Below are 115,343 nucleotides of genomic sequence, written 5' to 3'. Positions count from 1 at the left end.
ACCACGCCGTCCTCCTTCCGTAGGCGAGTCGTGCTCCCCTGAGCGTTTCCGGGCGCGGCGGGGGCTGAAACCTCCCCGCGGAAGGCCTCAGCACGAGGTGCTCCCGCCGGGTCGCCGCGGTGGGCGCGGCTCCCGCCGCCCACGCTACCCGCCACGTCGGTCGGGGTGGTACAGCTGGGCCCGCGCGACGGGCTGCTCGTGCGGATTCCCGAGCGGTCGCGGGGTGGTCGCCCCGGGCTCGCCGCGGTGCGGATCAGCCGACGATGGGGCGTTCTTCCGGGCGGTCGAACCGCCGTCCCCGCTCCTGCAGCGCCAGTGCGGAAGCGAGGGTGATGGGACCGAGCCGGCCGGTGAACATGAGCACGACGAGCAGCAACTGCGCAGCGGGCGGCAGGGCACCGGTGATGCCCGTGGACAGGCCGACGGTGCCGAACGCGGAGACCGATTCGAACAGCACCGAGTTCAGGCTGAAGGGGGTGATCTTGAGCAGCACGAGCGTGGCGGTGAACACCATCCCCACCCCGAGCAGGGCCACGGTCAGCGCCTGCCGCGCCAGTTCGACCGGGAGCTTGCGGCCCGCGACGTGCACGTTCGGCTCACCGCGGATCTCGGTGACGATGACGAAGGCCAGCACGGCGAACGTGGTGACCTTGATGCCGCCGGCCGTGCCCGCGCTGCCGCCGCCGACGAACATGAACACGTCGGTGAGCAGCAGCGTGGTCGGATGCATCTCGCCGACGTCGATCGTGTTGAACCCGGCGGTGCGGGGCGTGAGCCCGTGGAACAGCGCGGCGAGCAGCCTGCCCGGGACGTCCAGCGCTCCGAGGGTGGCGGGGTTGGACCACTCGAGACCGGCCACGGCCAGGACCCCGATCGCGGCCAGGACGGCGTAGGTCACCAGGGTGACCCGCGCGTGCAGCGACCAGCGCGCGCCGTGCTGGCGGAGGTGGCGGGAGATCTCGATGAGCACCGGAAACCCCAGACCGCCCAGGACGAACGCCGCGGCGACCGGCAGGCAGACCCACCCGTCGGCGGCGTAGCGGGTGAGGCTGTCCGGGTGCAGCGCGAAACCGGCGTTGTTGAACGCCGAGATGGCGTGGAACACGCCCAGGTACCCGGCGTGCAGCCAGTCGTGCCCGTAGGCGAGCACGAGCCGCAGCGTCAGCACCCCCGCCACGATCGCCTCGACCAGCAGGCTCAGCGTGATCACGCCGACGAGGAGTCGGCGCACGTCGCCGAGGCTCGGGCTCTTGATCTCGGTCTGCGCGCCGCGCTGCAGGCGCAGGCGCAGCCGGTGCGACACGAGCAGCCCCAGCAGGGAAGCCAGGGTCATGATCCCCAGGCCGCCGATCTGGATGAGCCCGAGCACCACCGTTTCGCCGAACAGGGACCAGTGCCCGCCCGTGTCCACGACGACGAGCCCGGTGACGCACACCGCCGAGGTCGCGGTGAACAGGGCGGTGACCCACGAGGTCGCCTCCCCGCCGGCACCGGCGATCGGCAGCATGAGCAGCACGGTCCCCACCGCGATGGCGGCGGCGAAGCCGGTGACGACCATCCGCGCGGGCGCCCCGGCGTCGGCGAAGGCGCGGCGCGCCACGCTGCCGGCGCGCGCCAGCCTTCCGGCGGCGGCGCGCATCCCGCTGTACGCACTCACTCGTTCCCACGGCATCGGCTGGAGAAGTTACGCCGCCCGCGCTCCGCGCGTCGGCCGTCCGGTGCGGTCGCGTGCCGCACGCCACGCCCGAGCGCGCTGCTCGACCGCGCGGGCGAGGTGAGCAGCGCGCTCGGGCTCAGGCGCCGGTTCCGCCGGAGCGGATCCGGCTGCCGGCGGCGCCGAGCCCTTCGGCGAGGGCGTCGAGCTGCTCCGGGCTGAGCAGGTCGATCAGGCAGGCGCGCACGGCTGCGACGTGCCCGGGCGCGGCGTCCTCCAGCTTCCGCCGCCCCTGCTGCGTCAGCGCGGCGTGCACCCCGCGGTCGTCACCGGGCGAGGCGCAGCGGTGGACCAGACCGGCCTTCTCCAGCTGACCGATCTGGTAGGTGAGTCCGCTCTTCGAGGTCACGACCTCCTCGGCGAGGGTGCTCATGCGCATCTGCCCGTCCGGGGCGTCGGCGAGGCGGACGAGGATCTCGTACTGCGGGTGGGACAGCCCTTCGGCGTCCCGCAGCTGCTGCTCGACGCGGCGCGGCACCAGGTGGCTGGCCTCGAGGAACGCGTTCCAGGCGGCCATCTCGCGGGAGTCGAGCCAGCGAGGTTGTTCCATGCACCCACCCTAAGGGTTGTTCGAATATGAACAACCGGGTACGGTCCACCATGTAGTTCGAATTCAAACGACCGCTGTTCCGAGGCGACCATGACCACCGGACACCGCACGCCCGCGCTGTACCTCAGCCACGGCGCCCCGCCCCTGGCCGACGACCCGGTGTGGCCGGGAGAGCTCGCGGACTGGGCCCGCGCGCTGCCGCGGCCGGACGCCGTCCTGGTGATCTCCGCGCACTGGGAGGAGGCGCCGGCCACGCTCGGGGCCACGACCACGGTTCCGCTCGTGCACGACTTCTGGGGCTTCCCGGAGCGCTATTACACCGTGCGCTACCCCGCGCCCGGAGCTCCCGAGCTCGCCCGGCGCGTGCGCGCGCTGCTCCGCGGGCCGGCGACGCCGGTGCACGACCAGCCCGACCGGGGGCTCGACCACGGCGCCTACGTGCCGCTGGTGGAGATGTACCCGGAAGCCGACGTACCGGTGCTGCAGCTGTCCATGCCGACGCTGGACCCGGAGCGCCTGCTCGACCTCGGACGCCTCCTCGCCCCGCTGCGCGAGGAGGGCGTGCTGCTCATCGGCAGCGGGTTCTTCACGCACAACCTCCGCGCCATGGGCGAACCCGCCACGCCGAGCTGGTCGGTCGAGTTCGACGAGTGGGGCGGGCGGGTCCTCCGGGAGCGGGACGTCGATCAGCTGCTCGACTTCCGGAACAAGGCGCCCGCCGGGGTGCTCGCCCACCCGAGCACCGAGCACTTCGCCCCGCTGTTCGTCACCCTCGGCGCCGCCGAGGCGGCGGGGGACCTGGATCAGCTGCACACGCCCATCGAGGGGTTCTGGTGCGGGCTCGCCAAGCGATCCCTCCAGTTCGGCTGATCCCGCACGCAACCGCCCGGTCCCGCCGGGCACGACAGGAAGGGAAACACCCATGCCGCAGCCGCCCGAGTGGATCCGCGATCTCGCGCTGCTCCTCGCGCGGATCGCCCTCGGCGTCGTGTTCATCGCGCACGGCCTGCAGAAGTTCGCGCAGTGGGGGATCAGCGGCACGACGTCGTCGTTCGCCGAGATGGGGGTGCCGGTGCCCGGCCTCGCGGCCTGGACGGCTGCGCTGGTCGAAACGCTCGGCGGTCTGGCCCTGATCGCGGGCGCCGCGCTGCCGCTGGCCGGGGTGCTGCTCGCGTGCACCATGCTCGGCGCGTGGTTGACCGCGCACACCGGCCAGGGGCTGTTCGTCACCGACGGGGGATTCGAGTACGTGCTCGTGCTCGCGGTGGCCGCCCTCGCGCTCGGCTTCAACGGCGGTGCGTACGCGCTCGACCGGCTCGGTCCGGGGCGGAAGGTCCATCCGGCGGCGCGGTGACCTCCGCTTCGAGAGTCCGCGGGGTGGCTGTTGGGGGTGGGCGGTTGGGGGCAGCTGGGAGGAACCTCCGGCGGCGCCTCGTTGCGGGATCCTCGACCTCGGGTAGTCACCTGCTCCCAGCCGCCCCCGACCTCCTTCCCCGGACAGCGGACGGGGGGCAGCACCGCCCGGGGCCGTCCTCGCGAGGCGGCGCCGGAGGCCCCGCGCCGGGGCGCTCTGCGCACGCGTCGAGGAAGCGGTTGCGCCGCTTGCCCGACGGACCGCTGCAACCCGAGCGCTCGGTTCGGAGCGGTGCTGCGCCGGTAGCTCACCCCCGCACGTGCTGCCACCACCAGGAGATGGCCGGCAGCGCCGGAGCGGTCGGGTCGGGATCCGACGGCACGCGCGCCCATCCGGGGTGCCCGGACTCGCCGGGGCCGTCGTGGGCGGTGTACCGCGGCACGCGCAGCCCCCAGTCGATGTTGCCGCGGATGCCCGCGCCGAGGCAGGACAGGTAGGTGCGCAGCTCGGGGCCGGCATCGGGCAGCAGTTGCTCCCGCAGGCGCAGGTACACCTGCATCATCCGGTCGCGCAGCGCGACCGCTTCGGTCAGCGCCTCCTCCGCGGAGTGCCCCTCGTTCTCCACCAGCACGGTGATGATGTTCTGGTCGGCGTGCCGGTCGCGCTGTTCGCGGCGGTAGGAGTGCAGGTCGTTGTCCAGCCCCGCGGTGAGCACGGCGGCCTCGCTCGCGGCGCGCACCGCAGGGTGGTCCATCTCGCCGTCGGGTACCTCGGCGCCGTTGGCGATCTCGAGCAGGGCCATGGTCGGGAAGCCGCCGGAGCTGCCCAGGCGCATGGCCAGGTAGTCGTTCAACGGCGGGCGGACGCCGCGCGCCTGGTTGCCGATCTGCCAGGCGACGCCGTGCAACCACGCGCGGTGGGCGTCGATGAACCGGCGCACCTGCGTCGGCGTGGCCTGCCGGCGCATCGCCAGGCCGATGTCGTGCAGCGCGCGCAGGTACGGGTCCTCGGCGGCGTCCAGGCTGTGCGGTGCTTCCAGGACGCGCTGGACCCGGCCGGCCACGGCGACGAACTCCTCGGGACGCGCACTGAGCGGGCCGTTGTCGCACCGCACGTCGTCGAAGGCGAATCCCCAGTAGACCCACTTGGCCGCCAGCAGCACGTTCTCGGCGATTCCGGACGGGGCGAAGCGCGCGAAGAATTCGGCGCTGTTGCTTTTGATGACGTGCCGCCGGCGCGTGGCGTCCTCGTACATTCCGATGTCGTCGATCCAGGAGATCGCCTGCTTCTCGATCGTGTCGACATCGGGGTGCAGGGCGGGATCGATCGGGCAGTAGAACGGCGGCATCGCGAAATGCGTTCCGGTCGCGGTCACGAATTCTCCTCGGTCGGCGCTGCTTCGTTGTCCGGTTTCTGCGGTGCTGGGAAGGTCACGGCTGGCGGCGGCCGTTGATGATCAACAGGCTTTGTACCAAAGCGGCGAATTGTGCGGCAAGAACGCGTATTCCTTACTGGTCGACCGCTGAACTGTCAATCAAATACACACGATGGTGTGCAACGTGACCGAAGGGGAACGCGGAAGAATGACTCCCGAATGGGCGTGTTGAAACGCGGTGCTCCGTTGCTAGGGTCGCTGTTGATCAACGACGGCGCCGCTGCGCGCGGTGCGCTCACCGCAGCTCCCGCCCGCCGCCGGTTCGCGGGCCGGGCGGGAGCACGCACGAATCGGAGGGCACATGTCCGGGAGAACGCTGCGCCCAGCCCCCGCGGCCGAGGTGCCCAGCGGTTCCTCGGTGGAGGCGTTGCTGCGGCGGCTGCGCCGCGACGTCGACGACGAGCTCGCGCGGTTCCTGGACGTCCAGGAGCACGAGGCGCCGGACGCGTGCGTACCTCCGCTGGTCGAGGTCGTGCGGGACTTCCTCGCCGGGGGCAAGCGCCTCCGCCCGCTGTTCTGCGCGTGCGGTTGGGCGGCGGGCGGAGGTGATCTCGACGACCCCGCCGCGATGCGCATCGGTGCCGCGCTGGAGCTGTTCCACGCGTTCGCCCTCATCCACGACGACGTGATGGACTCCTCGGACGCGCGGCGGGGGCAGCCCACCGTCCACCGCGTCCTCGCCCGGCGTGCGCCGGAAGGGCCGTCCGCCGAGCACTTCGGCGTGAGCGCGGCGATCCTGCTCGGCGACCTCTGCCTGGTGTGGTCGGACGAGCTCCTGCACGGTTCGGGCGTACCGCCGGAGCGGCTGCACGCCGCTCGCTCGCTCATCAACACCATGCGCACCGAGATCATGGCCGGCCAGTACCTGGACCTGGACGTGGCGGCCGCGGGCGAGGCCCTCGACGGCGCCTGGCGGGTCGTGCGGCACAAGACCGCCGCCTACACCGTCACCCGCCCCCTGCAGCTGGGCGCGCTGCTGGCGGGGGCCGACGACCCGGTGCTCGAGTGCTGCGCGGAGTACGGCAACCCGCTCGGTGAGGCCTTCCAGCTGCGCGACGACCTGCTCGGGGTCTTCGGTCGCTCCGCCACGACAGGCAAGTCCGCCGACGACGACCTGCGCGCGGGCAAGTGGACCATGCTGATGCGGCTGACCTGGCAACGCGCCGACGAGCAGCAGCGCGGGGTGATCCGGCAGCTGCACGGCGCCCGCCGGCTGGACGCCGCGGGAGCCGAGCGGCTGCGCGCGGTCATCCGGGACACCGGTGCGGAAGCGGAGGTCGAACAGCTCATCGCCGCGCGGCGCGAACGGGCGCTGCGGGCTCTGGACGACCCGGCGATGCCGGCGTGGGCGCGCGCGGTCCTGGGCGAGCTCGCGGACAGGAGCACGGACCGAGCGCGGTGATCCGCCCGGCGAGAAGTGTCCACTGCGGTGGTCGAAGAGAGAAAGGCAGGTCAGTGACATGGGTACGAAGGACACGTTGAAGGACTTCATCGGCAACGTCGCGGATGACGCCAAGCAGGCCTTCGACGAACTGCTCGATCGCGAGGACGCCGACGGTGCTGCGGCGGGGTCCTCCGGGCTGCCCGCGGCGGGAGAGGCCGCGGGCGGCGTGCGCAGCGCAGCCGGCGCCGTCAGCGGTGCGGCCGACAGCGCCACCGCGGTGGCCACGCTGCCCAAGCAGGTCGCCGAACTGACCGAGACGGTGAACTCGCTGGTGCAGGCGCTGCAGAACGTCCCCGGCGTCGGTGACGCCGCGGGTGCAGCCGGACAGGCGGGCAAGGTCGGCGAGGCGGTCGGCAAGGCCACCGCCGGCAACGGGAAGAAGTCGTGAGCACTGCGGACCGGACGGGGACGCCTTGGGTGCGAGACGGCTCAAGCTCGTAACCGAGGTCCTCTCCGGACTCTTCAAGAACGAATTCACCCGGGCGTTCGGCGCCCGCACCGCCGAGGACGAGTCGGAGGCGGGGCGGGAGCAGCTGCGCGCCCGGGACGTGCGGCTCGGGCTGGAGCGGCTCGGCCCGTTCTACATCAAGCTCGGGCAGATGCTGTCCACGCGCCCCGACATCGTCCCGCCGGCCGTCATCGGCGAGCTGGAGAAGCTGCACGACCGCGTCTCGGCCGCGCCGTTCAGCACCTTCGAGCCCGTGCTCGAGGACGAGCTGGGCCCCGACTGGAAGGAGCGCTTCCAGCACGTCGAACTCCTCGAACCGCTCGGTGTCGCGTCCCTGGCCCAGGTCTACGGTGCGACGCTGCGGGACGGCCGCTCCGCGGTGGTCAAGATCCAGCGCCCGGGCATCAGCGGCACGGTGCTCGAGGACATGCGGATGATGCGGCGCGCCGCGCGGCTCGTCGGCCGCTGCGCCCCGCGGTTCCACTCCGTGGTGGACATCGAGGCGATGCTCGAGGTGCTGTTCGACGCGATGCGCCCGGAACTCGACTTCACCGTCGAGGCCGGGCACATGGACGAGGCCAGGCGCGCCGTGCGCGACTTCCGGCACCTGTCCGTGCCGGAGGTCGTGTGGGCGAGCAAGCGCGTGCTCGTGCAGACGCTGGCGCCGGGGCAGTCGATCCGCGCGGTCGACCGCTCGGCGATGTCGGTGGCGGAGCGCACCGCCATCGGTGAAGACCTGCTCGCGTTCACCTACCACGGCTTCTTCGTGAACCGGATGTTCCACGCCGATCCGCACCCGGGCAACATCTTCGTGCAGCCGGGCGCACCCGCCTCGCTCATCGACTGGGGCATGGTCGGCCGGCTCGACCGGCGCACGAGCCTGATGATCATGCTGGTGCTGCTCAACCTCGCCGAGAACGACGGGCAGGCCCTGGCCAAGTCGTGGATCGAGCTGGGGCACGCCACGTCCTGGGCGGACGTGCCGGCGTTCGTGTCGGACATGTCCAGGCTGACGCCGAAGATCGCCTCGGCCTCGCTGTCGGAGCTGGACTTCGGCGTGACGCTGACCAGCGTGCTCGAGCAGTCCACCAAGCGCGGCATCAAGACGAACCCGGTGATCTCCGTGCTCGGCAAGGCGTTCGCGAACATCGAGGGGTCGGTGCGCTGCCTCGCCCCCGAACTGTCCATCACCGACGTGTTCCACCGCCAGATGAAGAGCATCATGTCCGCACTGGTCCGCGAGCAGTGCTCCGGGACGCGCCTGGCGCGGCTCACCACGGAGGCGATGCTCGATCTCGACGCCGTGCCGGAGCAGTTGCGCACGCTCGTGCGCGATCTGTCCAACCGGGAGTTCGCGCTGAACCTCGGCGAGCAGCAGAACCGGGAGTCGGAGCAGCCGCGCGTCCCGCGGTCGTTGCTGGTCCTGGGCGGGGCGGCGCTGTGGCTGCACCACCGCCGCAATCGGAACTGACGGCGGAGCCCGCGCGTGGCCCGCGCCGGTGCGGCCGTGCCCAGGAGGGCCGGCCGCGCTCGTCAGAGGCGGTAGTAGCGTGCGGCGTTGTCGTGGAAGAGCGCCGTGCGCTCGTCCCGCGAGTACTCCCGGGTGATCTCGCGGAAGGCGCCGAAGATCTCGGCGTAACCGGAGAAGAGCTTGTCGACCGGGAAGTTCGAGGCGAACATGCACCGTTCGACGCCGAAGAGCTCCAACGCGGACTCCACGTAGGGGCGGATGGACTCCGTGGTCCAGTCGTGCTCGCCCATCCCCAGGCCCGAGATCTTGCAGGCGACGTTCGGCGCTTGCGCGAGCACCGCCATCCCCGCGCGCCAGGCCTCGAAGTGCTCCGGTCCGTCCACTTGCATCCCGGCGTGGTTGACGATGATCGGGACGTCGCTGTGCTCGGCGGCGAGCTCGAAGAACTCCTCCGCCTGCGGGTAGTACAGCTGCAGGTCGAACGACAGCTCGCGCTTCCGCAGCTGGCGGAATCCGCGTCGCCACTCGGCGGTGCGGCTGACCTCCGGCCGGCTCAGGTACGTCTTGGCGGGCTCCGGGTGGTAGTTCATCGACTGCCGGACGCCGCGGAAGTTCGCGTGCTCCATGTGGCCGTCCAGGACGGCTTCGACCTCCGGGCTGGTGAGGTCGGCGTAGCCGACGATGCCGTGCGGGAAGCCGCGCTGGTCGGCGATCCGCTGCAGCCAGCGCGTTTCCCCGACGGGGTCCCGCGGGTCCCAGCCCACGTCCAGGTGCACGCTCTTGACGAGCTCCTGCCCCTCGGCGTCCCGGAGGTAGTCGTCGATGAGGTAGTTGCTCAGCAGTCCCTCGCAGCTGCCCCACGCGGCGGGGCCGACCTCGTCGGAGAGCCACGGGTAGTAGTTCTCGTCGAGGTTCCACAGGTGGAAGTGCGGATCGATGAGCGGGACGTCGGGTGCGGCCATGGGAACTCCGTCCGTCTCGGCCGGCCGTGCCGGCGCGCGTGCGCTGGAGGGGAGCTGCCGGAGCGCCTCCGGAACTCCGGCCCGGGCCGGCCACCGGGGTGGCTGCGTTGGCCGATCAATATGGAGCGCTCCGCTGGTGGTTGTCAACAGTCGCCTGCTGATGATCGGCAGGGATCGCGTCGGACCGCCTCCCGGCTGCTCCCGGCGAAGTCCTGCTAGGCCTCGAGCAGGGCGACGATCCGCTCGGTGGTCTCCTGCATGTGCACGCGCACCACCTCGCGGGCGCGCTCCGCGTCGCCGGCCTCGATGGCGTCGACGATCGGGGAGTGCCGCTGCCAGTCGGTGTTGCGCAGCGCGAGCTCCTGCCCGGAACGGCTGATGGTCGCCCGGGTCAGTCCGGAGATGTGCTGCCACGACTGCACCAGCGTCTGGTTGCCGGTCAGCGCGCACAGCCGGTGGTGGAAGCCCAGGTCGGATTCGACGAGGGCGGCGAGGTCCTGCTCGGTGTTGCGCAGCTCCTCCAGCGCTTGCCGCAGTGACCGCACGACGTCGGTGCGGTCGGGCAGCTCGCACAGCGTCTCCGCGGCGAGCGTCTCGAGCGAGCGCCGCACGGCGAAGATGTCGCGGACCTCGGAGACCGTCAGCGCCCGCACCAGCAGCCGGCCCCGTTCGTCGGAGACGACGAGCCCTTCCTGGACGAGGTGGCGCAGGGCTTCGCGCAACGTGCCGCGGGAGACGGCCAGGGCCTCGCTGAGCTCGGTCTCGATGAGCCGCGTTCCGGGGACGAGCTGACCACTGCTGATCGCTTCCCGCAGCTTGTGCAGGCTCTGCTCGCGCAGCGTGTTGCGATCGACGCCGCTCAGGGCGGGGACGTCCAAGGACACCGGATGCTCGCCTTTCGGGCCGACGGAAGTGCCCACCCAGTCTAATCGATCGCGCAGCGTCCAGCTGCCAGTCGTCTGTTGACAGTCAACAAGGAGGTGCGCTTCACTGTCCGCTATCCAACGACGGAGCGTCGGGCACGAAGGGGCCACGGATGCATGAACTGGGCTGTTCGACAATCACTTTCCGCAACAGGCCGTTGCCGGAAGCGCTGGCCGAGATCGCCGCTCTCGGCCTCACCGGCATCGAACTCGGCGGTCTGCCCGGTGTCTGCGACCACGTCCCGACCCCGGCCGGTCCGCACGCCGAGCGGTTGGCCGAGGCGGTCGACGCCGCCGACCTCGACGTCTGGGCCATCAACGTCGACCCGGGACCCCTCAACGACCCCGGCCTCTCCGCGGACGAGCTCACCCGCAGCGGCTCCGACCTGGTGCGCCTCGCCGCGCGGCTCGGTGCAGCGGTGATCGTGCCCTGCGGCGCCGCCTCGCGCGAGCCCTGCACCGACGAGGCCACCGATCTCGACCGCATCGCGGGGCGGCTGCGGCTGCTCGGCGAGCTCGCCGCCGAGCACGGCACCCGGCTGCTCGTCGAGGGGCTGCACCACCACCGCTTCTGCCACACCGCCGCGCGGCTGCGCGGGCTGCTGGAGCGCGTGCCCGCCGAGGTGGCCGGCCTCGTCTACGACGTCAGCCACGTCGTCGCCGGCGGCATCGACGAGGTCGCCCTCGCCGGTGAGCTCGCCGACCGCGTCGCCCACGTGCACCTGCGCGACGCCGCCCCCGGCGAGATCAACCTCAGCATCGGTCGCGGCCGCGTCGACTTCGCCGGTGTCGTCGGCGCGCTCGCCGCCCGCGGCTGCACCGGCCGCTACGTGCTCGAACTCGAGACCCACGACGTGGACGAACCCGACCGTCCCGCGGTCGCCGCGCGGGCGCGCGACGGGATCGCCGCGCTGCTACCGGCCTGAGCGCTCCGCGCTGCGCAAACCCCGGCGAGCCCCGCGCGAGGAGGCCGCCACCGACCCCAGGGAGGGAACGCATGACCGACAGCACCCAGCGGACCGCCGTCATCACCGGCGCCGGCTCGGAACGCGGCATCGGCCGGGAGACCGCCCGGCAGCTCGCCGCCGCCGGCTTCGCCGTCGCCGTGCTCGACATCGACGAAGCCGCCGCGAAGCGCACCGCCGCCGTCGTCGGCGAGGAACACGCCGTGCCGGTGCTCGGCGTCGCCGCCGACGTCACCGACGCCGACTCGGTCGACGCGGCGGTCACCGCGGTCGAGTCCTCCGAACTGCCCGCGATCGGTGCCCTGGTCAACAACGCCGGCATCACCCGCCCGACGAAGTTCCTCGACATCGACCGCGCCGAGTGGGACCTCGTCTTCGAGGTCAACGTCACCGGCACCTACCAGGTGACCCGCCGCGTGCTGCCCGGGCTCATCGACCGCGGCTACGGCCGCGTCGTCAACGTCTCCTCGGTCAGCGCCCAGCGCGGCGGCGGCGTCTTCGGCGGCACGCACTACTCCGCGGCCAAGGCGGCCGTCCTCGGCCTCACCCGCGCGCTGGCCCGCGAAGTCGGCGAGCACGGCGTCGTGGTCAACGCCGTCGCCCCCGGGCTCATCGACACCGACATCACCGGCGGGCTGCTCAGCGGCGAGCGCAAGGAGGAGCTCGTCGCCGGCATCCCCGTCGGCCGCAACGGCCGCACCGCCGACGCCGCCGGCATGATCACCTACCTGGCCGGCGAGGGCGTCGGCTACGTCACCGGTTCCACCTTCGACGTCAACGGCGGCTCGCACATCCACTGACCGGGGCCGCTCGGGCGCGGGCCCTTCCGCGTCCTCCCGCACACCTGCACCCGCCTCGACGACGAGGTCGACGGAAAGACACGGGCATGTCTGATTCGCTCATCCTGATGCACACCGCGATCGCGGTGCTCGGCATCGTGCTGCTGATCGTGGTGGCACGCATCAACCCGGTCGTCATTCTCGTGCTGGGATCGCTGTACCTCGGTCTGGCCACCGGTCTCGGCTTCGACCAGACGACCACCGCCGTCACCGAAGGGTTCGGCGACCTCATGGCAGAGGTCGGTCTGATCATCGGATTCGGCGTGCTGCTCGGCTCGCTGCTGTCGGTCACCGGAACGCTGCAGCGCATTGTCGAGCTGTTCCTCCGCGCGTGCGGGCGGGGCAAGTCGCCCTACGTCCTCGGGCTGACCTCCGGCATCGTCTTCCCGGCGATCTACTTCGACGTCGCGCTGGTGATGCTCGCGCCGATCGCCCGCTCCGTCGCCGCCCGCACCGGCATCAGCATCGCCGTCGTGGGCGGGTCCCTGGCCATCGGCCTGGAAGTCGGCCTGCTCATGGTGCTGCCCGGGGCCGCGGCGCTGGCCGGTGCCGGAGCGCTGAACGTGCCGCTGGGCACGATGCTGCTGTTCGGCATCCCGGTCGGCATCGTGGCCATCCTCGGCGGCGTCTTCCTGCACGGCGTGCTCATGCGGCGCACCTGGAACCCGGACAAGGACGAAGCCCCGCTCAACGGGGGCGTGGACGGCATGGCCGTGGCCGAGGCCGAAACGCCGCGCCGCCACCTGCCGCTGCCGGTGACGCTGCTGCCGGTCCTCGTGCCGCTGGCGCTGATCGTGCTCGGCACGATCGCCGAAACCGCCGGCGTGCGCAACGGGCTCGTGGGGTTCCTGTCCGACCCCGTCGTGGCGCTGCTGCTGGGCCTGCTCGTCGCCTGCGCCGTGACCGCGACGATGCTCTCGCGCGAGACCCTGGAGCGGGCGCTGGGCAAGGGCGCCGCGACCAGCGGCACGATCCTGCTGTTCACCGGTGTCGCCGGCTCGCTCGGCGAGGTGATCAGCCGCACCGGCATCGGCGACATCATCTCCGGCCTGTTCCAGGCCAGCTCGGCCTCGCCGCTGCTGCTGGCGTGGCTCGTGGCCGCCCTGCTGCGCCTGGCCCAGGGGTCCGGATCGGTCGCCGCGATCACCGCGTCCACCCTGCTCGCCCCCGTGCTGGGCGGCGTGGACGCCGCGCCCGTGCTCGTGCTGCTCTCCGCAGCGGCCGGTGCGAGCTTCGGCGGGCACGTCAGCGACAACACCTTCTGGATGTTCCGCGCCCTGCTCGGACTGTCCACGCGCGGCGCGTTCCAGATCTACACGCTCTCCCAGTCGATCATGTCGGTCGTCGGCCTGGCCGTGGTGCTGGGACTGAGCGTGGTCGTGTGAGTCCGTCCCGGTGCGCCGGCGCACGGGGCGCACCGGGACCGGAGGAGAAACGAACGGAGCGAGTGTCCATGACGGAACGAACGGCCGGTCCCGCGTCCGCGGCGTTCACGGCAGTCGAACCCCCGCCGCAGCGGCAGGAGGCCGTGGCCGCGTTCGCGCACCGGATGCGGCACCACATCATCGACATGGGCGAGGCCCAGGGGCAGGGCTACGTCGGGCAAGCGCTCGGGGTCTCGGACCTGCTCGCCGCGGTCTACTGCGACCAGCTCCGGTACCGCCCGGAGGACCCGCACTGGCCGCAGCGGGACCGCTTCCTGCTGTCCATCGGCCACTACGCCATCGCCCAGTACGCCGCGCTGGCCGAAGCCGGCGTGCTCGAGGTGTCCGAACTCGACACCTACGCGACCGACCACAGCCGGTTGCCCATGTCCAGCATGGCCTCCTACACCCCGGGCATGGAGATCTCCGGCGGCTCGCTGGGACACGGACTGCCCGTCGCCGCGGGCATGGCCCTCGGCCTGCGGCACCAGGGCAACGACGCGCTGGTGTACGACTTCCTCTCCGACGGGGAGCTCAACGAGGGCTCCACGTGGGAAGCGGCCATGGGCGCGGCACACCACCGCCTCGGCAACCTCATCGCCCTGGTCGACCTGAACGCCCTGCAGGCCGACGGACCCACCGCCTCGGTGCTGTCCGCCGACCCGCTCGTCGACAAGTGGGAGTCGTTCGGCTGGCACGCCCTGCGCGTCGACGGCAACGACGTGACCGCGCTGCTGCGGGGGCTGGAGACCCTTCGCGGTTTCACCGACGACCGCCCGCGCGCGCTGCTGTGCGACACGACGATCGGCAAGGGCGTGCCCCTGCTGGAGAACCGGGAACGCGCGCACTTCATGCGCGTGGACGAACACGAGTGGCAGATCGCCCGCGAACAACTGGACGGGAGCGCACGATGACGACGAAGCGACTGACGACCTCGGCGATGATCGCCTCCTTCGCCGAGGCGGACCAGCGCACCACCGCCGCACCGTTCGGCCACTCCCTGTCGCGCCTGGCCGCGGAGCGCGCCGACGTCGTCGGCATGACAGCCGACCTCGGCAAGTACACCGACATGCACATCTTCGCCGAGAACTACCCGGACCGCTACTACCAGATGGGCATGGCCGAGCAGCTGCTGTTCGGCGCGGCGGCCGGCATGGCCGAGACCGGGCTGGTGCCGTTCGCCTCGACCTACTCGGTGTTCGCCACCCGGCGCGCTTACGACTTCCTGTGCCTGGACATCGCCGAACCCGGGCTCAACGTGAACATCGTCGGCGGGCTGCCGGGGTTGACCACCGGTTACGGTCCGAGTCACCAGGCCACCGAGGACATGGCCATCTTCCGCGGCGTTCCCGGTCTGACCATCGTGGACCCCTGCGACTCGGTGGACATCGAGCAGGCCGTGCCCGCGCTGGCCGATGTGGACGGACCTGCCTACCTGCGGCTGCTGCGCGGCAAGGTGCCCACCGTGCTCGACGAGTACGACTACCGCTTCGAGGTGGGCAAGGCCGCCGAGCTGCGCAGCGGTCGCGACGTCGTGCTCGTCTCCAGCGGGCTGATGACGATGCGGGCGCTGTCCGCGGCGGAGAAGCTGGCCGAGCACCACGTCGACGTCTCCGTGGTGCACTGCCCGACGATCAAGCCGCTCGACGTGCCCGCTCTGCTGCGGGTGGCCGACTCGGACCGGCTGCTGGTCACGCTCGAGAACCACACCGTCGTCGGCGGGCTGGGCGAGTCGGTCGCCAGTGCGCTGGTCACGAACAACTGCGCCCGGGGCATGGCGCAGATCGGCCTGCCCGACGAGTTCCTCGGTGCTGGCGCGCTGCCCACCCTGCACGACCGCTACGGATTGGCGACCGACCGGATCGTGCAGCGCGTGCTCGCCGAGCTCGGCTGACCGAGGTGGGCACCGGCCGCTCCGGACGGGGTGGCGCCGTGCTCGCGCTCCGCCGCGACCGGGGCTGACGACCGCTGCGCGATCCCGGAGGAGGGGCGCGGCTGCGCGCAGGACCGGCGGCGCAGCGCTGCGATCCGGCGGCGCAGGCCGCCGGGCGATACCCCCGGACGGGGTACCGGTCCTGCTACGATCCGGCGGCGTGGAGGGAACGCAGGGCACCGAGTCGCACCACGGCACCGGGACGGAGCACGAGCGGGCGCTGCGCGAGGCCGGTGTCCGGGGCGAGGTCGTCACCTTCGACGAGGCCGTGCCCACCGCGGCGGTCGCCGCCGAGCGGCTGGGCTGCGCGGTGGGCGCGATCGCGAACAGCCTCGTGTTCGCCGTCGATGGCGACCCGGTCCTGGTCGTCGCCAGCGGCGGGCACCGCGTCGACACGGGGAGGCTCGCGGGCCTGCTCGGGGTGGGCAAGCGCAAGGTCAAGCGCGCCGACCCGGAGTTCGTCACCGGAGCCACCGGTCAGCCCGTCGGCGGGGTCGCGCCGGTGGGGCACCCCGAACCGCTGCGCACGGTCGTCGACACCGGGCTGGAGGGCCACGACGTCGTCTGGGCGGGTGCCGGCAGCCGGCACGCCATGTTCGCCACCGACTTCGCGGAACTCCTCCGCGTCACGGCGGGAACCGCCGCCGACGTCGGCGAGTCAGCAGCGGTCTGAGCGCACCGGCTCGAGCCGGCGGCCCGCGACGCGCCCGCGCGGCGCGTTGACCCCGCCGCGCGAGGCGGGATGATGGAGCCATGGAGCTCGGGCAAGCACGCGATTTCCTGCGGCAGCACCACCGCGCGGTGCTCATGACCCGCCACCGCGACGGCTCGCCGCAGCTGTCGCCGGTGCTGGTCGCCCTCGACGAGGACGGGCGCGCCGTCATCAGCACCCGCGAGACCGCGACGAAGACGCACAACGTGCGCCGGGACCACCAGGTGGCTCTGTGCGTGTTCACCGAGGCGTTCTTCGGGTCGTGGATCCAGATCGACGGCCGCGCCGAGGTCGTGCCGCTGCCGGAGGCCCTCGACGGCCTCGTGGCCTACTACCGCGCGATCAACGGCGAGCACGAGGACTGGGACGCCTACCGCGCGGCCATGCGCGAGCAGCGGCGCGTGCTCGTCCGGGTCGAGCTCACCCGCGCGGGCCCCGACCGGCACGGATGAGGCGTGTTGCCGGGCCGCGCCGGCGCCGCCGTCCTACGCTCCCGGCATGACGGAAACGGCGGAACGCCTCCGGCTCACGCAGTACGCGCACGGCGGCGGCTGCGCGTGCAAGATCCCGCCGGGGGAGCTGCAGGACATGGTCGCCGGCATCGACGCCCCGTGGGCCGGCGACGTGCTCGTCGGCCTCGACAGCGGCGACGACGCCGCGGCGGTGCGCCTCGACGCGGAGCGCGCCCTGGTGAGCACGGTGGACTTCTTCACCCCCGTCGTCGACGATCCCTACGACTGGGGCCGCATCGCAGCGGCCAATGCGCTGTCCGATGTGTACGCGATGGGGGCGCGGCCGCTGCTGGCGGTGAACCTGCTGTGCTGGCCGCGGGAAACGCTGCCGACCGAGGTGGCGCGTGCGGCGTTGTCCGGCGGCGCGGCCGTCGCCGCCGAGGCCGGCTGCCCCGTGGCCGGCGGGCACAGCGTCGACGACCCGGAGCCCAAGTACGGCATGGCCGTCACCGGCGCGGCCGCCGCCGAGGAGCTGCTGCGCAACGACGCCGGTCGGCCGGGCTTGCCGCTGTCGCTGTCCAAACCGCTCGGCATCGGTGTGCTGAACACGCGGCACAAGGCCACGGGCGAGGTCTCGGACGAGGCGGTGGCGTGGATGACCGCGCTCAACGACCGGGCTTCGCGGGACGCGGTCGCGGCGGGGGTGCGGTGCGCGACCGACGTGACCGGGTTCGGCCTGCTCGGCCACCTGCTCGAGATCGTCCGGGGCAGCGGGGTGGGCGCGGTGGTCGAATCGACCGCGGTGCCCTACGTCGCCGGCGCGCGGCAGGCGCTCGCCGGCGGGTACGTCAGCGGAGGCACCCGGCGCAACCTCGACTGGGTGCGGCCGCACTGCGACCTCGCGGGCGTGGACGGCGACGAGGCGCTGCTGCTGGCCGATGCGCAGACCTCCGGTGGCCTGCTCGTGGCCGGGGAAGTCCCGGGTGCGCCGGTCATCGGTGAGCTCGTGCCCGCGGACGGCGGTCCACCGATCCGCGTGCGCTGACCCCCGGTGCCGCAGCGGCGTTGCCGCGACAAGGACCGCTCGTACCGCGATTTCCGCGGGCGCTACCGTGAGCGGCGCTCCGCACGGCGATCGGAGGGAGGCGGGATGTCCGATCGCGAACCGCCGCCGTTGACGTGGCGGCAACGCCGGCGGATCCGCCGCTGGCACGAGCGGGCGCGGCGGGAGCTCCGCGCGCGGGTGCGGCCGCAGGAGATCGACTACCTCGGTCTGCAGCTCGTCGTCCCGCCCGGTGTGATGCCGATCGTGGACACCTCGCACCTGCTCGGCACCGCCGTGGCCGAGGAGGTCGCCGATCCGGCCGTGCGCCGCGTGCTCGACATGGGCACCGGCTCCGGGGTGAACGCCCTCGTGGCCGCCCGCGGCGCCGCATCGGTCGTGGCGGTCGACGTCAACCCCGAGGCGGTCACCGCGGCCCGCGCGAACGCCGCGCGCAACGGCCTCGATCAGGCCGTGGAGGTGCGCCGCAGCGACGTGTTCGCCGCGGTGCCGGAGCGGTTCGACCTCGTCGTGTTCGACCCGCCGTTCCGCTGGTTCGCCCCGCGGGACCTGGCAGAGGCGGCGATCACCGACGAGAACTACCGGGCGCTGACCGCGTTCTTCGAGGAAGTCCGCGAACACCTCACCCCCGACGGGCGGGTACTGGTGTTCTTCGGTACCTCCGGCGACGTCCGCTACCTGCACCGGCTGGGCGAGCGGGCGGGCTTCCGCCGCGAGGTGGTGGCGCGCACGCACGTCACCCGGCGGCGGCGCACGACCGAGTACCGCACGTTCCGCTTGGTGCCGCGGTGAGCGCCCGCGACCCGCCGACCTGATGCGCCGCCGATCGGGTGGGGACAGTTGATCGCCCGAACGTGTGGGGACAACGTCCAATTTTCCTGAAAATCGCGCTCCCTGGAATGATTCCAGGAAGGAGGCGCTCACGGATCGGGCGTCTCCGCGGTGGCTTCGGCGAGTCCGGCGCTGGTGTCGGCGAGCAGGCGCAGCAGGATCGTGCGCAGCGGGGTGCCGTCGGTGGACAGCAGCCAGGTGTGCATGGCTGAGCCGAACGCCCCGGCGAGCATGAGCGCCCACGCGCTGGCGCGGGGGTCGTCGACGTCGGTGCCGAGGCGCTCGGCGACGAGGTCGGTGTAGTCCTGCACCCACTGCTGCCGCATGAGGTGCTTCTCGTAGTCCCGGTTGCCCTCCAGCTCGGTGAACAGCTGGGCGCGCACCAGGTGGCGCTCCCGGTCGGCTTCCACGCGCTCGGCGGAGTCGACCAGGGCCATCGTCAGCGAGCGCAGCGGGTGCTCGTCGGCGGGGCGGGTGGTCAGCACCCGCCGCATCTGCTCGGTCTCCCGCTTGGAGTCGCCGAACAGCACGGCGTCCTTGCTGGGGAAGTGGCGGAAGAAGGTACGCGGTGCGATGTCGGCTTCCTCGGCGATCTGCTCGACCGTGGTCGGGTCGAAGCCCTGCTGCTGGAACAGCCGCAGCGCCGCGCTCTCGATGGCCTGCCGGGTGCGCAGGGTGCGCCGGTGGCGGCGGTCCTCGGGGACCGCGGAGTCCGCGGCGGGCGGTTCGCACCCCGTGCCCGCTGGGTCGGGGGGTGCCGCGGCCGGTTCCGGCTCGTCCGGTGCAGCCTCGGCGCCGGGCATCCGGCCGGTCGGGGACGCGATCGTCATGCCTCCAGCTTCGTGAACGGGCGGGTGCGGGTCAATGGTGTTCAGCGTCATGAGTGACAGATGTCAGTCATGACATAACATGGGGGTGCAAGCGACCGCAGAGGGAGGAACTTTGTCCATCGGATCCGGGATGGGCACGTCAGGCGCGAGCGGAGGGGAAGCGGCGCGGAACGCCGGTGAGCGCGCGGCGCTGGCCGAGGGCATCGACCTGCAGGTGTACCGCCACCGCTGGATCACCCTGCTCGTGCTGTGCCTCGCCCTGTCGGCGACCATGCTCGCCAACACGTCCCTGGGCGTGGCGCTGCCGTACCTGGCGCAGGACCTGCGGGCCTCCATGGCCCAGCAGCAGTGGTTCAACAACGCCTACGCGCTGGTGTTCGCCGGGCTGCTGTTCACCACCTCCGCGCTGGCCGACCGCTACGGCCGCAAGGGGATGCTGCAGGCCGGCATGGTGGTGTTCGGCCTCGCCTCGGCCTACGTGTGGCTGTTCGTCGACAGCAGCGCGGAGATGATCGCCGCGCGCGGCGTGCTCGGCCTCGGCGCCGCCATGATCATGCCCGTGACGCTGTCGATCCTCACCAGCGTGTTCCCCAGCCACGAGCGGACCAAGGCGGTGAGCATGTGGGCGGCCGTCTCCGGCGGCGGCACCGCGCTCGGCCCCGTCCTCGCCGGGCTGCTGCTGGAGGTGTCGACCTGGCACGCCGTGTTCGCCATCAACATCCCCGTGGTGGCCGTCGGCGTGCTCGCCGGGATCCCCTACGTGCCCAAGCACCAGGGCAGCCGCGACGCCACGCTGGGCGGGATCGACGTTCCGGGCGCGGTCCTGTCCACCGCCGGCATCACCCTCGTGGTCTACGCGCTGATCCAGGCCCAGGAAGTCGGCTGGACGGCGCCGCTGACGTGGATCCTCGTGGCCCTCGGCCTGGTGCTCGTGGCGCTGTTCGTGCTCTGGGAACGCCGTGTCAGCGACCCGATGCTGGACATCTCGCTGTTCCGCAACACCGGGTTCTCCGCCGCGGCGGTGGCGTTGACGCTGGTGTTCTTCGCGATGGTCGGCGTGTTCTTCTCGCTGAGCCAGACGCTGATCCTCGTCTTCGGGTACTCACCGCTGACCGCCTCGGCGTCGATGCTGCCGATGAGCGTGGTCATGGTCCTCATCGCGCCGCAGGTGCCGAAGATCGTGCGCCGCTTCGGGCCGCGCGCCACGATCGCCTCGGGCATGGTGCTGGCGGCCGCGGGCATGGCCGTGCTGAGCACGCTGGGCGTCGACTCCGGCTACCCGCACTTCCTGGCCGGGCTGGCGCTGACCTCGCTGGGCATGTCCGTGGCCATGGCCCCGGCCACCGACCAGCTCATGGCCAACGTGCCCCGGCACCGCGCCGGCATGGGATCGGCCACCAACGACGTCACCCGGGAAGTGGGCGCCTCGCTGGGCGTAGCCGTGCTCGGCAGCGTGCTCGGCAGCAGCTACGCCTCCCACCTGGGTGATGCGGTGGCCGGGCTGCCGCAGCGGCTGCAGGACTTGGCCAGCGAGTCCCTGCCGGGAGGGCTGGCCGTGGCGCAGCAGCTCGGCCAGCGGGGTCTGGCCCTGGCCGACAGGGTCGTGCACGCCTGGATGGACGGGTTGCACGTGGCCCACCTCGTCGGCGCCGGGCTGATCCTCGTGGCCGCGGCCGTCGCGTGGCTGTGGCTGCCCGTGCACGCCCCGGCCCAGGACGCCGCCCCCGACGAGGGCGGGGACGGGGCGGGACCCGGTGGTGCCGCCGCGGAGGCACCCGCCTCCGCGCAGCCGAGCGAGGAGGGCACGACCTCGTCCCCGCACCCGTAGCGGCAGGAGAGCTCCCCGCGCGGCGGAGAGCCCGCGGTCCGCCCGGCGGGCTCTCCGCGTGTCGGGCTTGCACCGCTCCTTCCGGCGGGTTTCCCTTGGGGAACGAACGAGCCCTCGCATCGGGGAGCGGTCATGGTCGAGTGGTTGCGGTGGCCGGTGCTGCGCCAGCTCACCGGAGCGGATCCGCTCGGACGCGGCGCAGCGGCCCGCAGCAGCGGCACCGAGCACTGGCAGGCGCGCACCCAGCAGGCCGACGAGGTCGTGCGGTCGATCTGCCCCTACTGCGCCGTGGGCTGCGGGCAACGCGTCTACGTCCGCGACGGCCGGGTGTCCCAGATCGAAGGAGACCCGGATTCCCCCATCAGCCGCGGCCGCCTGTGCCCGAAGGGCTCGGCCAGCCGGGAGCTGGTCACCTCCCCGCGGCGGGAGACGCGCGTGCGCTACCGCCGTCCCCACGGCACCGAGTGGGAGGAGCTCGACCTCGACACGGCGCTGGACATGATCGCCGAGCGCGTGCTCGACACGCGGGAGGAGACCTGGCAGGAGCACGCCGAGGACGGCCACCGCGTGCGCCGCACCCTCGGCATCGCCAGCCTCGGCGGGGCCACGCTCGACAACGAAGAGAACTACCTGATGAAGAAGCTCTACACCGCGTTGGGCGCTCTTCAGGTGGAGAACCAGGCCCGCATTTGACACTCCTCCACGGTTCCCGGTCTGGGAGCCTCCTTCGGGCGCGGCGGCGCCACGACCTTCCAGCAGGACCTCGCCGAAGCGGACTGCATCGTGCTGCAGGGGTCCAACATGGCCGAAGCCCACCCGGTCGGGTTCCAGTGGGTGATGGAGGCCAAGCGCCGGGGGGCGCGGATCATCCACGTCGATCCGCGGTTCACCCGCACCTCGGCCATGGCCCACCGGCACGTGCCGCTGCGCGCCGGCAGCGACCTGGTCCTCCTCGGCGCGTTGATCCGCTACGTCCTGGAAAACCACCTGGACTTCCGGGAGTACGTGCTGGCCTACAGCAACGCGGCGATGATCGTGGGCGAGGACTTCGCCGACACCACCGAGCTCGACGGGCTGTTCTCCGGGTACGACCCCGAGCGCGGTGGTTACGACACGAGCAGCTGGGCCTACGAGCAGCACCGCGCCCCCGCGGGGGACTTCCCGTTCGACCGGGAGAACCCGGAGCGGGCCGGCTCGGGCGGGCCGACCTACCCGGCACCCGCGCGCACGGACCCGACGCTGCGGCACCCGCGGTGCGTCTACCAGCTGCTGCGCAAGCACTACGCCTCCTACACGCCGGAGCTGGTCGAGGAGGTCTGCGGCGTGCCGCGCGAGCGGTTCCTGGAGCTCGCCCGCGACATCGCGGCCAACTCCGGGCCGGAGCGCACCACGGCCTACGTCTACTCGGTGGGCTGGACCCAGCACACCGTCGGCGTGCAGTACATCCGCGCCGCGTCGATCCTGCAGACGCTGCTCGGCAACATCGGCAGGCCGGGCGGCGGCATCATGGCGCTGCGCGGGCACGCCAGCATCCAGGGTTCGACCGACATCCCCACGCTGTTCAACCTGCTGCCGGGCTACATCCCGATGCCGCAGGCGGGCCAGCACGACGCCGACGTCGACGACTTCGTCACCGAGGCCGAGCACGCCCGCGGCTACTGGGCCAACCTGCGCTCCTACGTGGTGAGCATGCTGCAGGCCTGGTGGGGCGAGGCCGTCGGCCCGCACAACGACTTCGGCTTCGACCGGCTGCCGCGCACCACCGGCGACCACAGCACGTTCCGCACCGTCATCGACCAGATCGAAGGCCGGTGCAAGGGCTACTTCGTCGTCGGCGAGAACCCGGCCGTGGGCACCGCCAACGCGCGCCAGCAGCGGGCCGGACTGGTCAACCTGGACTGGCTGGTGGTCCGCGACCTCAACATGATCGAAACGGCCACCTTCTGGAAGGACGGCCCCGAAGTCCAGACCGGTGAGACCGACCCGGCCGGGATCGGCACCGAGGTGTTCTTCCTGCCCGCGGCCGCCCACACCGAGAAGGACGGCACGTTCACCAACACCCAGCGCCTGCTGCAGTGGCACCACAAGGCCGTCGAACCCACCGGGGACCAGCGCAGCGATCTGTGGTTCTTCTACCACCTGGGCCGCCGCCTCCGGCAGAAGCTGGCCGCGCGGCAGGGCGGGGAGCAGCCGCGCGAGCGCGACCGGCCGCTCCTCGAGCTCACCTGGGACTACCCCGTGGAGGGAGCGCTGGCCGAACCGAGCGCGGAAGCGGTGCTCGCCGAGATCAACGGCACCGACGAGGCGGGCGCGCCGCTGTCGAGCTACACCGAGCTGCGGGAGGACGGCTCGACCCGGTGCGGCTGCTGGATCTACTGCGGCGTGTACGCCGACGGGGTCAACCAGGCGGCGCGGCGCAAACCCGGCCGGGAGCAGTCCCGCGTCGCCCCCGAGTGGGGTTGGGCGTGGCCGCTGAACCGGCGGATCCTGTACAACCGCGCCTCGGCCGCCCCCGACGGGCAGCCGTGGAGCAGCCGCAAGGCCTACGTGTGGTGGGACGCCGGGCGAGGGGAGTGGACCGGGCACGACGTGCCGGACTTCGTGCGGACGAAGCCGCCGGACTACGTGCCCGACGAGGACCGCACCGGGCCGGCCGGGCTCGGCGGGGCCGACCCGTTCGTGATGCACAGCGACGGGCGCGCCTGGCTGTACGCCCCGGCGGGCGTGGTCGACGGGCCGCTTCCCACGCACTACGAACCCCAGGAGTCCCCCGTGGACAACGCGCTGCACCCGAACCGGGCGAGCAATCCCGCCCGGCAGACCCTGCTGCGCCCGGAGAACCCGTACCACCCCTCCGGCAGCGCCGCGGGCAGCGCGGTCTTCCCGCACGCGTTCACCACGTTCCGGCTGACCGAGCACCACACCGCCGGCGGCATGAGCCGGTGGCTGTCGGTGCTGTCGGAACTGGCCCCCGGCATGTTCTTCGAGATCTCGCCGGAACTGGCCGTCGAGGTCGGCCTGGTGCAGCGCGACTGGGCCACGGTCGTCACCGCGCGCAGCGCGATCGAGGGCAGGGTCCTGGTCACCTCCCGCATCCGGCCGCTGCGCGTCGGCGGCCGCACCGTGCACCAGATCGGCATCCCGTGGCACTGGGGACCGAACGGGCTCACGGTCGGTGATGCGGCCAACGAGCTCATCAGCGTGGCGCTGGATCCGAACGTGCACATCATGGAGACCAAGGCGGGCACCTGCGACCTCCGCCCGGGACGCCGTCCGCAGGGTCGCGAGCTGCTCCGCCTCGTCGCCGAATACCGCCGCCGGGCCGGGCTGGAACCGGATCCGGCGCACCGAGGAGAAGGGCGGTGAACATGAATCGCCTCAGCGGGCCGCTCGACGACCCAGCCGCCGAAGCCGGTTACGCCGACCACCCGCAGCGGGTCGGGTTCTTCACCGACACCAGCGTGTGCATCGGCTGCAAGGCCTGCGAAGTCGCCTGCAAGGAGTGGAACCTGCTACCCGCCGAGGACGGCGACGTGCTCGGCATGTCCTACGACAACACCGGCGAGCTCAGCGGGACCACGTGGCGGCACGTCGCCTTCGTCGAGCAGCGCGTGCCCGAAGCGGCCGCCGCGCCGGTGCAGCTGGGCATGCCGGGCATGGGCGCGGACTCGGAGTCGGGGGAGTCGATCCGCTGGCTGATGTCCTCGGACGTGTGCAAGCACTGCACGCACGCCGCCTGCCTGGACGTGTGCCCCACGGGTGCGCTGTTCCGCAGCGAGCACGGCACGGTGGTGGTCCAGGACGACGTGTGCAACGGCTGCGGCTACTGCGTGCCCGCCTGCCCCTACGGCGTGATCGACATGCGCGGCGACACGGGCGGCGCGGCCAAGTGCACGCTGTGCCAGGACCGGCTCGGGGCGGGGCAGGCACCGGCCTGCGCCACCGCGTGCCCCACCGAGTCCATCCAGTACGGCCCGCTCGACGAGCTGCGCGAGCGGGCCCAGCAGCGGGTCGACGAGCTGCACGAGCAAGGGGTGAGCAGCGCGCGGTTGTACGGCCACGACCCCGAGGACGGGGTGGGCGGCGACGGTGCGTTCTTCCTGCTGCTCGACGAGCCCGAGGTGTACGGCCTGCCGCCGGATCCCGTGGTGACCACGCGGGACCTGCCGTCGATGTGGCGCCACGCCGCCGCCGCGGCGGCCGCGACGGCCGCGGTGATCGCGGGATGCTTCGTCGGGAGGAGGGCGCGGTGACCGGCGCACCCGCGAACAGCAGCCGCTCCGACGCCGGGGGCGTGGACGGGAGCGAGGCCGGCTCCTACTACGGAAGGCCGATCATCAAGGAACCGGTGTGGAAGGTCCCGGACGTGCCCGCGTACCTCTACCTCGGCGGGATGGCCGGAGCCGCGTCGACGATGGCGCTGGCCGCGGAGATCACCTCCCGGCCCGATCTGGTCCGCGTCGGGCGGCTGGCCGCGGCTGCGGGTTCCGCGGCCAGCGTCGGCGCGCTGGTGCACGACCTCGGCCGGCCGCACCGGTTCCTCAACATGCTGCGGGTGTTCAAACCGACCTCCCCGCTGAGCGTGGGCTCGTGGATCCTGGCGCCGTTCTCCGGGCTGGCCTCCGCTGCGGCCGCCAGCGAGGTCACCGGCCTGCTGCGCGGGCCGGGAGGGGCTGCGGGCGTGCTCGCGGGGGCGCTCGGACCGGCGATGACGACCTACACCGCGGTGCTGCTGTCCGACACGGCCGTGCCCGCCTGGCACGCCTGCTACCGCGGTCTGCCGTTCGTGTTCGCCGGCAGCGCGGTCTCCAGCGCCGGGGCGGTGGCTCTGTGCGCCGTGCCGCCGGGGGGAGCCGCACCGGCCCGGCGGATGGCGCTGGCCGGTGCGGCGGTCGAGCTCACCGCGGGTGAGGTCATGCGGCGCGAGGCCGGGTTCGCCGGTGAGCCGCTGCGGCAGGGCCGCTCGGGAGCGGTTCTGCGGGCCGCGCGGGTGGCCACCGGGGTCGGAGCGCTGGCCGCGCTGCGGTCCCGGCGCGGTGGGCGGCTCTCCGCGGTGGTGGCCGGCGCGTGCCTGACGGCCGCGGCGGCTGCGACGCGCTACGGGATCTTCGAGGCCGGTCGGGTTTCCGCGCGCGATCCGCGCTACACCGTCGAACCGCAGCGCGGCCGCGGCGGGAGCACCGCGCTGCGCCCCGACCGAACCGGGCAGCCGGACGGCAGCCGGACTCGCGGAACGGCCTGAGCCCCGTTCGGAAACGTCCTCACCGGGGTGGCCGCCGAAGACCTCCGATGGTCGCAGAGGTCAAGCCGCTGCTGTCGTTGACGACCTGGCGACTCGCACGACGTCGTCGCGGAACTCCTCGGGATACGGCTTCGGTGCAGCGCACATCCTTCCAGCAGTACCTCCGGACACCACAGATCGGATGTCACCCATCCCTGCAGCAGCCCTGGCGCTGGGCCGCGCGGAGAACCGGCGCTGCTCGTCCTCGGCGAACACTGCATCCAGGAGGCGCGACGGCTCGCAGCCTTCGATGGCGGGCAGGGGCGCCGGCCTCCCCGAGACCGGAAGTTCTCTGCGTGATCGCACCTGCCACCGGTAGATCTCAAAAGTGACCGCGTAGCCTGGCACGCAAGTCCCGCACGGACTGTGCTGTGGCGGCTACGCTGCTGCGTTCCATCTGTTCCATCGTTGATTCTGGTGAGGTGAGACCGTGCCGAACTCTGCGCCCGGGGACTCGGCGGGCTGGGTCGACCTCGCCCACCAGGTGTGGCTTCCGGACGCGGCTGTGCTGGTCAGCGCTCCGGACGGGACTGTCGTTCGTGCCAGTGAGCAGGCCGCTGCACTCGCCGGCGAGGTCGCGACCGAGCACCTCGCGGGGCGCCAGGTGAGCGAACTGCTCGTGGCCGACGGGGCGGTCTGGCGGCTGCGCGGGCGCGGGCCGGGGCAGAGCCTGGTGCGCACGACCAATTGGCCGCATCACGAGGACCCTCGACTGCGGATGACCGTGCTGCTCGACGTCTCCGACCTGGCCTCCGCGGCCGAGCACCAGTCGGTGGAGCAGCGCGCCTCCGAGGTCGAGGCCGCATCCACTGCACACGAGGACGATCTCGCGTTGCGGGAATTTCAACGCGAGGCCCGGATCGGCACGTGGCAGTGGGATTCGACCGGCGAGGTGCTCCGCCCGTCGAGCGTGCTGCGCGAACTCACCGGTCGAACGCGTGATACGCAGGTCTCGTTCGAGGACTACCTGGCCTCGGTGCACCCCGGTGATCGGGCGCGGGTGCGCCAGGCGTGGTCCGCTCTGGCCGAGCGCCACCACCCGGTGGAGGTCGAACATCGCTATGTGCGCCCGGACGGTGCGGTGCGGGTGTTCCGCGTGCGCGGCACGGCCACCCGTGGTGCCGACGGGCGGGTGGTGCTGAGCGGGACGAGCCACGACATCACCGAGCAGCGCGAAGTGGTTCCGGCCCCCGGAGGCAGTACCGACTGCGACGCGGTGACCGGATTGCCCAACCGCACCGCGGCCCGCGACCTGCTGCAGGGGTTGCTGGCCAGGAGCGGTGGCCCGGACGTGGCGGTGCTGGCCTGCCGGATCGACAACTTCAAGCGGATCATCACCTCGCTGGGCCACGACGCCGGCGAGGAACTGCTCATGGTCCTGGCCCGCCGCCTGGTCGATGGCCTGGGGCCCGGATGCACCCCGGCGCGGATCACCGGCGAGGACGAATTCGTGGTCCTCTGCGCCGATCTCGCCGCTGCGGGCGGACTGGCAGCGTTGACCGACCGGGTCTCCGGACTGGTGCGCACCCCGGCACCGATCCGTGGCCAGCTGCTGCAGGTCTCGGCCTCGATCGGCACGGCTACGCACGACAGCCCCGAACAGGGCGTCGAGGATCTCCTGCGGTTCGCCACCGCCGCGATGGGCGAGGCCCGGGACCAGGGGCTCGGTCGGGTGCAGCAGGCTGGGCCGGTGTTGATGGCCTCGGTCGATCAACAGGTCCACGTCGAGGGACAACTGCGGACCGCGCTCCGCGACGATGCGTTGCAGCTGCACTACCAGCCGATTGTCGCCATCGATGGCACGATCCTGGCCGCGGAAGCGTTGGTGCGCTGGCCGCACCCGGACCGCGGGCTGCTCACGCCGGGCGCGTTCCTGCCGGTGGCCGAGCGGGGCGGGCTGGTGCGCGAGCTCGACCACTGGGTGCTGCGCGCCGCGCTGCGCGCCGCGGCGCGCTGGCCCCTTCCGCACAGCCGACCCGCCGGCATCGCGGTGAACCTGTCCGGGCTGGTGCCCGCCGACCCCGACTTCGACGCCGTCGTGGCCGAGGCGGTGGACGCAGCCGGGCTGGACTGGGCGCGGCTGATTCTGGAACTGGTCGAGAGCGAACTGGCCGACCCCCGCCCCCAAACCCGTCACGGCATGCTGGGGATGACCCGGCGCGGGGCTCGGTTCGCCATTGATGACTTCGGCACCGGCCACTCCTCGCTGGCCCGATTCAAACACCTGCCCACCGACCTGGTCAAGATCGACCGGCAGTTCGTGGCCGGACTGGAACAGGACCGGGTGGACCGGGCCCTGACCGCATCGATCATCGACATGACCCACGCCCTGGGTCGGCGCTGCGTTGCCGAGGGTGTCGAGACCGCCGGTCAATACCAGGTGCTGGCCGAACTCGGTGTGGAGGCCTACCAAGGTTGGCTGTTCGCCCCCCCGTTGCCCGAAGCCGAGTTCACCGCGCTGCTGGCCCACGCACCGCTGCACGTGCCTCAGCGCCAGGTCTAACGCCCTTGACCAGACCCGAGGCCCACCGAGCATCCTGGAAAGCGGAGTGTGAAGCTATGAGCACCGACGGGCGCACACGGTTGCAAACACTGCTGGCGCTGACCGACCAGGACCGCACCAGCTCGATGCTGGAGCTCATTGCCACGCGCACCGTAACCGCCCTGGCTGTGTCCGGAGCCGGCATCACCGTGCTCTCGCACCTCGGCGGCGGGTCCCCGCCTCGCCGGGGGCTGGTGCATGCCACCAACACCACCAGTCACCAGCTCGACACGCTGCAGCTGACCGTCGGCGAAGGCCCCTGCCTCGAGGCCTTCCACGCGGTGGCACCGGTGCTGGTCGCGGACCTGGACGCCGACGGCGAGCGCTGGCCCGGATTTACCTCGGGCGCCCGCCAGTTGGGGGTCGCGGCCGTGTTCTCGTTCCCGCTGCTGGTCGGGGCGGTACGACTGGGCTCGCTGGATGCCTACCGCGACACCACCGGGCCGCTGAGCGAGCAGGAGCACAGCGACGCCCTGCTGCTGGCCCAAGCCGCCACCCAAGCCCTGCTGGAAGAAATCAGCGGGCACAGCGCCGAGGGGGCCCTGTGGCTGGCCGACACCCACACCGCGGTGCACGAAGCCACCGGCATGGTCGCCGCCCAACTGGCCGTGACCATGGACGTAGCCCTGCTGCGGCTGCGCGCTCACGCCTACACCCACGGCCTCCTGGTCACCGACGTCGCCGACCAGGTCACCGACCGGACCCTGCGCTTCAGCTCCGAAACCACCACCTAAAGCCCAGCACCCCGCGTGAAGCTGCGAGGAAGGAAGGCTCCTGCGATGAGCGAGGAACACGAACAGCAACTAGCCGAGGCCTTCGTGGCCCTCGCCGACACCCTCGTCGACGACTTCGACGTCCTCGACTTCCTGCACACCCTGGCCGAACACGCCGCCGAACTGCTCACCGTCTCCGCCGCCGGCGTCGTGCTCTCCGACCAGCACGGCGGGCTGGCCACCACCGCCGCCTACCCACCCGAGGTCGGCGCGGCCAACCTCGTCGTTACCCAAACCGACGACGGTCCCTGCCACGACTGCCTGCAGCACGGCACCACCGTCACCAGCGCGGACCTGGGCGCCGAGCACGAGCGCTGGCCCCACTTCGCTCCCACGGCCACCCAGCACGGCTACCGGGCGGCCTCAGCGGTGCCGATGCGGCTGCGCGGCCGGATCATCGGAGCGTTGACCCTGCTCAACCAGCACCCACAGGCCGTCGACGAGAACAGCACCCGACTCGGGCAAGCCCTGGCCGATGTCGCCACCATCAGCATCCTCCAACAACGCGCCGTCGACCGCACCGAAATGCTGTCCGAACAACTCCAAGCCACCCTCAACCACAACGTCACCCTCGCCCAAGCCCGCGGCGTCCTCGCCGAACACGGCGACCTGACCCTCACCCAGGCCCACACCCGGCTGCGCCACCACGCCCGCCATCACCAACAACGCCTGTCCGAACTCGCCCGCGAAATCGCCGACGGCACCGCCAGCCCTCACGAGCTGCTCACCACAACCCCCTCCCAGAGCACATCACCAACCCGCACACGCGGCTGATCACCTCACCAACACCACGGGCCCGCGCCCCGCAGGCGCGGGCCTGCTGCTGGGTCGCCATCTCTGTATGTCAATATCATTCGCCTCTTCAGTGAAGAGTGAAATTATCTGCGGGCGTTCCGATCACGGCACGATCACGGAACGGCTGCGAAGGCGCTGAGATCGACTCGGCTGAAGCGGCGCCGGCGATCGTTTCCACGGAGTGCGTGCGCGCTGCCGCGCTGCGTGATGCGAAAAGAAACAGGTGTGGTGGTGTGGTTCACACCTGGCAAGATCGAGTTCTTTCCGGCGCGATCTTTTTCGTCGTCTCGTGCCCAGGAAAAATGAGATCAATCGTGAGCGATCGTGCGCGTGTTTCTATGACGAGGGCCACTCGCTGAGAATTTTGGCGCGCCGCGACTCACTCCGTAGCGTGATGCCTGGCCGGTTTCCCCGAGCCGGCCGTGAGCAAAGATCCGGAAATGCGCAGCGCCGAACCCTGCCGGCGGATTTCCCACCCCCGAGATCGTGCAAGGAGCAGGGGCGAGGTCGCACTCGCAGGCGCCACTGGAGAGAAGAGACCATGCCGAACAATCGCACTACTCGCAACATCGCGCGTGTCGCCCTGACCGGTGCCGCTGTGGCCGCTCCGTTCGCCCTGACCCTGCCCGCGGCGAACGCGGCCTCGGACGCCACCTGGGACGCCGTGGCGGAGTGCGAGAGCGGCGGCGACTGGAGCATCAACACCGGTAACGGCTACTACGGCGGCCTGCAGTTCAACCAGTCCACCTGGGAGGGCTACGGCGGTACCGAGTACGCGTCGAACGCCGCCGACGCCACCCGCGAACAGCAGATCGCCGTGGCCGAGCGGGTGCTGCAGGCGCAGGGCCCCGGTGCCTGGCCCGTGTGCAGCCAGGAAGCCGGACTCACCGCCGGCGGTGGCCTGGAGAACCAGGACGTCTCCTCCGGCTCCGGGGAGGCCGAGGCCGAGACCGAGACGCAGGAGTCCGCCGAGGCCCAGTCCGCGCCCGCTGAGCAGCCCGCCCAGCAGAGCTCCGGCGACGAGCACACCGTCCAGAAGGGCGACACCCTCGGCAGCATCGCCCAGCAGTACGGCGTGAACTGGCGGGACGTGTTCGAGCAGAACCGCGAGGTGCTCGACAACCCGAACCTGATCCTGCCGGGTCAGCAGCTGGCCGTCTGATCACCGAGACGGGGCACGACCCGCCCGGTGCGCGCACCGGGCGCTCCCCGGGGACCCCGCCTGCCTCTCTCCGGCGGGGTCCCCGGCTCCGTGCCGCCGGTCCCTCATAACCGCGGCCGGCGCCACGCCGACAGCACGTCCCACAGCGTCCAGACCAGTGCCGCCAGCACGAACGCGGCCAGCACCAGCACCAGCACCACCACGGTTCCCCTCCCCCCGAAACTCGCGCTCCCGCGCTGCGCTCCGTCACCTCCGAGGTTCGGACACGACCGCGCTGATCGCCCGTCAGCGTGACCCGGCGACTCCCGCCCCGGTGGGAGACGTCCGCCTCGCGCGCCGGCATCCGCCCGGCGCACGCGCCTGCTCCCGCGGCAGTCAACATCGCAGTGTGACGCTGCTCGCCTGATCCGCCCGAAAAGCGGGAAATCCCTGCTCAGGTCGTCGTGTCCGGTCCGGCAGCGCTCCGCGCCCCCGCAGCGGTCGCCTGATCGTCGGGCTGGCACGCCCGTGTCGGGCCACACTGGCCGCAATGCGACCGCCGAACACCCGCGGTGTCCTCCGTGTCCCGGCCCGCCGGTCGCAGCAGTGCAAATGGGGACGGCTGCCCGAGGGGAGCCTCGAATGACAGACCGAGCACGGGACCGAACCTCGCGCGGCGCGCTCGGCACCGGTGCCCGGGGTGAGACCTCGCGGGAGGGCGAGCAGGCCGTGCCGAGCCCCGCGCCGCCCTCCGAACCGTCGACACCGGCCCCGTCGCGGCCGCCCGAGCAGGCGCCCGAGCACCGCGAGTGGCGCGTCGTCCCGGCGCGCCGCCGCACCGACCCGCGCACCGCGCTCGCCGTCCAGCTCGGCCGCGCCACCGCGCTGCTGTCCCGCCTGACCCGCTTCGGCAGCGGCGGCATGATCGGCGGCCGCGTGGCGCTGACCGTGCAGCCCGACCTGCTGCGGCGGTTGAGCCGCGCGCGGCGCGTGGTCATGGTCACCGGCACCAACGGCAAGACCACCACCACGCAGCTCACCGCCGAGGCGCTGCGCTCGCTGGCACCGGCCGTCAGCAACGCCACCGGGGCGAACATGCCCGACGGGCACGTGACCGCCCTGATGAGCAACCGCCGCGCCCCGTTCGCCGCGCTGGAGGTCGACGAGCTGCACCTGGCGCGGGTGACCGAGCAGATCGAACCCGCGGTGATCGTGCTGCTCAACCTCAGCCGCGACCAGCTCGACCGCGTCGGCGAGGTCCGCACCGTCGCCGCCAGCCTGCGCCGCGCCCTCGAACGCGCGCCGAACACGCGGGTCATCGCCAACCGCGACGACCCGAACATCGTGCTGGCCGTGGCCGAGCACGACGCGGTCACCTGGGTCGCCGCCGGGGTGCACTGGCGCGACGACGCGTGGAACTGCCCCCGCTGCGGCACGTTCCTCGGCGAACTCGACGAGGCGTGGGAATGCGTGTGCGGGCTGCGCCGGCCGGAAGCCGACTGGAGCGTGACCGACCGCGGCGTCGTCGGCCCCGACGGGGCCGAGCATTCGCTCGACCTGCGGCTGCCCGGACACGTCAACCGCGTCAACGCCACCTTCGCGCTGGCCGCGGGCGCGGAGCTCGGCGGTGACGAGGACGCCATGCTGGGCCGCATCCGCACCATGCACCAGGCCAGCGGCCGCTACGGCGTCGTGCGGCTGGCCGGCCGCCGCGCGCGGCTGCTGCTGGCGAAGAACCCCGCCAGCTGGCTGGAGATGCTGCACCTCGTCGCCGAGAACGACCGGCCGCTGCTGCTCGTGGTCAACAGCAGGGAAGCCGATGGGCACGACGTGTCGTGGCTGTGGGACGTCGACTTCGGCCTGCTGGCCGGCCGAACGGTGTGGGTCAGCGGTGAACGCGCCTACGACGTGGCCGTGCGGCTGCGCTACGCGGGCGTGACCTGCAACGTGGCCGGCAGCCCGCACCAGGCGCTGAGCGCCGTTCCCGGCGACGAGCCGGACGTGCTCGCCAACTACACCGCGTTCCGCGATCTGCTCGCGCACAAGGGGGCCGCATGACAGTGCGCATCGCCTTCGTCCTGCCGGACCTGCTCGGCACCTACGGTGACCGGGGCAACGTGCTGGTGCTCACGCAGCGGCTGGCCTGGCGCGGCCTCGATGCCGAGACCGTCACCGTGCACTCCTCGGCGGCCGAAGTGCCCGGCCAGTGCGACCTGTACCTGCTGGGCGGGGGGGAGGACGTGGCGCAGGTCGCCGCGGTGCGCGTGCTCACCCGCGGACCCGGGCTGCGCCACGCCGCCGAGCGCGGAGTACCCGTGCTCGGCGTCTGCGGCGGGTTCCAAGTCCTCGGCACCAGTTTCGTCACCGGCGACGGCATGCGCCACGAAGGGCTCGGCCTCGTCGACGCCAGCACCGAGCCCGGTGCCGGCCGGTCCATCGGCGAGATCACCACCGAGTGCACGCTGCCCGGGGTCGGCACGCTGACCGGTTTCGAGAACCACCTCGGCCGCACCGCACTCGGTCCGGACTCCCAACCGCTCGGACGGCTGAGCAGCGGAATCGGCAACGGCGACGGGGTCGCGGAAGGAGCGGTGCAGGGGCACGTGGTGTGCACCTACCTGCACGGCCCGGTGCTCGCGCGCAACCCGGCGCTGGCCGACCTGCTGCTGGAGTGGGCCCTCGGCGAACCGCTCGAACCGGTCGAGGAACCCGCGGAGATCGCCGCGCTGCGCGAGGAGCGGATGCACCGGCCCGCGCGGCAGCGCAAGTGAGGGAGTTCGCGGATCGGCTGGTGCAGCGGCCGAGCGCTGCGGTGCGGTCGGCGCTGCTACCCGCCGCGGCCGAGCACCGACCGCACCCGCCGCAGCACCGGCTTCAGCTCCGGCGCCCGCACCAGCGCCAGCAGCCCCAGCGCCACCGCGCCGACGACGAGCGTGTGCACCACCAGCGCCACCCACGCCTCCGGGATCGCCCCGAGGGAGGCGGTGGCGGGTCCCAGCGCCGCCATCGCGCCGAGCGAGGCGGCGCAGGCCACCACCGTCACCGCCGTCGTGCGCACCAGGCTCGGCACGATCCCCGCGGTGCGCATCCCGCCCATCCGCCGGCGCAGCCACACCTGGCCGAGCACCGCCGAGCACAGGAAGCTCACCGACATCGCCGCCGCCGCACCGATGACCACCTCCTCCGGCGGCAGCAGCACCAGGCAGGCCGCGCACAGCGCCGCCCGCACGACCACGCTGACGAGGTTGATCCACGTGGGCGTGCGGGCGTCCTTGAGCGCGTAGAACGCGCGCATCTGCAGCATGGTCACCGCGTACGGGGCGATGCCCAGCGCGGCCGCGGCCAGCGCCATGCCCAGCCGGTCGGCCGCGGCCACCCCGCTGGCGCCGAGCGAGAAGAACGCGACGCCGATCGCCGGACCGGCCACGACCATCAGCCCGCTGATCGGCACGAGCAGCAGCGAGCTCATCCGCGTTCCCAGCGACAGGTCGGCGACGAACCCGGGCGCGTCCCGGTTGGCCGCGGCCCGGCTGATCCGCGGCATGAGCGCGGTCAGCAGCGACACCCCCAGCACCCCGTAGGGCACCTGCGACAGCAGCCACGCGTAGTTGAACGTGGTCACGCTGCCCGGGGTTCCGTGCGCGGCCACCCGGATCACCGCGATCATGCCGAGCTGGCTGACCGTCGTGTAGGCCAGCACCCAGCCGCCCAGCGCGCCGAACTCGGCCAGCCGGTGGTCCCACCCCCAGCGCCACCGGTAGCGGAACCCCGTGCGGCGCAGCGCCACCGCCATGATCGAGCACTGCACGGCGATACCGCTCATCGTGCCCAGCCCGAGCACCAGCAGCTTCGGTTCGCCCATCCGCACCGGGTTCGTCGAGATCTCACCGGGCGCGGCCAGGTAGGCCGCCATCGTCAGCAGCAGCACGACGTTGTTGGCCACCGGCGCCCAGGCCGGTGTGGCGAACACCCCGCGGGTGTTGAGCACGGCCTGCAGCAGCGCCGACAGGCCGTAGAAGACGAGGCCCGGCAGCAGCAGGTAGGCGAACGCCGTGGTCAGCGCCGAGTTCGCGCGGCTGTCGGTGCCCAGGTACAGCTGCGTCAGCGCCGGGGCGAGCAGCACCGCCAGCACGGCGGTCACCAGCAGGACCACCGTGGCCATGGTGATCATCCACTGGGCGTAGGCCTCGCCGGCGCGGTCCCCGTCCCGCTGGGCGCGCACCAGCAGCGGCACGGCGATGCTGGTGAGCACCCCGCCGAGCACCAGTTCGTTGACGACGGTCGGCAGCGTGTTGGCGACGGTGTAGGAGTCGTGCACCACGCCGATGCCCAGCACCGTCGCCAGCAGCACCTTCGCCGCCAGGCCGCTGACGCGGCTGGTGGCGGTGGCCACGGCCATCGCGCTGCTCGCCCGCGCCAGCGACGGTCCCCGGGCTCGGTTCCCGGCTGTCTCGGCCTGGTCGACCACGTTCTCTCCCGGCGCGCACGGTGGACGGAGCGCTTCGACCCTGCCACGGATGACCACCGCCCGCTCGCCACCGCGCGGCGTGGTGAGCGGGAGCGCTCGGCTACCGGCCCGCTCCCGGTGGCTGGTCGCCCGCGCCGGCGCGCGGGTCGGCGCGGGCGTGCCTGTCGGCCCGCCCGCCGCGGCGGCGGAACAGGCCGTGGTCCAGCGACCACCGCCCTCCGCCGAAGCCCAGCGCCAGGGTGGCCACGCCGAGGACGAGGACCAGCTCGACCCCGTCCGGCACGAACAATCCCTGCCCCGCGTGGACGAACAGCGCCGCCCCGGCCATGTCCACCGCCACCGCGACGCCCACCAGCGGCAGCAGCAGTCCGAGGACGAGCAGCACCCCGCCGACCAGTTCCACGACCGCGGCGAACCAGGCGGCCGCGGTGGGGCTGGGCACCCCCATCCCGCGGAAGCTCTCCGCGGTTCCCGCGATTCCCCAGTCGACGAACTTCTGCCAGCCGTGCGCGATGAGCACCACGCCGATGCCCACCCGTGCGACCAGGGCGAACAGATCCCGAAGGATGTGCATGGCGGCCTCCCGCGGCGTCTCGGGGCGGGCACCATTCTCGCCGCTCGCTGCCGGTGCGGCAGTGCGCACCGCGGGTGGTGCCGCGATCGGGCGGGAACGAATCGGTCTCGGCGGCGCTGCTCGCGCACCGTTGCCGCTACGCTGTGCCGGCAGCGGAAAGACGTGGGAGGTGTTCGTGTCCGATTCGTGGGTGCCCGACGGCATCGACTTCAACCAGCCGAGCCCCGCTCGGATGTACGACTACTACCTCGGCGGCGCGCACAACTTCGAGGTCGACCGGAAGGCGGCCGAGCGCGCCATCGCCACCATGCCGTTCACCGAAACAGGAGCGCAGGTCAACCGGGCGTGGCTCGGGCGGGCCGTGCGCGACCTCGTGGCGCGGGGGGTGCGGCAGTTCCTCGACCTCGGTTCCGGGGTGCCGACGGTCGGCAACGTCCACGAGATCGCCCAGCGCGACGAGCCGAGCTGCCGCGTCGTCTACGTCGACATCGACCCGGTCGCCACGGCGCACGCCTCCCGCATGCTCGCCGGCAACCCGCTGGCCGGAGTGGTGCGGGCGGACATGTGCGATGTGGACGCCGTCCTCGACGGGGCCTCGGCCCACCTCGACTGGAACCGGCCGGTGGCGCTGCTGGTCTCGGCGGTGCTGCACTTCGTGCCGGACGAGCGCCGCCCCGGCGACGTGCTCGCGCGCTACCGGGAGCGCATGGTTCCCGGCAGCTACCTCGCCCTGTCGCACATGAGCCGCTCCGGCCTGCCGCCGGAGGAGGTCGCGCAGTTCACCGATGTCTACCGCTCCACCGCCCGGCCGGTCGTGCTGCGCGAACGCGACGAGATCGAACCGCTGCTGGCCGGTTTCACGCCGGTGGAGCCGGGACTGGTGCGCGTGCCGCTGTGGCACCCCGAGCGGGAGCCGGCGCCGGCCGACGAGGACTTCCCCGGATTCGCGGTCGTGGCGCGCAAGGACGGCTGAAGGCCCCCGGGAACGGTTGAAGGCCCGGAGCCGCGCACGGCGCTGCTCCGGGCCTTCCGGGAACGGCGGCCTCAGACCACGCCCTCGGGGGCGGCGCCTTCGATGGAGACCGCATCGGCGGTCAGCCGTTCGATCTCGGCGAGGTCGTCCGCGCTGAGGTCGATGTCGGCGGCCGCGAGGCTGTTCTCGATGTTGCGGGCGCTGCGCGCGCCGACGATCGCCACGTGCACGCCTCGCTGGGCCAGCACCCAGGCGATGGCCAACTGGCTGACGGAGTGGCCGCGGGCGGCGGCGAACTCGGACAGCCGGTCGACCACGGTGAGGTTGCGCCGCAGCTTCTCGCCCGAGAACGCCGAGGACTGCGCGCGCCAGTCCGCGTCCTCGAAGGTGGTCCCGGTGGTCATCCGGCCGGTCAGCAGCCCGCTGGCCAGCGGGCTGTAGGCGAGCACGCCGATGTCGTGCTCGCGGGTGTAGGGCAGCACCTCGTCCTCGATGCCGCGGCGGAACAGGTGGTACGGCGGCTGCAGCGTCTCCACCGGCCGCGTGCGGTCGAACTCGGCCATCTGCGTGGCGGTGTAGTTGGAGACACCGACGTGGCGGATCTTGCCCTCGTCGACGAGCTCCTGCAACGCCGCGGCGGTTTCCTCGGCCGGCGTCTGCTCGTCCGGCCAGTGCACCTGGTACAGGTCGATGTGGTCGAGCTTGAGCGCGCGCAGGCTCGACTCGACCCCGTCGCGCAGGAAGTCGCGGCGCGCGTCGCGGGGACGCTCACCGCCGGGGTTGACCCCGCCCTTGGTGGCGATGACCAGGTCGTCGCGGTTGCGGTCGAGCTCCGCGCGCAGCGCCTTGGCCAGTACTTCCTCGGACTTGCCGAAGCCGTAGGCCTGGGCGGTGTCGAAGAAGTTGACGCCGAGCTCCCGGGCGTGGCGAATGGCGGTGATCGCGCCGTCCTCGTCGAAGGACCCCCACTCGCCGCCGAGTTGCCAGGTACCGAAGGCGATCCGGGAGACCTCCAGTCCGGTCCTGCCCAGGGTGATGGTCCGCATGCGTGTCTCCTCCGCGGGGTGATCGATGCAGTGCTCCGGTTCCGCCGGAGGGTTCCCCGCTGGTGCTCCGTCCAACCGCGCGGTCGGCGGGCGAACGGAGTCTCCGGCGGCGCGTTCAGAGTAGCAACTGCAACACCTCTGTTGCAGGTAAGGGTTAATTCAGCACGATCGTGTACAATTCGACATTCCCGGAGCGGAAACGAGGTGCCCGATGGTGCGTGCGGACGCGGAGCGGACCGCGCAGGCGGTGCTGGAGGCGGCCGAGCGCGTCCTCAGCGCCGATCCCACCGCCACGATGGAGCGCATCGCCGAAGCCGCCGGGGTCGCCCGCACCACGGTGCACCGCCGCTTCGCCAGCCGCGAGGCGCTCGTCGACGCGATGGTCGGCTGGGCCGCCCGCCGCTTCTCCGGGGCCGTCGACGCCGCGCGGCCCGAGAGCGCACCACCCCTCGTCGCGCTGTACCAGGTGACCGTCAACCTCCTCGAGGTCAAGATCGGTTGGGGCTACGCCGTGGAGCGGATGGACGCCTCGAGCGATCCGGAGGTGCAGCGGCTCCGCGACGAGGTGCAGCGCCGGTGCGGCGCGCTGTTCCAGCGCGCCCGGCAGGCCGGTGTGCTGCGCGCGGACTGCGAACGTGACTGGACGCGCCGGGCGTACTTCGCGCTGCTGCGCGAGGCCGCGGACGAGGGGCGGCACGGCGGCGACGTCGACGCGCTGTCCACCCGCGTCGTCGACACCCTGCTGCGCGGGCTGGGCACCGACGGGCTGGGGACCGGCGGGCCGGGCACCGACGGACCGGGGTGAGCCGCGCTCGCCGGTGCGGCCCCGGTGCCGCAGCGGCGAGCGCGGCGCCCCGCGCCACCCACCTGCTGCGCCCTCCGGCAGGGCGCCGGAGGGCGGCGGAGGGGATCCGGCTACCGGATGCTGCTGGTGTGGCCCAAGGAGTACCGACCGGGCTGGGGCACGTAGGTCAACCCGTGCGGGCCGTTGCCCACGGGGATGCGCTCGATCAGCTCACCGGTGGCGGTGTCGAGGACGTAGACCTCGCTGTCGTAGCGCCCCGTGAGCCACAGCTGCGAACCGTCGGTGGACAGCGCGCCCATGTCCGGGCTGGCGCTGCCCGGGATCTGCCACTTGTCGATCTCCTCGCGCGAGTTCGCGGCGAGGACGCTGACGCTGCCCTCGCCGCGGTTGGTCACGAACATCCGCTTCGCATCCCGGGAGAAGTAGATCCCGTGCGCTCCCGATCCGGTCGGGATGAAGTCGCGGTACTGCATGGCGTCACCGCTGAAGCGGTAGATGCCGCCCGCGACCATGTCGGCGACGTAGAAGGTCTTCCCGTCCGGCGACAGCCGGGTGTCCTGCGGTTTGCCGCCCGCCGTGACCGGCAGGTCGAACTGCTTGATCACCCGGCGGTTCGCGACGTCGAGCGTGATCATCCTGTTGGCGAACTCGCAGGCGATCAGGGCGCGCTTGCCGTCGGCGGTGAAGTCCATGTGGTTCACGCCGCCGCACTCGGGGACGGGCAGGCTGCCCTGCTTCTGCCAGGTCTTCGGGTCGTAGAAGTCGAGGCGCTTGTAGGCCTCCGCGACGACGACGGCCGACTTCCCGTCCGGGGTGAAGTACAGGTTGTACGGGTCCTGCACCGGGATCGGATCTCCCGGTTCGCCCGTCTTCGGGTCGATGGGCGTCAGCGACCCGCCGGGCACCTTGTCGGCCGCGGCGTAGAGCGTGCGCATGTCGTAGGAGGGAACCACGTGCTGGGGTTCGTCCCCGGCGGGGAACGTGTTGATGACCTCGAACGTCTTCGGGTCGATGACCGAGACGGTGTCGTCGCGGCTGTTCGGCACGTACACGAGCTCCCGGGCCGCGCGCATCGGTTCGCTGAGCTGGTCGGCCCGCGTCGTGGAGGCGTAGATGTTCCCCGGGTCCTCGTTCGGCGGCATGCCCGGCAACCGCGAAGCGGCCTCCTCGCCCGGGGAGTGCGCGCCCTGGTCGGAGTGCTCGTCGCCGGGGGCGGAGAGCTGACCGTGCTCGCTGTTGAGGACTGGTTCGCCGGCGCATCCCGCCAGCACCGAGGTGGTCGTCAGAATTCCCGCGCACAGGCTCAAGATCTTCGTCCGCACGGCGCAAACGCTATCTCCGCGCAGGACTGCGGGCAGCGGAGCGCGCGCCTGCGCCGGCGCGGCGAGGATCTCGCCGGGGACCGCTTGCCGCGATGCGGGGATGCAGGAGCGGCGGGCGCTCGCACGAAGCGTGACGGCCCGTCGTCCCCGCCGGGTGCGGGCGGGCCTCGATCGTGGGGCGTCCACACCATCGAGTAGTTCACCGCCGTGATCGTCGCGCGCGGAGCGCTGAAACCCCCGTGAACGCCACCGCGCGCACGGATGACGACGGGCGGGCGGGCGGGTCAAATGATCACCAGAGGTGTTGCCTCCCGCGGTCGAGCACGTCCACTGTGTTCGGGGCAATTGATCGAAGCGACGCCCCGGCTCGCAGGGGGCGTGCGACGGGGGAGGAGCGAGGCGCCATGCCGCTGCAGTCGTACGGGGTCCTGACGGCCCGAGTCGTGGACACGCGCCGCGAGGGCGGTTCCGATGACACGCCGCACTACCAGATCCACCTCACCGACGACGCGGGAACGCACTACCGCGCCGCCGTCAACGTCAAGTCGGCGCAGCCGCCGTGGGAGTTGCTGTACTTCGCCGCCGACGACTTCCGGCACCCGCTGACCGCGCACCTGCCCGAGGCGGGGTCGGGGTGGAACGCCCTGCCGTCGCAACCGGACGGGGCGAGCTTGGACTACGTCCGCGCGGACCTGGTGCGGCGGGAGCAGATGCGGCCCGTGCCGGCCGAGGCCGACGGCCCCGGCAACGACCTGGCCGACTTCCTGGACCACCACGTGCACCGCGCGAAGCAGGACCCCTCGGCGCACGCCTACGTGTTCGGCGAGCCCTGGGGGCCCGAGGAGGAGCCGGACGAGGTGTTCGGGTTCCAGCCGGGCAACGGGGTGCACAGCGTGCACATGAACCAGGGCAACAGCGAGGAGTACCGCGACGACAACGGCGTGTGGCAGGACGGCGGGCTGCTGCTGCACTTCGCCGGCGAGGACCGCTGGGTGGCCATCTTCCTCGCGTTCCAGAGCCAGGCGTGGCGCACCGACGACGAGACCGGGCACCCCCTCGAAGGAGCGGGCGCGCGATCGGAGGCGGAGGAGAGCCCGGCGGAAGGATCGACGGTCGTCTCCTGACCTCTCCGGCCGCTGCTGGTCCGAACGGCGCGAGCCCGCCGGGAGCACCGCGAGTGCTGTTCCCGGCGGGCTCGCTGCTGCTCGGGCGGGTGCTGCGGTCCGGGGCGCGGCAGCGGCACCGGAGCACCCGCCCCCGCGGGCCACCGCCGGCGGGGACGCGCCCTCGCGCGGTTGTCCGCTCGGCAACCGCGCTTGCCGCTGAGCGCCCGTGCGACTAGAACTGCCGCTCGCGGGCGCCGCGTGGCGCCGCGGCAGCGGAGCGGAGGGATGTCGATGCGGGTGGCGTGGGCCCAGACCAACTGCGTGCTCGGTGATGTGCAGGCCAACCTCGACGAGGCGCACCGGATGGTGCGGAGGGCGGCGGCCGAGGACGCCGACCTGGTGGTGTTCCCCGAGCTGAGCCTGCACGGTTACGCCCTCGGGCGCGTGCCCGGTGATCGCTCGGTGGACATGGCCGACGAGCGGCTCGCGGACCTCTCCCGGTACGGCCCGGACGTGCTCCTCGGTGCCCACGAGAGCGGTGGTGTGCGGAGGTTCAACGCGGCGGGCTACTTCACCGGCGGCGCACTGCTGCACAACCACCGCAAGCTGTACCTGGTCAACTACCTCGACTGGGAGGAGCGCAAGCACGCCGCCCCGGGGCGGAGCCTGCGGGCCTACGACACCCCGCACGGCCGCATGGCCACGTTGATCTGCAACGACGCCTGGCAGCCCCCGCTGCCGTGGTTGGCCGCGCAGGACGGTGCCGAGGTGCTGCTGGTCCCGACGAACAGCGCCACCCCCTTGGCGTCGCCCGGCGCGGAGGTCGAGGACGGCGCCGTCGACACGGTGGCGTACTGGCGGGAGCTCGTGCTGTTCATCGCGCGGATGCAGCAGTGCTGGGTGGTCTTCGTCAATCGGGTGGGCGAGGAGAACGGCGTGTCGTTCTGGGGCGGTTCCCGCGTGGTCGCGCCGTGGGGAGAGGTGGTGGCCGAGGCGCCCCTGCGCGAACCTGATCTGACCACAGTGGACATCGACGTTGCCCGGGCGCGCCGCTGCCGGCGCGAGCTGCCCCTGCTGCAGGAAGCGCGGTGCGGACTCGTCGCGCGGGAGGCCCGGCGGCTGGCCGACGAGGGCGCCGAGTGATCCGTGTTGCTGGCTCGGCAACGAGCGTTGCGCGGCGGTGCCGGCGAGGTCAGTGTGGGAGGCGTGTTCGACCTGCATGTGCACGCAGCCCCGGACGTGACCGAGCGGCGCACCGATGACCGGCAGACGGTGGCTTCCTACGCCGCGGCGGGTTTCGACGGTTGTGTCCTAAAAGGACACTACGAGTCGACGGTCGGTCGCGCCGCGGCTGCGGGAAGCGGGCAGCCGCTGCGGGTGTACGGCGGTGTGGCCCTGAACCAGCACGTGGGCGGGATCAACCCCACCGCCGTGGCGGCGTGCCTGAGAGCCGGCGGGCGAGTGGTGTGGATGCCCACGGCCGATGCGCACACGCAGCGCACCGCGGAGTTGCCGCGGCTGTGCTGCTCGGTGCCGGACCTGCCGACGCGCACGTACGCGATCCCACCGGTGGACTGGTCGGTCGCCGAGGACGTGCGCGCGATCTGCCGGTTCGTCGCCGACGCCGACGCCGTGCTCGCCACCGGGCACATCAGCACCCCGGAAGTGCGGTGGTTGCTGGACGCGGCGGGCGAGAGCGGCGTGCGCCGGCTGCTGCTCACCCACCCCTCCTACACCGTTCCGGCCATGAGCGCGGCCGAGGCGGCCGAGTTCGCCGACCGGGGCGGATTCGTCGAGATCACCACGTTCCAACTGTTGCACCAACCGGGATGCACTCCCGAAGGGCTGGCCGCGTTCGCCGACGCGGTCGGCCTCGAGCGCGTGGTCCTCTCCTCGGACGCGGGGCAGCCGGACTCACCGGAGCCGCCCGAGGCGCTGACCGCGCTCGTCGACGTGCTGGCCCGTCAGGGGCTCGACAGGGGGCAGTTGCTCGCGTGCGCCGGTGACGCGCCCGCGTCCCTCGTCGAGCCGGTGTGACCCCCGTTCCACCACCAGGAGAACCATGGAGAAGGGGACAGGTGCGTCCTCGTTCGCGGACCGGTTGCGCCGCGCGGTCCGCGGCACCGTCGCGTTCGACGCGGCCACGCGGGCGCTGTACACGACCGACGCCTCCAACTACCGCAGCGCTCCGGACGCCGTGGTGCTCCCCCGCGACACCGAGGACGTGGTCGCGGCCGTGGCCGCCTGCCACGAGTTCGGCGTGCCGATCGTCGCCCGCGGCGGTGGCACGAGCGTCGCGGGAAATTCCTTCGGCGGCGGCGTGCTGATCGACACCTCGCGGCACCTCACGGCGATCGGCGAGGTCGATCCGCGCACCCGCACGGTGCGGGTCGAGCCCGGCGCCGTCCTCGACGACGTGCGGGCCGCCGCCCGCGCGCACGGTCTGACCTTCGGGCCCGACCCCTCCACGCACGACCGGTGCACGATCGGCGGGATGATCGGCAACAACGCCTGCGGGTCGCACTCGGTCGCCTGGGGCACCACCGCCGACAACGTCGAGTCGCTCGAGGTGCTGCTGCCGGACGGCACGCGCATGACGCTCGGGCCGGCCTCGGCCGAGCGGATCGAGGAGCTCGCGGGTCGCCCGGACCGCGCGGGGCAGGTGTACGCGCGACTGCGGGACCTGGCGGACCGGAACCTGGCGCGACTGCGCACCGAACTGCCCGCGCTGTCCCGCCGGGTCTCCGGTTACGCGCTGGACCAGCTGCTACCGGAGAACCGCTGCAACGCCGCCCGCGCGCTGACCGGCAGCGAGGGCAGCTGCGTGCTGGTCCTCGGGGCCACCCTGCGGCTCGTGCCGGAACCGGACGCGCGCGTGCTCGCGGTGATCGGTTACCCCGACGCGCCCGCCGCGGGCGACGCGGTGCCCGAGCTGCTGCGGCACCGCCCGTTGGCGGTGGAGGGCATCGACCAGCACCTGGTGCAGGCCTGGCGCGCCGCGCACGGGGAACCCGTGCCGCTGCCCGAGGGCCGCGCCTGGCTGTTCGTCGAGCTGGCCGGCGGGGATCCCGGCGAAGCCGAGGCCGCCGGCCGTGCGGTGCTGGATGCGCTGGGCGAGCCCGAACGCGCCCGCCTGGTCACCGACCCGGCCGAGCAGCGCGGTCTGTGGCGCATCAGGGAGGAGGGCGCGGGGATCGCGACCCGCCTGCCGGACGGTTCGGAGGCCTGGCCCGGTCTGGAGGACGCCGCGGTGCCTCCCCGCAACCTCGGCGGCTACCTCCGCGCCTTCGACGAGCTGATGAGCTCCTACGGCTACCGGGGCGTGGTCTACGGGCACTTCGGCGAGGGGTGCCTGCACGTGCGCATCGGCTTCGACCTGCTCACCGACAGCGGTGCTGAGCACTTCCGGGCGTTCATGAGCGACGCCGCCGACCTGGTCGCCTCCCACGGCGGATCGTTGTCCGGTGAGCACGGTGACGGCCGGTCCCGCTCCGAACTGCTCCCCCGCATGTACCCGCGGGAGCTGATCGAGGCCTTCGCCGAGTTCAAGGCGATCTTCGACCCGGCCGGGTTGATGAACCCCGGTGTGCTCGTGCGACCGGCGGCGCTCGACGAGGACCTGCGGCCGCCGACGACGCTGCGCGGCGGCAGCGGCGGCAGCGGCGTGCTGTTCTCCTACCCGCACGACGACGGCGATTTCACCCGCGCCGTGCGCCGGTGCGTCGGTGTCGGGAAGTGCCGGCGCGACGACGGCCCCGGCGTGATGTGCCCGAGCTTCCAGGTCACCGGGGAGGAGCGGCATTCCACCCGCGGGCGCGCGCACCTGCTGTCGGAGATGCTCACCGGCGAGCTCGTCACCGACGGGTGGCGCAGCCAGGAGGTGCGCGAGGCGCTGGACCTGTGCCTGTCGTGCAAGGGCTGCCGGACCGATTGCCCGACCGGTGTGGACATGGCCACGTACAAGGCGGAGTTCCTGCAGCACCACTACGCCCGCCGCCTCCGGCCGGCCGCGCACTACTCGATGGGCTGGCTGCCGCTGTGGTCGCGCCTCGCGCGGGCGGCGCCGCGGGTGGTCAACGCGGCCACCGGGAACCCGGCTCTGGCTCGAGCGCTCAAGCGCGCCGGCGGCATCGCACCGCAGCGGGACATCCCCGCTTTCGCCGAGCGGAGCTTCACCGCCTGGTTCGCCCGCCGCGCCGGTGCCGGCGGGGCCGAGCGACCTCCCGTGGTGCTCTGGCCCGACACGTTCAACAACTTCTTCACCCCGGAGGTCGGGCGAGCGGCCGTGGCCGTGCTCGAGGACGCGGGCTTTCGCGTGCTGCTGCCGCGCGGCCCGGTCTGCTGCGGGCTGACCTGGGTTTCGACGGGACAGCTCCACCTCGCCCGGAAGGTCATGCGGCGGGCCGTGGCGGCGCTCGCGCCCCTGCAGGGCCTGCCGATCGTGGGGCTGGAACCGAGCTGCACGGCAGCGCTGCGCACCGATCTCGTCGAGCTCTTCGGCGGCGAGCAGGCCGCGGGGATCGCCCGCCGCGTTCACACGTTGGCGGAGTTCCTCGACGCGGCCGCGCCCGACTGGTCCCCGCCGGGCGTGCACCGCTCGGCGATCACGCAGGTGCACTGCCACCAGCACGCGGTGCTCGGGTTCGACTCCGAGCGGTCGCTGATGCGGCGCGCCGGTATCGGCGAGGAGAGGCTGGAATCGGGCTGCTGCGGGCTGGCCGGGAACTTCGGCTTCGAACGCGGTCACTACGAGGTTTCGCAGGCGTGCGCGGAGCGGGCGCTGCTGCCCGCGGTGCGCGAGGCCTCGCCCGAGGTGCTCGTCCTGGCCGACGGCTTCTCCTGCCGCACGCAGATCGGCCAGGGGACGCGGCGGCGCGCGTCGCACCTGGTCGAAGTGCTGTCCGCGGGCTTGGCGCCCGGCGACGGCGGCGCGGAGGCGTGATCGAGATGTTGCTGTACCGGCAACCACCGTTGTCCCCCGCGCCGGCGAGCGCCACGATTTCCGCCATGGCAGCGGAGGCGACGTCCAGTGTTCACCGCGCGGTGGCGATCCTGTCCGTCCTCGGATCGGCGGAGGCCACCGAGCGCGGCGGGTTCGGCGTGGTGGAGATCGCGCGCCGGGTGGGCAGGGAGAAGACGCAGATCTCCCGCGCCCTGCGCGAGCTCGAGGACAGCGGCATGGTCGAGCGCGACCCCGAGACCATGGGCTACCGGCTCGGTTGGCGGCTGTTCAGCATGGCCGTCAACGTCGGGCGGCAGCGCCTGCTGGCGGAGGCACCGCGAGTGCTGCGCCGGCTGGTCGCGGCCAGCAAGGAGCGCGCGCACCTGACGGTGCTCGACGGCGACGGCGCGCTGACGCTGTTGTCGGAAAGCCCCGTGCGGGCCGTGCAGACCGCGGGCTGGGTGGGCCGCGTGACCCCGCTGCACATCACCTCCTCCGGTCGCGCCCTGCTGTTCGACCACGGTGACGACGAGGTCGAACTGCTCCTCGCGGAGGCCTCGTTCGACGGTGCGGGGCCCGGCGCTCCGCGCGACGTCGCCGAACTGCTGGAGCGGCTGAACCGGGCCCGGGCACGCGGGTACGCCCTCGTGGACGAGGAGTTCGAGGAGGGACTCGTCGCCGCGGCCGCGCCGATCCGCGATTTCCGCGGGCGGGTGATCGCCGCGCTCAACATCTCCGCACCCAAGTTCCGACTGCGGCGGGAACTGGACAAGGCGGGCCGGATCGTGTGCGCCGCCGCCGGCCAGGTCTCCAAGGCGATGGCGGGCGAGGAACCGCTGCCGTCGGTGCCGGACGCGCCGGCCGAACCAGGTCGGCCCTGACACAGTTGCAACTCACCAGGAGGAATCGTGCGCTCACGCGCTCTGCCGTTCTTCAGCAGCGGTCTGCGGCTCGACGCCGACCTGCACCTGCCCGACGACGACGGGGCCGGCGCCCCGTACCCGGTGGTGATCCCCTCCTCCGGTTATCAGGGGCTCAAGGTCATCCACCCCGAGCGCTTCGCCCGCGCGCTGGCACCGCGCGGCTACGCGGTGCTGGCCTTCGACTACCGCGGTTTCGGTCTCAGCGAGGGCGAACGCGGCCGGCTCGTCCCGCAGGAGTGGGTGGAGGACCTCCGCGCCGCGGTGGACCGCGTCTCGGCCCTGCCGGAGATCGATGCCGACCGGGTCGGCCTGCTGGGCTGGGGCATGGGCGGCGGCGTCGTGGTGGCCGAGGCCGCCGAGGACCCCCGCATCGGGGCGGTGGTGTGCGCCAACGGCATCGGTGACGGCAATCGGTCGACCAGGGCGATGCACGACGACGACAGCTGGCGGCGCCTGCTGCAGCGCGTGGTCGCCGACCGCGCCCGGCGGACGGAACTGGGCCGGTCCGAAGTGGCCTCGCCGTGGGACATCGTGCGGTTGGACCTGGACACCGCCACCGACGGCTACGTGGGCGACGAGCTGTACCGCGCCCCGGGGTTCGGCTCCGGCGTGACGCTGGAATCCGCCGAGATGCTGCTGCGGTTCCGGCCCGAGGCGGTCGCCGACCAGCTCGCACCCCGTCCCCTGCTCATCGTGCACGGCGGCGAGAACGAGCTGCACAAGCCTGCGGAGGCGCACTCGCTGTACGCGCGCGCCGCCGAACCGAAGCGCCTGGAGATCCTCGAAGGTCGGGGCCACACGGAGTGGATGTTCGACGAGCACCCGGCTTTCCACGACCTGGTGGGCATGGTCGACTCCTTCCTCGCCGAGCCGCTCGGTTCCGTCGGTGCCGGACGAGCCCCGATGACCGCTCAGCCGTGAGGTGAGGCGCGATGCAGTTCCTCGAATACCTCGCCGGGAATTGGACGGAGGTGGCGGCGGCCACGCTCGACCACGCGGTGCTCGTGCTGCAGGGACTCGGCCTGGCGGTGCTGATCGGTGTTCCGCTGGCCGTCGCCACCTACCGCGCGGACCGGGCGCGGACCCTCGTCCTGGGGTTCACGTCCACGTTGTTGACCATTCCCTCCTACGCCCTGTTCGGGCTGCTCATCGCACCGCTCGGACTGGGCAGCGGCCCGTCGGTGGCCGCGTTGACCATGTACGCGCTGCTGCCGGTGATGCGCAACGCGGTGGTGGGGCTGCGGGAGGTCGACCCCGCTGTCGTCGAATCGGCCAAGGGGATGGGCATGAACCGGCTGCGCCGGCTCGTCTCGGTCGAGTTCCCGCTGGCCTGGCCCGTCGTGATCACGGGCCTGCGGGTGGCCGCGCAGTTGCTGCTGGGGATCGCGGCGATCGCCGCCGCGGTCAACGGCCCCGGGCTGGGCAACCTCATCCTCGACGGGTTGGCCAAGGCCGGCACGCCGTTCGCGATCTACCTGACGTTGGAGGGCATCGCCGGGATCGTCCTGCTCGCCGTGCTCTTCGACGCCCTGTTCGCCCTGTTGAACCGACTCACCACACCCCCTCGGTGACCGCCGGAGGCAACACATGACCCACACGACGCGCGCGAGCGGCGGCGAGCGGACCATGATCCGCCTGGAAGGCTTGACCAAGTCGTACCCTGGCCAGTCCGCGGCCGCGGTCGCGCACCTCGACCTGGACGTCCCCGCGGGGAGGATCGTGGTGTTCGTCGGGCCGTCGGGCTGCGGCAAGACCACCACGATGAAGCTGATCAACAGGCTGATCGAACCCACCTCGGGACGCATCCACCTGGACGGAACCGACGTCACCGAGGTGAATCCGGCCAAACTGCGCCGCACGATCGGCTACAGCATCCAGCAGACGGGGCTGTTCCCGCACCGCACGGTCGGCGACAACATCGCCACGGTGCCCAGGATGCTCGGCTGGCGCGCCGAGCGCGTCCGCGCACGCGTGGACGAACTGCTCGAACTGGTCGGCCTGGACCCGTCCCGCTACCGCGGTCGCTACCCCAAGCAGCTCTCCGGCGGGCAGCAGCAGCGCGTCGGCGTCGCGCGGGCCCTCGGCGGAGATCCGGCGGTGATGCTCATGGACGAACCGTTCGGCGCGATCGACCCGCTCAACCGCGAAGCGCTGCAGAACGAATTCCTGCGCATCCAGTCCGAGCTGCGCAAGACGATCGTGTTCGTCACCCACGACATCGACGAGGCGATCAAGATGGGCGACCGCATCGCCATCTTCCGCGAGGGCGGCACCGTCGCGCAGTACGACACCCCGGAGAACATCCTCGCCGAACCCGCCGACGCGTTCGTCGCCGACTTCCTCGGCGCGGGCGCGGCCGTCAAGCGGCTCTCGCTGACCCCCCTCGGATCCGTGCCGGTGCCGCGGTGGCCGGCGGTGCGGGAGGACATGAGCGGCGACGAGCAGGCCGCCCTGCTCCGGCAGCGCGACGAGGAGTTCCTGCCGGTGCTCGATTCGCACGGCCGCCCGACCGGTTGGCTGCCGCGCGCGGCGGGCGCGGACGACGCGGAGATCCCGCTGCTCTCCCCGCTCGGCCCGGCCGACACGCTGTTCCGAGCGCTCGACGCGATGCTGGCGAACAACTCCTCGGCGACGGTCGTCGTCGACGAGCGCGGTGCCTACCGCGGAGTGCTGGAGCTGGACTCGCTCCGCGAGCTGATGCACACCCGCGGCACCGGCGCGGCGAACACCCCGGACGAGTTGCAGGAGGTGTAGCGCGATGGCCGTTCTCACCCGCGACCCCACCGGCCGGCTCGCCCGCGGTGCACCGGCCGGGCTCGTGGCGGCGGGGCGCTACGCGGCGAGGCCGGTGGTCCTGGCAGCGGTGTTGACCGCGCTGTACGTCCACGTCTCGGCCCAGCCGCTGGACCTCATCGAGGCGCGCAGCCTCAACCCCGACTACATCCTCAGCAGGGTCGTCCAGCACCTGCTGCTGAGCGCCGCGGCGGCGAGCCTGATCCTCGTGATCGCGATCCCCGCCGGCGTGCTGCTCACGCGGTCCTGGAGCAGGTCGCTGGCCGCCCCGCTGCTGACCGTGGCCAACCTCGGCCAGGCGATACCCTCCATCGGACTGGTCGTGCTGCTCGCGGTGACCTTCCTCAGCCTGGGGGTCAACGAGATCGCGATCATCGCCTTCGTCGTCTACGGCATCCTCCCGGTGCTGCGCAACACGCTCGCCGGGTTGCAGCAGGTCGACTCCGCGGTGATCGAGTCGGCCCGCGGGATGGGCATGACGCGCACGGCGGTGCTGTGGAAGATCGAACTGCCGCTGGCCGTGCCCGTGATGCTGGCCGGCATTCGCACCGCCCTGGTCATCACCGTGGGAACGGTGGCGCTGGCGACGTTCGTCGGCGCCGGCGGGCTCGGCGACATCATCTCCAACGGCATCAACTCGAACCGGAACCTGGTGCTGGTCACCGGCAGCGCTCTGGTCGCTGTGCTGGCGCTGCTGATCGACTGGCTCGCCGGGATCGCCGAGGAGTTCCTGCACCCGCGGGGGATTCGGAGCGGCGATCATGACTAGCCGCGGATCAGGGAGGTTTCCCGTGCTGCGACCACCGCACCACCGACGGCTCCGCGCCGCGGGCGCGCTGCTGGGCCTCGTCGCCGTGCTCGTCAGCGGCTGCGCCGGCGTGAGCGGCGAGGGGAACGGCACCTCCACCGGAGCGGACCTGCGGGGAGGATCCATCGCGCGCGAGTACGACCTGCGCGGTGCTGAGTTCACGGTGGGTTCCAAGGAGTTCACCGAGCAGACCATCCTCGGGGAGATCATGAGCAACGCCCTGCGGGCGGCCGGTGCGCGCACGCAGGACCAGACCGGCCTGTCCGGATCGACGATCACCCGGCAGGCGCTGACCAACCGCGAGATCGACATGTACTGGGAGTACAGCGGCACCGCGTGGTCGCTGTACCTCGGCCACGACGACCCCGTCCCCGGCGAGCGCGCCCAGTACGAGGCCGTCAAGCGCGAGGACGAGCAGCGCAACGGCATCGCCTGGTTGGGGCCGGCGCGCTTCGGCAACAAGTACGCGATCGCTCGAGCCGCCGACGCGAGCGGTCCGGCCGGCCGCGTGGACGACCTCGAGCAGCTCGCCCGCTTGGCCGAGCGCCGTCCGGAGGAGGCCAGCATCTGCGGCGCGGCCGAGTTCCTGGACCGCGAGTTCGGGCCGATGCAGCAGACGTACGACTTCCGGATCCCTTCCAAGCACACCTACCAGAACGACTTCGCGCTGAACTTCGTCAACGCGGCCAAGGGCAGTCCGTGCAACTTCGCCGAGGTGTTCACCACCGACGCCCGCTTGAAGTCGCTGAACCTGGAGGTGCTCGACGACCCGCGAACGCACTTCGACACGCAGCTGGCCGCGCTGACCGTCCGGGAGGAAACGGTGCGGGAGCACCCGCAGATCCGCGAGCTCGCGCGGCGCATCGGCCAGGACCTGACCATGGACACCATGATCGAGCTCAACGGGATGGTGGACATGCGGGGCGCCACTCCGGAGGAGGCCGCGCTGCACTTCCTGCGCGAGCACGGCTACATCGGCGGTGATCGGCGATGACCGGGACGAACCCGGCGGCGGCGTTCGCCTGCGAGCTGCGCTTCGCCGACCTTCCCCCCGAGGTCGTCGAACGGGCGCGGTGGTGCTTGCTCGACTTGCTCGGCGTGGCCGCGGCGGGGGCGCGCACGCCGATGGCGCGGATCGCCCTGGAACACGCCGCCGCGGAGATGCCCGCTGGTGCGAGGTGGGCCGAGCTGTGGTTCGACGGTCGGCTGTCCTCCCCGGCGGGCGCGGCGTTCGCCAACGCCGCCGTGCTGGACAGCTTCGACGGGCACGACGGGCACGCGCTGACCAAGGGCCACGCGGGTGCGGCGGTGCTGCCCGCCGTGCTCGCCAGCACCGGTGCGCGCTCCGGGCGGGAGCTGATCACGGCTCTGGTCGTGGGCTACGAGATCGCCACCCGCGCCGGGATCGCGCTGCACGCGGCCACTTCCGAGTACCACGCCTCGGGCGGCTGGAACGCCCTCGGGTGCGCGGCCGTGGCAGCGCGCTCGCTCGGGATCGGTCCGGAGGAGAGCGGGCACGCCCTCGGCATCGCCGAGTACCACGCTCCCCGCAGTCCGATGATGCGCTGCGTCGACCGCCCCGCGATGGTCAAGGACGGTTCGGCGTGGGGCGCGCACGCGGGTGTGCACGCGGCGGTTCTGGCTGCCCGGGGGTTCACGGGTGCGCCCGCGGGCCTCGTCGAGCACGCCGAGCTCTGGGGCGACCTCGGGGTGCGGTGGCGCATCCGGGAGCAGTACTTCAAACCCCACCCGGTGTGCCGGTGGGCACATCCCGCCATCGAGGCGGTGCTCGGCCCGATGCGAGCGGCCGACGTCGGGTGCCGGGAGATCGCGCGGATCGACGTGCGCACTTTCGCGGCCGCTGCCCGGCTGGCCGCCCGGGAACCGGCGAGCACCGAGCAGGCGCAGTACAGCCTGCCGTTCGCCGTGGCCGCCGCGGCGGTGCACGGGCGGGTCGGCGCCGAACTGCTGGCGGCGCCGAGCGGGGCGGGGGCGGAGTTGCGGAGGCTGAGCCGGTCGCTGCGCGTGCAGGTCGCGCCCGAGTTCGAGCGGGTCTTCCCGGAGCAGCGCTGGGCCGAGGCGACTCTGGTGCTCCGCGACGGCCGCAGTCTCCGGTCCGGAGCGGTCTCGGCGCCGGGCGGTCCCGAATCACCGATGACGGGGCGGGAGATCACCGGCAAGTTCCGGAACCTGGCCGCACCCGTGCTGGGACGTGAGCGTGCGGAGCGGATCGCAACGCTCTCCGGGGAGATGGGCCGGCTGCCGGACGTGCCGGAGCGCTACGACGCGCTCCTCGCCGAGATCACCGGCCCGCTGTGAGGTAGTTCCCGGGGCTGCGGGCCCCCGGTGCGTGCTGCGGCTCGCGCTTCGCGAGCGCGCTCGGCCTGTCGGAGCACCGCCGACAACCCCGAGCGCGGGAACGTGCGACCGCAGTCGCGCTCACGCGTGGTGGTCGACGATGTCGAACTCCTCCCACCGCAACTCCTCCATCCACTGTGGTTCGCCGGAAGCGCTTCACACCGCGGCCGGGCGCACGGGGAGTTCGAAGTGGACGGACGGGCTGTGCCGGCCGTCCTGCCGCCCGTCGTGGATCTCCGTGGCCAGGCTGCGCCAGAACGGTTCCGCCCCGTCCACGGCCGGGTTCGTGTGCAGGTAGAGCGTGGTGTACTCGGGGGCCGCGGCGACGAATTCGCAGGCGAGGTCGACGAGCGCGCGGGCCAGGCCGTTCCTGCGGTGCTCGGGGCGGACGTAGGTGCGGAAGATCTGCGCCGTCTCCGCGGTGCCGTAGCGCTGGGCGATCCACTGTGGATGCGGTGGGCTCTTCGGCCCGTCCGAGCGCACGGATGCGGTTCCGACGACCTCGTCTTCCAGCGCGGCCACGAACAGGGCGTGGCCGGGCGTGCGGAAGTAGGTGTCCTCGAGGTGGATCACGTCGGCGTGCCAGCTGGGGACGTAACCGTGGCCGAGCACGTGGTAGAAGGTGTCGAGCATGAGCGTGCGCGCTCCCTCGACGTCGTGCAGGCGTGCGCGCCGCACGGTGTAGTCGCCGAGCGCTCGATCGCTTCCCCCGGGCATGTCCTGACTCCTCGAACGTCCGTTCCGATCCACGTGTCCGAGACTAATGCAACACGCTTGCAACAGCAAAATCGATGCTGAAAGCGCGAGATTCCGCGGGGAACAGCTGCTCATGCCGGGTTCGGCGGTGCGCGGGCGTTCCGGTGGCACCGGCGGGGAACCGCTCGGGCGGCTTGACATCCGGTGGGGCGGCTGCGTACTTCTGGATCACGTACTGCGACGGCGGCCAGGAAGCCGGTGCGAATCCGGCACGGTCCCGCCACTGTGAGTGGGGAGCTCCCCTCCACCCGCGGCCACTGCCGGAGAGCCCGGTGGGAAGGCCGGAGGGGCGGCGAGGATCCACGAGTCAGGACACTGACGCCGTCGCGCCGACTCGCAGCGGGGTCGCGGAGCCCCGAAGGAGGTACACAGGTGCGTCACGACACGTGCACCGCACGGCCGTCCCCGAACGACCCGCGTGCGGCGGTGGACCCGCAGGGCGCGTGAAAAGCCCCGGCACCGCTGGCAATCCCTCAACTCACGTGGATCGTACGGAGACGACTGTGCTTTCGACCGCTTCGGCCCCGGCCGGACGCAACGGAACCTCGCCGGACCTGCTGGCGCAGCGCGCGCTGGGCGGGCAGTTCGCGCGGGACCGCGACGACCTCCCGCAGTCCTTCAGCGCCTCGGTCGCGTTCCTGACCGCGCAGGGCTCGCAGCACTCCGGCAGGAGGAGCAGCTACGTCAACACGGTGCTCAGCATCCGCGTGCACGATGCCGTGGGCTCGTGCGCCGTGGAACCCGGTGAGCTCGGGGAGCGGGAGGTGCAGGAGATCGTCGGCTGCCGCGTCGACGCTCTGCTGTCCCACCCCGAACCCGCCGTGCGGGTGGCCGCGCTCGACGCGTACCTCACCTGCGTGCGACCGCACATCAGCGACCCGCGGAGGAGGACGGTGCGGCTGCCTCCGGGAGGTTCGCTGGAGAAGTCCACCGCCCGGGCCCGGGCGGTCGCGGAGCTCGTGCACGTGCCCGCGGGCGGGCGCGTCGCCGTGATCGGCGTGGTCAACTCGCTGCTGTCGGCGCTGCGCGAGCGCGGTGTCGACTACGTCGCCTGCGACCTCAGGGGCGGGCGAACCGAGTGGGACGAACCTGTGCTGCAGTGCCACCGGCAGGCGATCGGCCGAGCCCGGGCGGTCCTCGCCTCCGGGATGGTGCTCGGCAACGACACCTTCGACGAGATCGCCGGGCTGTGCCGCGACCGCGGTCTCGCCCTGACGATGTTCGCGCAGACCGGCAGCGCGGTCGCGCGGGAACTGCTCGGTTCCGGCGTCGACGCCCTGTCGGCGGAGCCGTACCCCTTCTTCTGGCTCACCGGCGATGCCACCGAGATCCACCTCTACTCGGCCGCGGGCGGTGGTCGGCCGTGACGCTGACGCACGCGGGCGCGAAGACCGGCGGCGCCAAGTGCCTCTCCCTGCTGGACCTGATCGGGAACACCCCCGCGGTGCGTGTGGACACTCCGCTGCCGCGCCGGCACCCGGGGTTCTGGGCCAAGTTGGAAGGACTCGCTCCCGGGAGCATGAAGGCCCGAGCGGCGTTGTCGATGCTGGACGGAGCGCGCCACCGGGGCGAGCTGCTGCCCGGAGCACCGGTCGTGGAATCCAGCAGCGGGACCCTGGCCGTGGGGCTGGCCTACGTCTGCGCGGCCCTGGGGCACCCGCTGATCATCGTCGCCGATGACGAGCTCGACGGGATGACGCGCGCGCTGCTGCGGGCGCACGGCGCGCGCGTGGAGGTCGTGCGCCAACCCCACCCGCGGGGTGGCTGGCAGCGGGCGCGGCGCGACCGGGTCCGCGAACTGGTGGACTCGCTTCCCGGCGCGTACTGGCCGGACCAGTACAACAACCCGGACAACCCCGCCGGTTACCGGGGGCTGGGGCTGGAGCTCGTGGACCAGTTCGACCGGTTGGACGCCGTGGTGTGCAGCGTCGGCACCGGTGGGCACAGCGCCGGCATCGCCGCGGTGCTGCGCGAGCACCGGCCCGAGGTGCGGATCGTGGGCGTGGACGCGCCGGCCTCGACCGTGTTCGGCCATCCCGCCGGAGAGCGGTTGATGCGGGGCTTGGGCAGCAGCATCCACCCGGGCGGCGTCGACTACCGCGCCTTCGACGAGGTCCACTGGGTGGGCGCGGCGCAGGCCGTCGACACGTGCCGCAGGCTGGCCGGGCACGCCTTCGTCACGGGCGGGTGGAGCACCGGCGCCGCCGCCACGGTCGCGGCCTGGTGCGCGCAGCAGGCCGGCCTGCACGAGGTGGTCGCGGTCTTCCCCGACGGTCCCCACCGCTACTGGGACACGATCTACGACGACGATTTCCGCGAGCGCAACGGATTGGACGGGCACAGCGCCGCGGAGCCGGTCGAGGTCGACGACCCGGCCGCCGCCGCACCGCTGGGGTGGAGCAGGTGCGGCACCATCACCGACCCCTGCCCCCGGCGGAGCTCGGCGCGCGAGCGCTGCGACGTGTGCGAAGAGGACGAGAACTCGTGAGAACAAGCGGATTCCGGATGCTGTCGTGGCCGGCGAGGCTGCTGGTGATCAACCAGTTCGGGATCACCCTGGGCTTCTACATGCTGCTGCCCTTCCTCGCCTCCTACATGACCGACGACCTCGGATACGGTGCCGCGCTGGTCGGTGTGGTGCTGGGGGTGCGGAACCTGAGCCAGCAGGGCATGTTCCTGCTCGGTGGAACCGCTGCGGACCGGTTGGGCTGCCGCCCGATGATCATCGCGGGCTGTGCGCTGCGCGTGCTGTCGTTCGGGTTGTTCGGCGTGCTGACCTCCCTGCCGGGGCTGGTCCTCGCCACGGTGCTCACCGGGCTGGCCGGGGCCCTGTTCAACCCCGCCGTGCGGACCTACCTGATGCACGAGGCCGGCGATCGGCGTGCCGAGGCCTTCGCGGTGTTCAACGTCTTCGGCCACGCCGGGACGTTCGCGGGTCCCCTGCTCGGAGCCGCGCTGCTGGCGACCGATTTCCGCGCCGTCGCGCTGCTGGCCTGCGCGGTGTTCGCGGTGCTGACGGTCCTGCAGTGGTTCGTCCTGCCCGCCCGGCCGATCGAAGCGCAGCGCACGAGCGTGCTCGGCAGCTGGCGCGAGGTGGTGGCCAATCGGCGCTTCGTCGCGTTCACCCTGGCGCTGTCGGCCTACTTCGGGCTGTACAACCAGCTCTACCTCGCCCTGCCGCTGGAGGCGCAGCGCGTGTCCGGGTTCGCCGGTGCGACGGCCGGCGTGTTCGCCGTGTCCACGGTGATCGGCGTGTTCGGGCAGGTGCGCATCACCGACTGGTGCCGCCGGAGGTTCAGCCCCGGCAGGTGCGTGGTGCTGGGGCTGGCCGCCATGGGCCTGTCGTTCGTGCCGCTGATGATCAGCAGCCCGCTGCTGCCGACGCAGCAGCCCACCGCACCCGGCCTCACGACGGTGGTGGCGTGCCTGCCACTGCTGCTGACCACGGTCGTGTTCACGGTGGGCATGGCCGTGACCAACCCCTTCGCGATGGAGCTGCTCCCCGTCGTGGGCAGCCAGCGCCTGGCGGGGACCTACTACGGCTTCTACTACCTCGTCTCCAGCCTGATCGCCGCCGGGGTGAGCTGGGTGAGCGGCACGCTGCTGGACGGCGCCCGGGGAACGCACCTCGGATGGGGTCCCTGGGCAGCGCTGCTGCTGGTCGGTCTGGCCGGTTCGGCCGGGGCAGCGCGCATGCACCGCCGGGGACTGCTCACCGCGGACGAGCCCGAGCAGTCCGCCGCACCGACCGGAAGGAGCACGTGATCATGGCCGCGCACGGCAACGGCGGGCCGTGGAACCGACGGCGCCTGCTGACCACGGCGTTGGGGGCCGCCGCGGCAGTCCCGCTCGCCGGCTGCGGCCCCGGCGGTCCGGGTGGGGCGGGGGAGCGCATCCGCGCCGGATTCCCCACGGCCGGGGCGACCGAGTCCCTCGACCCCCACACCAGCTCGATGTTCGTCGACCAGGCCCGCGCGAAGGCCCTGTTCGACCGGCTCGTCGGCTACGACGACGACATGCGCCTCGTGCCGCGGCTCGCCGAGTCGTGGGAGCCGGACGCCACCGGCCGCCGGTGGCGGGTCCGGCTGCGCCGCGCCCGCTTCCACGACGGCCGGCCGGTCACCGCCGCCGATGTGCTCTACAGCTACCGGCGCATCGCCGATCCCGCCACCGCATCCCCGGCCCGTTCGGGATTCCGCGGCGTGGATTTCACCGCGAGCCGGGATTCCTCGCAGCGTGAGCTCGAACTGGTGCTGCACGAACCGAACTTCGAGTTCCCCGTCGCCTGGGGCGGACCGGCGGCCGAGATCGTGCCGGAGGGGAGCACCGACTTCTCCGCACCGATCGGCTCCGGACCGTTCCGCCTGCGCTCCTTCGAGCCGAACTCCTCGGCGGTGCTCACCGCCTTCAGCGGGCACTGGACGGGCGAACCCGCACCGGCCGAGCTGGAGTTCGTCTCCCTCGACGAGGAGAGCGCCCGCGTCAACGCCCTGCTGTCCGGCCAGATCCACTACGCCCCCGACGTCACCGCGAACTCGGCGACCCTGCTGGAACGGGACCGGCGCACCGGTGTCCTCGCCGCACCCGGTGCCACGATGCAGGCCGTGTCCCTCAAGGTCGACCGACCCCCGTTCTCCGACCGCCGCCTCGTGCGGGCGATCCAGCTGGGCGTGGACCGGCGGCAGCTGGTCGAGACCGTCCTGAGCGGACGGGGCGAGCTGGGCGACGACCTCTTCGGCAGAGGACTGCAGTACTACCCGCAGGGCCTCCGGCAGCGCCACCACGACCCGCAGCGCGCCCGCGCGCTGCTGCGCGCGGGCGGGATGCGGAATCCGGCGTTCCCGCTCGACACGAGCACGGCAGACCCGTACTTCCAGCGCGCGGCGACGCTGATCTCCGAGCAGCTCGGAGGGATCGGCGTCGAGGCCGCGCCCCGGCAGCGGTCCGCGGAGGCGTACTACTCCGAGATCACCGAGCACGGCGTGGCGGCCCACGTCCGCACCGCCGCGCTGCCGATCGTGACCTACCTGGCGGAGCGCGTGCTCAGCGGCGGCACGGAGAGCAGCTACACCGGCTACGCCTCCCCGGAGTTCGACGCGGTGTTCCGGCGCGCGCTGCGCACGGCCGACGAGGCCGAGCGCGCCCGCCTGCTCGGCGAAGCGCAGCGGCGGGCCCGCGACGACAGCGGAATGCTGGTCTGGGGGTTCAGCGACTACAACGTCGGCGTCTCCAGCGCGCTGCGCGGGATGCGCGCCGCGCCGCCGAACTCCCTGGACTGGGCCCGCTTCGACCGGGCGCACCTGAGCTGATGCCCGGGTACGTGACCGGGCGCCTGCTCACCGCCGGTGCGCAGACGCTCGCGGTGCTGGTCGTGGTCTTCGCGCTGACCTCCCTGCTGCCCGGGGACACCGCCGCGGTGATCCTCGACGAGCACGCCGACGCGGAGCAGGTGGCCGCGCTGCGCGAACAGCTCGGCCTGGACCGCCCGCCGCCCGTCCGGTTCCTGCACTGGATCGGCGCGCTGCTGCGCGGGGACCTCGGAACGTCGCTGCTGACCGGAACACCGGTGGCCGAGCAGCTCGCCCGCGACGCCGCCACCACCGCGCTGCTGACGATCCCGGCACTGGTGATCGTGCTTCCGCTCGCGCTGGTGATCGGAGTCCGCAGCGGACTGCGGGAGGGTTCGCGCGCGGACCGCGCGCTGAACTCCGCGACGGTGCTGCTGACCTCCGTGCCGGAGTTCGCGCTCGGGCTCGTGCTGGTCGGGCTGCTGGCGGTCCGGTGGGGATGGTTGCCCGCGACGGCGGCCGGGCTGTCCGGGTGGTCGCTGCTGTCCGATCCGGCCGTGCTGGTGCTGCCGGTGGCGGTCCTGGCGGCCAAGCACCTCTGCGCGCTGTCGCGGCAGGTGCGCATCGGCGTCGCCGAGTGCTCGCGCGCCGAGTACGCGGTCCACGCGCGCCTGCTGGGCCTGCCCGAGCGGAGGGTGGTGCTCGGGCACGTGCTGCCGAACGCGCTCGTCCCCGCGGTCCAGCAGCTCGCCCGCACCGTCGACGGGCTCCTCGGCGGGGTGGTCGTCGTCGAGGCGCTGTTCGCCCTGCCGGGCATGGGGTCCGGATTCCTCGAGGCCGTCCGGGCGCGGGACCTGCCCGCCGTGCAGGGTTACGCCCTGGTCTTCGCCCTGACGACGGTGCTCGTCAACCTGCTCGCCGATCTCGCCGCGCACCGGCTGGTGCCGCAACGGGAGGTGTTGTGACGTGCGGCGCCCACCCAGGCCCGGCATCGCAGGCGTGCTCGGGCGGATCCTGCTGGCGGTGCCGCTCGCCGCGGCCTCCGCGGGGCCGCTGGTGGCCGGCCCCACCGGCTCCGCCGCGCACCCCTTGCTCCCCCCGAGCACCGCTCACCCCCTCGGCACGGATGTTCTCGGGCGCGACGTGCTCGCCCTGGCGCTGACCGGGGGAACCTCCGTGCTGAGCCTCGCCGGGCTGGCCCTGCTGCTGTCCTACGCCGTCGGAGCGCCGCTGGCCCTCGTCGCAGCGGGCTGGGGGAGTCGTTGGCTCGACGAGGCCGTGCTGCGCCTGCTGGACCTGCTGCTCGCGCTGCCCGGGCTCCTGGTTCTGCTGGTGCTGGCCGCGGGTGGGACGAGCGGAGCGGCGGCCGTCGTGGTCGCCGTGGCGGTGCTGCAGCTGCCGGGGGTCGTGCGCCTGGTGCGCAGCGCCGCGCTCGCACCGGGGTGCCGCACCGCCGTGGAGGCCATGAGCATGCAGGGCGAACCGTGGTGGCGGGTCCACATCGGATACGTGGGGCGCTCGGTGCTCGGTCCGGTCGCGGTGGATGCGGGCAGCCGCCTGAGCGCGGTGCTCTACCTGATCGCCTCGGCCAACTTCCTCGGCATCGGGATGACGTCGGCGGCCAGCGACTGGGCGGTGCTCGTCGAGCGCAACCGGGAGGCGCTGTTCCTGCAGCCGCTGGCGGTCGTGGTCCCGGCGGCCCTGCTGGTGTCCCTGTGCACGGGCCTCAACCTCGTCGTCGACCGCGTCCTGGCGAGCAGGGAGGTGGTGACGGCATGAGCGCACCGGTGCTCGCGGCGCGCGACCTCAGCGCCAGCGCCGGGTCGCACCGGCTCCTCGACGGCGTCGACCTCGACGTGCGCGCGGGGCGGGTCCTCGTCGTGCTCGGCGAGTCGGGGAGCGGCAAGACCACGCTCGGCCTCGCCCTGCAGGGGGAGCCGCCGCGCGGTACCGCCCTGGTGGGGAGCGCCCGCCTGCGCGGGACCGAGCTGCTCGGAATCGCCACGTCCGCGCGCCGCGCGGCCCGCGCAGGCGTCCTCGGCTACCTGCCGCAGCACCCCGCCGCCGCGCTCGATCCGGCCCGCCGCGTGGGGAAGGTGCTGGCGGAGCTGGCCGCTCTCCGGCACCGGCAGCGCGCGGCGCGGCGGGAGGCGATCCAGCAGGCGCTGCAGGCGGCGCGGTTGCCGGCCGGGGAGCAGGTGCTCCGCCGCTACCCGCACCAGCTCTCCGGGGGGCAGCAGCAGCGGGCGGCGCTCGCCCAGGTGCTGATCACCGATCCCGAGGTCGTCGTCCTCGACGAACCCACCACCGGTCTGGACACGGCGGCGAAGGCGCGCACGGCCGACGCGCTCGCCGCTCTCGCCGCTGGCGGCACGGCACTGGTGGTGCTCACCCACGAGCTGGGCCTCGCGCGGGAACTGGCGCACGAGGTGCTGGTGCTGCAGCGCGGACGCGCGGTCGAGCACGGTCCGGCAGCGCGCCTGCTCCGCGCCCCGGAGCACGAGCACAGCCGTGCTCTGCTGGCCGCGGAACCGCGCTTGCCGGAACCCTCCGCGGCGGGCGCTCCGCGGGAGGTCCCCGCGGCGGACCAGGAGGAGGTGCCGGTGCTCACCGCGGAGGGACTCGGGAAGACGTCGCGAGGCGGGGCCCGGGTGCTGGCGGAGGTGGATCTCTCCGTGCAGCGCGGCCGGCACGTCGCGATCGCGGGGCCCTCGGGAGCGGGCAAGAGCACCCTGGGGCGGTGCCTGGCGGGGCTGACCTCCGCGGACGCCGGCCGGCTCCGCCTGCACGGCTCTCCGCTGCCCGCCGCGGCGCGGCGACGCACCGCGGACCAGCGGCGGAGGGTCCAGTACGTGCACCAGGACGCGCGTTCGTCCTTCGACGAGCACCGCCCGGTGCTCGACCAGGTCGCCAGGACGGCGCGTCTGCTGCTGCGGTTCTCCGCGGACGAGTCCCGTCGTGCAGCGCTGGCGATGCTCGCCTCGCTGGGGCTGCACGCGCCCCACGTCGAGCGACGGCCGGACGGGCTGTCCGGCGGGCAGCTGCGGCGCGCGGCCCTGGCCCGGTCGCTGCTGGCCCACCCGGACGTCCTCGTCTGCGACGAGATCACCGCATCGCTCGACGCGGTCACCCGGGCGGAGCTGCTCGACGTCCTCGCGCGGACGGCGGCCTCCACGGGCACGAGCCTGGTCGTGATCAGCCACGACTTCGCGGCGCTGTCGAGCATCGCCGAGGAGGTGCACGTCCTCGAGCGCGGCAGGTGCGTCGAGACCGCGGCGACGGGGGCGCTGCTGGCGCGTCCGCGGTCCGCGGCAGCGGTGGAGCTGGTCGCGGCCGCCTCCCGGAACGCGGGAGCCGCCAGGTGAGGACCGCCCGCTCGCAGCGCGGTCCGCGGCGACGAGCTCTCACCGCCTCACCCGCTCCAGAGGGTCGCCTGGGCGTAGATGGTGAATCCCGCGGCGATGAGGATCCACATCGCGAACAGCGGGAGGAAGAAGCGGACCCACTTGTCCCACCGGACTCCGGCCAGGGCGAGCGCGGCCATGAAGTAGCCCGACGTCGGGTAGAGGATGTTGCCGAGCCCGTCGCCGAGCTGGTAGGCGAGCACGGCGGTTTGGCGCGTCACACCGAGCACATCGGACAGCGGCGCCATGATGGGCATGGTGACCAGGGCTTGGCCGCTGCCGGAGGGCACGAGGAAGTTGAACCCGAGTTGCGCGAGGAACATGCCGACGGCCGAGAGGACGCCGGGGAAACCGCCCACCAGCTCGCCCAGGCCGTGCACGAGCGTGTCCATGATCCGGCCTTCTTCGAGCACGACGGCGACGGCGCGGGCCACGCCCACGATCATCGCGCCGACCAGCACCTGGCTGAGGCCCTTGTTGAATGCCTCGCAGATCTGGGTCGCGGTCAGACCCGCGATCACACCGGCCGCGATGCCGATGATGATGAACAGCCCGGACATCTCGACCATGAACCAGCCCCGGGCGAGCACGCCCCACACGAGCACGCCGAACAGGGCGAGCGCGGCCAGGCCCGCCGCCTTCTGCCGCGGGCTGAAGGTCCGTGCGCTTTCGGTCAGGGAGTGCTGGTAGAGGCGTTGCTTCTCGGTTTCCTCGGCCTCTCCGTGCACCAGGCTCCGCTCGGGGGAGGCCCGGACCTTCGACGCGTAGCGCATGACGTGGGCGATGGCGGTGCCGAGGAGCAGGACCAGGACGATCAGCCGCAGCGGGATGCCGGAGAACACCGGAACACCGGCGATCTTCTGCCCCAGGCCGGTGTTGATCGGGTTCAGCACCCCCGCTGTGAACCCCGCGGAGGTCGCGCACAGCGCCACGGCGGCGGCGGTCATCGAGTCGAACCCCAGCGCGATCATCAGCGGCAGGATGACCGGCACGTACACCAGTGCCAGTTCCTGGGTTCCGATGAGGCTGGCGACGACGGCGAACAGCACCATGAGCACCGGGATGACGAGGACGCGCCGCTCGGCGAAACGGCGGGTCAGCTTGTCCACGGCGGTTTCGATGATCCCGGTTTCGCGGATCACCATGAACATGCCGCCGATGATGAAGGTGAAGAACACGACTTCGGCGGCCGCGATGAATCCGTTGGGGACGGCCGTCATGAACCCGACCAGACCCACCGGGTCCGACTCGATGAGGCGGAAGGAATCGGGGTCGATGGCGGTCTTCCCGTCGGGACCCGGAACCCGGTCGTAGTGCCCGGCGGGGACGAAGTGGGTGGTGATGGCGGCGAGTGCGCTGAAGGCGAAGAGGATGACGTAGATGTGCGGCATCCGGAACGACTTCTTCGCCTTCCGCGGCGCGGCGGCCGCGGTCTCGCTTCCCTCGTGCACGGCTGTCCCTTCCTTCGAGCAGGGGTCCGGCGACCGACTCGCCTGCAAAGAATCCACGATGCGGAAGGCGGGTTCCGCAGTTCAGACCGAAGTCTGGGCCCGGCCGGTTGCGCAGTCAAGCAGGCATATTCGACAAATATTCATCATTCGCCCCCTGCGGGGCCGCCACCAGGCCTCTCAACAAGTTGTTGAGGACAGATTGGAAGTCGTCCATTCTGCACGGGGCGACCCTCCTTCGTGGAGCTGTTTCCGTGTACAGGGGACGGTCGCTCCGGTGGCGCCCGGCGCGCGGAACCGCGGTTCATCACGCACCGTGTCCGCCGGTGCGGGTTTCGTCCCGCGCTCGTGCTGCCCTAGCATGTGGATGATCATGAGGGGAGTGCAGCGTGGACCAGACCTTCGAGCAGCTCGCAGGCACCGTCGCGGGCGACATGGCCAGTGCGGGGACCTCGGTGGCGTTGTCCGCGGCGGGGTCGCTCGCGCAGTCGGTGTGGCAGAAATTGCGCTCACGCGGGGTGAGCGACGAGGACGTGCTCGCCGACCCGGACGAGTTGGCCCGGCTGCTGGAGGAATACTCCCGGGACGATCCCGAGGGGGCGCGTGAGCTGGTCGAGGCGCACATCGCCGCCAACCCGGCGCGGGGGATGACGCTCTCGCGGGACCGCTCGGTCCCGTTCTTCGACCGCGACGGAGTGCGGGGCGCCGTCGCGGAGACGCCGCTGCACGGGGTGCTGGTGTTCTCCGGGCAGCACGGCATCGGCAAGACCAGCCTGGTGCGGCAACTCGCCGAGGACCTGCACGGCCGGTTCGGCGACGACGCCTACGTCGACTTCGACGAACACCGCGACGGGGACGCCCTCGCCGTCTCGGCGGTGCAGCGCGAGGTGCTCAGCCAGCTCGGCGTGCAGGTGCTCGAAACAGCCCCGGCCGCGCTGGACCAGCAGTACCGCAGGGTGACGGCGCGCCGCTCCCTGCTGCTGGTGTGCGACAACGTGCTCGGCACCGCCGAGCTCGACGCGGTGCTGCCTGCGGACTCCGGCCACACCCTGACCCTGGCCGCGACGCGGTTCCTCGCCGAGGAGTTCCGGCTGCGGTATCCCGCGGAGCGGTGTCGGGAGCTCCTCGGGCTGGAGGAGGAAGGCGCCTGGGAGCTGCTGGCCAGCAAGTGCGGCGGGGAGAAGCTCGAGGCCGAGCCGGCGGCGACCGCGCGGCTGCTCGAGGTGACGGACTACGTGCCGTACGCGGTCGAGGGGGCCGGCACCGTCCTGCAGCGACGCCGGTACGAACGGCAGCCGGTGGCGGAGCTGCTCGAGGAGCTGTCCGGCAGCGGGGTGCAGCGCGGCGCGGAGCTGGTCCAGTTCTGCCTCGACGCGACTTTCGCGGAACTGCCCGACGATTTCGTGCGGCAGTGCCGGTTGCTGGCCGAGCACCCCGGTTCCGACTTCACCGTCGACAGCGCCGCGCTCTGGCTCGGCGCCCCGGCCAGGCCTGTGCTGGACCTCGCCCAGGACGCCGGGGTCCTCGCCCCCGGCGCGCCGGGCCGCTACCGCCTGCCGTACCTGACGCGCGTCTACCTGCGTCAGCGCGCGGACCTCGAGGTGGACCGCGAAAGCGCCGTGGCCCGCGTGCTCCGGTACTACGTGGACACCGCTGTGGCCGCCGATCACGCGTTGGAGGACGGTCAGCGGCAGCGCGCGTACCGGAAACCGGATTGCGCGCCGTGGACGGCGAGCCGGACCGAGGCCATCGCGTGGTTGGCGGACGAGCGGCACGTGCTGGCCGGACTCGCTGAGCTGGCCCACGAGCGAGGTCTGCACGAGGACGTGTGCCGGATCAGCGGAGCCTTCGAGCTCGTGCTGCTGCGGCGCGGCCACCACCGCACGTGCGAGCGGGTCACCCGTTGCGGTATCGCCAGCGCGGAGGCGCTCGGCGAACCGGCGTGGCAGGCGCGGGGACACGCGATGCTCGGTCGCATCTCCACCCAGCTGCACGACTTCCCGCGGGCCGAGACCGAACTGAACGAAGCCGCGGGGCTGCTCGCGGGCCTGGGCAGAGGTGATGTCGAGGCCTCGGTGCTGGAGTTCCGCGCGCGCCTGTACGAGGAGTGGGCCGAAGCGGCGGGCCACTACGACTACACCCCGGCGCGGGAGGCCTTCTCGGCCGCGGTGGAACTCGACCGGCGTTGCGGTCCGCCGCGCGCTCTCGCGCTGCACCTGCGGATGCTGGCCAACGTCGAGGTGAAGAGCGCTCGGCCCGCCGGGGCGCTGCGGCTGCTGGAGCAGGCCGAGGCGGCGCACCGCTTGGAACCGCGGAACCTGTCCCGCGTGCACACCGTGCGGGCGAAGGCCTACGTGGACCAGCAGGACCCGGAACGCGCTCAAGCCGCGGTGCACGAGTCCCGCGCCCTGGTGCCGGACGGTGCCGCCACGCAGTACGAAGCGGAGTGGCAGGACATCGAAGCCAGGATCGCGTGCCTGCGGGGGGACTACGCGCACGCCCGCTCGCTGTGGGGATCCTTGGCGAAGTGGTACCAGCAGGCCGGGCACGGCAAGGCCGAGGTGTACCTCAGGGAGTTGAACCGGTTTCCGCGGGAGCAACCGTGACGTGCAGGACCCGCTCGCCGAGGTGCAGTTCGTCGCGTGCCGGGAGGGTTCCGTCGCGCCGCATCCGCACGTGCACCAGCGAGGCCAGCACCAGCGGGTCCGGAGCAGGGGCCCGCCCGTGCAGTGCCATCGTCACGGTGGGGCCGCCGCGCACCGCCACCAGGCACGTCGTGCCGTCGACGGCGGCAGCGGCCGTGTCGGCGTGCGGCCACCTCGCCAGCGCGGACCGCGCGACGCCGTCGAACTGCTCCGTGCCGCCCGGTTCGAGCCGCAGCAGCAGGACGCTCGCCGACTCCAGGTGCCGCCGGTCGGCGCGGTGGACGTCGGCCACGAGGTGCCGGTGATCGAGGTGCTCGTGCGGGGCCCGTCCCGCGTCGGTCGCGGGATGGCGGGTGAGGGCCGCCCGCGCTGCTGACAGGGTGCCGCCGGCGACGAGCACGGCCGGCGTCGAGTACTCGGGGCCGGGCGGTGGAACAGGGGGAAAGACCGGGTCCGCGGCGGGTTCCGGCAGCTCCAGCGTGCGGTAGAGGGCCTTCCTGACCCGCGGTGCGGACTCCCCGGAGTGCGCAACCGCGCTGCTCGCGATCGCCTCGTGCTCTCCGGGTGCGTGCTCGCGCACCGCCTGGTCGACCTGTTCCCGCAGGGGTGCGTGGAAGTCCAAGGACGGTGTTTTCGCGGCGAGCGCCGCCAGCGGAGAACCGGGTACTGTGGACGCGCTCGGCGTGCCCGCCAGCAGGAGGGGTTTGTCCGCGGCAGCGGCGTACAGCGCCACCGAGCCCTCGTCGGAGATGACGCACGCGGCAGCTGTGACGGCCGCCCGCCAGCCCTCCTGCGGCGGGAGCAACCGCAGGCCGCACGCACGTGCGCGCGCCAGCCACGTGCGGATCTGCCAAGGACTGTGGGCCGACCACACCCCGGGGTGCAGGACGAGCGCCACGCGGTACTCGTCGAGCGGCAACTCCTCCAGCAACCGCTCGGCCAGCCACGGGGCGGTGCCGAACAGGGAATGACTTCCCCACGTGGAGGCCAGGAGCACCAGTCGCGCCCCGCTCGCCCCGAGCGCGGAGCGGTATTCCTCGGCGAGGTGCCGGCTCTCCAGCAGCCGGTCCACGCAGGGGTCGCCGACCACCGCGGAGTGCTCGGCCGCCGCTGGGCACGCCGCTGCGAGTTCGCGCCGCTGCTGACCGTGCGACAGGGCGATCAGCGACGGAAGCACCTCTCCCCGGCGCACCAGCCGGTGCGGATTCATTCCCGCTACCGTTTCCGAGCCGGGGTAGTATTTCTGGAATCCGAGTCCGTGCGGAAACAGCAGCACCGGCGCTCGCACGTGTTCGATCCGGTCGTTTTCGCTGGCGGTGAGAACGAGGTCGAAGCGCTCCTCGAGCACCTGATTCCACGGCAGGAGGTCCACCTCCAGTGATTCCAGCAGTTCGCGGGTCCCGGTGCTGAAGTGCGCGGGGTTGTCAGGGTCGTCGGTGAAGCGCACCTGCACCCGCGTGTCAGCGCGCAGCAACGTCACCACGTCGAGCAGCCGCGTCAACGCCGCGACCGTGCGCGCTACCACCAGCACGGAACGCTGCCCCGGCAGCGTCTGCCACGCTCGGTGCTCGGTGCTCGGTGCTCGGTGCTCGGTGCTCGGTGCTCGGTGCTCGGTGCTCGGTGCTCGGTGCTCGGTGCTCGGTGCTCATTTCACTCAATGATACGTCACGGGAATTTTCGGATCCAGCGAATTGGTGGCGCATCCGCGGCGTTTCCGCGCGGTGGCGGTTGTGGACTCTCTGCGCATTCGCCGCGGATTCCGTTTCCGGGGTGGCTGACCGTTCTGGGGCGCACGATTTCTTCCGGTGTTCTGGGAACGGCCGCGGTTCCGGAGTGGCGTGTCCGCACCGCGCCCGCCGGAGCGGTGTCCTCGGTCGCCGTCACGCCGGCGGGGCGAGTTCGCGGGCGATGCCGTCGAGCAGCATCGCCAAGCCGTGCTCGAAATCCCGCGCGCCGAGCTGCAGGTGCTGGTGGGAGTCCGCCAGCACCGCGGACAGCGCGGGGTGCTCGTCGCACTCGCCGTCCGCGGCGGCGAACCCCGCACTGGCCGCTGTGACCGCGGCGCCGAGCGCGTAGGACTCGACGAGGAGCAGGGCGCGTCCCGCGTTGCTCGTGCTCCACCCGTCGTCGAGCAGGATCTGCAGCAGCGCGTCGAGCCCGGCGATCGACCTCGTGCTGCGCAGGGGGCGGCCCATCACCAGGGAGATGGCGTGCGGGTGCCGCTGGAAGGTCTGGTAGTAGGCGCGGGCGAGCTGGTCCAGTTCGCGCCGCCACGAGGTCGTCTCGTGCGAGAGGTCGGCGAGCAGTCCGTCGATGATGCCCTCGGCGACGGCGTCGAGCAGGTCGTCGAGGTCGCGGAAGTGCTTGTACAGCGATGGGCTGCGCACGCCCAGTCGCTGCGCGACGCTGCGCATCGACAGCGCGCCGGCGCCGTGCTCGTCCAGGAGGTGCACGGCTTCGGTGACCGCCGCGGCGCGGGAGATCAACGGCTGGCGGGGCATTCCTGGGCCACCTCGGGAGGGGTGTCGTCGGGACGCGGACGCCGTCGATCCTAGATCCTGTTCCGCTCCCCCTCCGTTGCGAGCGGGTGCAGCGCGGAGGCCTCGCGAGGAGGAGATGTGCGGCACCCCTTCCTTTCCGGGAGCCGGGCGTAGTAGCTTGCGCGGCACCGAAAGCTAATCAGGTTAGCTTTCGGGGTGCGCCGGGCGCACGGTTCCGCGGCCCGGTGCCCGATCCCACTGCCGCACGCCACCGCACCTGGAGGAACAGTGGGCGCAGAGCACGCGAACACGATCAGGCACGACCCCGAGGCCGCGACGGCGGATCCAGGAGGGCTGCGCGCCGGCGCGGTCGGGCTCCCGGGGGCTCTCGGCGTCACCCTGTCCAACATGGCGCCGGTCAACGGCGTCTTCCTCACCGCACCTGCCATCGCGGCCGCCATGGGCACCCGAGCCCCGTGGGCCTTCCTGCTCGCCACGCTCGGGATGCTGGCCGCGGCGCTGACGGTCGGTTCCTTCGCGCGCCGCATCGTCTCGCCCGGGTCGTTCGTCGCCTACGCCTACCACTCCTTCGAGGCCGTGCGCCCCGGACTCGGCCTCCGGGTGTCCAGCGCGACGTTCTACGCCACGCTGGTGTCCGGACCGCTGACCGTCGGCGCCGTGGCCGTGTTCTCCGGGCAGTGGATCACGGCCTCGCTCGGCCTCGGCGGGCTCTGGTGGGTGGCGGCCTCGCTCTGCGTCGTCGCCTTCGCCACCGCCGTCGTGCTGCGCGGCATCGTCACCTCCAGCGCCGTGTCCCTGGCCCTGGCCGCCGTCCAGATCGCCCTGCTGCTCGGATTCGCCCTCGTGCTGCTGGTCGCCTCCGGCGGCAGCGCCGACGTCCCGCTGCGCTCAGCGGGCGGCGACCCCGGCGGACTGGCCGGACTGACCGGGCTGACCTTCCCGCTCGCGGTCGCGGGCATGATCGGGTGGGACAACGCCGCGACGATGTCCGCGGAGCTGCGGCGCCCCCGCCGCGTCGTTCCCGTCACCGTGGTGGCCGCCATCGCGATCGTCGGCGGGACCTACGCGCTGTCCACGTGGGCCGGCCTGGCCGCGTACGCGCACTGGCGGGGCGCGGCAGCCGGAGCCGACCGGTTCGGCGACCCGGCCAACACGGCACCGTTCCTCGAGCTCGCGCAGCACTACCTGCCCGCCGCCTACGCCGTTCTCGCCGTGATCGGCGCCGTCAGTTCCGTGGCCTGCCTGATCGCCGCGCTCATCGGCCTGTCCCGCATCTCCTTCGCCGCCGCCCGGGCCGGGATGCTGCCGCGCCTGCTGGGTCGGGCCTCCCGGAACGGCGTTCCGGTCGGCTCGACGCTGATGTGGACCGGGCTCATCGTGCTGAGCATCCTGCTACCGCTGCTGCTGACCGAAGCCGGTCCGGCCGCCATCTCGGCGTGGGAGGCCGGGATGGGCACCGTGCCGCTGCTGCTGAGCGTGCTGGTCACGCTCGTCGCCCTGCCGCTGTACGTGTGGCGGGCGCCGGGGGAGCGGCTGCGCCCCCTCCCGCACCTGTGCGTGCCGCTGATCGGCATCGGCGTCATCGGCTGGGGCGTCTACGGCAACGTGCGGCCGGACCAGCCCGCACCGGGTGACACGTACTGGGTCTTCACCGCGCTCACCCTGGCCGTCGCCATCGCCGGCGCGCTGCACTTCTCCCGTCGCCCCGGCCGCGACCTCTCCGCCCTCGGGGTCACCTCCGAGGGGCGGGCGGATGCGTCCCCCGACTCGTCCGGCCCCTGAGCCGTTCGCCGGGCCCTTCCGGGCACCGGCAACGCCCGACCCGACCACCGCAAGCTCGACCACCGCGAGGAGCACCGTGTCCCGCATCAGCGCTGATCTCGCCGTCCTCGGCGCCACCGTGCACACCATGGACCCCGCCAGGCCGACCGCCACCGCGGTCGCCGTGCGCGACGGCGTCATCACCGCCGTCGGCGACGACGCGCAGGTCCGCCAGGTCTGCGATGCCCGCACGGAAGTCATCGACGGCACCGGCACCACCCTCACCCCCGGACTGACCGACGGCCACCTGCACCCGGTGCACGGCGCATCGCTCACCAGCGGGATCGACCTGTCCACCTGCCGCAGCGTCGACGACCTCCGCACCGCGCTCGCCGAAGCGCGGCGCGGCGCCGCTTCCGGGGAGTGGATCCGCGGCTTCGGGCTGGACCCGAACGTCCTGGACGGCCAGCGCCCGCACCACCGGCTGATCGACGACGTGCTGGGCGAGGTGCCCGCGCTGCTCGTCCTCTTCGACGCCCACGCGGCGCTGGCCTCCGGGCGGGCCCTCGAGCTGGCCGGGATCACCGGCCCGGTGGACGTGCCGGGCAACGCCGCGGTGGTCTGCGACTCCGACGGCACCCCCACCGGGGAGCTGCTGGAGCAGCCCGCTGTGGAGCTGGTCGAGCGCGCGACCCCCGAACGGGGAGTGACCGACACCGTCGATCTGCTCGGGGAGGTGTTCGCCCGCATGAACGCGGTCGGGCTCACCGGCGGGCACGCCATGGACCTCAACGACGGCAGCCTGCCGGTGCTGCGCGCGCTCGAGGAGCGCGGCGCGGTGAGCCTGCGGTTGCGGATGGCGCCCTGGTGCCAGCCCGGTGTCGACGGCGAGGGGCTGCGGGAGCTGATCGCCCTGCAGGGCACCGGCGGCCGGTTGTGGCGGGTCGACGGGGTCAAGCTGTTCATGGACGGCACGATCGACAACGGCACCGCCTGGCTGCACCACCCCGACTGCCACGGGGAGTCCACCGAACCCTTCTGGCTGCCCCCGCAGGAGTACGCCGACGCGGTCCGCGCCCTGGCCGAGGCGGGTGTCCCGACGGCGACGCACGCCATCGGCGACGCCGCCGTGTCCTACGCCCTCGAGTGCCTGGCACCGCACAGCAGCTCCGGCAGCACTGCGGCGCGGCACCGCATCGAGCACATCGAGACCGCGCCGGACGAGCTGATCACCCGGTTCGCGGTCTCCGGGGTGGTGGCCTCCATGCAGCCGAGCCACGTGCAGTACACGCTCGCCGACCACACCGACAACTGGTCGACCCGGCTCGGCACCGACCGCGCGGAGCGGGCCTGGCGCTGCGCGGATCTGCTCCGCTCCGGAACACCGCTGGTGCTCGGGTCGGACTGGCCCATCGCGCACTACGACCCGCGCGAGGTCCTCGCCGCCGCCCGGCTGCGGCACCTGCCGGGGCAACCCGACCGCGATCCCGTGCAGCCGTCGCAGGCCCTGACCCCGCGCGAGGCGCTGGAAGCCATGACCACGGCCCCGGCCCTCGTCGCGGGCGAGCAGCACCGGGCCGGGCGCGTCCGCGAGGGTTTCCGCGCGGACCTGACCGGGTTCGGCGTGGATCCGCTGGTCGTCCCGGTCTCCGAACTGCTCGAGGCTCCCGTGCGCGCGACCGTGGTCGACGGCCGGGTGGTCCACCGGGCGTGACCTCCCCTCGCCGTGCAGCGCAGCGCCGGTGATGGGAGGGGAGTACGGTGATCCGGCGCGAACGTGCCCTTCGAACCCGCGCTGCGGAGGCGGAACATGTCCGAACTGGCTCGCGTGCTCGACGTCGACGATCCGGACCGGCGACGCGGCTACATCGTCGACACCCTCGTCGAGGCCTTCGCGGACCTCATGGAGGCGGCGCCCGCGGCGTTCCGGAACAAGTTCCGCAAGATGGCCGCCTCGCCGTTCACGTTCTACCGGGGGACCGCAGCGTTGTTCTTCGCCGACGTGGCCCGGTTGGCCGATCCGTGGGCCGACGAGCGCACCAGCCGCGTGTGGTTGCAGGGGGACCTGCACGCCGAGAACTTCGGAACCTACATGGACGGCGAGGGCAGGCTCATCTTCGACGTCAACGATTTCGACGAGGCCTACCTCGGCCACTTCACCTGGGACCTGCAGCGCTTCGCGGCCAGCATCGCGCTGCTCGGGTGGAGCAAGGCGCTGCCCGACGCGGAGATCGAGCGGTTCGTCCGCACCGCTGCGCACGCGTACATCGACCAGGTGCGCCGGTTCGTCCGCGGCGGCCAGGACGCCGCCTTCTCGCTGAACCTGACCACCACCGACGGCGCGGTCCGCGAGGTCCTGCTGGACGCGCGGCTGCGCAGCAGGGGAGCGATGCTCGATCGGGAGACCGTCACCGAGGGCTACGACCGGCGCTTCCGCGACGGCGCGGGCGTGCGGCGCCTCGGCGAGCAGGAGCGGGCGAGGGTGGTCGCGGCGTTCGAGTGCTACCTGGGCACGATCCCGCAGGACAAGAAGATGCGCGAGGTGGCCTACACGATCAAGGACGTCGTGGGGCGCAGCGGCTTCGGCATCGGCAGCGCCGGGCTGCCCGCCTACAGCTTCCTGGTCGAAGGCGAGAACGAAGCCCTGGAGAACGACATCATCCTGTCGATGAAGCAGGGCAACGTGGCCGCGCCCGCGCGGGTGGTGCGCGACGAGGGCATCCGCAGCTACTTCCGCCACCACGGTCAGCGCACCGCGCTGTCGCAGCGCGCGCTGCAGGCCCACGCGGATCCGATGCTGGGCTACACCGACATCGACGGCGTCGGCTACGTCGTCGACGAGGTCTCGCCGTACGAGTCCGACCTGGACTGGGGCGAGCTCACCGAGCCGGAGGACATCGTGCCCGTGCTGGGCTACCTCGGCCGGGCGGTGGCCAAGATCCACTGCGTCTCGGACTCGGACTCCGACCAGACCCTGGTGCCGTTCCAGACCGAGGACGCCATCGACGCCGTCCTCGAGGGGCGCGAGGAGGAGTTCGCGCAGTGGTTGTGGGAGTTCGCCAGCGCCTACGCCGAGGTGGTCCGCGACGACCACCGCCTGTTCGTCGACGCGTTCCGCAACGGCGAGATCCCCGGGGTGAGCTCCACCCGCGGCTGAGGGCGCCGCGCGGCGGCCTCCCGCGCGCCGGCCCACGCCGCCGCGCGCCCGGGCGCTCCCCGGAGGGCGGAGCCGTCCGGGGAGCGGGCGGACGCGTCAGGTCAGGCTGATCTGGCGGTTGACGTCCTTGTACAGCAGGTAGCGGAACTTGCCGGGTCCGCCGGCGTAGCAGGCCTGCGGGCAGAAGGCGCGCAGCCACATGAAGTCACCGGCCTGGACCTCGACCCAGTCGTCGTTGAGCCGGTAGACGGCCTTGCCCTCCAGCACGTAGATGCCGTGCTCCATCACGTGGGTCTCGGCGAACGGGATCACCGCTCCCGGCTCGAACGTGACGATGTTGACGTGCATGTCGTGGGCCATGTCGTCCGGGTCGACGAACCGGGTGGTGGACCACACGCCGTCGCAGTCCGGCATCGGGGTGGGGGCGATGTCCTGCTCCTGCACCGCGAAGGCCTTCGGCGCGTGGCCCTCCAGCGGTTCGTAGGCCTTGCGGACCCAGGTGAACGTGGCGGTCTCGCCGGACTCGTTGGCGACCGACCAGGTGCCGCCGGCCGGCAGGTAGGCGTACCCGCCGGGGGTGAGCACGTGCGTCTCCCCCTCGATGGCGACGTGCAGCGTGCCTGTGAGCAGGAACAGCACCGACTCGACGCCGCTCTCCGGCTCGGGGGTGGAGCTGCCGCCGCCGGGGCTGACCTCGACGATGTACTGCGCGAAGGTGGTGGCGAACCCCGCGATGGGCCGGGCCAGGATCCACGAGCGGGTGCGGTGCCAACCCGGCAGGTTGCTCGTGACGATGTCGCGCAGCACGCCGCGCGGGATGACGGTGTACGTGTCTTTGACGACGGCCCTGTCGGTCAGCAGCGTGCTCTGGTCGGGGAGGCCACCCTCGGGGGCGTAGTACGCCGGCTCGCTCACGTAGCGACTCCTGTCTGCTCGAGGTTGCGACAGCCGCCGCGGCCTGCCGGGCGGGGCCGGAGCGGCGTGTCCTTGAGGCACACCTTAGTGCGCCGAGGGGGAGTTGACTACCTGTATATACATGACTATACATAAACCAACGTTCTGTTGGACCAACGACCACGACCAGTCGGCACACCGGGAGAAGTCATGGCCGAAGCAGGGATGAGCCCGCACAGCCCCCGATCCGTCCGCGCACCGCGCGGCACCTCGCTCAGCGCCCGCGGCTGGCAGCAGGAAGCCGCGATGCGGATGCTGATGAACAACCTCGATCCGGAGGTCGCCGAGCACCCCGAGGACCTCGTCGTCTACGGCGGAACGGGGCGCGCCGCCCGCGACCAGGGGTCCTACGACGCCCTGGTCCGCACCCTGAGCACCCTCGACTCCGACGAGACGCTGCTGGTGCAGTCCGGCAAGCCCGTCGGCGTGTTCCGCACGCACGAGTGGGCTCCCCGGGTGCTGCTCGCCAACTCCAACCTCGTCGGCGACTGGGCCACGTGGGAGGAGTTCCGCCGCCTCGAGGCCCTGGGCCTGACCATGTACGGCCAGATGACCGCTGGCTCGTGGATCTACATCGGAACGCAGGGCATCCTGCAGGGCACCTACGAGACGTTCGGCGCCGTCGCCCGCAAGCGGTTCGGCGGAAGCCTGCAGGGCACGATCACGCTCACCGCCGGCCTCGGCGGCATGGGCGGGGCCCAGCCGCTGGCGGTCACGATGAACGACGGCGTCGCCGTGTGCGTCGACTGCGACCCCAGCCGCATCGAGCGGCGCATCGCCGACGGCTACCTCGACACCCGCGCCGGCGGCGTGGACGAGGCGATGCGCCTGGCCGTCGAAGCGCGCGACGCCGCGCGCCCGCTGTCCATCGGCCTCGAGGGCAACGCCGCCGAGGTGTTCCCCGAGCTGCTCGCCGCCGGAGCGCCGATCGACGTCGTCACCGACCAGACCTCGGCGCACGACCCCCTGTCCTACCTGCCCGCGGGCACGTCCTTCGCCGACATGAGCGCCGAGGCAGAACGGGACCCCGACGGGTTCACCCGCGCCGCGCGCGAGTCGATGGCCCGCCACGTGGAGGCCATGGTCGGTTTCCTCGACGCGGGTGCCGAGGTGTTCGACTACGGCAACTCCATCCGCGACGAAGCCCGCAAGGCCGGTTACGACCGGGCCTTCGACTTCCCCGGCTTCGTGCCGGCGCACATCCGCCCCCTCTTCGAGGAGGGGCTGGGGCCGTTCCGCTGGGCCGCGCTCTCCGGCGACCCCGCCGACATCGCCGCGACCGACCGGGCCATCCTCGACCTCTTCCCGGAGAACAAGCACCTGCGCCGGTGGATCGAGATGGCCGGCGAGCGGGTCGAGTTCCAGGGCCTGCCGGCGCGGATCTGCTGGCTCGGGTACGGCGAACGGCACCTCGCCGGACTGCGGTTCAACGAGATGGTCGCCTCCGGCGAGCTCTCCGCCCCGATCGTGATCGGCCGGGACCACCTCGACTCCGGCTCGGTCGCATCGCCGTACCGCGAGACCGAGTCCATGCGCGACGGTTCCGACGCCATCGCGGACTGGCCGCTGCTCAACGCGCTGCTCAACACCGCCTCCGGAGCCTCGTGGGTGTCCATCCACCACGGTGGAGGGGTCGGCATGGGACGGTCCATCCACGCCGGGCAGGTCTGCGTCGCCGACGGGACGGACCTCGCCGCGCAGAAGCTGGCCCGCGTGCTGACCAACGACCCGGGCACCGGTGTCGTGCGGCACGTCGACGCCGGGTACGACCACGCGCGCGACGTCGCCGCCGAGCGGGGCGTGCGCGTTCCGATGCAGGAGGGGTGACGTGACCGCAGAGGAGCGCGCGACGACGTCCGCGCAGGAACCCGCCGGAGCGGCGCAGCTGCTCGCGGCCCTCGACGACGTCGGCCGCGACCGCGCGCGCGGCGGCTACTCGCGCCACGTGTTCACCGCCGCGGAAGGCGACATGCGCGCGTGGTTCACCGAGGAGGCCGAGCGGTCCGGGCTCGCCGTCGAATCCGACCGCAACACGAACCTCTGGGCCTGGTGGGGTGATCCCGGCCCGGACGCGGTGGTCACCGGAAGCCACCTCGACTCGGTGCCGGGCGGCGGGGCGTTCGACGGACCGCTCGGCGTGGTCAGCGCGCTCGACGCGGTGCGCAGGCTCCGCCGCAGCGGCCGCACCCCGGCCAGGCCGCTGGCCGTGGTCGCCTTCGCCGAGGAGGAGGGCGGGCGCTTCGGCGTCCCCTGCCTCGGCTCGCGCCTGCTCACCGGTGCCATCGACCCCGACCGCGCCCGCGGCCTGACCGACGGGGACGGCGTGAGCTTCGCCGAGGCGGCCCGGAGGGCGGGCCACGATCCCGAGCGGTTCGGCCCCGACCCGTCCGCGCTGTCGCGCATCGGCCGGTTCGTCGAACTGCACGTCGAGCAGGGCAGGGGGCTGGTCGACCTCGGTTCGCCCGTCGCCGTCGGCAGCACGGTGCTGGAGCACGGTCGCTGGTGCTTCACCGTCTCCGGGCAGGGCAACCACGCCGGAGCGACGGCGCTCGGGGACCGCCGCGACCCGATGGTGCCGTCCGCGGCGATCGTCTCGGCGGCGCGGCGCATCGCCGCGGCGGCCGAGGGATCCCGCCTGACCGTGGGCAAGCTCGTGCCCGAACCCGGCGGTGCCAACGTGATCCCCGCGCGGGTGCGGCTGTGGTTGGACGCGCGGGTGCCCGGCGACGGGGGCACGCGCCCGCTCGTGGCCGAGCTGGCCGAGTTCGCCAGGAGCGCGGCCGCCGAGGAGGGCTGCGAGGTCACCGTCTCCGAGGAGTCCTACTCGGACCGCGTCTCGTTCGACGGCGCGCTGCGCACCGAGCTCTCCGGCGCGTTGGGCGGGGCGGCCGAGCTGCCCACCGGGGCCGGCCACGACGCGGCGATCCTGGCCGCGCACGTGCCGGCCGGGATGCTGTACGTGCGCAACCCCACGGGGATCAGCCACGCGCCGGAGGAGTTCGCCGAACCCGACGACGTCGAAGCCGGAGCGCGGGCCCTCGCCCGGGTGCTGGAAAGGAGTGCTGGACAGTGACCACCTACTGGTGCGAGCACGCGTGGCTGCCGGGCGGACCGGCCTCGGCGGTGCGCCTCGACGTCTCCGAGGGCGTGCTCACCCGCGTCGAGACCGGCGCGCCGCGCAGCGGCACGCAGCTGCCGGGGATGGTGCTGCCCGGCTTCGCCAACACGCACTCGCACGCGTTCCACCGCGCGCTGCGCGGGCGGACCCACCACGACCGCGGGACGTTCTGGACCTGGCGGGAGCGGATGTACGAGCTCGCCGCGCGCCTGGACCCGGACTCCTACTACCGACTGGCCCGGGCCGCCTACGCGGAGATGGTGCTGGCCGGCTACACCGGTGTCGCCGAGTTCCACTACCTGCACCACCCCCCGGGCGGGTCCGCCTACGCCGACCCCAACGCCATGGGCGCCGCACTCGCGGCGGCGGCCCGCGACGCCGGGATCCGGCTGACCCTGCTGGACACCTGCTACCTGCGCGGCGGGTTCGACGCGGAGCTCGCCCCGCACCAGCGGCGCTTCGGCGACGGCAGCGCCGAGGCGTGGGCAGACCGGGTCGACCGGTTCCGGCCCGGCGGCGACGTCGTGCTGGGTGCGGCCGTGCACTCGGTGCGCGCGGTCGGGCCCGCGGACCTCGACGTCGTGGCCGAGCGGTCCGGCGACCGGCCGCTGCACGTGCACGTGTCCGAGCAGCGCGCGGAGAACGAGGACTGCCTGCGCCACCACGGCGCGACGCCGACGCAGGTGCTCGCCGAGGCCGGCGTGCTGGGCCCGCGCACCACGGCCGTGCACGCCACGCACCTCACCGGTGCGGACGTCTCCGCGCTCGCGGACAGCGGTACCACGGTGAGCTTGTGCCCCACGACGGAGCGGGACCTCGGCGACGGGATCGGCCCCGCCCGCGACCTGGCCGACGCGGGGGTGCGGCTGGGTGTCGGCAGCGACAGCAACGCCGTCGTGGACGCCCTCGAGGAGGTCCGCGCGGTCGAGCTCGACGAGCGCCTCCGGAGCGAGCGGCGCGGGTGCTTCACCGCCGAGGAGCTCGTCGCCGCGGGCACCGCCCACCACGCGCTCGGTCGCGGGGACGTCGGCGCGATCGCGGAAGGGGCGCGCGCCGACCTGCTCGTCGTGGACCTCGAAACGGAGCGCACGGCCGGTGCCGAACCGAGCGGTGCGCTGTTCGCGGCCACGGCCGCCGATGTCCGCTCGGTGCTGGTCGACGGCCGCTGGGTCGTCCGGGACGGCGTGCACCAGCACGTGCCGGACGCCGCCGGCCTGTTGGGGAAGGAGGTGGCACTGCTGTGCCAGTGAGCACGGTGATCACCGGGATCGGTGAGCTCACGACGAACGATCCGGAGCACGACGGTCGGCGCGAGGCGGCCCTCGTGCTCGACGGCGACCGGGTCGCCTGGGCGGGGCCGGCGGCCTCCGCACCACCGGCCGACGAGCAGGTCGACGTCGCCGGTCGCGCGGTGCTGCCCGGGTGGGTGGACAGCCACACGCACCTGGTCTTCGCCGGTGACCGCACGGCCGAGTTCGAAGCGCGGATGTCCGGCGAGCCCTACGCGGCCGGCGGGATCAGCGTGACGACCGAGGCGAGCCGGGCCGCCTCGGACGCGCAGCTCGCCGAGAACCTGCGGCGGCACGTCGACGAGGCCGCCGCCCAGGGGACGACGTGCCTGGAGACGAAGACGGGCTACGGGCTGACCGTGGCCGACGAGGCGCGGATGGCGCGCATCGCCGGTGAGGTGGCCGATGAGGTGACGTTCCTCGGTGCCCACCTCGTCCCGCCCGGTTCGCGGGCGGAGCCCTACGTGGACCTCGTGTGCGGCGAGATGCTCGACGCCGCGGCCCCGCACGTGAGCTGGGTCGACGTGTTCTGCGAGCAGGGCGCCTTCGACGAGCAGCAGTCCGAGCGCGTGCTGCGCTCGGCCGAGCGGCACGGGCTCGGCACCCGGGTGCACGGCAACCAGCTCGGGTACGGCCCCGGGGTCGGGCTCGCGGTGCGCACAGGTGCCGCGAGCGTGGACCACTGCACGTACCTGTCCGAGTCCGATGTGGAGGCCCTGGCGGGCTCCGGGACGGTGGCCACCCTGCTGCCGGCGTGCGACCTGTCCACGAAGCACCCGCTCGCACCGGGGCGGCGGCTGCTCGACGCGGGCGCCGCGGTCGCGTTGGCGAGCAACGCGAATCCCGGATCGTCCTACACCACGTCGATGGCCTTCTGCGTGGCCACGGCCGTGCTCCAGATGGGGATGTCGGTGCGGGAGGCCGTGCGGGCGGCCACCGCCGGCGGGGCCCGCGCGCTGCGCCGGGACACCGGTGACGGAGCCGTCGGGACGCTCCGCGCCGGTGCGCGCGCCGACGTGCAGGTCCTCGACGCGCCGTCGATCACGCACCTGGCCTACCGGCCGGGCGTTCCGCTGACCTCGGCGGTGTGGCGCCGCGGACGGCGCGTGCACTGATCCGCAGCACCGGAGCAGAACAGAAAACGCCGTCCGGGAGGACGAAAGAGGTCCGGGCGCTCCCGATCGGGAGCGCCCGGACCTCGCTGTTCGGGGGGCGTTCTCAGGCGAGCTCGCCGAGCACGGCTTCCACCTCGGACACGATCGCGCCGGAGCGGCACAGCTCGACCGCCGCCTCGATCTCCGGGGAGAGGTGGCGGTCCGCACCGGGGCCCGCGACGTGCTCGCGGACGCGGTCGCGCACGCGGCCGGTGGCCGGGGAGGGGGTCAGCGGGGCGCGCATGTCCAGCGCCCGCACCCCGGTGAGCAGCTCGATGGCGAGCACCCGGGTGAGCCCGTCGACAGCCCGGCGCAGCTTGCGCGCGGCCGACCAGCCCATCGAGACGTGGTCCTCCTGCATCGCCGAGGACGGGATCGAGTCCACGCTGGACGGTGCGGCCAGCCGCTTGAGCTCGGAGACGATCGCGGCCTGGGTGTACTGGGCGATCATGTGCCCGCTGTCCACACCCGGGTCGTCGGCGAGGAACGGGGTGAGGCCGTGGTTGCGCGCGGGGTCGAGGAACCGGTCGGTGCGCCGCTCGCTGATGCTGGCCAGGTCCGCGGCGGAGATGGCCAGGAAGTCGAGCACGTGGCCCACGGGGGCGCCGTGGAAGTTGCCGTTGGACTCCACGCGGCCGTCCAGCGTCACCACGGGGTTGTCCACGGCGCTCGACAGCTCCACCGCCGCCACGGACTCGGCGTGCGCGAGCGTGTCCCGGACCGCGCCGGCCACCTGCGGCGAGCACCGCAGCGAGTACGCGTCCTGCACGCGGGTGCAGTCGGGCCCCTTGTGGCTGGCGAGGATGCCGGAGTCGGCGAGGACGCGCGCCATGTTGGCCGCCGAGGCCGCCTGCCCGGCGTGCGGGCGCAGCTGCTGCAGGTCCGCGGCGAACACGCGGTCCGTGCCGAGGAGGGATTCGACGCTGATCGCGGCGGTGATGTCGGCCAGGGCCACGAGCTTGCGCAGGTCGTGGGCGGCCAGCACGAGCTGGCCGAGCATGCCGTCGGTGCCGTTGATCAGCGCGAGGCCCTCCTTCTCGACGAGCTCGACCGGTTCGATGCCCGCGCTCGCCAGGGCCTCGGCGGCCGGCCGGGTCTCGCCGGCGTTGTCGCGCACGTCGCCCTCGCCCTCGAGGGCGAGGGCGACGTGCGCGAGCGGTGCCAGGTCGCCGGAGCAGCCCAGGCTGCCGTACTCGTGCACGACCGGCGTGATCCCGGCGTTGAGCACGTCGGCGTAGGTCCGCGCCACGGTCGGGCGCACCCCGGTGCGCCCGGTGGCCAGCGTCGACAGCCGCAGCAGCATGAGCGCGCGCACGACCTCGCGCTCCACCTCCGGTCCCGAGCCGGCCGCGTGCGAGCGGATCAGGCTCTTCTGCAGCTGGGCCCGCGATTCCACGGGGATGTGCCGGGTGGCCAGGGCCCCGAAGCCCGTCGACACGCCGTAGACGGGTTTGGCGTCGTGGGCCAGGGTCTGGACGTGCGCGCTGCTGTCCGCGATCGCGTCCAGCGCCGCGGAGGACAGCTGCACCGGGGCGTCGTGGCGGGCGACGCGAACCACGTCGGCGGCGTCCAGCGGGCCGAGGTCGACGGTGACCGGCGTGTCCGTCGAGGTGGCGGGGTTGGCGAAGGTGGTCACGAGTTCTCCGTTTCGTTTCGCGTTGTCGAGTGCTGCCGGGAGCCCGGCGGGACCGCGCCTTCCGGCACGCTGTCCACCGGTGCGCTCCCGGACGCGGCTGCGGGTCCGCGTCGGTTCCGGAACTGCAGCAGGTAGGTGGTCGTCAGCAGGACCAGCCAGATCACGCCGGTGGCGAGGGCGACCCGGGTTTCGGCGTTGAACGCCAGTACCACGATGACGCCGGCGATGAAGAGGGTGGTAAGCGCCTGGCCGTAGGGCCAGAAGGGAACGGGGAAGTGCAGCCGGGCGCGGTGCTGGGAGCTCATGCGCCGGCGGGCGGCGAAGTGGGACAGCAGGATCATCAACCAGACCCAGACGGTGGCGAAGGTCGCCAGGGAGGCGATGATGGTGAACACCCGCTCGGGCATGAGGTAGTTGAGCACGACGCCGACCAGCAGTGCCGCGATCATGATGACGGTGGTCATCCACGGGACGCCGTTGCGGGACAGGCGGCTCATGACAGCGGGGGCCTGGCCGCGGTCGGCCATGCCGTAGAGCATGCGGCCGGCGCCGAAGATGTCGCTGTTGATCGCGGACAGGGCGGCGGTGATGACGACGACGTTGAGCACCGCCGCGGCGGAGTTCAGCCCGAGACCGGTGAAGATCTGCACGAACGGGCTGCCGTCCTCGCCGATGCCGTTCCACGGGGTGATGGTCATGATCACGCCGAGCGCCAGGACGTAGAACAGCAGCACGCGGACCGGCACGGTGTTCACCGCGCGGGGGATCGCCCGCTGCGGGTCGTCGGCCTCGCCGGCCGTGATGCCGATGATCTCGGTGCCGCCGAAGGCGAACATGACCACGGCGAAGCAGGCGATGAACCCTTCGATGCCGGTCGGGAAGAACCCGCCGTGCGCGGTGAGGTTCGCCAGCCCGGGGTCGGTGTGGCCGAACCCGAGTCCGAAGAGGAGCACCACCAGTCCGCCCGCGATCATGGCGATGATCGCGACGACCTTGATCAGCGAGAACCAGAACTCCACTTCGCCGAAGACGCGGACGCTGAGGAGGTTGACGAGCGCGAGCACGGCGAGGGTGGCCAGCACCCAGATCCAGCGCGGCACGTCGGGGAACCAGAAGCCCATGTAGACGGCGAGGGCGGTCACGTCCGCGATGCAGACGATGATCATCTCGAAGGTGTAGGTCCAGCCCGTGACGAAACCGGCCAGGGGGCCGAGGTGGCGCGCGGCGTATTCGCCGAAGGAGCCGGGGACGGGGTCGTCGACCGCCATCTCGCCGAGGGCGCGCAGGACGAAGAACACCGCCAGCCCGCCGATGAGGTAGGCCAGCAGCACCGAGGGTCCGGCCAGGCCGATGGCCTCCGAGGACCCGTAGAACAGGCCGGTTCCGATCGCCGAACCGAGTGCGATGAATCTGATGTGTCGGGCCTTCAGGCCCCGGCTCAGCGCCGGTTTCTCCTTCTTCACAGCGGTCTCCCTGGTGACGACGGCGTTGTCGTGGTTCGGGTGTGCACGTGCGGTTCGATCAACCGAACGGGGGAAAGGTATAAGCCTGTACATACAAGTTGCAAGAGCATGCGCGCCGGTCGTTCGGCCAGGGCCAGCCGACCCGCGCGGCGCTCCTCCGCCCGGCGGTCAGTACAGCAGCAACGCCACCGGGGTCACGAAGACCAGGGTCAGCACCACCCGCTCGAACCAGATCACGACCATCCGCGGCACCGAGATCGGGATCTCGGTCGCCACCACGCACGGCACCTGGGCCGAGAAGAAGATGACCTGGGAGACCGACACGACGGCCACGATGAACTTCGTCGTCGCGGCCGCCTCCGCCGCCAGCAGCGCGGGCAGGAACATCTCCGCGATCCCGACCGCCGAAGCCTTGGAGGTCAGCAGCGGTTCGGGCGCCTGCAGGATCCACGCGAACGGGTAGAAGAGGTAGCCGAGCCAGTCGAAGACGGGGGTGTAGGTCGCCAGCACCAGTCCGAGCAGGCCGACCGACAGGATCGACGGCAGGATCGCCATCGCCATCAGCAGCCCGTCCTTGGCGGTGCGCGCGACGTTCCGGCCGAGCGACGGCGCCTCCGCGACCGTTCGCCTGGCCTCGCCCCACGCCCGGGCGAGCCGCTGTCCGCGGCTGCTCCGCTCCGGTTGCGGCGTGCTGCCCGGGAAGTGGTCCTCGCCGATCTTCGACAGCGGCCAGATGCGCACGGTCACCGCCGTCACCAGGAAGGTCACGCCCAGGGAGGTCCAGAAGTACGTGTTCCAGCTGCTCATCAGATCGAGCGTCGAGGCCACGACCACCATGAACGTCGCCGACACCGTGGAGAAACCGGTCGCGATGACCGCCGCTTCCCGCGCCGAGTACTTGCCCTCCTTGTACACGCGGTTCGTGATCAGCAACCCCAGCGAGTAGCTGCCGACGAACGAGGCCACCGCGTCGATCGCGGAGCGCCCGGGGGTCTTCCACACCGGCCGCATGATGGGCTGGAGCAGCACGCCGAGGAACTCCAGGAGGCCGTAGTTGACGAGCAGCGCGAGGAACACCGCGCCGATCGGCACCAGCAGCCCCACCGGGATGACGAGCTTGTCGAGCAGGAACGGGCCGATCTCCTCGTCGAACAACCACGCGGGGCCGAAGCCGAACACGAGCAGCGCGCCCACGACCGCGCCGATGACCTTGAACGCCGAGAACACCGCGGCCACGGCGGAGCGGTTCCACGTCCCGGAGGCGAACGGGTGGACGGCCCCCGCGAGGATCACCGCGAGCGCGTAGTACGGCAGCGCGCCCGGGATCCAGGACTCGAGGGCGGTCACCGCGTGGTCGAGCAGGATGGAGCTCTTCCCGCCGATCTCCAGCGGTACGAAGAAGACGATCGCGCCGATCAGGCTGTAGACGAAGAACTTCCACATCGGAGCGCTCGCGCGGGATTCGGGACCCGCCTCCTCGCTGCGCTGCTCTGCCGCCATCTGCGATGCCTCCGTCCGCCGTGGTCGTTGCCGGTGCTCGGCAGCGGTTCCGGTTCTCGCTCGTGCCGATGCCTGCGGTGCGACCGGTCGCCGCGCCTCGTCCGGGAGGCTCCGGGGCGGACGCGCCGGGACCGCCGGTTGCCGGGAGTTCCCGAGCTCCGACCCGGTGCCGGTTCCTCCTGCTGCGCGGAGCCTCCTCGGAGGGGCGGCGGCGTCGGGGTGCGGGTGCGCACGTGCGGTTCGACCGACCGGTAGGAGGGAAGGTATATGCCTGTACATACAAGTTGCAAGGGGATGTGCACGTCGGTCTTCCGCGGACGCGGTCCCGGACCTGTCGCGGAGCGGACGCTCAGGGCGACTCGAAAGCCCCTTCCAGGCGGTACCGCGAGCCGGGGTGCAGCAGTCGCGTCGCGCTCACCAGCTGCTGCTGCGACCAGGTGCGCCGGTGGATCAGCAGGCACGGCTCCGCGGGATCCACGCGGAGCAGCGCGCACTCCTCGACGGTTCCCAGCACCGCCTCCACCACGTGCTCGCCCGCCGTGAGGGGAGCGACCGCGGAGAGGTAGTCGTTCGGCGTCTGCCGCGCGAAGTCCCGGTTCAGGTAGCCGGGGATCACCGCCGGGTTGACGTGGCGGTCCTCCAGCTGGATCGGCACCTCGTCCTCGAAGTGCACCACGCGCGAACGGAAGATCACGTTGTCCGCGGGGAGGTCGAACAGGCGGCGCGTGCGCGGATCGGCCTGCTCCGCCTGCAGCAGCACCACCTCGGTGTGCGGCTCGTGGCCGCGGGAGCGGACCTCGTCGGCGATGTTGTGCACCTCGAACAGGGCGGAACTCCCCTTGCGGTCCGCCACGAACGTGCCCACACCGCGGACCCGCGTGACCAAGCCTTCCGCGCTGAGCTCGCGGAGCGCGCGGTTGATCGTCATCCGCGACAGCCCCAGCGAGTCGACCAGCTGGCTCTCGGACGGGAGCAGCTCCCCCTGCGGCCAGCGCCCCGTCAGCAGCTGCTCCGAGATCAGGTCCTTCAACCGCTGGTACGCGGGCCCGGAGTCCGCACGGTACTCGCGGAAACGTCGGGCAATGTCTGCCGGATCGATCGCCACCGAGGCCACCGCCATCTCCATTCACCGTGCTGTGCGGACTGTCCGGCAGTCTATCGAGCGTCCGCGCGCGGTCGGTGCGCGGATGACGGTGGTCCGGTGCCGCGGAACGTCCGGCCGCTGGCGGCGAACCGCCGGTGGTGGGGCAGGAGCCCCTCGCTGCCGGCGCCCTCCGGTTCCGCTACGCCTGCCTCGTCCGCGGTGCCATCGGCACGTGACCGCTCGCGCGGCCGGAGCGGTCCAGCAGGCGTCCCATGCGTTTCGGCGTGCGCAGGTTGACGAGCGTGTGGTGGAGGTCGAAGTCCGGGAACTTCCGGGAGAGGGATTGCTCGAGCCGCTGGATCGAGCCGACCGAGCGGACCCACACCGTGGCGAGCAGGTTGTGCTCGCCGGTGAGCGTCGCGCACAGGCGGACCTGCGGAAGTCCCGCCAACCCCGCGGCCACCTCCCCGGCCCGGTCCGGTCGGACGCGCCCGCGGATCGTGGCCGTCACCGGCAGGCCGACGAGGGGAGCGGCCACGTCGCAGCGCAGCGACAGCACCCGAGACCGGAGCATCGCGGCGATCCGGCGGCGCGCGGTGGCCGTGCTCGTCCCGGCGGCGCGGGCCAGCGCGGCGCAGCTCGCCCGCCCGTCGACCGACAGCAGTGCCGCGAGCCGCCGGTCCAGCTCGTCCGGCTCGGCGGTCTCGGCGGGGCGGAGTTGTTCCTCCTGCTGCTGCAGGAGGTCGTGCGCGGACGGGTCGAGCGCGTGCAGGCGCCAGTGCGTCCCCTCGCTGTGCAGGTGCGTGACCAGGGAGGTCGACGTGGCGGTCACGCCGGGGGTCCGCTCGAGGCGCTGCGCCAGGTAGTCGTGCAGCGCCTCGAGGTCCTGCGCGGAGACGGTGAGCACGATGTCGTGCGCCCCGGCGGTGATCTCCACGCTCACGCAGCAGGCGTCGCGGACCAGCTCCTCCGCGACCTCCTCCTTGCCGCCGGGGCTGCAGCGCACGGACACGATCGCGACGCAGTACATGCCCGTGGTCCGGGCGCCGAAGTACGCGGTCATCCACGCGTCCCCCCGCGCGCGCAGTCGCGCCCAGCGTCGTGACGCCGCGTCGGCCCGGGTCCCCAGCGAGCGCGCCACGACCGACCAGGGCGCCCGGGGCCAGACCTGCAGCGCGTTGACCAGCGCCAGGTCGGATTCGCTGAGCGTGATCGATCCGCCTCCCACCGCGGATCATTGTGACGATTTCTCCGCGTTCCGGCCACAGGTGATGCCGGATCGCCGCATCATGCCGGCACCTGACGGGAGGAGGCGCGATGACCGCCCGCACCGGTGCCGAGCACCTGCGGTGGGACCTCGGTGAGCTGCGCCGCGGGCCGCACCGGCGACCGGGAGCGGGGCCGCACCTGCCGCGCACGCGGGCGGCCGTTCCCGCCGACGGGTCCTCGCTGCGCGCGGAGCACGCCCCGCGCGAGCTCAAAAACCGTCCACTGCGGACTCCAGGAGGACACTGTGCACGGAGCTTCCCACCAGCCCTCCGGCGAGGACCTGCTCGCCCGGCTCGACCGCCTGCCGGTGTCCAAGCCGCACCGCCGCGTCCTGCTGCAAGGCGGGATGGGGTGGATGTTCGAGGGCTACGACGGCGTGCTGCTCGGGTACGCGGCCTCGGCGGTCATCGCCCTGTGGTCGGTCGGATCGACCCAGGCCGGCTGGCTGCTGTCCTCGGTGTTCATCGGCTTCCTGATCGGTGCGCTGATCTCCGGCGTGGTGGCGGACAGGATCGGGCGCCGCAGGGTGCTGATGTACGCGCTGGTGGTCTACGTGGTGTTCACCCTGCTCGCAGCGACCTCCTCCAGCGCGGGGGAGCTCATCGTCTGGCGGGTGCTCGGCGGCATCGGGATCGGCGCGGAAGCCACCATGATCATCCCCTACGTCTCGGAGTTCCTGCCCGCGCGCAGCCGGGGGCGCGCTGCGGCGAACACGATGATCTTCCTCGGCGTCGGCTACTCGCTCGCCGCGCTCACGGCCGTGCTCGTCATCAGCCCCATGCCCGAGCCGGGGTGGCGCATCGCCTGCTTGATCGGTGCCGCACCGGTGCTGCTCCTGCTGTGGTGGCGGCGCACGCTGTCGGAATCGCCGCGCTTCCTCATCGCGCAGGGGCGGATCGACGAGGCCGCGGCCGTCGTCGAGCGGTTCGAGCGGGAGTCCGCTGCGGACGGCCGGACCGGCGAGGTCGGCGGGAGCGCGCCGCCCGCCGAGCCGGATGACGCTCAGCGCGCCTCCTCGGCGGCCCCGCGCAGTGCGCGGGAGCAGCTCCGCGCGCTGTGGCGCCGCGGGATGGCCTCCCGCACGGCGGTCGTGTGCACGTTGTGGTTCACCTACCAGGCCACGCACTACGGGTACTCGACCTGGTTGCCGACGCTCCTCGTGCTCAAGGGCTTCTCGATCGCGGAGAGCTTCTCCTTCGGCCTGGCGGGGGCGCTCGCGCAGATCCCCGGTTACTACGTGGCCGCCGCGATCAGCGAGCGGATCGACCGCAAGTGGTCGGTCGTGCTCTTCCTGCTGGTCAGCGGCGGGTGCGCGGCGGGGCTCGGCGCTGCCGACAGCGCCGTGACGATCTTCGCCTGCACGATCGCCCTGTCGTTCTTCATGAACGGGATCGGCGGGCCGATCTACACCTACACGGCGGAGATCTACCCGACCGAGAGCCGCACGACCGGCATGGGCCAGGCCAGCGCTGTGGCCCGGATGGGAGCGATCCTCGCACCGGTCGCCATCGGCTACCTCCACGCCGCCCTGGGCTTCGGCGGCGTCTTCGCCGTGCTGTGCGGGCTGCTGCTGGTGGGAACGGTGGTGCTGGCGGCGTTCGGCCTGCGCACCGCCGGGCGCTCCCTGGAAGAGCTGCAGCGCCCCACCGCGCCGCCGCGGGGCGCGCAGGAGCGCTCGGCGCGCTGACCCGCGCGACCACCGCACCGGACCGCGGCTCCTACGCCCCGGCCCGGTCCGCGGGACGTGGTCGCGCGGACCGGATGCTGATGGTGTTGGCGGCGACGACGGCCGCGATGGCGACCCACTCCGCCCACTGCAGCGCCTGCCCGCGCCCGCTCCGCGGTGGTGGGCGGCGGTCGGTCAGTCGATGCGCAGCGCCTCCACGGGGCAGGCCTCCACGCCCTGCTCCGCAGCGCCTTCCTTGCCGGCGGGGACCTCCTTGCCCTGGCCGATGTCGCTGTAGCCGTGCTCGTCGAGCGTGAAGAGCTCCGGGTCGACGATGTTGCACTGGCCGCGGGCGTCGCACAGGTCGTTGTCCACGCTGACTCTCACGGGCGTTCACCTCTTCCCGGCGGTTCGTCCGGTCCGCTGCGCCCGGGCCGGTGACGTGGCGGTACATCACCTGCGGGCCCGCTGGGCGCGCACCGGTGGCGGTGCGCGCACCATAACGCCGGGAGCGGGAGCGTGTCGCCTTCCCGGCTGCGGCGCGCCGACCGGCACCGGCCGCTGCGCCGCAACGCCCCGGCGGGACCGCCGCCGGAACTCCTTGGCACGGCGCGGTCGCTGCGCGTAATCTTCCGCCGTCCACGAATGCGAACATGGTTCACATAACGAGGGGTGCGGGTACATGCCGGTTGCCAGGAGACGGGTGCTCACCGCAGCGGCAGCTGCACCGCTCGCCGTGCCCGCGCTCGGCGCGACCGGGAGCGCCGCAACCGAGCCGGAAACGGCGGACTACCTGATCGGCCGGGGCGTCGCCGATGTGACCGGACCGGCCGCCGAGAACGGCATGATGGGCTACTCGCTGCCCCAGCAGCAGACCGCGGGGATCCACCTGCGCACGCTGGTGCGGGCGTTCATCGTCGACGACGGCCGGCGCCGCGTCGTCTTCGCCACCGCCGAGCTGGGGGCGCTGTTCCAGTCCGTGCACCAGGAAGTCCTGCGCAGGCTCGAGCGCTCCCACGACGGGCGCTACACCGAGCAGAACGTGCTGCTGAACGCCACGCACACGCACGCCGCCTGCGGCGGCGATTCGCACTACGCCGCCTACGACCTGGCCACGTTCGGGTTCCAGCAGCAGACCTTCACCGCGGTGGTCGAGGGCATCACCGAGGCGATCGGGCGGGCCCACGACGACCTCGCACCGGGCACCCTCGCCCTGGGGCGCGCCGAGCTGGCCGACGCGAGCGCGAACCGCTCGCGCAGCGCCTTCGACCGCAACCCGCAGGCGGACAGGGACCACTTCCCGCAGGCCATCGACCCGGCGGTGACCGTGCTGCGGTTCTCCCGCGGCGGGCGGGACATCGGTGCGATCAGCTGGTTCGCCACCCACGGCACCTCGATGACCAACACCAACCACCTGATCAGCTCGGACAACAAGGGCTACGCCGCCCACGCCTGGGAGCGCGCCGCGGACGGGTTCGTGGCCTGCTTCGCCCAGACCAACGCCGGGGACATGTCACCGAACCTGAACCTGCGGCCCGGCTCGGGCCCCACCGAGGACGAGTTCGCCAACACGCGCATCATCGGCGAACGCCAGCTGCGCGCGGCCGCGCAGGCCTTCCGCGCCGCGCGGCCGGTGACCGGTCCGGTCGAGCACCGGATGCGCTACGCGGACATGTCCGAGGTCACTGTGGACGGTCGCTACACCCCGGACGGGGAGCGGCACCGCACCACCACAGCGGCGATCGGGGTGTCCATGCTGGCGGGCAGCACCGAGGACGGGCCGGGGATCCCGGTCGGTGAAGGCGTGCGCAACCCGCTGGCCGAGTGGCTCGGCGGAGCCGATGCGCCGATCCCGCCGGAACTGGCCGACGAGCAGGCGCCCAAACCCGTCGCGGTGCCCTTCGGCGCGATGCGCCCCTACCCGTGGTGCCCGGAAGTGCTGCCGCTGCAGCTGCTGCGCATCGGCGAGCTGCACCTCGTCGCCGGTCCCGCGGAGTTCACCGTCGTGGCCGGTCTGCGCATCCGCCGCGCGGTGGCCGCGGAGCTGGGGGTTCCGCTGGAGGACGTGCTGGTGCAGGGCTACGCCAACGCCTACAGCCAGTACGTCACGACCCCGGAGGAGTACGACTCCCAGCAGTACGAGGGGGCCTCGACCCTGTTCGGCCGGTACACGCTGCCGGCCTACCAGCAGGAGTTCGCCCGGCTGGCCGCGGCGATGCGCACCGGCGGGCAGCTCCCGCGCGGGCCGGTCCCGCCGGACATGAGCGGCACGCTGCCGGACCTGCAGCCCGGCGTGGTCGGCGACGCCGCACCGCCGGGGCGGTCGTTCGGCGATGTGCTGGCCCAGCCGGCCCGCTACCACCGCCGAGGTGAGCGGGTCACGGCGGTGTTCGCGACCGGACACCCGAAGAACGACCTGCACCGGGGCGGCACTTTCGCCGAGATCCAGCGGCGGCGCAGCGGACGGTGGGAGACCGTCACCGACGACCGGGACTGGTCCACCAGGTACCACTGGGAGCGCAGCGGCGCGGCGGCCTCGACGGCGACGATCACCTGGGACGTCCCCGCCACCGCGCCCGGTGGCCGCTACCGGGTGGTCCACCACGGCGACTGGAAGGACGCCGCCAGCGGCACCGTCACCCCGTTCACCGCGGCCAGCCGGGCGTTTCGCGTGTCCTGACACCTGCGGCGACAGCGGCGCAGCCTCACGTGCGCGCGTCGTGCAGCGCCGGGGCGCTCAGGGCGGCGGCCGGCGCGAGGGGGAGCTCGGGGAGCAGTGCCGCGTGGAAGGCGTGGTACGGATCCGGCTTGCCCGGCCAGACGGTCGCCGAGGGCGAACCGTCCGGGGAGACCTCGTGCAGCCAACTGCCCGCCTCGCGGTCCACGTGGCGGCTCTCGGCGTGGTCCCAGAACGAGCGATACCAGCGCTCGTACCCGACCTCGCCGGTGCGGCGGTGCAGCGCGGCGGCGGCCATGATCGCCTCGGCGATGACCCAGTGCATGCGCTCGGAGATCTGGGGGCGGTCCGCCCAGTCGAGCGTGTAGACGAAGCCGGGGTGGCCGTCGGCGTTCCAGCCGCGCCGGACGGCGGAGTCGAAGAGGTTCCGCGCGTCGGGCAGCAGCCAGTCCGGTGCCTGCGATCCGAGCGAGGCCTCGAGGTGCAGCAGCAGCCGCGCCCACTCCAGCCAGTGCCCGACCGTCGCCCCGTGGGGGCGGAAGGGGTGCGCGGGCTGGTCGCGGTTGTAGTCCGCGACCGGTTTCCAGTCCGCGGTGAAGTGCTCCGGCAACCGCCAGTCGTAGGCCGCGGCGACCTCGTCGATCAGGAATTCGGCGATGCCCAGCGCCCGCCGGTGCCAGGAGCCGTCGCCGGTGACGTCGCCGGCGGTGAGGAACGCCTCGACGAGGTGCATGTTGCTGTTGGCACCCCGGTAGTCCTCGGTCTCCCGCCACTGCCGGTCCCAGCTCTCCCGCGCGAGACCGGCCTGCTCGTCCCAGAACCGGGTGTCGACGACGTCGAGCGCCTCGGCCAGCACGTCCGCGGCGCCGGGGCGCCCGGCAGCGGTGGCGCTGCCGGCGCCGAGCACCACGAAGGCGTGCTCGTAGGCGGCCTTCGTCGCATCCGCCGCGCTGGAGTACCACCCTCCGTGCTCGCCGTCGCGGAGCAGGCCGCGGAACGCGGCGAGACCGTGGTCGGCGAGGTCCGCCGCCCCCGCGGTGCCGAGCTGGTGCGCCAGGCTGAACACGTGCGTCATCCGGCCGGTGAGCCACGTCGCCACCGGGCGCTCGGTCTCCCGCTGCCCCGCGCGGTCGAGCCAGCCGAACCCGCCTTCGGGGGCGCGGGCGGCGCTGACGAAGTCGATGATCCTCGCGCGTTCGGCAGCCAACCGCTCGCGGTGCTCGGCGGAGTCCATTTCGGTCACGGGAGGTCCTCCTCGCAGAATCGGTGCTCCGGCGCGCCGGGTGATGCGGGAGCGGGCACCACCGCTTCCGGCGTCCCCGGCGGAATTCACTGCGGACATCCACAGGAGTCGCGGTGGACGAACCGCGACGGCAACCTGTGCTCGCGCGGCGGCCGGTCCGGATGCTCCAGTCGGTCGAGGAGGAGCTGCACGGCCCTCCCCCCGATGTCCTGGCTCGGCTGCGCGATCACGGTGAGCCTCGGAGCGAACAGATCGGCCCAGGGGAAGTCGTCGAACCCGACGAGCGCCAGGTCCCCGGGGACCCGGAGGTCGCGATCGCGCAGGGCCTGCATCGCCCCGATCGTCATGGCGTTGTTCGCCGTGACCAACGCGGTCGGGGGCTGCGGCAGCGCCAGCAGCTCCGCCGTCGCGCGGCGCGCGGCGTCGAACTCGGAACCGCCCGAGCGGCACAGCTCGGCGGCCTCCGGGATCCCGTTGCGCCGCAGTCCCTCCCGGTAGCCCGCGCGCCGCTCCGCCGTCGTGCTCATTCCCTCGATGCCGGAGAGGAAGCCGATGCGGTGGTGCCCGAGCTCGGCCAGGTGGTCGACGAGCAGCGCGGTGGGCTCCTGGTTCTCGGCGCTGACCCCGTCGTGGTCGCCGTCGAGCACGCGGTCGGCCAGGACCGCGGGGACCTGCTGCTCGGCGAGGTGGCGCACCGTCCGGGACGGCTCGCCCGAAGGAGCGAGGACCAGTCCGTCCACCCGTCGTTGGACGAGGCTGGAGACGACCCGGAGCTCGTGGGCCGGTTCGTCGCGGGGGTCCGCGACCAGCAGGGTGTAGCCGTGCTCGACGGCTTCGGCCTCGATCCCGCGCAGGATCTCGGTGGAGAACGCGGTGCTGGCGCTCGAGATGACCACGCCGAGCGTCTGCGTGCGCGTGGTGACCAGCGAACGGGCCAACGTGTTGTGGACGTAGCCGCACTCCGCGACCGCGGCCCAGACGGCCTCGCTCGTCTCCGCGCGCACCGCCCGGGTGCCGTTGAGGACGTGCGAGATCGTCGTGACGGAGACGCCCGCGGTCCGCGCCACGTCCGCCATGGTCGCCACGTCCGCCTCCCGTGTCGTCGCGGTGTTCGCCGCTGCGAATCTAGCACTCCGCAAGCGCTTGCTTAAACGCTCGGCTTCGCCTAGGGTCGCCCATCACGTCCAGCAGTGATCGAGACCACACTTCTCGGTCGGGGCGACGGCCCGCACGCCGCGTCCCCGCACCCCTTCGTCCGCCCCGTCGACGCCTGCGCCGTCGACGACCGATCCGCCTCCGCGGGGTGATCCGAGTGAAGGACCGGAGGATACGACGAGCTTCGGCGGTGACCCGGCGCAGCCTCCTCGGCTGGGCGGCAGCCGGGGCGCTGGGCGCCGCGGGCTGCGCCGGTTCCCGGGAACCGGATCCGCGGAGCTTCCGGTGGCAGGCGATCCCGTCGTTCTCCCTGCAAGCCACCACCGAGGGCATACCCGGATACCTGCGCGAGGCCTTGCGGCGGTACCAGCACTCCACCGGTTGGCGCGTGCTGCCGGAAATCAGCAGTTCGGACATCACCGCCGCCATGGCCAAGCTGCTCCTGCAGGCATCGCAGGGACGTGCCCCCGAGGTGGCGGCCGTGGATTCCTACGTCTTCCCGCGGTTCGCCGACTACGCCCGGGACCTCGGCGGAGCCGTCGACCGGGCCGGCATTCCGCTGCAGGACTGGTACCCGCAGTTCCGCGCGGTGATGACCGCCGGAGGCGGCCCCACGAGGGCGCTGCAGTTCACCACTGACGTGCGGGTGCTGTACTACCGCAAGGACCTGGTTCCCGAACCACCTGCCAGCTGGGAGGAGGTCTTCGCGGTCGGGCGCCGGCTCGCCGCGCGGGGCAAGACGTTCCAGTTCTGCGGCGGGCGTTCCGAGTCCGGCGTCAACACCGCGCTGTGGCCGCAGTACTGGTCGCAGGGCGGGCGGATCCTCGCCCCGGACGGTTCTCCCGCGTTCGCCTCCGGGCGCGGCAGGCAGGCGATGATCGACAGCCTGGCGTACCTGCGCCGGCTGATCACCGAGGGGATCAGCCCGCAGCGCATCGCCACGATGGAGAGCGAGGACGACGTCAATCCCGAGGTCGTGGCCGGCCGCGTGGGGATGTTCCTCGGCGGGAGCTGGCAGGCGGCCGACCTGCAGGATCTGCTCACCGAGTCCGATTTCGCCGCGGAGTGGGACATCGCGCCGATCCCGAGCCGCTCCGGGGAGGACCACGCCTCCGTGGCCGGCGGGTGGACGTGGGCCTGCTTCGCCGAGGAACCCGAGGTCCTGCGGCGGAGCACCGCGTTCGTCATCGACGCGTTCGTCGACGACGCGGCGATGGCGAGGTGGTGCACGCTCGGCGGGTACCTGCCGCCGCGCACCTCGGTGTACGAGCACCCCGACTACGCCGGTGACGCGTTCACCTCCCGCTTCCGCGAACACCTCGCCCGCTACGCGCGGGCGCGCCCGTTGCAGCGCGAGTACCAGCAGGTCTCCACCGCGATGCAGACCGCGCTGTCGTCGGTCCTGTCGCTGGAGGCGGAGCCGGAAGCCGCGGTCGACGCGGCGCTCGCGCAGATCGTGTGAACCTCGTACCGCACCGGTGACACCGCCCAGGGAGGAGGCCGTGCCGAGATGAGCACGTCAATCCCGCGAGCAGCGCCGACCCGACCGCGGACCAGCGGTGCCGGGACATCGGCGACCAGCCGCCCGCTGCTGTGGTTGCTGCCGCTGGGCCTGGTCCTGCTGGTGGTGTTCTGCTACCCGGTGGTGGAGATCCTCCGGCTGAGCTTCACCGACGCGAGCGTGGTCGCCGGCGAGCCCTACCGGTACACGGCAGCGCCGTACGAGAGCGTGGTGCTCGGCCGGGACTTCGCCGCAACGCTGCGGGTCACGTTCCTGTTCGTCAGCTGCAGCGTGGTTTTCCAGCTGCTGCTGGGGTTCGCGATCGCGCTGCTGGTCGACACGGCCAGGCGCCGGCGGTTGAGCGGAGCGCTGCTGACCCGGACCGTGGTGCTCACCGCGTGGGCGATCCCGGGCGTGGTCACCGGTGTGATCTGGAGCCTGCTGTACCAGGAGAGCTCCTCCGGGATCCTCAACCACCTCGGCGGCCTCGTCGGGCTCTCGGGGGAGATCGCCTTCCTGTCCGATCCGGACAACGCCCTCCTGTCGGTGACCATCGCCAACATCTGGCGCGGCACGGCGCTGTCCATGATCCTGATGTACGCCGGGTTGCAGACAGTCCCGCGCCACCTGCTGGAGGCGGCGCGCATCGACGGGGCCGGGCCCGTGCAGTCGTTCCGCGCGGTGACGCTTCCCGCGCTGCTGCCGCTGATCACGATCAACCTGGTGACGATCACCGTGGAAACGTTCAACACCTTCGACATGGTGATGGCGCTGACCGGGGGCGGACCCGGAACCGCCACCCAGGTGCTGTCGCTGAAGATCTACGACCAGATCTTCACCCAGCTCTCCCTCGGCCGCGGTGCGGCGATGGCGGCGGTGCTGCTGCTGATCAACGCCGCGATGATCGTCCTGTACTTCCGGTACGACTCCTGGCAGGAGGCGAAGGCATGACCTCCGACACGGCGACGCCCCGGACCGCGCGCGCCGCGCGCCCCACCTCCGCCGGCGCCCCGCGCCGGCGCAAACCGCTGCTGTGGCAGAACGCCGGGCTGTACCTCGCGATGGCGGTGACGATCGCCGCGTTCGCCTTCCCGCTGCTGTGGGTGCTGTCGTTGTCGCTGCGCACGCCCCGCGAGGTCGTGGCGACACCGCCACCGCTGATCCCGTCGGAGCCGCAGTGGGGCAACTACGGTCACGTCCTGGCCACCACGCAGATCGGCGGTTACCTGCTCAATTCGCTGACCGTGGTGACCGGAGCCGTCGCGGGGTGCCTCGCGGTCTGCGTCCCCGCGGCGTACGCGTTGTCCAGGATGCGCTTCCGCGGGCGCCGCGCCTTCGCGCGCGCCGTCCTCGCGTGCCAGCTGATCTCACCGCTGGTGCTGGTCGTGCCGCTGTACCAGGTGTTCACCGCCGTCGGCCTCATCAACAACTACCTCGGCCTGGTCCTCGTGTACGTGGCGGTGGTCGCGCCGTTTTTGACCTGGTTCCTGCGCAACTACTTCGACTCCGTCTCCGCGGAGCTCGACGACGCCGCGCTCGTCGACGGGTGCTCGCGCCCGCGCGCCCTGCTGTCGGTGGTGCTGCCAGCGGCCGCGCCCGGCATCGCCTCGGCAGCCATCGTGGTGGCGGTCCTGAGCTGGTCGCAGTTCGTCGTGCCGTTCGTCCTGCTCGACGACTCGAGCATGTACCCGGTCTCGGTGGGAGTGGTCAACCTGCAGGACACCGCCGACGGCGGTGCGGTCACCACGCAGTACCTCGCCGCGGGAAGCCTGCTCGCGGTGGCACCGGTGGTCGTGCTGTTCGTCGTCCTGCAGCGGCACATCGTCGGAGCTCTCACCGCCGGCAGCCTCAAGGGCTGAACCCCCGGAAGCACCGGCTCCCGAAACACCAGACGTCCACGGAACGACCGGAGACCGCGGAGCAGTGAGGAGCACGTGACACCGATGCACGACGACCGGCGCACCACCGAGGAGCGGATCCAGCGAGTCCTGCGCGAACGGATCCGACCCGCCGTCCACCCCGAATCCGTCCCGGTGCACCTGCAGGCGTGGCACGCCCCGGGGGAGCCGGTACCGGTGGAGACCGCCCTGGCGGCCGACTACTCGGACTTCCGGGTCGGGGACTGCTGGGGACCGCCGTGGAGCACCACCTGGTTCCGCGTTCGGGCCGAGGTCCCGCACGAGTGGACCGGCCGCGCGGTGGAAGCGCTGCTCGACCTCGGATTTCACCAGAACCGCCCGGGATTCCAGTGCGAGGGGCTGGTCCACCGGCCCGACGGGAGACCGGTGAAAGGGCTCAACCCGCGCAACACCTGGATCCCGGTCGACGGCTCCACCGGTGGTGATCACCGGGTCGAGTTCTTCGTGGAAGCGGCGGCCAACCCGGTGATCCTCGGGGAGCCGCCGTTCGCGGCCACCTCGCTCGGCGATCCCGGGACCGCTGGGGGAGAACCGCTCTACCGGGTGCGGCGGGCCGAGCTGGCGGTCCTCGACGAGCAGGTGTGGGAGCTGGTCGGCGACGTCGAGGTGCTCGACCAGCTCATGCGCGAGCTCGACGTCGGCAACCCGCGCCGGTGGGAGATCCTGCGCTGCCTCGAACGCGCCCTGGACGCGCTCGACTTGCAGGACGTGGGAAGCACCGCGGAGGCCGCGCGGGCCGAGTTGGCAGGAGCGCTGTCCCAGCCGGCCCAGGCCAGCGCGCACCAGCTGTCCGCCGTGGGGCACGCCCACATCGACTCGGCCTGGTTGTGGCCGCTGCGGGAAACCGTCCGGAAGGTCGCCAGGACGGCGTCGAACGTGACGAACCTGATGGACCGGTACCCGGACTTCGTGTTCGCGATGTCGCAGGCCCAGCAGTTCGCCTGGCTGCGGGAGCACCACCCGGCCGTGTACTCGCGGGTGCGGGAGAAGGTGGTGGCGGGGCAGTTCCTCCCCGTCGGCGGCATGTGGGTCGAGTCGGACACCAACATGCCGGGCGGCGAGGCCTTGGCGCGGCAGCTGGTGCACGGCAAGCGGTTCTTCCTCGACGCGTTCGACGTCGAGACCCGGGAGGTGTGGCTGCCGGACTCCTTCGGCTACAGCGCGGCGCTGCCCCAGCTGGTCGCCCTGTCGGCCTCGTCGTGGTTCTTCACGCAGAAGATCTCGTGGAACCAGTCCAACCGCTTCCCGCACCACACGTTCTCCTGGGAGGGGCTCGACGGCACGCGCATCTTCACGCACTTCCCACCCGCCGACACCTACAACGCGGAGCTCTCCGGCGCCGAGCTCGCCCGCGCGTCGTCCCGGTACGCGGAGAAGGGAGCCGCCCGCCGCTCCCTCATCCCGTTCGGCTGGGGCGACGGCGGCGGTGGTCCGACCCGGGAGATGCTGGCCCGCGCCGCGCGGCAGGCGGACCTCGAGGGATCGCCGCAGGTGAGCATCGAGCCGCCGTCCGCCTTCTACCGCAAGGCCGCCGCGGAGTACACCGATCCGCCCGTGTGGGTGGGAGAGCTGTACCTGGAGTTCCACCGCGGGACGTACACCAGCCAGGCCGGAACCAAGCGGGGCAACCGCCGCAGCGAGCACCTGTTGCGGGAGGCCGAGCTGTGGGCGGCGACCGCCGCGGTGCGGTGCGGGTCGCCGTACCCGTACGAGCAGTTCGACCGCCTCTGGAAGACCGTGCTGCTCAACCAGTTCCACGACATCCTCCCCGGATCGTCGATCGCCTGGGTGCACCGGGAGGCCGAAGCCTCGTACGAGCTCCTCGCCGAAGAGCTGGAGGTCGTCATCACCCGCGCGCAGGAGGCGCTCGCGGGGCGGGGGGACCGGTCGATCGCGTTCAACGCCGCGCCCCACGATCGGGACGGCGTGCCCGCCGGAGGTGCGGGCGAGCCGACCCCGCCGGCAGCGGCAGCGCGGGTGACCGAGCACGGCGGCGGGTTCGTCCTCGACAACGACGTGCTCCGCGTGGTCGTCGACGCGCGGGGCGCGGTCACCTCGCTGTTCGACCGGGAGTCCGGCCGCGAAGCGGTTCCTGCGGAGCGCGCGGCGAACGTGCTGCAGGTGCACCCGGACCTGCCGAACGCGTGGGACGCCTGGGACGTGGACGCGTTCTACCGCAACTCCGCGACCGACGTGACCGAGGTCGAAGCGCTGGCCGTGGACAGCGACGCGCCGGAGCGCAGCGCCGTCCGCGTCGAACGGCGCTTCTCCCGCTCGACCGTGACGCAGGTCCTCGGCCTGCGCGCCGGGGAGCGGAGGCTGGACATCGAGACCGAAGTGGACTGGCACGAGACGGAGAAGTTCCTCAAGCTGGCCTTCCCGGTCGACGTGCACACCGACCGCTGCGCCTCGGAGATCCAGTTCGGCCACGTGCACCGGCCGACGCACGAGAACACGAGCTGGGACGCCGCGAAGTTCGAGATCTGCGCGCACCGCTGGGTGCACGTGGCCGAGGCGGGGTTCGGCGTCGCCGTGCTGAACGACCGCACCTACGGGCACGACGTCTCGCGCTGGGCCAAGCCCTCCGGCGGGACCTGCACGACCGTGCGCGCCTCGCTGCTGCGCGCGCCGCGGTTCCCGGACCCGGACACCGACCACGGTCGCCACCGGTTCCGGCACGCTCTCCTGCCCGGCGCGGACGTGGGGGAGGCCGTGCGCGAGGGATACCGGCTCAACCTGCCCGCGCGGACGGTGCGGGGCGGACAGGCCGTGCGACCGCTGGTGGAGGTGGACGAACCCGCGGTGGTCGTCGAGTCGGTGAAGATGGCCGACGACCGGTCCGGTGACCTCGTCGTGCGCCTGTACGAGTCGCGCGGGGGGCGCACCGCCACCACCGTCACGGCCGGATTCCCGGTGTTGCGGGCGAGCTCCACCGACCTGCTCGAGAGGGACTGGGACTCCCCGGTGGAGCACGAGCTCGCGCAGCAGCAGCTGCACCTCGCCCTGCGCCCCTTCGAGATCCGAACCCTGCGACTGCGGCGGTCGTGACGACCACCCGCGCTGCGGTCCCGCACGCAGGCGGGGAACGGAGTGCGCCTGCCCGGGGACGCGCACGCGTCCTCGCCGGAGCCCGGGCAGGAGCCGGGCAGGACCGGTGGCGCGGCCGCTCCCGAGGGGTGCCCGCCACCGGCGCACACCGCCGGGTGCGCTCAGGGCGTGCGCCACTGCAGCGCGAACCACAGCTCCATGCGCACCTGCGGGTCGGCGAGGTCCGCGGTGAGCAATCGCTCGACCCTGCCGATGCGGTGCCGCACGCTGTTGCGGTGCACCCCCAGAGCGGCCGCCGTGCGGTCCCAGCTGCCGTGCTGGGAGAGCCAGGTGCGCAGCGCCTCGAGCAGTTGCGGGTGCCCGTCGAGCGGTGCGAGCGCTTCGTCCGCGAACACCCGCGCGGCCTCGGACCGCACGGCGGAGGCGAATCCGGTGCCGGCGTGCTCGGCGTGCAACGACCGCCCCACCGAGCGCGCCCGGTCGAGCAGCTGCCGCGCCTGCCGCGCCGCCTCCGGCAGCTCCCCGGCGGGGTGGGGCCCGCTCACCGCGAGCAAACCGTCCACGCGGGACACGTCGATGTCGGTGTCCACGATCGCGGTGCGGCCGTCCTCGCCGACCAGCGGCGTGGCCAGTCCGTCCAGGCGCGCACCGGCCTCGGCGGCGACGACCCGGTACTGCCCGCCCCGGCGGCCGAACACGGCGTCGAGCAGCGACTCGGACGCGCCCGCGCCGGACAGCAGCGCCGTGGCCAACGACCCCAGCGACGCGCTCGCCGCCTGCCCGGCCACCACGCTGAGCAGTGCGAGCCCCACGGCGATCACGGCGCGGTCGGTGCCGTCGAAACGCCCCGGTTTGCCCACCGTGAGCACCCGGGGACCGACCGGCTGCGCCACCACCTGCGTGCCGTCCGCGAGCTCCGTGGCCGCGCTGGCGACACCGGTGCGCACCCGTTCGGCGAGCTCGTGCACGGCGTCCGGGACGGGTGAGCTCGGCTCCACCACCTCCGCCCACCCGCCGACGCACCTGCCGAGCTCGCGCAGCACCCCGGTGCGCGGTGCCGGCCGCGCTGCTGCGGCGGTGAGCGCGCGCTGCGCCTCGGTGAGCCGGCGCAGCGAGGCCTGCGCCCGCGTGTTCAGCTCCTCCCCGACCGTTCGGCACACCGCGAGGAACGGGGTGCGCTCGGGGATCTCCAGCAGCGGCAGCCCGTGCCTGCGGCAGGCGTCGATCAGCGCCGGCGGCACCGCATCGAACACCGGGGTGACGCCGAAGCCGAGGGCGGTGACGCCCGCGCCGACGAGTCCGCGGACGTAGTCGTCCGTGGGCTGCGGACCGGGGACGAGCTCCACCCCGCAGCACAGCAGCAACTCGCCCCCGAGCAGGTACGGCACCGGGTCGGTGAGCTCGCTGACGTGCGCCCAGCGCACGGGCCGCTCCAGCGCCTCGTCCGCTCCGGCGAGCAGGACCGCGCCCAGGTCGTCGCGGTCGACGAAAGCCCGCAGGGGAACCGTGGCCGGGAGGAATTCTGCACTGGTCATTTCATCCAAGAGGAGTCGATCGTGTGGACAAAAAGTCTACTACCGATGAGCTTGCTGGCTGCCTAACGTCTCCCGCAAGCGGTGGTGCGGGTCACCACGCGGCACTTCCTCGTTCGTTCTCCATTTCCTCCCCGGGGGCGCCATGGCTCTTGATTACCTGGTCATCGGGCTGTACCTGGCCGGCATGCTCGGCATCGGCTGGCGCGGGGCGCGGCTCGCGAAGACGCGCAGCGACTACCTGGTCGCCGGTCGCCGGCTCGGCACGTTCCTGTACTCCGGAACGATGTCGGCGATCGTGCTCGGCGGTGCGTCCACGATCGGCGGCGTCGGGCTCGGCTACACCTACGGCATCTCGGGCGCCTGGCTGGTGAGCTCCATCGGGCTGGGCATCCTGCTGCTGCACGCGCTGTTCGTGCGCCGGATCGTGCGGTTGAAGGTGTACACCGTCGCCGAGATGCTCAAGCTGCGCTACGGCGGCGCGGTGGACCTGGTCTCCGGGGTGGTGATGTGGGGCTACACCCTGATGCTCTCGGTGACCTCCATCCTGTCCTTCGCGACCGTGTTCACCGTGCTGTTCGACATGCCCGCGATCGGCGGCATCGCGATCGGCGGCGGCATCGTGGTCTGCTACTCGGTGCTCGGCGGCATGTGGTCCATCACGCTGACCGACATCGTGCAGTTCCTGATCACCACGGTGGGCATGTTCCTCCTGCTGCTGCCGATCAGCCTGGTCTCCGCCGGCGGCTTCGACGGGCTCGCCGAACGGGTCGGCCCCGAGTTCTTCGACATCACCAACATCGGCGGCGCCACCATCCTGTCCTACGTGTTCACCTACGTGTTCGGCCTGCTGATCGGCCAGGACATCTGGCAGCGGGTGTTCACCGCGCGCACTCCGCGGATCGCCACCCGCGGCGGGCTGGCCTCCGGGGTGTACTGCGTGCTGTACGCCGCCGCCGGTGCGCTGATCGGCACCGCGGCCCGCGCGCTGTACCCGGACCTGGCCGATCCCGACACCGCGTTCGCCACCATCGTGCAGGGGATGCTGCCGGCGGGGCTGCGCGGGCTGGTGCTCGTGGCCGCTCTCGCGGCGCTGATGTCGACGGCGAGCGGGGCGCTGATCGCCTGCTCGACGGTGAGCACGAACGACATCTGGTCCCGGTTGCGCAACCGGCGGGGCCGAGCCGGGGAGGACGAGGTCGGCTCGAACCGGCTGGCGACGTTGCTGCTCGGAGTCCTCGCGATCGGCATCTCCGTGGCGGTCAACGACGTGGTGGCCGCGCTGACGGTCGGCTACAACATCCTCGTCGGCGGCCTGCTCGTGCCGATCCTCGGTGCGCTGGTGTGGCGGCGGGCCACGCGGACGGGCGCCGCCGCGGCGATGATCGCGGGCACGCTCACCGCGCTGGTCACGATGGTCACCGAGGGGCTGCTCGCCGAGGAGGCCATCTACTACGGCCTCGGTGCGAGCCTGCTCGGCTACGTTCTGGTGAGCCTGATGACCGCGCGCACCGAACCCGAAGTGCTGGACAACTGGGAGAAGCGGCTGGCCGGCGAGCCCGTCGCGGAGGAGGAGCACGCATGACCGGTCCGACGGCCGCACCGGGCCCCCCGCGCACCGGCGGGGCCGCGGTGACCGCCCCGCGTGGTGCGGAGGACGAGCGTGGCTGAGCGCACCGGAGGCGACCTGGTCGTCGAGTCCCTGCGCGCCCTCGGGGCGCGCACCGTGTTCGGGATCCCCGGGCAGCACGCGCTCGGCCTGTTCGACGCGCTCCGCCGCAGCGGTGATCCGCGGCTGGTCGCCTCGCGCGTGGAGAACAACGCGGCGTTCGCCGCCGACGGCTTCGCCCGCGAAACGGGGCAGGTGGCGCCGCTGCTGGTGTCCACCGGGCCGGGCGCGCTGCTCACGCTCGCCTCGCTGCAGGAGGCGCGGTCCTCCTCGGTTCCGGTGCTGGTCATCTCCAGCCAGGTCCCGCGCGCCGGGTTGGGCGGCGGGCGGCACGGCTACCTGCACGAGCTGCCCGACCAGCAGGCCAGCGCGGCGGGGATCGCGAAGTCCACGCACGTGGTGCGCGACGCCGCGCAGCTGCCGACGGTGCTGCGCGAGGCCTGGCGGACCGCTGCCAGCGCGCCCGCGGGCCCGGTGTGGGTGGAGGTCCCGGAGGACGTGCTGCGCGGGCCGGCGGTGCTGCCGCCGGTGCACGAGCTCCCGGTGCGGCGGGCGCAGCTCGCCCCGCAACCCGAAGCGCTCGCCGAGGCCGCGCGGCTGCTGGACCGCGCCGCGAACCCGGTCGTCCTGGCCGGCGGGGGCGTGGTGCGCGCGGGAGCGCACGAGCAGCTGCGCGCGCTCGCGGAGAAGTTGCGCGCACCCGTGCTGTGCACCTTCGGCGGCAAGGGCGCGTTCGACTGGGAGCACCCCCTCTCCGGGCAGTCCTGGTTGGAGGACCGGCACAGCACCGAGTTCCTCGCCGCGGCCGATGTGCTGCTGGTCGTCGGCTCCGGGCTCGGGGAGCTGTCCAGCAACTACCACACCTTCCGCCCGCAGGGGACGGTCGTCCAGGTGGAGGCGGACGCGGAGAAGCTGGGCGCCAACCACCCGGCGCTGGGGCTGCACGCCGATGCCGCCGAGGCGCTCGGGGAACTGGCCGCCGCGGTGCGCGCCCGGCCCGCCGACGGGGTGGCGGAAACCGCCGTCGCGGCCCTGCTCGACAAGATCCGCTCCCGGTTGGACGGTCAGCAGCTCGACGTGGAGCGCCGGGTGCTGGAGGACGTGCGGGCGGCGCTGCCGGAGGGCGCGCCCAGCTGCTGGGACATGACCGTCCTCGGGTACTGGGCGTGGTCGGCCTGGCCCGGGCGGATGCACTCCGCGCAGGGCGCGGGCGGCCTCGGCTACGGGTTCCCCGCCGCGCTCGGGTGCGCGGCGACCGGCACCCCCGCGCTGGCCGTCTCCGGTGACGGCGGCGCGCTGTACGGCATCGCCGAGCTCGCCAGCGCGGTGCAGCACCAGTTGCCGGTGACCTGGCTGATCGTCGACGACGGCGGCTACGGCATCCTGCGCGAGTACATGCGGGGCGCGTTCGGCGAGAGCACCGCGACCGAGCTGGCCCGTCCCGAGTTCGTCGCGCTGGCGGAGTCGTTCGGGGTCTCCGCGCGGGAGACCGCGGTGCGGTCGCTGCGCGAGGACCTGGCGGCGGCACTGGCCGAACCCGGCCCGAGCGTGGTGCTGCTGCGCCGGCGGCTGGAGCTCTTCGCGCCGACGCACCGTGCGTGACGAGCGAGCCGCACCGAGCCGAGCTGAGCAGGAGAGGACATGGGCGAGCGCGCCACCGACATCGAAGTGCACGGCGTCGAACCGATCCCCGCGGCGGAGCGGACCTCGACGCCGTGGCACCTGTTCCGGTTGTCCTTCGGCGGGGCCAACACCTTCGCCACCGTCGTCCTGGGGTCGCTGCCCATCGCCTACGGCCTCGGGTTCCTCCCCGCGCTGACCGCGACCGTCGTCGGGGTGGTGCTCGGCGGGGCGGTCCTGGCGCCCATGGCGCTGTTCGGGCCGAAGAACCACACCAACAACGCGGTGTCCTCGGGTGCGCACTTCGGCGTGGTCGGCAGGATCATCGGGTCCTTCCTGTCCCTGCTCACCGCCGTCGCCTTCTTCTCCATCTCGGTGTGGGTCTCCGGTGACGCGCTCACCGGTGCGGTCCACCGACTGTTCGGAGTGGACGGTGGCGACGTGCTGCGCGGGGTCTCCTACGGCGTCATCGCCGTGGCCACCCTGGTGGTGTGCCTCTACGGCTACCGGCTGATGCTCGCGGTCAACCGGGTCGCCGTCATCGCGTGCAGCGCGGTCATGCTGCTCGGATTCGCCGCCTACGCCGGGGAATTCGACCCGACGTTCGCCGGGCACGCCGGCTACGCGCTCGGGGAGTTCTGGCCGACCTGGGTGCTCGCCGTGCTCACCGCCGCGGCCAACCCCGTCTCGTTCGGCGCTTTCCTCGGCGACTGGTCCCGCTACATCCCGGACAGCGCGCCGAAACCGACGGTGCTCGCGGCTCCGTTCGGGGCGCAACTGGCCACCCTGCTCCCGTTCGGGTTCGGCATCGCCACCGCCACGCTGGTCGCCGACCCGGACGACTACATCGCCGGCCTGACCGCGATCTCCCCGCCGTGGTACGCGCTGCCGCTGATCGTGGTCGCGCTGATCGGCGGGCTCTCCACCGGCACCACCGCGCTGTACGGCACCGGCCTGGACTTCAGCTCGATGTTCCCCGCGCTGTCCCGGGTGCGGGCCACCGCGCTGGTGGGCACCTTCGCCGTGGTGTTCATCTTCCTCGGGGCGTTCGTGTTCAACGTGGTCGCCAGCATCAACGCGTTCGTCACCCTGATCCTGCTGTGCACGTCGCCGTGGATGGTGATCATGATGATCGGGTACTGGGTGCGGCGCGGCCACTACCTGCCCGACGACCTGCAGGTGTTCAACCGGGGGCAGCGGGGCGGCGTCTACTGGTACGCGCGCGGCGTGAACTGGCGCGCGATGGCCGCCTGGATCCCCGCGACCGCCGTCGGGCTGCTGATGGCGAACACACCGCTGATCGTCGGCCCGCTGGCGGGCGTCGCGGGCGGGGTGGACGTCAGCCTGCCCGCCACGCTCGTCGCGGCCGCACTGCTGTACCTGGCGATGCTGCAGCTGTTCCCCGAGCCGCGCGCGGTGTTCGGCCCTGCCGGCCCGCGGTTGGTGCGCGCTGCCGACCGGCCGGTCGCCGCCGTGCGACCGGTGCGGGCCGGTTCCGAGACGCCCGTGCGCGGCTGAGCCGGTGCGCTCGACGGGCGCCCACGCGCGGAATCCAACCGTTCCCGCTGGCGTTGCCACCGGTGTGACGACACCGCTGCGCTTTTCGGTCCTGGACCGCTCGCTCGTGCGGCACGGGCGGCCCCCTCGGAATCGCTGCACCGCACCGTCCGATTCGCCGCGGAAGCCGAAGCGTTGGGCTATCACCGGTTCTGGGTGGCCGAGCACCACGGAGTTCCGGGTGTGGCCGGTTCAGCTCCGACGGTGCTGGCCGCGGCGGCCGCCTCGGCGACCTCGCGGATCCGGGTGGGCACGGGCGGGGTGATGCTGCCGAACCACCAGCCGCTCGTGGTCGCCGAGCAGTTCGGCGTGCTCGCCTCGTTGCACCCGGACCGGATCGACGCGGGCCTGGGGCGCTCGCTCGGTTTCACCGCGGCGGTGCGCAGTGCTCTGGGAAGCGGCCGGCAGGACGCGGAGCGCTTCGGGGCGCAGCTGGAGGAACTGCTCGGTTACTTCGCCGGCGGAGCGGACGCGCAGGTGCGGGCCGTCCCGGCCGAGGGGCTTCGGATGCCGGTGTTCGTGCTGGCGACCGGGGCGGGTGCCGAGCACGCGGCGCGGGCCGGGCTGCCGCTGGTGATCGCGGCCGTGCGCGGTGACGACGCGCTGCGACGCGCCATCGAGCACTACCGGCAGCGCTTCCGCCCGTCACCGTGGTCCGCGCAGCCCTACGTGGTGCTGTCGCGCTCCGTGGCGGTCGCCGCGAGCACCGAGGAGGCCCGCCGGTTGCTGGTCCCGGAGGCGTGGGCGACCGCGTATTCGCGCGTGCACGGCGTCTTCCCGCCCCTGTTGCCGGCTGACGACGTCCTCGCCCGGGAGATGGGCCGGTGGGAGCGCGAGCAGTTCGACCGGGCGATGCGCGGCCACGTGCACGGCACCGAGGAGGAGGTCGCCTGCGCGCTGCAGTCCCTCGTGGACGGCACCGGTGCGGACGAGGTGCTGGTCACCACCAGCGGTGGTCATGACGAGGACGCCCTGCTCGACTCGTACCGCCGGTTGGCGCGGTTGATCCCCGAGCAACGCTGAGCGGCGGCGACCGGGTCGGCCGGAGGTTCCTGTGCGTCCGCGTCCGCGCGGCGGCCCGCGTGCCGCGCGGGTCCACCCGATACGGTGGCGGCCATGAGCGAGCTCGGTGCGGGAATCGACGGCCAACTCGTCCTGGTCACCGGCGGCGGGCGAGGGCTCGGCCGGTCCCTCGTGCGCGCGTTCGCGGGCCAGGGCGCCCGCGTCGTGGTCAACTACCGGCACAGCCACGAGCAGGCGCACGCGCTGGTCGACGAGATCGGCGAGGGCCGCGCGATGGCCGCGCGCGCCGACGTCACCGACGAGCAGCAGGTCCACGCCCTGTTCGACGCGATCCGGGCGCGCTTCGGCCGCCCCGCGACGACGGTGGTCAACAACGCGCTGGCCGACTTCTCCTTCAACGGGGAGGCCCGGTCGAAGGCCGACGAGATCGGCTGGGGCGAGTTCTCCGCGCAGTTCGACGGCAGCGTCCGCGCCGCGCTGCACACGACGCAGGCCGCGCTGCCGGGCATGCGCGAGCGGGGAGGCGGGCGGATCATCAACATCGGCACCAACCTCTTCCAGAACCCGGTGGTGCCGTACCACGACTACACGGCCGCCAAGGCCGCGCTGCTGTCGCTGACGCGCACGCTGGCCGCCGACCTCGGCCCGGACGGGATCACCGCGAACATGATCTCCGGGGGGCTGCTGCGCACCACCGATGCCAGCGCGGACACGCCGGAGGAGGTCTTCGACGGGATCGCGCGGAGCACACCGCTGCGCCGGGTGGTGACTCCGGAGGAGTTCGCCGACGCGGCGCTGTTCTTCGCCTCCCCGTGGGCGCGCGCGGTGACGGGGCAGAACCTCGTCGTCGACGGGGGGCTGGTCAAGGACTGACCTGCGGCCGCACCGAGGGGCTGCCGCGGGCGGGCCCCGGACCGCCGGTGGACCGGTGGCGCCCGGTCCTCGTCGTCAACGGTGCTCGCCGGCCTGCGCCGGAGGAATCCGGTCCTGACCACGGGGCCTCCCGTCCCAGCGCCACGCCTTCAGGCGGGGGCGCCCGGGCAGCTCGGCTCGTCCGGTGGCCCACAGCAGGGTAGGCCAGGGATCCGTGGACTCCGGTGCGTCCGGGAACAACCGGGTGAGCGCTCGTGCGCACAGGCCGGCGGGCGGGTTCCAGGCGAGCCCGAGCCCCTGTGCCAGGTCGTGCATGTGCACCAGCGTTTCCACGATCCCCATCGCGGCGAAGCCCTCGGGATCGGAGGCACCGAAGACGTGGTGGGCGCGGGTCCGCGGAGGTGCCGTGCGCACCACGGCGACGAGCAGCGCACCGCTCGCCTCCAGCACCTGCAGCAGGCCGGCGGGCCCCGCCTCGCGGTTCGCGTGAATGGCGTTCGCCGGCCCGCCCGGTCGCCGGCTCTCCCACACGAAGGGCACTTGGTCCTCCTGCGGAGGGGCCTTGGGGCCCAGTTGCGCGGCGTAGGCGAAGAGGTCGTCGCTGAGGTGCTCGACGGTTTCCCAGCAGTCCCACTCCAGCGAACCGGCCTTGCCGTCCCACGCCACCGGGGGCGCTTCGCGGAGGGCCGTCACGACGAGCTGCACTGCGAGGTCGAGGTCGTCCGCGGTGACGGGGGACCGGGAGGGTCCTGCCCGGGGTGATCGGGACATAGCAGGACCGTACCGCGTTCGCTCGACGCATGCCGCAGCATTTTTGCAACAGCCGCCTCATATCGGGCAGTCGGTGGGTGGCGCGGCGAAGGAGGAGCGCGAACTCCGCGGAACGGACCGCAGCGGACGGGCCCGCACCGGCGGCGGGCCCGCGCGGCCCGCCGTGTCAGCCGTCGGCGGTGCGCTGCTCGGCAGGCGGCCGCGAACCTTCGGACAGCTGCGGATCGAGCTCGGCCTCGTCGACCGCGTCCAGGCCCGCCCGCTCGATCCGCGTCGCGAGTTCCGCGGCGTGGTCGCTGAGCTCAGCTGCCCGGATGCCGTGCGGGGGATCGGCGGTGTGCGGAGCCATGCCGTCGCTGCAGCGGCGCAGCAGGGACGCGGCGCCCTTGGCGTTGCCGCGGCGGACGTGCGTGAGGCCGACCGCGAGCTGGGCGAGGGCCTTCCACAGCCCGCGCTCCGGATCGGGCGCGTTCTTCCACGCCGCTTCGAGGACTTCGTGCGCGTGGAAGGGGCGTTGGGCGGTGAGCAGGCGCTGCCCCTCGCGCAGGCTCTCCGCGGGCGTCATCACCACGTCCTCGTTGACCCGCTCGACTCCGGCGCTGCCGCGCGGCAGGGGGCGACCGAGCCCGTCCCGCGGTCGCGCGTTCTCCGCCCGACCCCGGACGTTGCGGTCACGTGTGCTCATCGTCGTCTCCACCATCGGGTGGAGCCGGAACTCCCCGGCTCCGCCCCCCACCTTCCCACGGTGCCCTCGACGCACGGCACCGGCGAAGTGCCGCCGGCGTCAGCTGCGGTCGCTGACCTGCTCCGCCTCCTCCTGCAGGTCCTGCGCGGTGTCCCAGCTGGCGAACACCGCCACCCCGGCGGCCCGCGCCCGCTTGACGAACCCGGCCGCATCTCGTGTAATCGCCGTCACATACCGGCCAGTCGGTGAGTGGTGCGGCGAAGGAGGACTATGGGTTCCGTGGAGACGGTGCGCGGCCCGGTGGACGTGGACGAGCTGGGCGTGACGCTGATGCACGAGCACGTCTTCGTGCTCACGCCGGACGTCATGCAGAACTACGGCGACGAGTGGTGGGACGAGGAGGAGCGCGTCGCCGACGCGATCACCAAGCTGCGCGAGCTGAAGCAGGCCGGCGTGGACACGATCGTCGACCCCACGGTCGTCGGGCTCGGCCGCTACCTCCCGCGGGTGCAGCGGGTCAACGCCGAGGCCGACATCAACATCGTGGCCGCGACCGGTCTGTACACCTTCGACGAGATCCCGCACTTCTTCCACTACCGCGGTCCGGGGACGATGCTCGGCGGTCCCGAGCCGATGACGGAGATGTTCGTCCGCGACATCCGCGAGGGCATCGGTCAGACCGGTGTGCAGGCGGCGCTGCTGAAGTGCGTCGTGGAGGAACGCGGTCTCACCGGGGACCAGGAACGCGTGCAGCAGGCCATCTGCGAAACCCACCAGGAGACCGGCGTGCCGATCACGGTGCACACCAACGCGGCGCACCAGACGGGCCGGCTCGCCCTGGACTTCTACGCCTCCCGCGGGGTGGACCTCACCAAGGTCGTCATCGGCCACGCCGGTGACACCAACGACCAGGACTACCTCAAGTGGATCATGGACCGGGGCGCGTCGATCGGCTGCGACCGCTTCGGCCTCGACCTGTTCAACCCCACCCCGGAACGCGTGGCCACCATCGCGTCGCTGTGCGAGCAGGGATACGCCGACCGCATCGTGCTGTCCCACGACGCCGCCTGCTACATGGACTTCTTCAGCGGTGAGGCGGCCCAGCAGGCGCTGGCCCAGGCCGCCCCGAACTGGCACTACCTGCACATCAGCAACGACGTGCTGCCCGCGCTGCGCGAGCGCGGCGTCACCGACGAGCAGATCCGCACGATGCTGGTGGACAACCCGCGCCGCTACTTCGCGGGTGAGGAGGGATCCCGGTGACGAGCACCGAACCCCGTGCGCGCGGTGCCGCGCCCTTCGACACCTCCGGGACCGTCCGCGACGAGCGCGGCCTCGCCCACTACGCGAACCTCGCGCCGTCGCTGGTGGAGATGCTGCGCCGCACCGTCGAGCACCTCCCGGGCCAGGAAGCGGTGGTCGAGGTCGGCGGACCCCGGTTGACCTACCGCGAGCTGTGGGACCGCTCGGCGCGCGTGGCCGGCGGGCTGCGCGCGGCCGGGGTCCGGCGCGGCGACCGCGTCGCCAACCTGCTGCCCGCCGGAGTGGACTGGGTTCTCGGCTTCCTCGGCGCGCAGCTCGCCGGAGCCGTGGCCGTCCCGGTCAACATCCGGTTCGCCCGGCCCGAGGTCGACTACGTGCTGTCCGACTCCGGCGCGAGCGCCGTGCTCACCCCGGAGGACCCCCTGCCCGACGGGGAGCCGTGCGCGGCGGACGACCTCGCCCCGGACGACCTCGCCGCGATCTTCTACACCAGCGGCACGACGGGATCGCCGAAGGGGGCGATGACCACCCACGAGAACTTCCTGTCCAATGTGGAAACAGCGATCCGGGTGATCGGCGTCGACCGGGCCGACGGACCGGACCTGCGCAACCTCGTGTCCGTGCCGCTGTTCCACGTCACCGGCTGCAACAGCCAGCTGCTCGTGCAGCTGGCCATCGGCGGGACCACGGTCGTGCTGCCCGCTTTCGACGTGCAGGAGTTCCTGAGCACCGTCGTCGAGGAGCGCATCAACGTGCTCACCAGCGTTCCCGCGATCTACGCGCTGGCGCTGTCGCAGCCCGACTTCGGCGATTTCGACGTCAGCGGCGTCACGCACCTCTCCTACGGCGGCGCCCCGATCGCGCCGTCGCTGGTCGAGCGGATCAAGGCCGGGTTCCCGAACGCGCGCGTCGGCAACGGGTTCGGCCTGACCGAGACGGCGTCGATCGCGACCTACCTGCCGCACGAGTGGGCCGCCGAGCACGCTGATTCGGTCGGCTTCGCCGCGCCCGTGGTGGACCTCGCCGTCGACGAACCCGATCCGGAAGGGGTGGGGGAGCTGCTCATCCGCGGTCCCAACGTGGCCGCCGGCTACTGGAACAAACCGGAGGCCACTGCGGCGACGTTCGTCGACGGTTGGCTGCGCAGCGGGGATCTCGCGCGCATCGACGAGCAGGGGCTGGTCCACGTCGTCGACCGCGCCAAGGACATGATCAACCGGGGCGGGGAGAACGTGTACTCGGTCGAAGTGGAGAACGCCCTCGCCGGCGCCCCGGGGGTGGCCGACGCCGCGGTCGTCGGCGTGCCGGACGACGTGCTCGGCGAGAAGGTCGGGGCGGTCCTCGTGCCTGTGCCCGGCTCCGAGTTCTCCGTGGACGCGGTGCTGGAACACCTGTCCACCCGGCTGGCCGACTTCAAGGTCCCGCAGTACGTCGACGTGCGCAGCGAGCCCCTGCCGCGCAACCCCGGCGGGAAACTCCTCAAGGGCAACCTGCGCGAGCAGACCGAGTGGGGCTCCCCGGTGCGCGGACGCTAGCGGCGGAGGGTTCCGGCAAGGGACCGCGCGGGTTGGCCGGCGAGCCGGAGCGACCCGCTGGACGTCTACCTGTCCGCGGCGCTGGGGATGCTGACCAACTGCGCCCCGTTCGACGTGAGCGGCCGCCCAGCCGCCGTGGCGGCGATCCGGCGGGGACCGACGGGCCCGTCGGCTACGCCGTGCCCGAGCGCTCCGCCTCGCCGGTGAGCGGCCCGAGCAGCGCGCCGAGCTCGGCGGTCTCGCCGCGGTGCCGGGCGGCCTCCTGCGCCGCTTCGTCGAGGTGCTCCCGCACGGACTGCGCGATGCGGTCGACGTCGCCGCGCTCGGCGGGCGGGAGCGGCGCGTGCACGGCGTCGCGGCGAGCGGCCGCGGCGGCGAGCAGGGCCGCCGCGTGCTCGTGGTCACCGGCCAGCGTTCGAACGCCGGCCAGGCCTTCCAGCGCCAGCGCCACCGCGCGCGGGTCGCCGGTGGCGCGCGCCGCCGCGAGCCCGTCGAGGTGCAGACCGCGCGCGGTGTCGACCTCGCCGCGCTGCTCGGCGGTGAACCCGAGCTGGGCGAGCACCCAGGCCTGGCCGACCTGGTAGCCGATGTGCCGCTCCCAGGACAGCGCCGGGCGGAGGTAGTCCTCCGCGTCGTCGAGCAGGCCCTGGCGCCGGGCGGAGAGGCCGAGCCCGCCGCGGGCGAAGTTGGCGCCTCCCTCGTGCGAGTGCTCGCGGGCCAGTCGCAGGGCCCGGTGGTGGTAGGCGTCGGCAGCGCGGTGATCACCCGCCAGCAGGGCGAGCCGGCCGAGGCGGGAGAGCTGCTCGGACGCGGTCGGCCACAGGCCCAGCTCCTCGGCCTTGCGCAGCGCCTCCTGGTGCAACCGGGCGGAGCGGTCGTACTCGCCGGCGATCTCGGCGAGCATGCCGAGCACCTTCGCCGTTTGCGCCTGCCCCCAGCGGTCGTCGAGCTCGGCGAACATCGCAGCGGCCTGCTGCCCGAGCCGGCGGGCTTCGTCGAGATCGCCGTGCAGCACCGCCTGGTCGGCCTGGGTGTACAGCGCGGCGGCGACGCCCCACCGGTCGTCGAGCTCCCGGAACCCCCGCAACGCTTGGTCGACGAGCTCCTCGGCGGCCTCCTGCTCGCGCAACCCGCCGACGAACCCGAGCAGCCACTGCGCGCGGGCCAGCGCGGCGGGCTCGTCGAGACCGTTGTGCAGCGCGAGGGCGGAGCGGCTCTCCCGCAGCGGCGCCGGATCGGTTCCGATGAGCGCGCCGAACACCGCCCGCCAGGCCGTGGCATCGGCCCGGGCGGTGGCGGGGGCCTCGCCGGGCATGCTCACCGCCAGGTCGAGCGACCGGTGCGCCTGCCG

General features: G+C 72.7%; 93 protein-coding genes, 1 pseudogene and 1 riboswitch (2 of these 95 running past the window's edge). Of the genes and pseudogenes, 65 read left to right on the top strand and 29 right to left on the bottom strand.

The window, feature by feature from the left end:
- The 3 genes from ACYVJE_RS03825 to ACYVJE_RS03815 all read right to left on the bottom strand — a co-directional run.
- A protein-coding gene (locus tag ACYVJE_RS03825; protein WP_459159721.1) for a hypothetical protein crosses the window boundary here: on the bottom strand, positions 1–5 show its 5' portion. The gene continues 172 nt to the left of window position 1, outside the view; the window shows 5 of its 177 coding nt (coding positions 1–5); the start codon lies at positions 3–5; the stop codon falls past the left edge of the window.
- 248 nt (positions 6–253) lie between these two features.
- Positions 254–1,657, bottom strand: a complete 1,404-nt coding sequence (locus tag ACYVJE_RS03820) for a TrkH family potassium uptake protein (protein ID WP_461143287.1) — start codon at positions 1,655–1,657, stop codon at positions 254–256.
- A gap of 136 nt (positions 1,658–1,793) precedes the next feature.
- A complete protein-coding gene (locus tag ACYVJE_RS03815; protein WP_461143286.1) occupies positions 1,794–2,264 on the bottom strand; it encodes a MarR family winged helix-turn-helix transcriptional regulator in 471 nt (156 codons plus the stop codon).
- 90 nt (positions 2,265–2,354) lie between these two features.
- On the opposite strand from ACYVJE_RS03815, the gene ACYVJE_RS03810 reads away from it, so the two are divergent.
- On the top strand, positions 2,355–3,134 hold the full coding sequence (locus tag ACYVJE_RS03810; protein ID WP_461143285.1) for a dioxygenase family protein: 780 nt from the start codon (positions 2,355–2,357) through the stop codon (positions 3,132–3,134).
- Positions 3,135–3,186: 52 nt separating this feature from the next.
- On the top strand, positions 3,187–3,618 hold the full coding sequence (locus ACYVJE_RS03805; RefSeq protein ID WP_461143284.1) for a DoxX family protein: 432 nt from the start codon (positions 3,187–3,189) through the stop codon (positions 3,616–3,618).
- Between the two features lie 307 nt (positions 3,619–3,925).
- Here ACYVJE_RS03805 and ACYVJE_RS03800 read toward each other — a convergent pair whose 3' ends face one another.
- Complete coding sequence (locus ACYVJE_RS03800) at positions 3,926–4,993, bottom strand: terpene synthase family protein (protein ID WP_461143283.1); 1,068 nt, start codon at positions 4,991–4,993, stop codon at positions 3,926–3,928.
- A gap of 361 nt (positions 4,994–5,354) precedes the next feature.
- On the opposite strand from ACYVJE_RS03800, the gene ACYVJE_RS03795 reads away from it, so the two are divergent.
- From ACYVJE_RS03795 to ACYVJE_RS03785, 3 genes are read left to right on the top strand one after another with little or no spacing between them, the layout of a single operon-like run.
- Entirely contained in the window at positions 5,355–6,455 is a 1,101-nt protein-coding gene (locus ACYVJE_RS03795; RefSeq protein ID WP_461143282.1) for a polyprenyl synthetase family protein, read from the top strand.
- A 58-nt stretch (positions 6,456–6,513) separates the two neighbouring features.
- Entirely contained in the window at positions 6,514–6,885 is a 372-nt protein-coding gene (locus tag ACYVJE_RS03790) for a hypothetical protein (RefSeq protein ID WP_461143281.1), read from the top strand.
- Between the two features lie 25 nt (positions 6,886–6,910).
- Positions 6,911–8,416 carry an ABC1 kinase family protein gene (locus tag ACYVJE_RS03785; RefSeq protein WP_461143280.1) on the top strand — a complete coding sequence of 502 codons (1,506 nt, stop codon included), beginning with the start codon at positions 6,911–6,913 and terminating at the stop codon, positions 8,414–8,416.
- A gap of 62 nt (positions 8,417–8,478) precedes the next feature.
- Here ACYVJE_RS03785 and ACYVJE_RS03780 read toward each other — a convergent pair whose 3' ends face one another.
- Positions 8,479–9,378: an amidohydrolase family protein gene (locus ACYVJE_RS03780; RefSeq protein WP_461143279.1), complete on the bottom strand. Its 900-nt coding sequence runs from the start codon at positions 9,376–9,378 to the stop codon at positions 8,479–8,481.
- A 215-nt stretch (positions 9,379–9,593) separates the two neighbouring features.
- Entirely contained in the window at positions 9,594–10,262 is a 669-nt protein-coding gene (locus tag ACYVJE_RS03775) for a GntR family transcriptional regulator (protein WP_459159731.1), read from the bottom strand.
- Positions 10,263–10,459: 197 nt separating this feature from the next.
- Here ACYVJE_RS03775 and ACYVJE_RS03770 point away from each other — a divergent pair, with 197 nt between their 5' ends.
- The 9 genes from ACYVJE_RS03770 to ACYVJE_RS03730 all read left to right on the top strand — a co-directional run bounded on the left by ACYVJE_RS03770 (position 10,460) and on the right by ACYVJE_RS03730 (position 18,481).
- Entirely contained in the window at positions 10,460–11,227 is a 768-nt protein-coding gene (locus ACYVJE_RS03770; protein ID WP_461143278.1) for a sugar phosphate isomerase/epimerase family protein, read from the top strand.
- Positions 11,228–11,298: 71 nt separating this feature from the next.
- Positions 11,299–12,066 (top strand): SDR family NAD(P)-dependent oxidoreductase, encoded by a 768-nt coding sequence (locus tag ACYVJE_RS03765; RefSeq protein WP_461143277.1) that lies wholly within the window; start codon positions 11,299–11,301, stop codon positions 12,064–12,066.
- An 86-nt stretch (positions 12,067–12,152) separates the two neighbouring features.
- Positions 12,153–13,490, top strand: coding sequence for a GntP family permease (locus tag ACYVJE_RS03760; protein WP_461143276.1), 1,338 nt, complete (start codon positions 12,153–12,155; stop codon positions 13,488–13,490).
- 164 nt (positions 13,491–13,654) lie between these two features.
- Positions 13,655–14,443, top strand: a complete 789-nt coding sequence (locus ACYVJE_RS03755; RefSeq protein WP_461143531.1) for a transketolase — start codon at positions 13,655–13,657, stop codon at positions 14,441–14,443.
- A complete protein-coding gene (locus ACYVJE_RS03750; protein ID WP_461143275.1) occupies positions 14,440–15,423 on the top strand; it encodes a transketolase family protein in 984 nt (327 codons plus the stop codon). Before ACYVJE_RS03755 ends, ACYVJE_RS03750 begins: the two co-directional genes overlap by 4 nt.
- Before the next feature lie 199 nt (positions 15,424–15,622).
- Positions 15,623–16,135, top strand: a complete 513-nt coding sequence (locus ACYVJE_RS03745) for a YbaK/EbsC family protein (protein ID WP_459159737.1) — start codon at positions 15,623–15,625, stop codon at positions 16,133–16,135.
- Between the two features lie 80 nt (positions 16,136–16,215).
- Complete coding sequence (locus ACYVJE_RS03740) at positions 16,216–16,626, top strand: PPOX class F420-dependent oxidoreductase (protein ID WP_461143274.1); 411 nt, start codon at positions 16,216–16,218, stop codon at positions 16,624–16,626.
- Between the two features lie 46 nt (positions 16,627–16,672).
- Positions 16,673–17,671 (top strand): selenide, water dikinase SelD, encoded by a 999-nt coding sequence (gene selD / locus ACYVJE_RS03735; protein WP_461143273.1) that lies wholly within the window; start codon positions 16,673–16,675, stop codon positions 17,669–17,671.
- 105 nt (positions 17,672–17,776) lie between these two features.
- Positions 17,777–18,481 (top strand): methyltransferase, encoded by a 705-nt coding sequence (locus ACYVJE_RS03730; RefSeq protein ID WP_459159740.1) that lies wholly within the window; start codon positions 17,777–17,779, stop codon positions 18,479–18,481.
- A 128-nt stretch (positions 18,482–18,609) separates the two neighbouring features.
- On the opposite strand, the gene ACYVJE_RS03725 is transcribed toward ACYVJE_RS03730, so the two are convergent.
- Positions 18,610–19,350, bottom strand: coding sequence for a TetR family transcriptional regulator (locus tag ACYVJE_RS03725; RefSeq protein ID WP_461143272.1), 741 nt, complete (start codon positions 19,348–19,350; stop codon positions 18,610–18,612).
- Positions 19,351–19,462: 112 nt separating this feature from the next.
- On the opposite strand from ACYVJE_RS03725, the gene ACYVJE_RS03720 reads away from it, so the two are divergent.
- The 10 genes from ACYVJE_RS03720 to ACYVJE_RS03675 all read left to right on the top strand — a co-directional run bounded on the left by ACYVJE_RS03720 (position 19,463) and on the right by ACYVJE_RS03675 (position 34,481).
- A complete protein-coding gene (locus ACYVJE_RS03720) occupies positions 19,463–21,178 on the top strand; it encodes an MFS transporter (protein ID WP_461143271.1) in 1,716 nt (571 codons plus the stop codon).
- Between the two features lie 132 nt (positions 21,179–21,310).
- Entirely contained in the window at positions 21,311–24,544 is a 3,234-nt protein-coding gene (gene fdh / locus ACYVJE_RS03715) for a formate dehydrogenase (RefSeq protein WP_461143270.1), read from the top strand.
- A gap of 2 nt (positions 24,545–24,546) precedes the next feature.
- A complete protein-coding gene (locus tag ACYVJE_RS03710; RefSeq protein WP_461143530.1) occupies positions 24,547–25,431 on the top strand; it encodes a 4Fe-4S dicluster domain-containing protein in 885 nt (294 codons plus the stop codon).
- On the top strand, positions 25,428–26,420 hold the full coding sequence (gene nrfD, locus ACYVJE_RS03705) for an NrfD/PsrC family molybdoenzyme membrane anchor subunit (protein WP_461143269.1): 993 nt from the start codon (positions 25,428–25,430) through the stop codon (positions 26,418–26,420). The genes ACYVJE_RS03710 and nrfD overlap by 4 nt, the downstream gene beginning before the upstream one ends.
- Positions 26,421–26,889: 469 nt before the next feature.
- Positions 26,890–28,962 carry a putative bifunctional diguanylate cyclase/phosphodiesterase gene (locus ACYVJE_RS03700; protein ID WP_461143268.1) on the top strand — a complete coding sequence of 691 codons (2,073 nt, stop codon included), beginning with the start codon at positions 26,890–26,892 and terminating at the stop codon, positions 28,960–28,962.
- Between the two features lie 56 nt (positions 28,963–29,018).
- Positions 29,019–29,735 carry a GAF domain-containing protein gene (locus ACYVJE_RS03695; RefSeq protein ID WP_461143267.1) on the top strand — a complete coding sequence of 239 codons (717 nt, stop codon included), beginning with the start codon at positions 29,019–29,021 and terminating at the stop codon, positions 29,733–29,735.
- 45 nt (positions 29,736–29,780) lie between these two features.
- Entirely contained in the window at positions 29,781–30,548 is a 768-nt protein-coding gene (locus ACYVJE_RS03690; RefSeq protein WP_461143266.1) for a GAF and ANTAR domain-containing protein, read from the top strand.
- 562 nt (positions 30,549–31,110) lie between these two features.
- On the top strand, positions 31,111–31,731 hold the full coding sequence (locus ACYVJE_RS03685) for a transglycosylase family protein (protein ID WP_461143265.1): 621 nt from the start codon (positions 31,111–31,113) through the stop codon (positions 31,729–31,731).
- A gap of 621 nt (positions 31,732–32,352) precedes the next feature.
- On the top strand, positions 32,353–33,768 hold the full coding sequence (locus ACYVJE_RS03680; RefSeq protein WP_461143264.1) for a DUF1727 domain-containing protein: 1,416 nt from the start codon (positions 32,353–32,355) through the stop codon (positions 33,766–33,768).
- Positions 33,765–34,481 (top strand): type 1 glutamine amidotransferase, encoded by a 717-nt coding sequence (locus tag ACYVJE_RS03675; protein WP_459159747.1) that lies wholly within the window; start codon positions 33,765–33,767, stop codon positions 34,479–34,481. Before ACYVJE_RS03680 ends, ACYVJE_RS03675 begins: the two co-directional genes overlap by 4 nt.
- A gap of 56 nt (positions 34,482–34,537) precedes the next feature.
- Here ACYVJE_RS03675 and murJ read toward each other — a convergent pair whose 3' ends face one another.
- Both murJ and ACYVJE_RS03665 read right to left on the bottom strand, forming a co-directional pair.
- Complete coding sequence (gene murJ / locus ACYVJE_RS03670) at positions 34,538–36,178, bottom strand: murein biosynthesis integral membrane protein MurJ (protein ID WP_461143263.1); 1,641 nt, start codon at positions 36,176–36,178, stop codon at positions 34,538–34,540.
- Positions 36,179–36,278: 100 nt separating this feature from the next.
- Positions 36,279–36,752: a DoxX family protein gene (locus ACYVJE_RS03665; RefSeq protein ID WP_461143262.1), complete on the bottom strand. Its 474-nt coding sequence runs from the start codon at positions 36,750–36,752 to the stop codon at positions 36,279–36,281.
- A 175-nt stretch (positions 36,753–36,927) separates the two neighbouring features.
- On the opposite strand from ACYVJE_RS03665, the gene ACYVJE_RS03660 reads away from it, so the two are divergent.
- On the top strand, positions 36,928–37,725 hold the full coding sequence (locus ACYVJE_RS03660; RefSeq protein WP_461143261.1) for an SAM-dependent methyltransferase: 798 nt from the start codon (positions 36,928–36,930) through the stop codon (positions 37,723–37,725).
- A 71-nt stretch (positions 37,726–37,796) separates the two neighbouring features.
- On the opposite strand, the gene ACYVJE_RS03655 is transcribed toward ACYVJE_RS03660, so the two are convergent.
- A complete protein-coding gene (locus ACYVJE_RS03655; RefSeq protein ID WP_461143260.1) occupies positions 37,797–38,771 on the bottom strand; it encodes an aldo/keto reductase in 975 nt (324 codons plus the stop codon).
- Between the two features lie 211 nt (positions 38,772–38,982).
- Here ACYVJE_RS03655 and ACYVJE_RS03650 point away from each other — a divergent pair, with 211 nt between their 5' ends.
- A complete protein-coding gene (locus ACYVJE_RS03650) occupies positions 38,983–39,576 on the top strand; it encodes a TetR/AcrR family transcriptional regulator (protein ID WP_461143259.1) in 594 nt (197 codons plus the stop codon).
- Positions 39,577–39,686: 110 nt separating this feature from the next.
- On the opposite strand, the gene ACYVJE_RS03645 is transcribed toward ACYVJE_RS03650, so the two are convergent.
- Positions 39,687–40,898: a YncE family protein gene (locus ACYVJE_RS03645; protein WP_461143258.1), complete on the bottom strand. Its 1,212-nt coding sequence runs from the start codon at positions 40,896–40,898 to the stop codon at positions 39,687–39,689.
- A 404-nt stretch (positions 40,899–41,302) separates the two neighbouring features.
- Between ACYVJE_RS03645 and ACYVJE_RS03640 the strand changes: the two genes are divergently transcribed.
- The 11 genes from ACYVJE_RS03640 to ACYVJE_RS03590 all read left to right on the top strand — a co-directional run bounded on the left by ACYVJE_RS03640 (position 41,303) and on the right by ACYVJE_RS03590 (position 53,789).
- The gene (locus tag ACYVJE_RS03640) at positions 41,303–42,022 is read left to right on the top strand and encodes a DUF2278 family protein (RefSeq protein WP_461143257.1); all 720 of its coding nucleotides are present in this window, start codon (positions 41,303–41,305) and stop codon (positions 42,020–42,022) included.
- A 273-nt stretch (positions 42,023–42,295) separates the two neighbouring features.
- Positions 42,296–43,147 (top strand): nitrilase-related carbon-nitrogen hydrolase, encoded by an 852-nt coding sequence (locus ACYVJE_RS03635; RefSeq protein ID WP_461143529.1) that lies wholly within the window; start codon positions 42,296–42,298, stop codon positions 43,145–43,147.
- Between the two features lie 63 nt (positions 43,148–43,210).
- Positions 43,211–44,041, top strand: a complete 831-nt coding sequence (locus ACYVJE_RS03630) for a DUF6282 family protein (RefSeq protein ID WP_461143256.1) — start codon at positions 43,211–43,213, stop codon at positions 44,039–44,041.
- Positions 44,042–44,066: 25 nt separating this feature from the next.
- Complete coding sequence (locus ACYVJE_RS03625; RefSeq protein WP_461143255.1) at positions 44,067–46,946, top strand: FAD-binding and (Fe-S)-binding domain-containing protein; 2,880 nt, start codon at positions 44,067–44,069, stop codon at positions 46,944–46,946.
- Between the two features lie 5 nt (positions 46,947–46,951).
- The gene (locus tag ACYVJE_RS03620) at positions 46,952–47,827 is read left to right on the top strand and encodes an IclR family transcriptional regulator (protein ID WP_461143528.1); all 876 of its coding nucleotides are present in this window, start codon (positions 46,952–46,954) and stop codon (positions 47,825–47,827) included.
- A gap of 27 nt (positions 47,828–47,854) precedes the next feature.
- A complete protein-coding gene (locus ACYVJE_RS03615) occupies positions 47,855–48,790 on the top strand; it encodes an alpha/beta hydrolase (protein ID WP_461143254.1) in 936 nt (311 codons plus the stop codon).
- Between the two features lie 11 nt (positions 48,791–48,801).
- Entirely contained in the window at positions 48,802–49,440 is a 639-nt protein-coding gene (locus tag ACYVJE_RS03610) for an ABC transporter permease (protein ID WP_461143253.1), read from the top strand.
- Between the two features lie 16 nt (positions 49,441–49,456).
- Positions 49,457–50,623 (top strand): ABC transporter ATP-binding protein, encoded by a 1,167-nt coding sequence (locus ACYVJE_RS03605; protein ID WP_461143252.1) that lies wholly within the window; start codon positions 49,457–49,459, stop codon positions 50,621–50,623.
- A gap of 4 nt (positions 50,624–50,627) precedes the next feature.
- Positions 50,628–51,431: an ABC transporter permease gene (locus ACYVJE_RS03600; protein ID WP_461143251.1), complete on the top strand. Its 804-nt coding sequence runs from the start codon at positions 50,628–50,630 to the stop codon at positions 51,429–51,431.
- Between the two features lie 22 nt (positions 51,432–51,453).
- Positions 51,454–52,464 (top strand): glycine betaine ABC transporter substrate-binding protein, encoded by a 1,011-nt coding sequence (locus tag ACYVJE_RS03595; RefSeq protein ID WP_461143250.1) that lies wholly within the window; start codon positions 51,454–51,456, stop codon positions 52,462–52,464.
- A complete protein-coding gene (locus tag ACYVJE_RS03590; protein WP_461143249.1) occupies positions 52,461–53,789 on the top strand; it encodes an MmgE/PrpD family protein in 1,329 nt (442 codons plus the stop codon). Before ACYVJE_RS03595 ends, ACYVJE_RS03590 begins: the two co-directional genes overlap by 4 nt.
- 195 nt (positions 53,790–53,984) lie before the next feature.
- Here the strand turns inward: ACYVJE_RS03590 and ACYVJE_RS03585 are convergent, their stop codons facing one another.
- A complete protein-coding gene (locus ACYVJE_RS03585) occupies positions 53,985–54,545 on the bottom strand; it encodes a GNAT family N-acetyltransferase (protein WP_461143248.1) in 561 nt (186 codons plus the stop codon).
- A 227-nt stretch (positions 54,546–54,772) separates the two neighbouring features.
- A riboswitch (cobalamin riboswitch) is annotated at positions 54,773–54,902 on the top strand.
- A 185-nt stretch (positions 54,903–55,087) separates the two neighbouring features.
- On the opposite strand from ACYVJE_RS03585, the gene ACYVJE_RS03580 reads away from it, so the two are divergent.
- From ACYVJE_RS03580 to ACYVJE_RS03550, 7 genes are read left to right on the top strand one after another with little or no spacing between them, the layout of a single operon-like run.
- Complete coding sequence (locus ACYVJE_RS03580; RefSeq protein ID WP_461143247.1) at positions 55,088–55,951, top strand: Rossmann-like domain-containing protein; 864 nt, start codon at positions 55,088–55,090, stop codon at positions 55,949–55,951.
- Positions 55,948–57,072 (top strand): PLP-dependent cysteine synthase family protein, encoded by a 1,125-nt coding sequence (locus ACYVJE_RS03575; protein WP_461143246.1) that lies wholly within the window; start codon positions 55,948–55,950, stop codon positions 57,070–57,072. Before ACYVJE_RS03580 ends, ACYVJE_RS03575 begins: the two co-directional genes overlap by 4 nt.
- Positions 57,069–58,349, top strand: a complete 1,281-nt coding sequence (locus ACYVJE_RS03570; protein WP_459159766.1) for an MFS transporter — start codon at positions 57,069–57,071, stop codon at positions 58,347–58,349. The genes ACYVJE_RS03575 and ACYVJE_RS03570 overlap by 4 nt, the downstream gene beginning before the upstream one ends.
- A gap of 2 nt (positions 58,350–58,351) precedes the next feature.
- On the top strand, positions 58,352–59,893 hold the full coding sequence (locus tag ACYVJE_RS03565) for an ABC transporter substrate-binding protein (RefSeq protein ID WP_461143527.1): 1,542 nt from the start codon (positions 58,352–58,354) through the stop codon (positions 59,891–59,893).
- On the top strand, positions 59,893–60,837 hold the full coding sequence (locus ACYVJE_RS03560; protein ID WP_461143245.1) for an ABC transporter permease: 945 nt from the start codon (positions 59,893–59,895) through the stop codon (positions 60,835–60,837). The genes ACYVJE_RS03565 and ACYVJE_RS03560 overlap by 1 nt, the downstream gene beginning before the upstream one ends.
- A 1-nt stretch (position 60,838) precedes the next feature.
- Positions 60,839–61,651, top strand: coding sequence for an ABC transporter permease subunit (locus ACYVJE_RS03555; RefSeq protein WP_461143244.1), 813 nt, complete (start codon positions 60,839–60,841; stop codon positions 61,649–61,651).
- Complete coding sequence (locus tag ACYVJE_RS03550; RefSeq protein WP_461143243.1) at positions 61,648–63,237, top strand: ABC transporter ATP-binding protein; 1,590 nt, start codon at positions 61,648–61,650, stop codon at positions 63,235–63,237. The genes ACYVJE_RS03555 and ACYVJE_RS03550 overlap by 4 nt, the downstream gene beginning before the upstream one ends.
- 47 nt (positions 63,238–63,284) lie before the next feature.
- Here ACYVJE_RS03550 and ACYVJE_RS03545 read toward each other — a convergent pair whose 3' ends face one another.
- The gene (locus tag ACYVJE_RS03545) at positions 63,285–64,727 is read right to left on the bottom strand and encodes a YfcC family protein (RefSeq protein ID WP_461143242.1); all 1,443 of its coding nucleotides are present in this window, start codon (positions 64,725–64,727) and stop codon (positions 63,285–63,287) included.
- A 386-nt stretch (positions 64,728–65,113) separates the two neighbouring features.
- Here ACYVJE_RS03545 and ACYVJE_RS03540 point away from each other — a divergent pair, with 386 nt between their 5' ends.
- Positions 65,114–67,330, top strand: coding sequence for an NB-ARC domain-containing protein (locus tag ACYVJE_RS03540; RefSeq protein WP_461143241.1), 2,217 nt, complete (start codon positions 65,114–65,116; stop codon positions 67,328–67,330).
- Here ACYVJE_RS03540 and ACYVJE_RS03535 read toward each other — a convergent pair.
- Both ACYVJE_RS03535 and ACYVJE_RS03530 read right to left on the bottom strand, forming a co-directional pair.
- Positions 67,293–68,900: a hypothetical protein gene (locus ACYVJE_RS03535; protein WP_461143240.1), complete on the bottom strand. Its 1,608-nt coding sequence runs from the start codon at positions 68,898–68,900 to the stop codon at positions 67,293–67,295. The two genes, ACYVJE_RS03540 and ACYVJE_RS03535, sit on opposite strands and share 38 nt — an antisense overlap.
- A gap of 349 nt (positions 68,901–69,249) precedes the next feature.
- On the bottom strand, positions 69,250–69,870 hold the full coding sequence (locus tag ACYVJE_RS03530) for a TetR/AcrR family transcriptional regulator (protein WP_461143239.1): 621 nt from the start codon (positions 69,868–69,870) through the stop codon (positions 69,250–69,252).
- A gap of 267 nt (positions 69,871–70,137) precedes the next feature.
- On the opposite strand from ACYVJE_RS03530, the gene ACYVJE_RS03525 reads away from it, so the two are divergent.
- The 3 genes from ACYVJE_RS03525 to ACYVJE_RS03515 all read left to right on the top strand — a co-directional run bounded on the left by ACYVJE_RS03525 (position 70,138) and on the right by ACYVJE_RS03515 (position 74,788).
- Entirely contained in the window at positions 70,138–71,652 is a 1,515-nt protein-coding gene (locus tag ACYVJE_RS03525) for an APC family permease (RefSeq protein WP_461143238.1), read from the top strand.
- A gap of 76 nt (positions 71,653–71,728) precedes the next feature.
- Positions 71,729–73,345 carry an amidohydrolase gene (locus ACYVJE_RS03520; protein ID WP_461143237.1) on the top strand — a complete coding sequence of 539 codons (1,617 nt, stop codon included), beginning with the start codon at positions 71,729–71,731 and terminating at the stop codon, positions 73,343–73,345.
- 96 nt (positions 73,346–73,441) lie between these two features.
- Positions 73,442–74,788: a DUF2252 domain-containing protein gene (locus ACYVJE_RS03515; protein WP_461143236.1), complete on the top strand. Its 1,347-nt coding sequence runs from the start codon at positions 73,442–73,444 to the stop codon at positions 74,786–74,788.
- Positions 74,789–74,884: 96 nt separating this feature from the next.
- On the opposite strand, the gene ACYVJE_RS03510 is transcribed toward ACYVJE_RS03515, so the two are convergent.
- Entirely contained in the window at positions 74,885–75,703 is an 819-nt protein-coding gene (locus ACYVJE_RS03510) for a bifunctional allantoicase/(S)-ureidoglycine aminohydrolase (protein ID WP_461143235.1), read from the bottom strand.
- Positions 75,704–75,892: 189 nt separating this feature from the next.
- Between ACYVJE_RS03510 and hutU the strand changes: the two genes are divergently transcribed.
- The 4 genes from hutU to hutI are packed head-to-tail and all read left to right on the top strand — an operon-like array spanning position 75,893 to position 81,264.
- Entirely contained in the window at positions 75,893–77,569 is a 1,677-nt protein-coding gene (gene hutU, locus ACYVJE_RS03505) for a urocanate hydratase (RefSeq protein WP_461143234.1), read from the top strand.
- 1 nt (position 77,570) lies between these two features.
- Positions 77,571–78,815 (top strand): allantoate amidohydrolase, encoded by a 1,245-nt coding sequence (locus ACYVJE_RS03500; RefSeq protein ID WP_461143233.1) that lies wholly within the window; start codon positions 77,571–77,573, stop codon positions 78,813–78,815.
- On the top strand, positions 78,812–80,110 hold the full coding sequence (locus ACYVJE_RS03495) for a formimidoylglutamate deiminase (RefSeq protein WP_461143232.1): 1,299 nt from the start codon (positions 78,812–78,814) through the stop codon (positions 80,108–80,110). Before ACYVJE_RS03500 ends, ACYVJE_RS03495 begins: the two co-directional genes overlap by 4 nt.
- On the top strand, positions 80,107–81,264 hold the full coding sequence (gene hutI, locus ACYVJE_RS03490; protein WP_461143526.1) for an imidazolonepropionase: 1,158 nt from the start codon (positions 80,107–80,109) through the stop codon (positions 81,262–81,264). Before ACYVJE_RS03495 ends, hutI begins: the two co-directional genes overlap by 4 nt.
- Positions 81,265–81,367: 103 nt before the next feature.
- Here the strand turns inward: hutI and hutH are convergent, their stop codons facing one another.
- The 5 genes from hutH to ACYVJE_RS03465 form a co-directional block, all read right to left on the bottom strand.
- Entirely contained in the window at positions 81,368–82,939 is a 1,572-nt protein-coding gene (hutH, locus tag ACYVJE_RS03485) for a histidine ammonia-lyase (RefSeq protein ID WP_461143231.1), read from the bottom strand.
- The gene (locus tag ACYVJE_RS03480; RefSeq protein ID WP_461143230.1) at positions 82,936–84,402 is read right to left on the bottom strand and encodes an amino acid permease; all 1,467 of its coding nucleotides are present in this window, start codon (positions 84,400–84,402) and stop codon (positions 82,936–82,938) included. The genes hutH and ACYVJE_RS03480 overlap by 4 nt, the downstream gene beginning before the upstream one ends.
- A 168-nt stretch (positions 84,403–84,570) precedes the next feature.
- The gene (locus ACYVJE_RS03475) at positions 84,571–85,902 is read right to left on the bottom strand and encodes a YjiH family protein (protein ID WP_461143229.1); all 1,332 of its coding nucleotides are present in this window, start codon (positions 85,900–85,902) and stop codon (positions 84,571–84,573) included.
- Positions 85,903–86,251: 349 nt separating this feature from the next.
- Positions 86,252–87,022: a histidine utilization repressor gene (gene hutC, locus ACYVJE_RS03470; RefSeq protein ID WP_461143228.1), complete on the bottom strand. Its 771-nt coding sequence runs from the start codon at positions 87,020–87,022 to the stop codon at positions 86,252–86,254.
- Positions 87,023–87,185: 163 nt separating this feature from the next.
- Complete coding sequence (locus ACYVJE_RS03465; protein ID WP_461143227.1) at positions 87,186–88,214, bottom strand: Lrp/AsnC family transcriptional regulator; 1,029 nt, start codon at positions 88,212–88,214, stop codon at positions 87,186–87,188.
- Between the two features lie 285 nt (positions 88,215–88,499).
- Between ACYVJE_RS03465 and ACYVJE_RS03460 the strand changes: the two genes are divergently transcribed.
- A complete protein-coding gene (locus tag ACYVJE_RS03460) occupies positions 88,500–89,942 on the top strand; it encodes an MFS transporter (protein ID WP_461143226.1) in 1,443 nt (480 codons plus the stop codon).
- Between the two features lie 174 nt (positions 89,943–90,116).
- Here the strand turns inward: ACYVJE_RS03460 and ACYVJE_RS03455 are convergent, their stop codons facing one another.
- Positions 90,117–90,308: a ferredoxin gene (locus ACYVJE_RS03455; RefSeq protein WP_459159788.1), complete on the bottom strand. Its 192-nt coding sequence runs from the start codon at positions 90,306–90,308 to the stop codon at positions 90,117–90,119.
- A gap of 295 nt (positions 90,309–90,603) precedes the next feature.
- Between ACYVJE_RS03455 and ACYVJE_RS03450 the strand changes: the two genes are divergently transcribed.
- Positions 90,604–92,601: a neutral/alkaline ceramidase gene (locus ACYVJE_RS03450; RefSeq protein WP_461143225.1), complete on the top strand. Its 1,998-nt coding sequence runs from the start codon at positions 90,604–90,606 to the stop codon at positions 92,599–92,601.
- A 25-nt stretch (positions 92,602–92,626) separates the two neighbouring features.
- On the opposite strand, the gene ACYVJE_RS03445 is transcribed toward ACYVJE_RS03450, so the two are convergent.
- Positions 92,627–93,832, bottom strand: a complete 1,206-nt coding sequence (locus ACYVJE_RS03445; RefSeq protein WP_461143525.1) for an AGE family epimerase/isomerase — start codon at positions 93,830–93,832, stop codon at positions 92,627–92,629.
- A gap of 95 nt (positions 93,833–93,927) precedes the next feature.
- Complete coding sequence (locus ACYVJE_RS03440) at positions 93,928–94,917, bottom strand: LacI family DNA-binding transcriptional regulator (protein WP_461143524.1); 990 nt, start codon at positions 94,915–94,917, stop codon at positions 93,928–93,930.
- Between the two features lie 269 nt (positions 94,918–95,186).
- On the opposite strand from ACYVJE_RS03440, the gene ACYVJE_RS03435 reads away from it, so the two are divergent.
- The 4 genes from ACYVJE_RS03435 (at position 95,187) to ACYVJE_RS03420 (ending at position 101,464) form a co-directional block, all read left to right on the top strand.
- Positions 95,187–96,458, top strand: a complete 1,272-nt coding sequence (locus tag ACYVJE_RS03435; RefSeq protein WP_461143224.1) for an extracellular solute-binding protein — start codon at positions 95,187–95,189, stop codon at positions 96,456–96,458.
- Between the two features lie 48 nt (positions 96,459–96,506).
- Positions 96,507–97,448 carry a carbohydrate ABC transporter permease gene (locus ACYVJE_RS03430; protein WP_461143223.1) on the top strand — a complete coding sequence of 314 codons (942 nt, stop codon included), beginning with the start codon at positions 96,507–96,509 and terminating at the stop codon, positions 97,446–97,448.
- Complete coding sequence (locus tag ACYVJE_RS03425; protein WP_461143222.1) at positions 97,445–98,356, top strand: carbohydrate ABC transporter permease; 912 nt, start codon at positions 97,445–97,447, stop codon at positions 98,354–98,356. The genes ACYVJE_RS03430 and ACYVJE_RS03425 overlap by 4 nt, the downstream gene beginning before the upstream one ends.
- Before the next feature lie 84 nt (positions 98,357–98,440).
- Complete coding sequence (locus tag ACYVJE_RS03420) at positions 98,441–101,464, top strand: alpha-mannosidase (protein WP_461143523.1); 3,024 nt, start codon at positions 98,441–98,443, stop codon at positions 101,462–101,464.
- Positions 101,465–101,625: 161 nt separating this feature from the next.
- Here ACYVJE_RS03420 and ACYVJE_RS03415 read toward each other — a convergent pair whose 3' ends face one another.
- Complete coding sequence (locus ACYVJE_RS03415) at positions 101,626–102,999, bottom strand: PucR family transcriptional regulator (protein WP_461143221.1); 1,374 nt, start codon at positions 102,997–102,999, stop codon at positions 101,626–101,628.
- A gap of 142 nt (positions 103,000–103,141) precedes the next feature.
- Between ACYVJE_RS03415 and ACYVJE_RS03410 the strand changes: the two genes are divergently transcribed.
- The 5 genes and pseudogenes from ACYVJE_RS03410 to ACYVJE_RS03390 all read left to right on the top strand — a co-directional run bounded on the left by ACYVJE_RS03410 (position 103,142) and on the right by ACYVJE_RS03390 (position 109,738).
- Positions 103,142–104,581, top strand: coding sequence for a sodium:solute symporter family protein (locus tag ACYVJE_RS03410; protein WP_461143220.1), 1,440 nt, complete (start codon positions 103,142–103,144; stop codon positions 104,579–104,581).
- 78 nt (positions 104,582–104,659) lie between these two features.
- Complete coding sequence (locus ACYVJE_RS03405) at positions 104,660–106,267, top strand: thiamine pyrophosphate-binding protein (protein WP_461143219.1); 1,608 nt, start codon at positions 104,660–104,662, stop codon at positions 106,265–106,267.
- A 39-nt stretch (positions 106,268–106,306) separates the two neighbouring features.
- Positions 106,307–107,803 (top strand): purine-cytosine permease family protein, encoded by a 1,497-nt coding sequence (locus tag ACYVJE_RS03400; RefSeq protein WP_461143218.1) that lies wholly within the window; start codon positions 106,307–106,309, stop codon positions 107,801–107,803.
- 64 nt (positions 107,804–107,867) lie between these two features.
- Positions 107,868–108,865, top strand: a pseudogene (locus tag ACYVJE_RS03395) (LLM class flavin-dependent oxidoreductase).
- Between the two features lie 93 nt (positions 108,866–108,958).
- Positions 108,959–109,738, top strand: coding sequence for a 3-oxoacyl-ACP reductase (locus tag ACYVJE_RS03390; protein WP_461143217.1), 780 nt, complete (start codon positions 108,959–108,961; stop codon positions 109,736–109,738).
- A 75-nt stretch (positions 109,739–109,813) separates the two neighbouring features.
- Here ACYVJE_RS03390 and ACYVJE_RS03385 read toward each other — a convergent pair whose 3' ends face one another.
- From ACYVJE_RS03385 to ACYVJE_RS03375, 3 genes are all read right to left on the bottom strand, one after another.
- Positions 109,814–110,509 (bottom strand): hypothetical protein, encoded by a 696-nt coding sequence (locus ACYVJE_RS03385; RefSeq protein ID WP_461143216.1) that lies wholly within the window; start codon positions 110,507–110,509, stop codon positions 109,814–109,816.
- A gap of 166 nt (positions 110,510–110,675) precedes the next feature.
- On the bottom strand, positions 110,676–111,194 hold the full coding sequence (locus ACYVJE_RS03380; RefSeq protein WP_459159800.1) for a DUF309 domain-containing protein: 519 nt from the start codon (positions 111,192–111,194) through the stop codon (positions 110,676–110,678).
- 99 nt (positions 111,195–111,293) lie between these two features.
- Positions 111,294–111,425, bottom strand: a complete 132-nt coding sequence (locus ACYVJE_RS03375; protein ID WP_461143215.1) for a hypothetical protein — start codon at positions 111,423–111,425, stop codon at positions 111,294–111,296.
- Positions 111,426–111,464: 39 nt separating this feature from the next.
- Here ACYVJE_RS03375 and ACYVJE_RS03370 point away from each other — a divergent pair, with 39 nt between their 5' ends.
- Complete coding sequence (locus tag ACYVJE_RS03370) at positions 111,465–112,457, top strand: phosphotriesterase family protein (protein ID WP_461143214.1); 993 nt, start codon at positions 111,465–111,467, stop codon at positions 112,455–112,457.
- A complete protein-coding gene (locus ACYVJE_RS03365; RefSeq protein WP_461143213.1) occupies positions 112,454–113,992 on the top strand; it encodes a class I adenylate-forming enzyme family protein in 1,539 nt (512 codons plus the stop codon). Before ACYVJE_RS03370 ends, ACYVJE_RS03365 begins: the two co-directional genes overlap by 4 nt.
- 172 nt (positions 113,993–114,164) lie before the next feature.
- Here the strand turns inward: ACYVJE_RS03365 and ACYVJE_RS03360 are convergent, their stop codons facing one another.
- On the bottom strand, positions 114,165–115,343 hold the end of the coding sequence (locus ACYVJE_RS03360; protein WP_461143212.1) for a BTAD domain-containing putative transcriptional regulator. It continues 2,109 nt past the right edge of the window; 1,179 of the gene's 3,288 nt are visible here — the last part of the coding sequence; its start codon lies beyond the right edge, outside the window; the stop codon is at positions 114,165–114,167.

This window comes from Salinifilum aidingensis (assembly GCF_054782015.1).
Note: the sequence above shows the minus strand (reverse complement) of the source record. Positions and strands in the feature narration are given on the sequence as shown.

Excerpts from the sequence above, each read along its gene's own strand:
- ACYVJE_RS03815 (WP_461143286.1), bottom strand. The coding sequence starts at position 2,264 with ATGGAACAACCTCGCTGGCTCGACTCCCGCGAGATGGCCGCCTGGAAC.
- ACYVJE_RS03810 (WP_461143285.1), top strand. The coding sequence starts at position 2,355 with ATGACCACCGGACACCGCACGCCCGCGCTGTACCTCAGCCACGGCGCC.
- ACYVJE_RS03805 (WP_461143284.1), top strand. The coding sequence starts at position 3,187 with ATGCCGCAGCCGCCCGAGTGGATCCGCGATCTCGCGCTGCTCCTCGCG.
- ACYVJE_RS03795 (WP_461143282.1), top strand. The coding sequence starts at position 5,355 with ATGTCCGGGAGAACGCTGCGCCCAGCCCCCGCGGCCGAGGTGCCCAGC.
- ACYVJE_RS03790 (WP_461143281.1), top strand. The coding sequence starts at position 6,514 with ATGGGTACGAAGGACACGTTGAAGGACTTCATCGGCAACGTCGCGGAT.
- ACYVJE_RS03780 (WP_461143279.1), bottom strand. The coding sequence starts at position 9,378 with ATGGCCGCACCCGACGTCCCGCTCATCGATCCGCACTTCCACCTGTGG.
- ACYVJE_RS03765 (WP_461143277.1), top strand. The coding sequence starts at position 11,299 with ATGACCGACAGCACCCAGCGGACCGCCGTCATCACCGGCGCCGGCTCG.
- ACYVJE_RS03760 (WP_461143276.1), top strand. The coding sequence starts at position 12,153 with ATGTCTGATTCGCTCATCCTGATGCACACCGCGATCGCGGTGCTCGGC.
- ACYVJE_RS03755 (WP_461143531.1), top strand. The coding sequence starts at position 13,655 with ATGCGGCACCACATCATCGACATGGGCGAGGCCCAGGGGCAGGGCTAC.
- ACYVJE_RS03750 (WP_461143275.1), top strand. The coding sequence starts at position 14,440 with ATGACGACGAAGCGACTGACGACCTCGGCGATGATCGCCTCCTTCGCC.
- ACYVJE_RS03740 (WP_461143274.1), top strand. The coding sequence starts at position 16,216 with ATGGAGCTCGGGCAAGCACGCGATTTCCTGCGGCAGCACCACCGCGCG.
- selD (WP_461143273.1), top strand. The coding sequence starts at position 16,673 with ATGACGGAAACGGCGGAACGCCTCCGGCTCACGCAGTACGCGCACGGC.
- ACYVJE_RS03730 (WP_459159740.1), top strand. The coding sequence starts at position 17,777 with ATGTCCGATCGCGAACCGCCGCCGTTGACGTGGCGGCAACGCCGGCGG.
- ACYVJE_RS03725 (WP_461143272.1), bottom strand. The coding sequence starts at position 19,350 with ATGACGATCGCGTCCCCGACCGGCCGGATGCCCGGCGCCGAGGCTGCA.
- ACYVJE_RS03710 (WP_461143530.1), top strand. The coding sequence starts at position 24,547 with ATGAATCGCCTCAGCGGGCCGCTCGACGACCCAGCCGCCGAAGCCGGT.
- ACYVJE_RS03695 (WP_461143267.1), top strand. The coding sequence starts at position 29,019 with ATGAGCACCGACGGGCGCACACGGTTGCAAACACTGCTGGCGCTGACC.
- ACYVJE_RS03690 (WP_461143266.1), top strand. The coding sequence starts at position 29,781 with ATGAGCGAGGAACACGAACAGCAACTAGCCGAGGCCTTCGTGGCCCTC.
- ACYVJE_RS03685 (WP_461143265.1), top strand. The coding sequence starts at position 31,111 with ATGCCGAACAATCGCACTACTCGCAACATCGCGCGTGTCGCCCTGACC.
- ACYVJE_RS03680 (WP_461143264.1), top strand. The coding sequence starts at position 32,353 with ATGACAGACCGAGCACGGGACCGAACCTCGCGCGGCGCGCTCGGCACC.
- ACYVJE_RS03675 (WP_459159747.1), top strand. The coding sequence starts at position 33,765 with ATGACAGTGCGCATCGCCTTCGTCCTGCCGGACCTGCTCGGCACCTAC.
- ACYVJE_RS03665 (WP_461143262.1), bottom strand. The coding sequence starts at position 36,752 with ATGCACATCCTTCGGGATCTGTTCGCCCTGGTCGCACGGGTGGGCATC.
- ACYVJE_RS03655 (WP_461143260.1), bottom strand. The coding sequence starts at position 38,771 with ATGCGGACCATCACCCTGGGCAGGACCGGACTGGAGGTCTCCCGGATC.
- ACYVJE_RS03650 (WP_461143259.1), top strand. The coding sequence starts at position 38,983 with ATGGTGCGTGCGGACGCGGAGCGGACCGCGCAGGCGGTGCTGGAGGCG.
- ACYVJE_RS03640 (WP_461143257.1), top strand. The coding sequence starts at position 41,303 with ATGCCGCTGCAGTCGTACGGGGTCCTGACGGCCCGAGTCGTGGACACG.
- ACYVJE_RS03635 (WP_461143529.1), top strand. The coding sequence starts at position 42,296 with ATGCGGGTGGCGTGGGCCCAGACCAACTGCGTGCTCGGTGATGTGCAG.
- ACYVJE_RS03625 (WP_461143255.1), top strand. The coding sequence starts at position 44,067 with ATGGAGAAGGGGACAGGTGCGTCCTCGTTCGCGGACCGGTTGCGCCGC.
- ACYVJE_RS03620 (WP_461143528.1), top strand. The coding sequence starts at position 46,952 with ATGTTGCTGTACCGGCAACCACCGTTGTCCCCCGCGCCGGCGAGCGCC.
- ACYVJE_RS03610 (WP_461143253.1), top strand. The coding sequence starts at position 48,802 with ATGCAGTTCCTCGAATACCTCGCCGGGAATTGGACGGAGGTGGCGGCG.
- ACYVJE_RS03605 (WP_461143252.1), top strand. The coding sequence starts at position 49,457 with ATGACCCACACGACGCGCGCGAGCGGCGGCGAGCGGACCATGATCCGC.
- ACYVJE_RS03600 (WP_461143251.1), top strand. The coding sequence starts at position 50,628 with ATGGCCGTTCTCACCCGCGACCCCACCGGCCGGCTCGCCCGCGGTGCA.
- ACYVJE_RS03590 (WP_461143249.1), top strand. The coding sequence starts at position 52,461 with ATGACCGGGACGAACCCGGCGGCGGCGTTCGCCTGCGAGCTGCGCTTC.
- ACYVJE_RS03585 (WP_461143248.1), bottom strand. The coding sequence starts at position 54,545 with ATGCCCGGGGGAAGCGATCGAGCGCTCGGCGACTACACCGTGCGGCGC.
- ACYVJE_RS03565 (WP_461143527.1), top strand. The coding sequence starts at position 58,352 with ATGGCCGCGCACGGCAACGGCGGGCCGTGGAACCGACGGCGCCTGCTG.
- ACYVJE_RS03560 (WP_461143245.1), top strand. The coding sequence starts at position 59,893 with ATGCCCGGGTACGTGACCGGGCGCCTGCTCACCGCCGGTGCGCAGACG.
- ACYVJE_RS03550 (WP_461143243.1), top strand. The coding sequence starts at position 61,648 with ATGAGCGCACCGGTGCTCGCGGCGCGCGACCTCAGCGCCAGCGCCGGG.
- ACYVJE_RS03530 (WP_461143239.1), bottom strand. The coding sequence starts at position 69,870 with ATGCCCCGCCAGCCGTTGATCTCCCGCGCCGCGGCGGTCACCGAAGCC.
- ACYVJE_RS03515 (WP_461143236.1), top strand. The coding sequence starts at position 73,442 with ATGTCCGAACTGGCTCGCGTGCTCGACGTCGACGATCCGGACCGGCGA.
- hutU (WP_461143234.1), top strand. The coding sequence starts at position 75,893 with ATGGCCGAAGCAGGGATGAGCCCGCACAGCCCCCGATCCGTCCGCGCA.
- ACYVJE_RS03475 (WP_461143229.1), bottom strand. The coding sequence starts at position 85,902 with ATGGCGGCAGAGCAGCGCAGCGAGGAGGCGGGTCCCGAATCCCGCGCG.
- hutC (WP_461143228.1), bottom strand. The coding sequence starts at position 87,022 with ATGGCGGTGGCCTCGGTGGCGATCGATCCGGCAGACATTGCCCGACGT.
- ACYVJE_RS03450 (WP_461143225.1), top strand. The coding sequence starts at position 90,604 with ATGCCGGTTGCCAGGAGACGGGTGCTCACCGCAGCGGCAGCTGCACCG.
- ACYVJE_RS03445 (WP_461143525.1), bottom strand. The coding sequence starts at position 93,832 with ATGGACTCCGCCGAGCACCGCGAGCGGTTGGCTGCCGAACGCGCGAGG.
- ACYVJE_RS03440 (WP_461143524.1), bottom strand. The coding sequence starts at position 94,917 with ATGGCGGACGTGGCGCGGACCGCGGGCGTCTCCGTCACGACGATCTCG.
- ACYVJE_RS03430 (WP_461143223.1), top strand. The coding sequence starts at position 96,507 with ATGAGCACGTCAATCCCGCGAGCAGCGCCGACCCGACCGCGGACCAGC.
- ACYVJE_RS03425 (WP_461143222.1), top strand. The coding sequence starts at position 97,445 with ATGACCTCCGACACGGCGACGCCCCGGACCGCGCGCGCCGCGCGCCCC.
- ACYVJE_RS03420 (WP_461143523.1), top strand. The coding sequence starts at position 98,441 with ATGCACGACGACCGGCGCACCACCGAGGAGCGGATCCAGCGAGTCCTG.
- ACYVJE_RS03415 (WP_461143221.1), bottom strand. The coding sequence starts at position 102,999 with ATGACCAGTGCAGAATTCCTCCCGGCCACGGTTCCCCTGCGGGCTTTC.
- ACYVJE_RS03410 (WP_461143220.1), top strand. The coding sequence starts at position 103,142 with ATGGCTCTTGATTACCTGGTCATCGGGCTGTACCTGGCCGGCATGCTC.
- ACYVJE_RS03400 (WP_461143218.1), top strand. The coding sequence starts at position 106,307 with ATGGGCGAGCGCGCCACCGACATCGAAGTGCACGGCGTCGAACCGATC.
- ACYVJE_RS03390 (WP_461143217.1), top strand. The coding sequence starts at position 108,959 with ATGAGCGAGCTCGGTGCGGGAATCGACGGCCAACTCGTCCTGGTCACC.
- ACYVJE_RS03385 (WP_461143216.1), bottom strand. The coding sequence starts at position 110,509 with ATGTCCCGATCACCCCGGGCAGGACCCTCCCGGTCCCCCGTCACCGCG.
- ACYVJE_RS03380 (WP_459159800.1), bottom strand. The coding sequence starts at position 111,194 with ATGAGCACACGTGACCGCAACGTCCGGGGTCGGGCGGAGAACGCGCGA.
- ACYVJE_RS03370 (WP_461143214.1), top strand. The coding sequence starts at position 111,465 with ATGGGTTCCGTGGAGACGGTGCGCGGCCCGGTGGACGTGGACGAGCTG.